Consider the following 115343-nt stretch of genomic DNA (forward strand, 5'->3'; position numbering starts at 1 on the left):
ATGGTGCATCCGGGAGGATTCGAACCTCCGACCGCTCGGTTCGTAGCCGAGTACTCTATCCAGCTGAGCTACGGATGCAATTTAATGGCGGTGAGGGAGGGATTCGAACCCTCGATGCAGCTTTTGACCGCATACTCCCTTAGCAGGGGAGCGCCTTCAGCCTCTCGGCCACCTCACCGTACTGACACATAATCGCTGAATTTCTTTTTCATTCAGCGCTCACCTGTCTGCGTGGCGCACATATTACTTTCCCGGTCTTATAAGTCAAACAATTTTTCCGATATCAGTTCCGTTTGAACACTTCACATCCAACAAGAACAGATTAACAACAAAAAGCATGTTTTATCGCCAATAAAACAACCAGTTATTCAGATTCACAAAAGCAAATACCAGGTAACCATTTATTGACGGAAATAAGGAAACACAGGGAGCATACGAAAAAACATTCGAACAACAACAGCGCCTCGTCAACACGAGACGCTATTCAAATCAGTAGGAGGTAGGCTGAGATTTCTCTGCCTGAATACGCTGGTAGATCTCTTCACGGTGTACAGACACTTCTTTCGGCGCATTAACACCGATACGAACCTGATTGCCCTTTACTCCTAGTACGGTAACCGTAACCTCATCGCCAATCATGAGGGTTTCGCCAACTCGACGAGTTAAAATAAGCATTCTTTGCTCCTTGAAAGATTATAAAGAGTCAGGTCTCTTCGTTCTCCCGTCATTATCCATCATGGTTGGGGAAGACGTAAACCTGGATGACGAAAATGTCTCATCATCGCACTCATTGTTTGTTACTAGTGTTCAGTTTAGTCGATATAAGACAGCTTGCGCTTTTTGTTATCACAACCAAAACTGGCCTCACTGGCCGTCTCTGGAGCCCCATAGACGACCTGTTTATCAGTCTTGTTTACGGCCATCCTTACCGCAAGCCAAAAACGCCAAAACCACTCAAAGTCATGGCGTTTTTGCCGGGATAACACGTATTTAGTATTTATAGCTTATCAACCACCCAGGCTTCAACGCTGGTCAACGCTGATGGCAACGCATCCACATCGCTACCACCTGCCTGGGCCATATCCGGACGACCACCGCCCTTACCGCCGACCTGATTTGCCACAAAGCCAACCAACTCACCCGCTTTGACACGGTCAGTCAATTCTTTGGTCACACCCGCAATCAGGCTGACTTTACCATCCGCGACTGTCGACAGCACGATCACCGCAGAACCCAGTTGATTCTTCAGATCATCTACCATAGTCCGTAGCAACTTAGGCTCAACGTTGTTCAATTGCGTGACAAGTAACTTCACACCGTTGATCTCTTTCGCCTTACTGGACAGTGAAGAACTCTCCTGAGCGGCCTGCTGTTCCTTCAACTGCTGCAACTCTTTTTCCAGCCCGCGGTTACGTTCCAGCAACGAACGCACTTTGTCAGCCAGATTGTTGCTATCCCCCTTCACCAACTGTGTGACTTCATGCAACACATCACTCTGCTCATGTAGGGCAACTATTGCATTTTCACCGGTAACGGCTTCAATGCGGCGGATACCTGCTGCGGTACCAGACTCAGATACAATCCGGAACAAACCGATATCACCAGTACGACGAGCGTGTGTACCGCCGCACAATTCAATGGAAAAATCCCCCATCGACAGCACGCGGACATGCTCATCATATTTCTCACCAAACAGCGCCATCGCGCCTTTCGCTCTGGCAGCATCCAACGCCATCACATCCGTATCAATCGACAGATTACGACGAATCTGGGTATTGACGATATATTCTACCAGACGAATTTGCTCAGGTTTCATCGCTTCTGGATGAGAGAAGTCAAAGCGCAGGTAGCTGTCATTGACCAACGAACCTTTCTGCGCGACATGCTCACCCAAGACCTGGCGCAACGCTGCATGCAGTAAGTGAGTCGCGGAATGGTTCAGACGAATGCGGTCACGACGAACCTGATCAACCACCGCATTCACCTTGTCATTGACCCGCAAAACACCCTGAGCCAACGAACCAATGTGACCGATTGCCTGACCGTATTTCTGTGCGTCGGCAACGGAGAAACGGGCAGCAGCGGATACCAACTCACCCTGATCACCCACCTGACCGCCAGACTCACCGTAGAATGGCGTTTCGCTCAGAATCACAACCGCATCGTCACCCGCCTGAATTTCCTGCACGGATTCACCCTGACGGTAGATAGCGACGACAGTCGATTGCTGCTCGGTACGTTCATAGCCACAAAATGCGGTAGACGCATCCACACGGATCAGGCTGTTATAGTCAGCACCAAAGCCGCTGGCATCACGCGCCCGTTGGCGTTGCGCCTCCATGGCACGTTCAAACCCAGCTTCGTCCACTTTCAGGTTACGTTCACGGCATACATCCGCCGTCAAATCAACCGGGAAACCGTAGGTGTCATAAAGACGGAACGCCGCTTCACCGCTCAGCGTATCGCCTTTAAGCTGCTTGATTTCTTCATCCAGCAGCAGCAGGCCACGTTCCAGTGTGCGGGCAAACTGTTCTTCTTCATTCTTCAGTGCTTGTTCAACCAGGCTTTGCTGACGTTTAAGCTCTTCACCTGCCGCCCCCATCACTTCAATCAGGGTACCGACCAGCTTGTAGAAGAATGTTTCTTTCGCTCCCAGCATATTCCCGTGGCGGATCGCACGGCGAATAATACGGCGCAGCACATAACCACGGTTTTCATTCGATGGCATGACACCATCGGCAATCAAAAATGCACAAGAACGGATATGGTCGGCAATAACGCGCAGCGATTTATTGTTCAGATCGTCGGTTCCCACCACACGGGCCGCCTCGGCGATCAACGTCTTGAACAAATCGATATCGTAGTTGGAGTTCACATGTTGCAGAACAGCGGAAATACGCTCCAGCCCCATGCCGGTATCTACCGATGGTTTCGGCAACGGCAACATCGTACCGTCAGCCTGTCGGTTGAACTGCATGAATACCAGGTTCCAGATTTCGATGTAACGATCGCCATCTTCTTCAGGACTTCCCGGCGGTCCCCCCCAGATGTGATCGCCATGATCGTAGAAAATTTCAGAGCATGGACCGCAAGGGCCGGTATCACCCATTTGCCAGAAGTTATCTGATGCGTACGGTGCGCCTTTATTATCACCGATACGGATAATACGCTCACGCGGTACACCTACCTCGTTGGCCCAAATGTCATAGGCTTCATCATCGGAGGCGTAAACCGTAACCCACAGTTTTTCCTTGGGTAAGCCAAACCACTGAGAACTGGTCAACAGCTCCCAGGCATAAGTAATGGCGTCGCGTTTGAAATAATCACCGAAGCTAAAGTTACCCAGCATTTCGAAGAACGTGTGATGACGCGCCGTATAGCCCACGTTCTCCAAATCGTTATGTTTACCACCAGCACGGACACAACGCTGAGACGTCGTGGCTCGCACATAGTTGCGTTTGTCCAACCCAAGGAAAACATCCTTGAACTGGTTCATCCCGGCATTGGTAAACAACAGTGTGGGATCATTGTTCGGCACCAGCGAACTGCTGGCGACAATCTGATGTCCTTTACTATGGAAAAAGTCGAGAAACGCTTGACGGATCTCAGCGGTGCTCTTGCTCATAATTGTCCTGAAATCAAGCTAAAAGAACAGTCGCGGGCAAGGTGGGTGCAACATACTGACGTGACCGAGCCAAACGCGAACAAAAAAGTGGGAATAAGATAAATTTTCTTAGGAGGGAAGTAAAATCCCGTATGCGTTCAATCGGAAAAATTCATATATATCGACTGAATTTCATCGTGGGAAAAACCGCGATACTGCAAATAGCGTTGAACTTTGGCTCGCTCTTGCCAGCTTGTTGGCAATGGTGAGCCAAATTTACGGTTCGCGACTGCTTGAGCTTGTAAATACCAGTCAATGTCGCAGGACTGCAGGGCTACACGCTGGACTGATTTGTCGATGCCCCGCTGACTGAGCTCGGCGCAAATACGCTGTGTACCGTATCCTTTACGGCTGCGGCTGCTGATATAACGCTCGGCATAACGCTCGTCATCCAGCCAGCCTTGCTGCCGACAGCTGATGACTGCCTGTTCGACATGGGTATCAAATTCAGAAAGTACAGCGCGGCGCTCCGTACTCTCACATTCAATATTTGATTGTAAATACGCCGCAATCTTGCGGCGTAATTCCATTTCACTGTGATCTCGCACAGCCAGCACATTCATTGCATAGCGGAGTACGTTAGGCATACCGATTACTCTGAGAACATGCTGTCTGCGTAACGACGGCCATTAAAAGTCGTCGTTCTGTTCGCCAGCAGCCTCTTCATTATACTCGGCACTTTCACTACTGCTGACGCCACCTGATACCGCTTCGTTACCTTTATGCAGCAACAATTCGCGCAGCTTCTTGTCGAGTTCAGCAGAGATGGCTGGATTTTCCTTCAGGAAATTACAGGCGTTGGCCTTACCCTGGCCAATTTTGTCACCATTGTAGCTGTACCAGGCACCGGCTTTTTCAATCAGCTTAAACTTCACGCCAAGATCAACCAGCTCACCGAAAGTATTAATCCCCTCGCCATACAGAATCTGGAATTCAGCTTGCTTGAATGGCGCTGCAACCTTGTTCTTCACAACTTTAACGCGGGTTTCACTCCCGACAACTTCTTCACCTTCTTTGATAGAGCCGATACGGCGAATATCCAGACGGACAGAAGCATAGAATTTCAGCGCGTTACCACCGGTCGTGGTTTCGGGGTTACCAAACATCACACCAATCTTCATACGGATCTGGTTGATGAAGATCAGCAGTGTATTGGATTGCTTAAGGTTACCGGCCAGCTTACGCATAGCCTGACTCATCATACGAGCCGCAAGCCCCATGTGGGAATCACCGATTTCCCCTTCAATTTCTGCTTTCGGCGTCAGCGCAGCAACGGAGTCGACGATAATGACATCAACGGCACCAGAACGTGCCAGCGCATCACAAATCTCCAGTGCCTGCTCGCCAGTATCCGGCTGGGAACACAGAAGATTATCGATGTCAACACCCAACTTTTTAGCGTAGATCGGATCCAGCGCGTGTTCGGCATCAATGAACGCACAGGTTTTACCTTCACGCTGTGCGGCAGCAATCACCTGCAGTGTCAGCGTCGTTTTACCTGAGGATTCCGGACCGTAAATCTCAACAATACGGCCCATTGGCAAACCACCAACACCCAGCGCGATATCAAGCGACAAGGAACCTGTGGAGATCGTTTCAACATCCATTGAGCGATCCTCGCCCAAACGCATGATAGAACCTTTACCGAATTGTTTTTCGATCTGCCCCAACGCTGCCGCCAGTGCCTTTTGTTTGTTCTCATCAATAGCCATTTTTACTCCTGTCGCGCAGCCTGCCGCTGCTTCTACGCTGTTGCTTATTCATGAATCGCCGAACCGATGGCTGCATTATACTGTATACTCATACAGCATCAAGCCTATTTTATAAAAATCTCTCCTGCAACGTTTGCAGAGCAAAAGCCACGGCCTGCAAGCGAACATCGTGACGATCACCGTCAAATTGCATCCGCTGGGTGATGATGTTGCCCGCTTTGTCACTAAAACCGAACCATACGGTCCCTACCGGTTTATCTGGCGTTCCACCATCGGGACCCGCAATACCGCTGATGGATACCGCAAAATCGGCTCCGGAACAGCTCTGCGCCCCACGGGCCATTTCCGTCACGACTTCATGACTTACTGCGCCATACTGTGTCAGCGTATTTTCCTCTACGCCGATGAGCGACTGCTTAGCCTGATTGCTGTAAGTCACAAAACCATAGTCAAACCATGCGGAACTACCAGCCACATCCGTGATCGCTTTCGCCAACCATCCACCGGTACAGGACTCAGCACAGGTTATCTTCGCCTGACGCGCTTTCAGCCACTCTCCAAGCTGCACGCTCAGTTGCAATACATCTTTTTCTGTCATCACGGTATCCCGTTTTATCCATCGCGGCCCAATAGTAAGGTGCCCCTTCTTTTTCAGGGTAGCATTTTTCCTTTGAAAACCTTTTTACATAACAGGAATGCGAAGCAGCGCGCAACATCATCTGGCAGGCTGTCGTAGTATTGTCATTGTCTCGGTATATGCTCTACATACAATAATAACGGCGATAGCGTTTATGACATGCATGCCCCGCCTCGGGGCTTTTTTATTGGTATAACAGGGCATCGCCGACGTACAGCCGAACATCGCACCGCAATATCTGCGCCGCATTGAATGTATAAGTACATTAATTAGCCACACAGTCTCTGACGCTAAAAATAATGCAGGCCTGTCAGCTGACAGGCCTGGTGGGAATGGCATCCCGGAAGGGATAAACACTCTTGCTACGCAATACCGTGAGCTACATGGTGGATTAACGCATCAAGCGAGCAGACTACGTATGCTATTACCGTTACCTTGCCAGTTGCAGGAACATCGCTTACCCCTGTTCATTTCTGATGGTCTTTATACCAGAAACAGAGCTTGCGACAGGGCGACAACGTGGCTGGCAATCCAATAATAGAAACCTTATTTATTCTTGTTTTTTCATCCCTGGCGGGTAGTTAGCGCGATACATTCACTCTCCCATTTTCACTTTCCCTTTTCGCACTTTTTTACATGCAGTGCGTATTAAAAAACTGACTTACTCTCTTACCTATTTTATTTATCGGAAGAAAAAACGCCAACATGACACCAACAAAAAAATATTTTTAATTCCCATCATGATTATTCCTTACTAAATCATATTATCTTAAAAGGACATCGGTAATGGATAAAAAAAAGCCCACCATAAAGGTGGGCAAAGCTATTGGGTTTTTCAACAGCAAGGATTTCGTAGTACTGGCACGACAGTTATCCATCCACTGTCTGTTTATGAATCTACCCCACTATCCTTAAAATAACCTTAGTTTTATCCTGAAATCATCAAGAATTAATAAAAAATAGAAAATACAACACACTTTTCCCGAAACAAAAAAAGCCCACCGCTAGGGTGGGCAAATGACACTATTCTCTGGCATGAAGCATCCTGAAGACACAGGTTGGCGGTTTTCCTCCGCCTGAAAGCTATCCTATGAGATTAAGATTAAGCCAACATTAGGAAAACAAAAAAACAGAATTTTTTAGATATTATTTTTCAGCTCCATTATTCCTCCTTCATCTCTCAACAATCAGGAGAATGTACACAATGAAAACCCTTCTTATTTTCAGAAAACCAATACCACAAGCGCACAACCCAAACCACTTAGGTAGTGAAAGGAAGAAAAAGAATGAATTCAGCCTACACACTCGCATGTCAGCGTATGGCGAGAACAAAAAGGAAAGCCCACCTGACGGTGGGCAAAGAGGCTATATTATTATGAGTAAAACCCTGGTGTTTTGGCGCTAAGAAAGTTCTTAACTGAAAACAACATTACACCGAGGAGATTAAATCAACCTTAACGATAAAAATAAAAGCTATTTTTTCTGTGACAATGGCAACATTTATTCCAGATAATTCCAGCTGCAGACAAACACGCCGAATACCTGAAGTATGATGGGAGTAAACATGAAAAATAAGAACACGCAGACAATAATACTTACCGTTATTATCAGAAAACAAAAAGCCCATCAGACGATGGGCTAAATAAGAATGAACATCGAAAATAAAACTCTTACTTTCTAACATGGCACAGCAGTCAATTAACACTAAGTAAAGTGTAACAGATACTGGCCATTTTGCCTAAAAATAGACCACTATTCTTCGTGTTTTGTGAGTACACGCATTTTCTGCGCTCACTGCAAAAGATCATGCCCTGCCCCCAGGCAACACAACTGTGTGACCGGTACCCAATCACGGCCATACTCCCTTGATAACCAATAGCCCCGCGATAACCGATGGTATCGGGACAGCCACATCGCAAAAGCGGGCTTTTATTTACCGGATTTGCAGGTTTACCCAGCCATCACGTACACTCGCCAAAAGAGATAATTGCACCGTATTCTACAGCCCGCGTTTGCCGCAATGTTCATGACTGTATCGACATAATAATCACGGGACATTGCCTGTTTTGGGCGGCATTGAAGGGAGAAGACACTATGCCATCAACATTCCCACGCAGACCCGGCATGATGGACAACCATGCCGATCAGCTCAGCAGCTCGCTGATTATTCGCCAATCGGCTGATGTGTTGTTTGATTTGTGGCGCAACCCCGAAACACTTCCGGTATTGATGAACCATGTCGCTCATATCGACATTATTAATCACACAGACTCACTGTGGCGCATGAAGGCCCCTTTCGGCCAGTACATCGAGTGGCGGGCACGTATTGAGGATGAACAACCCGGCCAGTTTATCTACTGGCGTTCACTCCCTGGCGCCAAAATCCCGAATGAAGGATGCCTGGTCTTTCGCCCTATACCAAACAGCGAGAATACTGAAGTCACACTCAGCATCCGGTTTGACCCACCAGGCGGCTTTTTGGGAAAGGCACTCAGTCAGGTGTTTCAGCTGTTACCGAAAGAGATGCTACACAAGACCTTACTGCGCTTTAAGCAGATGGCAGAGCACCCTGGCACCACGACCTCCTCGAACCAGAATGTATAAAAAAACGGGCGGCGAGGAATCCTCAGCCGCCCGTCGTCTTTTACACCCACAACATTATTTCTTATTGGGCATCATTCTCAGCAGTGTATTGTCACGCACCACATAGTGATGATACAGAGCAGCAACGGCATGCAGCCCTACCAGGAAATACCCCGCATTAGCAATCAATTCATGAATACTCAGCAGTGTGTGCTTGATATCGTCGTTCGGATCCGCTGCAAACGGCATCGCAATACCGAATACCGACCAGGCATCGCCGCGATAGTACATCCCCAGAACGCCTAATACCGGCAGCGCCAGAAACATCAGATACAAAAAGCCATGCACCGCATGGGAAGCAATCATCATCAGGCGATCAGGTTGCGGTGTGATAGGCGGTGTAGCATGACGTAAACGTTGCACTACCCGCAGGATCATCAACACCCAAACGGATACACCGCAACTATAATGGATAGTCGACATTAACGCCCGCGCACTGCTTCCACGCGGAGCAAAACCTCGTAGCTCCATCGCGGCATAGGTTGCCACCACCAACAGAAATGCCAGCCAGTGCAACAGAATCTGAGATGAATGATACTTAGTCTTCATGGAATTCCTTCTCTGTATTGAGCATACAATCAGTGTGTGAATATAGGACGCATACAGCCTAGCTTCACTCTATTAAGCCAACATTAGTTTTTCGCTCACAATAGCAAGATTTTTTGATAAACCCAAAAATCTTACGGGCAAAAAAAATCCCGCCTTGATGGAAGGCGGGAAAAAAACTACTACTCTCTGACAGGGATGAATAACACAACATCAACAAGGGTTGAGACAAACATTACCAGCTTCAGTGTATAGAACTGTCATCGGTCAGTAAGGTTGATTGGTAGGATGTAAGTCGAATTTGGCGGGATAGCATCATTTTACCGGGTATATCGGAGCAGGGCACAGAAGACGTATGAGATACATGAAAAACGGCTGACGCTTGCCAGCCGCATGCCTGACTACCTGCGACTTATTAACGCCGACTGTCTACCAACATTCTCACCGCCAGCCCCGCCAGTACCGTTCCCATCAGCCAGCGTTGCACTTGTTGCCACAACGGGCGCCCAGCCAGAAAAGCGGCGATATAGCCCGCGACCATGATAAGCGAAGCATTAACCGTCATGCTGATAAATATCTGGATGATACCAAGCGTTAACGACTGCCCCAGGACATTCCCCTGCTCCGGGCGGATAAACTGCGGCAGAAGGGAGAGATAAAGTACGGCGGCTTTAGGATTAAGCAGGTTGGTGACCAGCCCCATCACGAACAAGCGACGATTACTATCAAGTTTAAGTTGGCGTAACAGGAAAGGCGATGCGCTACCCCGTATAGCCAGCCAGGCCAGCCATAACAAATATAGCGCCCCGGCAATTCGCAACGCATCGTAAGCTAATGGCACCGCCATCACGATCACAGTAATACCGAGCGCTGCCGCGGTCATATAGAACAAAAAACCCAGTGCCACGCCAGATAACGACACCAGCCCTGCCCGACGCCCCTGACACACGGTGCGAGAAAGCAGGTAAATCATATTAGGCCCCGGCGTTAACACCAACCCTAACGCAATAGCAGCAAACGGTAACCATTGGGACACGCTCACCATTACTCACCTCAATCAATCACACAGAATGTCGGATAAAACGATGAGTTAAATCCCCTGTCTATTTGAACCCACGTCAGTGCAGACTAACGTCAACTACTCTCTGCCAGTAGACTGCCGCCACGATCACTCCTCCGGTGGATAACGGTAATCCCACCGGAAAAAGCCGTGATCCTGAAATGAACCTGACAGTAACGACTGCTTTCGTGTTTTGACATAATTGGGCGGCGGACAGGTGACATTGCACATCCAATATCCCGGAAACCACGTTTCCATACCAGGCAACAGCGCCATCGCCGTGTCGAACGGATTCAACTCCGGCAACGAGTAGTAAACAAACTCGCCAATCGAGTGTTCAATCCATTCTTCAGCACTCCCCATTTCCGATAACGGGTTAGGGTGCAACGGCGAGTGAGCCAAATCGACAAACTCTCTGACGTGATTCATCGACCAGCCACAAAACTCCAGCGCGCGAGGTCGCTCTGCCATTTCGTATAAGCGATCGACCGAGACTATCGGTAGCGGGTCTGGCTGCTCAGGAAAAAATTCATTGTGCTTTTGCAGGCATAACAATAGGTAGGACGCCACCAGCGCCCCCAGCTCATGGATAACCAGCGCCGGATGCTCACCCGCCCCGCCGCCAATAATCAAATTGTCGGGTGTACATGAAAAATCATCCTCACCCCAAGGCGAATCCGCCACCTCTTCCAGCGGATGGTAGATTGGCAGCCCGTTCAGGAAACCAACCAGTTCGTGTTTGATGGTATCGATGTAGCTCATGGTTACCGGCTTTTAAACAGTCATCAAGACAGATATCAGCGGGGCACGGCCCAGGTGATGCTCTTCGCAGAGTACACTGTGTTTATCGCCTTCTCCACACCAATCTTTACCTCCCAACAGGCAACCCACACCGACAACCCCACACAGAAACATCAGAATAAAAAATCAGAAAAAAGAAAAAATCAGGACGTAAACACATAGTGTTAGAGTAAAAATAAAAAATTTAATCCATTAAAATGATAGTTATCGATATTTACTATAAGTTTTCATTCCAATTACCACGCGCTAGCCTGCCTGTCATGGCTGTATTTTATTCACAACACAGGAAAAGACCCATGAAACAGAAAGTCGCATTGGTCACTGGCGCGGGCCAGGGAATCGGTCGGGCCATCGCTATCCGTCTGGCAAAAGATGGTTTTGCCGTAGCGGTCGTGGATTACAACGGCGATACCGCAGGCCAGGTAGCGCATGAAATCAAGCAGCACGGTGGCAACGCTATCGCACTCACCGCGGATGTCTCAGATCGTGACCAGGTATTTAATGTGGTTCGCACCGCACACAAACAATTGGGTGGTTTTCACGTTATCGTCAATAACGCCGGTATCGCTCCTACCACGCTGATTGAAGACATCACGCCGGAAATCGTTGATAAGGTTTACAACATCAATGTGAAAGGCGTTATCTGGGGAATACAGGCTGCGGTAGAAGCCTTCAAAGCCCAGGGACAGGGAGGCAAAATCATCAATGCCGCCTCTCAGGCAGGTCATGTCGGTAATCCAGAATTAGCGGTTTACAGTTCCAGTAAATTCGCCGTACGCGGCCTGACCCAGACCGCCGCCCGCGATTTAGCACCGCTCGGCATTACCGTTAACGCGTATTGCCCAGGTATCGTCAAAACGCCGATGTGGGCAGAGATTGACCGCCAAATTTCCGAGGCAGCAGGTAAGCCACTCGGTTACGGTACAGCTGAGTTCGCCAAACGCATCACGTTGGGTCGTTTGTCCGAACCGGAAGACGTGGCCGCCTGCGTCGCCTATCTCGCCGGCCCTGATTCTGACTATATGACAGGTCAGGCGCTGTTGATTGATGGTGGTATGGTCTTCAACTGATTGACTCAGCACCGCTACGCCTCGTCACATGGCGAGGCGTGTTCTTCTCATCACCGATATTCGCTATCCCACTGAGACAAGCCCCAAACACACAGAACACGCTTCTTACTATCTCCTGACGCTATCTGTATTCCTGCTCTTGTCTGTGGTCGCTTTCACTCTTTTCACAAATCCCTACTCAGGGCATACCTATTAATTCGATAGAAATAACTGCCATTATCCGCTTTGTCAAAAAGGGTAAAGTAGCCAGGTAGCCGCAGGTTATTGACATGCCCGGCAACAACGGCTGTTATTCATACCGTCGGCCATGAGTACAACCTCATTTCTGCCCCGTCATGACGACAGGTCAGAAACAGGGAAAACAGATAAGCCGCAATCACCAACAAGGCATCAGCCTTATCAGTGCCTCTGATGGAGAACTTTCTCTGCTAATAGCTTAAAGCAGTGCAATGGAATCACAGCAATAATCGAAATCTATTGTTGATAATAATCATACGGAAAATGAGGAAAGTTATGAGCAATCATACCGCCACACATCGTATTCCCGGCTGGAAAACACCACTGGCCATCATCTCTTCACTGTTGATAGCCTACCCGGCACTGTCAGCCACACTGACCCGTGATAACGGCGCGGCGGTGGGTGATAACCAAAACTCGCAGACTGCAGGTCCCAATGGCCCGGTTTTACTGCAGGATGTTCAGTTACTGCAGAAATTGCAACGCTTTGACCGTGAACGCATTCCCGAACGCGTCGTGCACGCCCGTGGTACCGGTGCACACGGCACATTTACCGCCACCGAAGACATTTCGGACCTGACTATCGCCGAGGTATTCAAAAAAGGCAGTCAAACACCGGCATTTGTACGCTTTTCAAGTGTCGTACACGGTAACCACTCCCCAGAGACCTTGCGAGATCCACGTGGTTTCGCTACCAAGTTCTATACCACACAAGGCAACTGGGATCTGGTCGGTAACAACTTCCCTACCTTCTTTATCCGCGATGCGATCAAATTCCCGGATATGGTACATGCGTTCAAACCCGATCCGCGTACCAACCAGGATAACGATGGGCGCCGGTTTGACTTCTTTTCTCACGTCCCGGAATCGATCCGCACGCTGACCCTGCTCTACTCCAACGAAGGCACACCGGCCAGTTACCGCAACATGGACGGCAACAGCGTTCATGCTTATAAGCTGGTCAACGCCAAAGGCGAAGTGCATTACGTCAAATTCCACTGGAAGACACTACAGGGCATCAAAAATCTCGACCCAAAACAGGTTGAGGAAGTTCAGGCTAAGGATTACAGCCACCTGACTAACGATCTGGTCGCCGCTATCAACCGTGGCGACTACCCGAAATGGGATCTTTACATTCAGGTGCTGACCCCAGGCGATCTGGCTAAATTTGATTTCGACCCGCTGGATGCCACCAAAATCTGGCCTGGCGTTCCCGAACGTAAAATTGGCCAAATGGTACTGAACAAAAACCCGGACAACTACTTCCAGGAAACCGAGCAGGTCGCCATGGCACCGTCGAATCTGGTTCCGGGTATCGAGCCATCTGAAGACCGTCTGTTACAAGGCCGGCTGTTCTCGTATGCCGACACACAGATATATCGACTGGGTGCGAATGGCCTGAGCCTGCCAATCAATGCCCCACTGAAAAAGGTCAACAACATCAATCAGGATGGCAGTTTGAATAGCGGCCACACGCAAGACAACGGGGTGAACTACCAACCAAGCCGGTTGTATCCACGTGAAGAGCTGGTTTCTGCTCGCTACAGCCAGACACCGCTGAGCGGCACTACCCAGCAGCGCAAAATCCAGAAAGAGCAGAACTTCAAACAGACTGGCGAGTTGTATCGCTCTTACAGTAAAAAAGATCAGGATGATCTGGTTCAAAGTCTGGGCTCTGCGCTGGCGATGGCGGATACCGACAGTAAAACCATCATGCTTTCCTACTTCTATAAAGCTGATGCCACCTACGGTACCCGTCTGACCAGTGTCGCCAAAGGCGATCTGAGCAAAGTACAGTCACTGGCCAGCAAACTGGCTGATTAACGGAATGCCGTCGCCCGGTTGCTCTACGGGCGACGGCAACGACCAGGGAATCGTCATCATGAAATCATTTCGCCTCTTTTTTTGCCTGCTGGCATTCATTCATGCCACCGCCCAGGCACAACCGCCCGTATCTATTACAGAGCCGTCGAATTCAGTCGCCACGACACCTGCTGTGCAGCCAACTGACGAAAGACAAGTACAGAACCAGCTTAATCAGTACCTGTGGGATGCAGCCCGTACGGGTAACGATGCCGTACTCAAGGAGTTCATCAGCGCGGGTTATAACCTCAACACCCGTGATGAAAAAGGCTATACGGCGATCATTCTGGCGGCTTACCACGGCCACTACGACACGGTTTCACTGTTGCTCAACCACGGTGCTGATCCTTGCTTGCAGGATAGTCGTGGCAATACCGCACTGATGGGAGCGGTGTTTAAAGGTGAACTGAAAATTGCCCACTTGTTGCTGAACGCAAAATGTAGCCCGGATACCCGTAATAACGCCGGACAGACTGCAGCGATGTATGCTTCGCTGTTTCAGCGCACAGAAATTCTTAAGGCATTACAGGAAAAAGGGGCGGATATGAATGCTACCGATGCACTGGGCAACAGTGTGCAGGCATTAAGCAGGGGTGAAGTGAAAGGGCAATAATCGACACATATCAACGAAAATGACACGCCCCGAACGAATATACTCCCTTCAGGCGGGGCGTGTGATATCAGACTGGGTTAGCATTATTCAGTCATCCCATTTGGGGCTCAGAAACGCGGCCAGAAATCCCGGTACAACGATAACGGCCAGTATCGCTAAATAGACAGTTACTTGTTCGAACATAACAACCTCCTACGTCAGCATGTAAAACGACCTCATGATTCCACTACAGATTCATTCAACTACCATTCAACTACCATTCGACGGCAAGTTTGCTCACTACACACTTATTCTATCGGCCGAACGTTAAGTAAACATTAACGTCTCTTTAATAGATAAGAAATCGGATCAGGACGAAAGCACTCAAACAAAACGGCCTCGCTCACTTTTTCCAGCCCCCGATTAAGCCACTAGCCGCCACAGGGTACAGAAAGCCGATCTAACACATTGTTTTTAATGCATTATCATCACCCATCGTTTGATTTATCACGTCCAGAATTATACGTGTGAATATATATTCTTGGTGTAATGAATGTTATTGATAATAATAAAAACCTATATTTATTGTCAGCAATACCGGCTGAAGAAAAAAAGTGTCATTTTTTCGGTGATGTGACTGACAATACTTTTCAAATAGTCAGCATTCATTCTTCATGTCATTAGTTCACAGCGCTGAGAGAAAAAATCAAACTCGATTAATGATGAATAACCGTTACACACTAACAATTCACATAGCGTTAATTCATAATTATCCGTCTTATTAAGCACAGTATCACATCGCTAAAAGACACCTTAAATATCCATATCCCGACGGTATGCCAGGAGAAGAAAGCGAGCCCACTGGCAGAACACTCAAAACCGCCACCTCTCACCAGAACCGGTAAATATCACGATTTAAAAAACATGACGCCGCTAACAGAATACAGTACTCATCTACCCCATACCGAAAAAATGACCTAAAACAATATTTGCGTGGGGTCACAGATTCCCCGCTGATGGCGATTTTATCCATAAGATCAGCGAATACGGCCTGACCCTCTTCCCACGGCAAAAACTACTGTTTTGTTATGAGTCGCCGGAAGAGGAAAAATAATCACGCCTGCCGTACCCCAAGACGGGGGCAATACTGAATACCGAATAACACCATTGTCCCTAAGAATGAAAAACCGATAGCCAATGATTACCAGAGAGGACACTTTTATGTGGAAACGCGTCATTTTAGCTTCAGCTGTGTGTGCGTCCCTGTCATCGGTCGCGCTGGCCGCACCATTAACGGTGGGGTTTTCTCAAGTCGGCTCGGAATCAGGCTGGCGCGCAGCTGAAACGACCGTAGCCAAAGAACAGGCCAAAGCGCGCGGTATTAACCTGAAAATTGCCGACGCCCAGCAAAAACAGGAAAACCAAATCAAAGCGGTGCGCTCTTTCATCGCACAAGGGGTGGACGCTATTTTCATCGCCCCCGTGGTAGCGACCGGCTGGGAGCCGGTATTGAAGGAAGCCAAAGAAGCCAAGATCCCAGTTATTCTGCTAGACCGCGGCATTGACGTCAAAGATGACTCACTGTATCTCACCACGGTACGCGCTGATAATATTAAGGAAGGGGCATTAATTGGCGAATGGCTGATTAAAACCGAAAACGGCAAGAATTGTAATGTCGTTCAGTTAGAAGGCACCGTCGGCGCAAGCGTTGCGATTGACCGTAAAAAAGGGTTTGAAGACGCTATCGCCAAAACACCGAGTATTAAAATTATCCGTTCCCAGTCCGGCGACTTTACCCGTAGCGGCGGCAAGCAGGTTATGGAGAGTTTTATCAAGTCAGAAAATAACGGCAAAAATATCTGTATGGTTTTCGCCCATAACGATGACATGGTGATCGGCGCGATTCAGGCTATTAAAGAAGCGGGGCTAAAACCGGGCAAAGATATTCTGACCGGGTCGATTGATGGTGTACCGGATATTTTCCGTGCCATGCTGGCAGGCGAGGCGAATGTTTCGGTTGAACTGACGCCAAATATGGCTGGTCCGGCGTTTGACGCACTGGAGAAATATAAAAAGGATGGCACGCTGCCCGCCAAACTGATTCTGACACCGTCCACCCTGTTTAAACCAGACAGCGCACAGGCCGAGCTCGATAAGAAAAAGAACATGGGATATTGATTGTTTATACCCTAAATAATTCGAGTTGCAGGACAACACGCTCGCGTGTTGAACAACGCCACGCGCTGGCCCTTTAGGGCAAGGCTCATTAGAGCCTTGTAACGCGGCAAGTGAGTGACAAATTCGTCGGGAACGAATTTGACCAGCCAACGGCTGGCCTCTGGTGAGAGACAGGATGTCTCTCATTTCATCCCGATGAGCTTACTCAGGTAAGTGATTCGGGTGAATGACAAATTGGCGAAGCCGATTTGAACGCTGCTAGCAGCGGCCCCGAAGGGGCGAGGCCCATGAAATGGGCCGAGTAACGCAGCCAACGCACCTGCAACTTGAAGTATGACGGGTATGTCGTCAGCCCACGTCCTGCCATGGCTAGCTACCACTACCATGGCAGGACATCACCTGTTTTGTAAGGAAGAATCGCATGAACGATTTCGACAACCAGGAAATCTTGCGTACGGAAGGGCTGAGCAAAATTTTTCCCGGGGTTAAAGCGCTGGATAAGGTCGATTTCAGCCTGAGGCGCGGGGAAATCATGGCGCTGCTGGGAGAAAATGGTGCAGGGAAATCCACGCTGATTAAAACACTCACTGGGGTGTATCAACGTGACGAGGGCGCTATTTATCTCGAAGGGCAGTCTATCTCGCCTAAAAATACGGCTCACGCCCAACAACTGGGCATCGGCACGGTGTACCAGGAAGTCAACCTGCTACCCAATTTATCGGTGGCGGATAACCTGTTTATCGGCCGCGAACCCAGACGCTTCGGATTATTACAACGCACCGAGATGGAAAAACGTGCAGCAGCGTTGATGTCCTCCTACGGTTTTGAGCTGGATGTGCGCGAACCACTGAACCGCTTTTCCGTCGCGATGCAGCAAATCGTTGCCATTTGTCGTGCCATCGACCTGTCTGCCAAGGTGTTAATCCTTGATGAGCCGACCGCCAGTCTTGATACTCAGGAAGTGGAAATGCTCTTTACCCTGATGCGCCAGCTGCGCGATCAGGGCGTCAGCCTTATCTTCGTGACCCACTTTCTCGACCAGGTTTATCAGGTGACCGATCGCATCACGGTTCTGCGCAACGGTGCTTTCGTCGGTACCTGTGAAACCGCCTCGCTGCCACAGATAGAACTGGTAAAAATGATGCTGGGCCGCGAGCTGGAGCAGAATGCGCTGCAACGTGCCGGACGTACGCTACTGAGCGACAAGCCGGTGGTGGAATTCAAAGGGTACGCGAAAAAAGGTGTGATTGAACCATTCGAACTGGCGGTTCGGCCCGGCGAAATCGTCGGTCTCGCCGGATTGTTAGGCTCCGGGCGGACAGAAACCGCCGAGGTGATTTTTGGTATCAAACCGGCCGATCGCGGCGAAGCGGTGATCAAAGGCAAATCCCAGACGCTACGCTCGCCACATCAGGCCTCCTGCCTTGGCATCGGCTTTTGCCCGGAAGATCGCAAAACCGACGGTATTATCTCTGCCGCCTCGGTACGGGAAAATATTATTCTGGCGTTGCAGGCCCAACGCGGCTGGCTGCGACCTATCCCCCGTAAAGAGCAGATGGCGATTGCCGAGCGATTCATCCGTCAGTTGGGTATCCGCACCCCCAGTACCGAGCAACCTATCGAATTGCTGTCCGGCGGGAATCAACAGAAAGTGCTGTTGTCTCGCTGGCTACTGACCAAACCACAATTCCTGATCCTGGATGAACCCACGCGCGGCATCGACGTCGGCGCCCACGCCGAGATCATCCGTTTGATCGAAAGCCTGTGCGCCAACGGGCTGGCGTTGCTGGTCATCTCGTCGGAACTGGAGGAACTGGTGGGATACGCCGACCGGGTGTTGATTATGCGTGACCGGCAGCAGGTGGCGGAAATCCCGCTCGACCAGCTATCCGTTTCCGCCATCATGAATGCCATCGCGGCATAAGGAGGGCATAGTGATGCCTCGATCACTGAGCAAACCGGGCTCCGATAAGCGCCCATTCCGTTGGCCGTCGCTGCGGTTTTCACAAGGCATGCCGCAGATAACCGCGCTGGTGCTGGTGTTGCTGGTAGACAGCCTGGTATCCAGCCACTTTTTCCAGATAGTGGTGCAGGATGGCCGCCTGTTCGGTAGTCCCATCGATATCCTTAACCGTGCCGCACCGGTGGCCTTACTGGCGATCGGGATGACGCTGGTGATTGCCACTGGCGGCATCGATCTGTCCGTCGGGGCCATTATGGCGATTGCCGGTGCCGTGGCCGCCTCGCTGACCGTGCAGGGCTACAGCCTGACGGTGGTACTGCTGGCCGCACTCGGTGTCGGCATGCTGGCGGGCCTGTGGAACGGTATTCTGGTTGCGATTCTGAAGATCCAGCCGTTTGTCGCTACCCTCATTCTCATGGTGGCCGGTCGCGGTATCGCGCAGCTGATTACCGCCGGGCAAATCGTCACCTTCAACTCGCCGCCGCTGGCCTGGCTCGGTAGTGGTGCGCTGTTCTACTTCCCAACGCCTATCATCATCGCGTTGGTCACCTTGATTCTGTTCTGGCTGCTGGTGCGGCGCACCGCATTGGGGTTATTTATTGAATCAGTGGGGATCAACATCCGGGCGGCGAAAAACGCCGGGGTCAGTACCCGCGCCATGGTGACCATGACATATATCCTGAGCGGGCTGTGTGCCGCCATCGCCGGGGTCATCGTCACCGCCGATATTCGGGGGGCGGATGCCAACAATGCCGGTTTGTGGCTGGAGATGGACGCCATTCTCGCCGTGGTGATCGGTGGCGGTTCGCTGATGGGTGGCCGCTTCAACATGGTACTTTCCGTGTTAGGTGCGCTGATTATTCAGGGCATGAACACCGGTATTCTGCTGTCCGGTTTTCCACCAGAGCTCAATCAGGTGGTGAAAGCCGTCGTGGTATTGTGCGTACTGATAGTCCAGTCGCCACGTTTTGTGACCTTGCTGAAAGGAGTTCGCCGCCATGATAAAGCGTAACTTGCCGCTGATGATCACCCTGGCGGTATTCGTGCTTGGATACCTGTACTGCCTGACGCAATTTCCAGGTTTTGCCTCCACGCGTGTCATCTGCAACATTCTTACCGATAACGCCTTTCTGGGTATTGTCGCCGTCGGCATGACTTTTGTGATTCTCTCCGGCGGTATCGACCTGTCCGTCGGATCGGTGATTGCATTTACCGGTGTGTTTCTCGCTAAAGCGATCGGCGTTTGGGGGCTGTCCCCCCTGGTGGCGTTCCCGCTGATTTTAGTGATGGGATGTGCCTTTGGCGCGTTTATGGGCTTGCTCATCGACGCACTAAAAATCCCGGCGTTTATCATCACGCTGGCGGGGATGTTCTTCCTGCGTGGTGCCAGTTATCTGGTGTCGAAAGAATCGCTGCCTATCAACCATCCTATCTATGAAACGCTCTCCAGCCTGGCGTGGACGATTCCCGGTGGCGGTCGGCTTAGCGCCATGGGACTACTGATGCTGATGGTGGTCGCTGTCGGCATCGTGCTGGCACGCTATACCCGTTTCGGTAATCAGGTCTATGCGATTGGTGGCAACAGTACCTCCGCTAACCTGATGGGTATTTCCACCCGCAGTACCACCCTTCGTATTTATATGTTGTCGACCGGGCTGGCAACCCTCGCCGGGATCGTATTTTCCATTTACACCTCAGCGGGTTATGCGCTGGCAGGGGTCGGCGTCGAGCTGGATGCTATCGCCTCGGTGGTGATCGGCGGTACGCTATTGAGCGGCGGTGTCGGTACTGTACTCGGTACCCTGTTCGGCGTGGCGATCCAAGGCTTGATCCAAACCTACATCAACTTTGACGGTACGCTAAGTTCCTGGTGGACCAAGATAGCCATCGGCATATTGCTGTTTGTGTTCATCGCCTTGCAACGCGGCCTGACCGCACTGTGGGAAAACCGGCAGAACGCCCCGGTTAAACGTGTTGCCCCACACGGATAACGACAGCCCAAAACGTAGGTGTGAGAGGTCTCTAACGTCTCACCCTACGTTTTTACTCGTCTGACACCCCCTCTCGCACCATTGAAACGAACGCGATGCATTGTCGTAAGCAAACTTGCCATCGGCCAGAATACGCCTATGTTTGAATACAGGGGCCGCGCATAGTTGTCATCGGGCAACGATCCGACATGCATACCCATAGCGCGTTTCCCCTTTGCCACCCTTCGCTTTCCTTTCTCCACACCACCAGGTTGTACGTTGTTCGCACATAACGAGATGAGGCTACCGTCAGCACGGCAGTTAGCCTGTGCAACGGTTTTTCCGGGTGGTGACACATTGATTGTTCGAGTTCGACATTGACACGTTCTATCTAGAGGAAATGCTATGACTCACACCAAAAGCCACACAGCAAGTACGCCTGAAGCAGAACAGTCGCCACATTACGAAAGCAGCGGGCACAGCCTGCTGACGCTGGATAACGCCGGGCCAATCCAAATGGGATTTTGGGTGCCTAACCGGGTATGGGCCACCGCCAAATTCCTGATGCCACTGCGCGAGCATATCGCCAACAAGAAGCAGACCAATACCCTGGCCCCCATGCAGCCGGTGCTCCAGAATTTTAAAAACTGGGTGACCAACAACAGTGTCTACCGCATGTGGCTCAATAGCATGATCGAACAATCCAACGCCTATGTGGCTTCGCTGCCTGAATCCACCCGCAAGGAGATCAGCGACGATGGCGACGCGACCTGGATAGACAGCTACGACAGCTTCTTTGAGATCCTCAACGAAATCATTACCACCTCGCCATCATTCAACACCACCGTACAAGTCGGGACACCGATGAATGCGTTTTTGGCAGTGGCGATGGGAACAGAAGCGGGCGTGGCACTGTTCCACGACGCGACGTTCAATCAGCAGTTCCGTCAGGTGCTGGATGCCTGGAACAGTTTCCTGAAAAGCAGCGCCTCACTCGATAAACTCGATATCGCACAACCGGAAAAACCCGGCTCCTGGATTTCCAAAGCTGCGTATCAGGCCGGTGTCTGGAACCAGATGCAGCACGACCCCAACCTGCAGGGTTACGGCTTCGCCAGTTGGAACGATTTCTTTATCCGTCAGTTCGTACCCGGCGCACGCCCCTTTAAAGGCGATCCGAACACCCAGATAGACATCGGCTGTGAAACCACACCGTGGCGTTATGCCAATCAGTTGCAATTGGAAAGCCGATTCTGGGTCAAAGACATCCCTTATTCGCTGCTTGATCTGTTCGGTGGTCAGCGGCAATGGGCCAAGCTGTTCGAGGGAGGACAACTCTATCAAGGGTTTCTTTCTGCGACGCACTATCATCGTTGGAACGCGCCGCTGGACGGTTTTCTGGTACGTTCCTGGGTTGAACCGGGGACTTACTTTGCTCAGCGACCCGGACAGGGCGAAAATCAGGGCACCTGGGAAGGCACCGAGTCACAACCCTACCTCGGCCATGTGGCCGCGCGCGCGGTGTTTATCTTCCGACACAAGACCTGTGGCTACGTGGCGCTCATCTGCATCGGCATGGTGGAAGTGTCCAGCTGCGTGATCGAACCCAGCACGTTTATCGTTGAAGAGAGTGCCGAACCGGTCAGTATCACCCGCGGTGTCGAAATCGGTCACTTCGAGTTCGGCGGTTCGACTCACATGATGATCTTCCAAAAAGATCGGGTCGCGTTGGAAGAATGGGCTATCGATGCCGTCAGTCACCGCAAAGATAAAAACCCGGTCCCGCTGGGCAGCGTGATCGCCACCGCGCTGCACAACAAAGGCTAATAAACACCCGCACCAGGCTCCGGCTACGGTCGGGGCCTGTTTCTCCGTTTAGGCCACCCCTCCTCCCGACCATGTCTTTTCTGTTAATCGACGGTTCTTTTTTCGTGATCTCTTTCAATCTTTATGCCGACTTGCCGAATTTTGTTATTCGCTTTGACACGCCATTGCCACAATAACCACAAGTCAACACAGGAAACACCGGGCCACCGCCATCAGAACAGGCGCGACATGAAAGAATGGAAGGGTTCTCTCAAGGATGAGATTTCCCCCAGACGCGACACAGGCAATCCGCCTCGCGTCTCATGCTGGGATAGTCGTCTTCGTGCATACCGAGCCGACCCCAGCCCGACCTGAATAAGACACCGAATTCGCATCCGTACTTTTAACCACAACATGGCTTTTTACCACAACCTGCCTGCTCACCCTGATGAAGACGGTAATCAACGTGGTTTAAACAGGTGACATAACTAGAGGATAAACCCTATGGAACACTCCGTGATCGAACCGACTGTACCGATGCCGATGCCTGCAATGTTTGACGCACCAAGCGGCATTTTCGACTCGCTTGACGACGCCGTTCAGGCCGCCGCGTATGCGCAACAACAGTTGAACAGCCTCGAGCTGCGCCAACAGGTGATTAAAGCCATTCGGGTCGCTGGCGAGCGTTATGCACAGGTACTGGCGGAAATGGCCGTGGCCGAAACCGGCATGGGCCGCGTGGTCGATAAGTACGTCAAAAACGTGTCACAGGCGCGCCATACACCAGGGATCGAATGCCTGTCGGCGGAAGTACTGACCGGCGATAATGGGCTGACGCTGATTGAAAATGCCCCCTGGGGTGTGGTTGCGTCGGTGACCCCCTCAACCAACCCGGCAGCGACCGTTATCAATAACGCTATCAGCATGATAGCCGCCGGTAACAGCGTGGTGTTTGCCCCTCATCCGTCAGCGAAAAACGTATCGCTGCGTACCATCAGCCTGCTCAATAAAGCCATCGTCGCCACCGGCGGCCCGGAGAACCTGTTGGTCAGCGTTTCCGACCCTAACATCGAAACCGCGCAGCGCCTGTTTCGCTACCCCGGTATCGGGCTGTTGGTGGTCACCGGCGGCGAAGCGGTGGTGGAAGCGGCGCGTAAACATACCGACAAACGGCTGATCGCCGCCGGAGCGGGTAACCCGCCAGTGGTGGTGGATGAAACGGCGGATATTCCGAAAGCAGCCCGCGCGATTGTGAAAGGTGCCTCATTCGACAACAACATTATCTGTGCCGATGAGAAGGTGCTGATCGTGGTGGACAGTGTGGCCGATGCCCTACTGGCAGAAATGCAACGCAATCATGCTGTGCTGCTCACGCCGGCACAAACCGAACAGCTGCTGCCAGCACTGCTGAGCGACATCGACGAGCAGGGTAAAGGTCGCGTCAACCGCGACTATGTCGGCCGTGATGCCACGAAACTGGCTGAAGCCATCGGGCTTGAGGTCAACGAATATACCCGCTTACTGCTGGCTGAAACCGACGCCAGTCACCCGTTTGCCGTCACCGAGCTGATGATGCCGGTACTGCCAGTCGTGCGGGTGAAAAACGTGGATGACGCTATTGCACTGGCACTCAAACTGGAAAATGGTTGCCGCCATACCGCCGCGATGCACTCTACCAATATCAGGAACTTAAATCGCATGGCTAACGCCATCAACACCAGTATTTTCGTCAAAAATGGCCCTTGTATTGCCGGGTTGGGGCTGGGTGGCGAAGGTTGGACATCGATGACCATTTCGACGCCGACCGGTGAAGGCGTCACCTCTGCTCGCACCTTTGTGCGCCTGCGACGTTGTGTGCTGGTGGATATGTTCCGTATTGCCTGACGATGGCGAATTACCCAAACAGGTTTGCCGCGCGGTTGCCGTTGGTTCATGACCAGCGGCAATCACTCCGCAACAGCCGCTTAAGGAGAGAAGCAGGGGTGGGGGATGAAGGAGTAAACCGTACCGCGATAGGAGAACCCTGAAATTAGGTCGTACCAGAGAGAAGGAAAAGTGTGCTTTAGCGCCTGTTCCTCCCCGGCTGAATACCGTATAACGGGGGAATACTTTGGTCTGTCTACACCTCATCCCTCGATATGGTGTGACCATCATGCTCTGGCAGACCCCGCCCGACATTGTCAAGGAGGTGAGCTGACGATGAAACACAATCCAGTTAACCTGCATCATCTGGATACAGAGCACCGGCTTCCAGCCACAACGCTGATGCAGCCGGATGACAGTGTGCACCAGCGCCAGACACAGGATGTTTACGCCCAATCCCGCACCATCACAGACTGGCAGCAGATTTACGATCAGGTATCACCGGGACATTTCAAAGGGGAATTACGCGAAATCCTGCTAGACGGCATCCAGATTTGCCACGAATACACCAATCTGGCACTGCGCCAGTCCTGCATGATATGGCCCGACGCCTTCTGGTTTGGTATTCCGGCCCGCCATGCCGGGACCGGCTTTATCGGCTCTCACCCCATCAGCGACAACGCCATCGCGGTCAGCCCAGGGGGGAAGGAGTTCGAACTGAATACGCCAGATGACTATGCCATCCTGGGTGTCGCTATCTCACGTGACGAACTGTTGCAGTACACTGATGCGCTGGAAGAGCCGGAACAACTGACGCGGTTGCTGGCACAAAGCACCACGTTGCTGGTAGAACCCCACAGGCGGGAAATCCTCTGGTCATTTGTGCGTGAAGCGCTGTGGTATGGCTGCAACGAACCACAACGTTTGCAACACAGCAACGCGGCCAAGGTACTGAAACACAACTTGCTGACCACCGTGATTTCATTTCTGGAAAGCGCACAGCCCGCCGATGTCAGCCCATCCCATACCAACAAACGCATCGGTTATCGCAGCCTGATTGGTCGCGCCAGAGAATATGTGCTCAGTCAGCAATCGGAACCGGTCACGGTACTTGACCTGTGTCGTCGCCTGCATGTCAGCCGCCGCACGCTGCAAAATGCCTTTTGTGATGTCATGGGATGCGGTCCCAACGCCTGGCTGAAGATGATCCGCCTCAACGCAGTACGCCGCGAGTTAGTCAGCCCCTACTCCCATCATCACACCGTACAGGATGCCGCCATGCAATGGGGCTTCTGGCACCTGAGCCAGTTTGCCAGTGATTACCAACGGCTGTTTAATGAAAAGCCATCGGTGACGCTCAAGGCTCGACTAGCAGGATAAAAAAGAGAAGCTGACGCGCAGAAGTGGTGAATATCAGGCTGAGTACACAGGGCCGATGTGCGTCGGCCCTTTATTTCACGTAATTAGTCTTTCCATTTTTCAATGATGACTTTCACCGTGCCCGAATTGTCAGAGCGTTGCCAGTCCTGAAGATACAAATCGAAGCCCCCGGTTTGAGGGAATGCGTGAATGATCACGGCGGCATGCATACCGTCATCATTCAAGCCGTAATAGCTGACAGCCATCGCCGAGTAAAAGGCAAATAACGAGGCCATAACCACTAAAATTTTGGTAATTTTTTCATGATTCAATATCCTTCTGAATAAAATTAAATAGCCGTCATATAATTATGAAAAATGCATTTCATTCAAGATAATAACCATGACAGTCATCTTTAAAAGATAATTAACAGCGTTTCTTTTTTCCGGCTACGCCGGTGTTTTTATCCCATGAAGGCAGTGTTTTTATCGCACACACGTTTCCACACGGTGATGATGTCTCATCATCTCTCCAACACGTCGGCCAACTGTGCCTTCCCGGCGAGTAATGGTGTCGTATATAGTCGATAAACCTGACAACCTGCTCGCCTGTCGTCAGTCGACCATGCGCCGACTGGCTTCTGGGAATAGCGGGACACAGTTCTGCTGGAATCACCAACGCGTTTTTACCGAAGTAATAAAATTCATCGGCGATTAAAACATACCTTCCTGATGTATCGATCTTTTTATCACCTTCATTGTGGTGAGGATTGGCTATCAATTCAAAATGTTCGTCATCGGTAGCCGTTGGTATCACCGGACAATAAATATTGTCTCCGCATCGTCCCTCTGCTGTTTCACCAGGGCGTTTGTTTAAAAAACGCGGGTCATAATAGTAATCACGAATAAGTATTTTTTCGCCAATCCGCATCAGATAAACCAGACGCTCTTCACCGACAGGCTCACCAGTCAAGGCAGCGGATGTAAACCCCGCAATCCACTGCCCCACCTGCTTACTCAACCGAAAGCGAGGCTTACAGGTTGATAGTGTTAACGTCTCACCAAACGGATTTGGCGCGAATCCAGTATCGTGGGTCATTTTATAGCTGAATAGCTGCATAAAACCTCCTATCGGATAAATGACAACGGCAACCACGTCTGGCGCGATAATAAAAACAACGACAAAAACACAGAACGTTATTCGTGATCAGTTATTCTGACGAAGACCAATCAGAGGATATGAATAAAAAGGTCAACTATTCGGACCGACCAACGAAGTCCGTTAGTCGTTTCTTCAACATCGGAAGTCAACACAAAAATAGAATATCCGGCTACTCATTAAACAGAAAGCAGAGCCTTGCCGGATTGAAATATTCCCGCCGCGTTTCACCCGGCAAGCCTGGATCACGCATTCAGCGCATCAAACGCGCGGCGGATATCGTCTTGTGGCAGACGAATACCGATAAACACCATGACACTCTCGCGTGGTTCATCGTCGTCCCATGGGCGATCCCAGTCGGCACTGTAGAGCCGTTGTACCCCCTGGAATAACAACCGACGATCATCACCCTCGATTGCCAGCACCCCTTTATAGCGCAACAGGTTATCAGCACAGTCTACCAACAGTTGCTCCATAACTGCCGATACCGCGGCCATGTCTACCGGCCTTGCCAGTTGCACCACCAGCGAGGTGATGGCGTTATCCTGTTCGATCAGCGGTCGAAAACGCGGTAAAGACACCTGTAGCCGATCGTCTAGCATAAAACCATCAACGCCGAAGATCTGGCGGTGGTCTATCTGACCATTCACCACCCGATACAGGCTGGCACGGGCGTTGATACGCGCCAGTCTCTCTTCCAGTGCCTGCGTCTCACCGGCCAGATCGGTTTTGGTCAGCAGAATACGGTCGGCATAACCGACCTGCGCCTGCGCCACGGTATGTCGGCTCAGTTGCTCATCGGCATGTACCGCATCGACCAGCGCAATCACGCCGTCGAGCAGGAAGCGCTGGCTCAGGCGCTCGTCAGAAAAAAAGGTTTGAATCACCGGCCCCGGATCGGCCATGCCGGTGCACTCGATCACCAGCCGGTCAAACGCCAGTTCGCCGCGGTCAATACCGTCCAGCAAGTCATGCAGCGCATCCGACAATTCATTGGCACTGCTACAGCAAATGCAACCGTTACTCAGTGTGGTGATACGGGTCGCACGATCGCCCAGTAACGAGTCATCAATCGCCACCGCGCCAAATTCATTTTCAATGACGGCAATTTTCTCGCCGTGATCGGCATACAGCAGATGCCGCAGTAACGTGGTTTTCCCCGCCCCCAGAAAACCGGTGAGGATCGTCGCGGGTAATACCTTGTCAGTTAATGCATCCGTCGGTAATACGTCTGCGGGTGATGCCTCTGCGGGTAATGAATGAGTCATACTCGAAAAAACTCCTTGCCGCGCTGACGACTCAACAGCACCGAAAACCCCCTTTACCACTACCGCCATAACGTGCCTGCTGGCGTTCGCGGAAAAACTCCTCGTAGCTCATCACGTCCTGGTCTGGGTGGTTGGTCTGCATGTGCTGCACGTAGTTATCATAATCCGGGATACCGACCAGCATTCTGGCGGCCTGACCCAGATATTTTCCTGCTTTCCCAAGGTTTCCGAACATATCGCCCTCTCTTGATATCAGCGCCGATGGCGCATGAGCCGACAGATATGAACGCCGACAGGCCCATACTGGCACCTGTCGGCGGTATCGTCCTCACCGTCGGTTAGTGATGGGAGGAGATCTTCACGCCGCCTTCTGGTACCGGCACATACGGGGTTTCACGGTCAGAGCGTTCTGACTGGTTACGTTCCCGCAAAGCTGTACGAATACCATAGAAGATTATGCTATACACCACCACCAGGAACAAAACGCTCAGCACCGCATTGGTGTAATTGTTCACCACGATGTGATGCATGTTGGCAATCTGCTGCGCACTCAACTCCGTGCCTTCAGCAATCCGCTGTTTGTAAACACGTGCCAGATACAGGAAACCTTCCATCTGCGGATTATTACTAAACAGCTTCAGCCCCAACGCCCAGGTGGTGCAGATAAGCAGCCAAATCGCTGGCAGCATCGTGACCCAAATATAACGGGTGCGTTTCATCTTGATCAGCACGACCGTACCCAGCACCAGCGCGACCGCAGCCAGCATCTGGTTGGAGATACCGAACAGTGGCCACAAGCTCTTGACGCCGCCGAGCGGATCCACCACGCCCTGATACAACAGGTAGCCCCACAAGCCAACGCAACCTGCAGTACCGACCATACCCGCAATCAACGAATCGGTTTTCTTCAGGAACGGGACGAAGTTACCCAGCAGGTCCTGCAGCATAAAGCGACCAGAACGCGTGCCCGCATCCAGCGCAGTCAGAATAAACAGCGCTTCAAACAGAATACCGAAGTGGTACCAGAAGCCCATGTTGGCGCTTGGGATAATCTGATGGAACACATGAGCAATACCTACCGCCAGCGTCGGTGCGCCACCTGCGCGGTTCAGTACCGACGGTTCGCCGATATCTTTCGCGGTTTGCAGGATCTGCTCCGGCGAAATCACAAAGCCCCAGGAACTGACCGTTGCCGCCGCCTGTGCGGTAACACCCTGCAACTGCGCCATGATCGCCGGTGCATTGGCACCGCCAAGCTCATGCAGGTTCGGCATGGTGACGCCCAGACCAACCGGCGGGGTGTTCATGGCGAAATACAAACCCGGTTCGATAATCGACGCCGCGACCAGTGCCATGATGGCGACAAACGATTCCATCAACATCGCACCGTAGCCGATAAAGCGGGCATCGGTTTCGTTCGCCAGCAGCTTCGGCGTGGTGCCGGAAGCAATCAGCGCATGGAAGCCGGATACCGCGCCACAGGCGATGGTAATAAACAGGAACGGGAACAACGCGCCTTTCCACACTGGGCCGGTACCGTCGATAAACTGCGTCATGGACGGCATTTTCAGCTCAGGGTTGATGATGACGATACCGATCGCCAGACCGACGATCACCCCGATTTTCAGGAACGTCGCCAGGTAGTCGCGCGGAGCCAGAATCAGCCACACCGGCAACAGCGCCGAGATGAACGCATAACCGATCAGCGCAAAGGTGATGGTGGTATCTTTGAACGTCAACGCCGGGCCCCAGTAAGGGTCATGAGCGATAACACCGCCAAACCAGATAGCCAGCAGCAACAGCACGATACCGATGACCGACACTTCCCCCACCCGACCGGGGCGCAAGAAGCGCATATAGATGCCCATGAACAGCGCGATCGGCACGGTAGAGCACACGGTGAATACGCCCCACGGGCTTTCCGCCAGTGCTTTCACCACGATCAACGCCAGTACCGCCAGGATGATGATCATAATCAGGAAGCAGCCGAACAGCGCGATAGTGCCGGGTACCGGCCCCATTTCCTCTTTGATCATTTCACCCAGCGACACCCCATTGCGGCGGGTCGACATGAACAGCACCATAAAGTCCTGTACTGCGCCCGCCAGCACAACACCGGCCAGCAGCCACAAGGTACCGGGCAGATAGCCCATCTGAGCGGCCAGTACCGGCCCTACCAGCGGGCCTGCACCGGCGATAGCGGCAAAATGGTGGCCGAACAGCACATTGCGGTTGGTCGGCACGTAATTCAGCCCGTCGTTGTTAACCACCGCGGGTGTCGCGCGGTTGGCGTCAAGCTGCATCACCTGGCGAGCGATGTACAAGCTGTAGTAACGGTAAGCGACCAGATAGACCGCCACCGACGCTACCACAATCCACATGGCGCTGACGTGCTCGCCGCGACGCAGTGCGACCACGCCAAGGCAGCATGCCCCGATGACCCCCAGTAACGCCCAGGGAAGATGCCTGAGAAGTTTATCTTTCATAGCGTTCACTCTTCTTATTTGTGTATACCCTCAATCATTCGAGTGGCAGGACAGCGGCAAGCGAGTGAACCCCGGTGAGCTTACCCAGCCGGATGAACGCGCACAGCCAACACACCTACAACGTGAAATATGACGGGTATAATTACTTATGATGTAGTCACGTATGGTTACTGTAGTCAGGCTATTCGTCAGGTGATAGTTGAATTTGGGTCAGCGGTCGGATAAGCGGATGACCGGTCGCATACCGGAATAAGCGGTGACAGATGTTTACTTAAATTGACGAAATGCGCCCTGCGGCCAACGTTGCAGCCGCAGTAATAATGCTGTTGCCGTGTCATGAACCACGCAAGAGACAGGGTGAAAGGAACAGGAAACACACCGCCCGCACGCATGCGGGTCGGCATTACCCCTTAAGGCCAAGCAGTTGCTTGAGGGTTTTCAGGTAGCGGCGGCTGACTGGCAACGCCTGCCCGCTTTTCAGCAGGATCTCTGCGTGCCCACTCTCTTCCAGCCGGATTTCGCGCAGATGCGCCATATTGACCAGATACTGACGATGACAACGCACCAACGGGGTACGGCTTTCCAGCGTTTTCAGGGTTAACTCGGTAAAGCACTCTTCCCCTTGCGGCCCGGTGACATACACACCGCTCTGGCGCGAACTGGCAAACTGCACGTCGTCACTTTTCATCAGGTAGATACGGCTGTGCCCGGTACAGGGAATGTAGTCCAGAATTGACTGATGGTCGGACAGTTTGTCGATATTCTGCGCCGGGCGCTCCCGGTGCAGATTGCGTAAGGTCTTCGCCAGCCGCTGCGGGTCTATCGGCTTGAGCAGGTAATCAAACGCCTGCTCTTCAAACGCTTTAATCGCATACTCATCGTAAGCGGTAATGAACACGATGTAGGGCATGTTATCCGGATCGATCATGCCGATCATTTCCAGCCCGCTAATGCGCGGCATCTGAATATCCAGAAACACCACATCGGGGCGTAAGCGGTGAATAGCGCTAATCGCCTCTACTGCGTTCGCACACTCACCGACCAGCTCAAGGCCGTCATCCTGTTCCAGCAAGCAGCGCAGGTTATCCCGCGCCAGCGGTTCATCATCAACAATCAGCACGCTTAGCATGACTGGCTTTCCTCACAGGGCAGCGTCAGATGGATATGGGTGTAACGGTCCGGCTCACATTCCACACTCAGGCCATAATCATTGCCGTAGCGACTGCGGATACGCTTATCCACCAGATTCATACCAAGCCCGGTGCAGTTCGTTCGTGGCTGGTACAAACCGGCATTATCCTCAATACTCAGCAACAGTCGCTCCCCCTGCCGACTGGCGCTGATGGTGACAATCCCGGTTCCCAGCAGATGCGCCGTACCGTGTTTAATCGCGTTTTCCACCAGCGGTTGCAACGAAAACGCAGGCAACCGCATCGACATCAACGCCGACGGCAGGTCAAAACGGATCTGCAAGCGCTCCTGAAAGCGCGCTTTTTCAATTTGCAGATAGGCATTCACATGCTCTATCTCGTCGGCCAGTGTAACAACTTCCTCTGAGCGTTTGAGATTTTTGCGAAAAAACGTCGACAGCGACTGCACCAGTTGGCCAGCCTGTTCACTATCACGGCGGATCACCGCCAGTAAGGTGTTGAGGGCGTTAAACAGAAAATGCGGATTAACCTGCGCATGCAGCAGTTTGATTTCCGATTGCGTCAGCAACTGCTTGCTGCGCTCATACTGTCCCGCCAGGATCTGGGCGGCCAGCAGGCTGGCGATCCCCTCGCCAAACGTGCGATTGATGGAACTGAACAGACGGTTTTTAGCTTCGTACAATTTGATGGTGCCGATCACCTGCTGATTTTCACCGCACAACGGGATCACCAGCGTCGACCCCAGCCGACAGGTAGATTGCAGCGAGCATTGGTACGGCGTCTCGTTACCGTCGGCGTAGACCACCTCGTTATGTTCGATAGCGCGCCGGGTATGACCTGAAGCGATAGGCGTCCCCGGCAGATGGTGGTCATCGCCGATGCCGATAAAAGCCAGCAGTTTCTCGCGATCGGTGATCGCCACCGCACCAATATCCATCTCCTGATAGATAACCTGCGCCACCCGCATACTGTTTTCTTCATTAAACCCCTGATGCAGGATACCTTCGGTGCAGGCGGCGATTTTTAACGCCCGGGCGGAAAACGCCGAGGTATATCGTTCAAACATGGCGCGCCGGTCCAGCAGGATACGCATAAACATCGCCGCGCCAATACTGTTGGTGACGATCATCGGTGCCGCAATGTCTTTCACCAGCTTCAGCGCATCATCAAACGGCCTGGCCAGCAACAAAATGATCGCCATTTGCAGCAGTTCCGCAATAAATGTCACCCCTGCCACGGTAAAAGGGTTAAACAACCGGTCAACCCGGCCGCGACGCATCAGTAACCGGTGCGCCATTCCCCCCAGAAGCCCCTCGACAATGGTCGAGACCATACAACTGAATGCCGTCATCCCCCCCAGCGAATAGCGGTGCAACCCGCCGGTCATCCCCACCAGAATGCCAACGCCGGGGCCGCCCAGCAGCCCGCCGAGCACCGCGCCAATCGCGCGCGTATTGGCAATCGAATCCTGCACATGTAGCCCGAAATAGGTGCCCATAATGCAGAACATGGAAAACATGGCGTAACACAGCAGCTTATGCGGTAAACGGACCGTTACCTGCATCAACGGGATGAACAGCGGCGTTTTACTGAGCAGATAGGCGATCACCAGATAGACGCACATCTGCTGGAGCAACAGTAAAACCAGTTTGAACTCATACATGATAAAAACTCAGACGGGCAAAAAAACCGGGAATCGGACGATCCCCCGAGGAGCATACCCTAACACAAACTCGCGGCGTTACCTTGACGCGTTTCACTGATTTGCATACTGGCGCAGTCGGTTGTCAGCGAATTGGCGAAATCTGAATTCGTCAAAGCACTATCCCCGCCATTTACTCCGTTAAGCGGCGGGGATTCACACTCGACTGCATCGGGAGAAGGATGGGAAGCTCGTCCTCAATCGACACGGGTATGACAACGCGACATTGACCGCCGATGAGTCCATCCCGTAGGCCAGAATAAATCCACCAAGCCAGTTCCCTCGTGGAGCGGCAAAAATGATATTCCCGAGATTGATATTATCCGCAAGCCATTTTTTGTGTGCATCAATATGCTGTTCAAGTTCGTCTTTCGGGCTTGAGTACCCAAGCGTAATGGCATATATACCCGTCATACTTCACGTTGCAGGTGCGTTGGCTTCGTTACTCGGCCATTTCATGGACCTCGCCCCTTCGGGGCCGCTGCTGCAGCGTTCAAATCGGCTTCGCCAATTTGTCACTCACCCCAGTCACTGACTTGAGTAAGCTCCAGGGGATTCACTAAATAGCTACGCCTAATACCGCTACATTTTTGCCAGACCATGCTTACCTCCGGGGAATGGGCTGACGGTTTCCATAAAATGGCGAACTTTTTCAACAGTTGCCACATTGAACTGCACTGATGATTGCGTGTTATTGTGTCGTGAAGTGTCTGCCATAGCCGTTCCACATGATTCACCCATGGCGAGTAAACCGGCTGATAAATGACCCTGAACTTCGGATTTTCCTTCAGCCAGCGACGAACGGTTACGGCGTGTACCTGGCATCCGGTTATTTCGTTGATTTTTATTGCCAGTAGTTCTGTACTCCAACGTGAACGTTGATAACCAAAATCGCCGGGAGAATGCTTTATCAGTTCACGTAACAAGTTACAGATATGCTCAAAGGGCCATCGGCGGGAACGCCCTGCGGGTAAGGATTTCAGTCCTGCGACACCCGACAACGTGAACCAGTTAATCCATCGGCCGACGGAAGAACGGGCACAGCAGAGCTGTTCTGGCAACGTCGCTGACGCGGCCACCCCGATGCAGCATCAGCATGGCGGTGAGCCGCCGGGCATAGTTTTTATCGTGCGTTTTATGGATTGCTTTCTGCATCAGGCGTCGTTCGTCACGGGGAATTGGTGCTATGATCGGCATCGCTCAGTCCGGTTGGTGATTTGTTTTGATTTGGCGATTGATCAGATCGCACAATCCGGGCTGAGTTCCCTCAAAGTGATCTACTATTCGGCGCAGCTATTTAGTCTTCTTCTTGAAGGTCTTAGCGAGGAAAAAGCATCACCGCTCCTCTGCATAATCAAAGTGTAAGACGGGACATTTACGCATCGGCTTTCTTCAGGATAAAGCCTTTCCGGAACAATCATCACCTCCCCAGGAGGCGGTTTAGGGCTGAAAAAAAGACCCCGAATGACAGCATCCGGGGTCTTGAAACGAGACGAGTATTCGCCGTTTATCCAGGCTTAACCGCGATGCTCTTCAATGTAACGAGCCAAATCAGCCGGGGTCTTCAGAACAGTGGCGACTTCGGTTGGCGGGATCATGCAGCCGTAAACGTCCTGCACTTCCAACACCAGATCGACGGCCAGAATCGAGTCGAGGATATCAGACTCAATCAGTTCATCATTAAACCCCACTTTGCGGGATAAGACCTTTTCAAACAGGGCGAGTATCTCTTGTTCCATCATCATTTCCTGGTGTAATCAATTAGTGCGGGCATGAGTATCCAGCAGTTTACGATCTATTTTGCCGTTAGGATTCAGCGGCAACGCATCTTTAATAATAATCTGAGAAGGCACCATATAGGGTGGAATCACCTTCGAAAGCGAGGTTTTGATCGCATCAGGCGCCAGTTTCGTGACGCAGAACGCGGCAATACGCAACACGCCGCCGCCTGACTTCATTAACGGCAGCACCACCGCTTCACTAATATCAGGCATCGCCAGCAGGCGATTTTCAATCTCGTTGATTTCGATACGGTAGCCGTTCAGCTTGATCTGGCTATCGTTACGGCCCTGGCAATACAGGACACCGTTTTCTTCATAGCCCAGATCGCCGGTGCGATAACCGCGGAACTGCTCGCTCTCCCGATGTAACAATTTCGCCGCGTTCTCCTGCGCTAACCCAAGGTAGCCGCGCATCACGTTCTTACCCCAGATAATCAGCTCACCTTCGGCGGTAATTTCCATGTGGGAGTCCGGCATCATCGCCCCAACCGGCAGGACATCGTTTTCACTGCACAGGATCTCATCGGTAATTTCGACAACCGTGGTAGCGATGGTCGCTTCGGTGGGGCCATAGGAGTTGAGAATTTTGGCATGCGGGAAACGACGGCGTAGCTGTTTTACCAGCGCCTTGTTTAACACTTCGCCGATAAAAACAAAAACGTTCAGACTCGGTAAATAGTCACTGTTGAACTGTGGGGAGAGCAAACGTTGATAGGCAAAAGACGGCGTGGAAACCCAAACAGACACCGCGTTGTTTTTCAGTCGATCGAGCCAGTTTTCCGCCGCGATATCCTCTTTCGCATTCAGGACGATGTGCCCGCCGGTCGCCAGGTTCGCCAGCAACGGGATCAACGAGAGATCAAAGCTGAATACCGCATGGTTCATCAATACCGGCACCTCAGGCAGGGAAAAGTCCTGACGCACCCATTTCATGAAGTGCCACAGGCTCTCACGCCCAATCTGCACACCTTTCGGTTTGCCGGTACTGCCTGACGTGAACATGATGTAGGCGAGGTCCGGCTCGGCCAGCACCTGCCCTTCCTCACCGGTGGCGATGAACTGCTTCGTGGCCACATCGTAGTAGTAAGGCGCTTTCGCCTGCTGGCAGATTTCCCGCAGTCGTTCCTGCGGGTAGATGCAATCCACCGGCACGTAGGGAATGTTATGCAACAGGCAGCTATAAATCGCCACGGCAAATTCTGCCTGTTGATGCCCGTATAACACGACCGGTGTACCAGCAGGCTGCTGGCAATCCTGATAACGCTGCTGCCAATCGCTAACGGCGACCGAGAGCTGTTGCCAGGTCATTGCCTCATCGCTACCGCTAATCGCCAACTGGTGTGGGTTCGCGGGCTTGAGTAGTACCGCATGCAAGAAATCTTGCAGTTCCTTAAGCTCGGAGTGATAGTTCATAGAGGTGACATTCCGCTAAAGATGTAAAGAGATACAGCGGCGCTTGCCAGCGTCAGAATTCGCCCCAGGAACGCAATGACTGGACGTTGTAACCAGTTGCTGAACGTTGGACTACGTTTGGCTGACCACTGCAACATATTGTGTGCAACAGAAATGGCGCCAAACAGCGCGCCGCTGATGATATAGTGTCGTTCAAGTCCGTTCCATGCCCCCATACAAAACAGGGTGCAAAAAATGCCAATGTTTTGTGCCAGCGTTTTATTCTGTCGGAAAAAATCGATCTTCATCAGATTCATATAAATCGGCATAAAAACCACATCCCTTAGCCATTCGGACAAGCTAATGTGGAAGCGACGCCAGAAATCTTGCGGATTTTTAGCCAGGATCGGCATATTGAAGTTCGCCGGGATGTTGAGGCCAAATAAGCGCCCTGCCCCAATAGCCATATTGCTGTAACCGGCAAAATCAAAGTAAAGGTACGCGCTGTAAGCCACCGACATCACAACGCCGACGCTCAAGGTAAACGGGCGATGACTCCACGACTGAATGACCAGGTTATCAATCAGCATAGCGAACAGGAATTTCTGGATAATACCGATGAAAATCTGCTCCATGGCAGGTAAAAACTGCTCGCGAGTGATAACGAAGGACGGCTTATTAATATCCGTCACCCAGGCGCGCCAGCGATACATAGGCCCGGCAGAAATAACCAGCGGCATAAAGAGATAGCCGAAATAATGCAGGAAATTCTGGCCGTCTTTTTGGGTGCGATACAGTAATACGTCAACGGCACGAAATGTCATAAACGACAAGCCGATCATCCCCCAGTGGTTGTTCAAGTGTAATTTCACCAAAAACAACGGCAGCAGCGTCAAGGTTACCGCCTGCCAGGTCTTTAACCAGCCTTTTTCTTTCAACGTGACAATAATATAAAAGCTCAGGAAAACTGCCACAGGGACAATATAATCACCCTGGAAAATATATCCCCAGCCTAACAACACCAGTGCAGAAATGGCGGATAAATAGGTCAGCCGGTAATGCCATAGCCGATTAATCAGCACAAACAACAGTGCTAATCCAAACAGGCAGAAAAAAAATGTTCCGGAGCTATACATCATTCATCCCTCAGAACTTTTGATATTCAAAATGCACTTGTAAACTCATGCTGTCATCAACAGAGGTCCACGCCACGATGGTCACCGCCAGCAAGAGATAAATAAAAAAAAGGCGAATCGCGTATTTCATCATTTAAAACTCTCAGCAATAAAACGGTCCATCACCACCCATGCCGGGTCTGTTGGATGCAGGCGGTCCCAGTTCCAGCCGTTCTGATAAGGCATGGCGTACATATCAAGATAAGGAACCTGATTCTCATCCAGCATCGACCTGATTTGTTTATCAATCGACTGGAATTTCTCGGAGTTTTTAATCGCCCACGGATTAATCGCATCCACAATCACTACCACCTGAACGTGGCGCTCTTTGAGCAGCTTGATTGTTGCCTGGAATGCCTCCATTTGTGCAGGAAATAGCGGCGCGTCGTCCCATACATCCTGTGTCGGATCGTCATCATAGACAGACTTATCCATCCAGAATGTCGCCGCACTTTGCTGACGAGATTTATTCAGTTCATGGGCGTTAGCCAATTCATTATCCCAGTTGGGAACAATTTCAGGCGAGGGCTTAACAGGCCACGGCTGTACCGGTTGAGGCTCAATCCCCAGTCTTGCCAGCCAGTCTTTTTTTATCATTTCGCAGAAAATCGCAAACTGATAGCTCACTTCCTGCCAGATAATTTGCGGATGCCAGCCATAAATACGCATCTGGGCGAAGGTTAAATGACTGACCTCGCCGATGTTGAGATTCTGTAAATAACTCACCAAAAAGCGGCGCGGTTCGGCATCTTCCATCAGGGGATTAAACACCGAGGGCGGGAAATTATCGGCAAAAACAGCCCCAGGGACACCATCACCGTAAAAACTATCGGGTGCCAGTTGCAACACCACCTTGCTGTTAGCATTCAGGTCGTTTTTAAAGCGTGATAGCAGTAAAAAATGTGCAATGTTATCGATATAAACATCACCATAGGCGACAACCGGCCGACGTAACTGATTATTAAAGTAATTATAGACAGCGTAATGTTCATCTTCAGATGTGGAAACTTCCGATGCGCCGATAAAGAAAATCGCATTCCCTTGTAATGCATGAGAAATAGTCGCCATTTTCTCCTTGAGTTCTTTGGGCGTACCGTCCAGGCTTTTAATCAATGGCTGGAAATTCAGCGGCGGATCAAAGCTCGTCACCAACGGGGGAACGCTAAGAACCAGAATGGCGAGCATCGCCATCAGGAGATGTAGGCAGATAGTATTTTTAAGTTTCTTCATAAAAGTAAAACTACATGACTTCAATTTGTTTGGAATTTGTTAATTTTTTATCTTCACACGACGTCGATTACTGTTTTTTTACGACACTATATACCAGGCTAATCTTCGATGATGAGTGTTGCTGTGTAACGGTATGTACAGTGTGTAGACGGTTGAGTGGGCAAGACTGATATCACACAGAAATGAACGCTAAAACGCGAAGGAAGAGGCACCATTATCATTCGCACTTGCACGACCTTCTTTTGATTCAGCACGGTAGTATCAGGGCCTGAAGGGCATTATTGAATAAACTGAGTCGTTGTCAAACCGTAGAAAAATATCATCTAACACAATGATAAAAAAGGAAATTAAAGAAAAACAAACGCGTCATACCCACCATATCAGAAAATAACGACCAAAACCTTATAATCTCGTCTCTCTCACTTTCGCGAAAAAACATCGACAATAGCATTAGGGAACTGATGCCACCGCACATTCATTGAGGTATCTGCCTCCTCACCACGCTGATGAATTCGCGCGCCTATGATAAATGCACACCTTCTCTGACAGAATTATCCTGCATCAACAACGCACGAAATCCAACCATGTCGACGCTAACACATATCCCTCCGCCTGGCCTGATGTAAAGACAGCAAGATCCGGGTCGCAGTGAAGCGCTGCACTCCCCATACTTCGCCTACACCTGCCACACACTATCAACGTGAACATGACATCAACGTGAACATGACACACCCGGAGGTTTTCACCATGCCTGACTTGTCTGACAAAATAGCCATTATCACCGGTGCCAGCTCTGGCATCGGGTATGCAACGGCCAAACGGTTTGCTCAGGAAGGCGCTCGCGTTATCGTGGGTGCCCGACGTCAGCAAGCGCTCAACACGCTGGTTGAGGAGATAACTCAGGCTGGCGGTCACGCGGTAGCCTTAGCCGGCGATGTCAAAAACGAGGCTTTTGCAAAATCGCTGGTTGAGCTGGCGATGGATTGCTATGGCGGGCTGGATATTGCCGTTAATAATGCCGGAACTACCGGAGAAACCGGTAGCATACTGGACATGAGTCTTGCCGAGTGGGAAGACACCTTGAACACGAATTTGACGAGCGCCTTTGTTGGCGCTAAACACCAAATTCCGGCCATGCTCCGCCGGGGTGGCGGTTCGGTCATTTTTACGTCAACCTTCGTGGGTTATACCCTCGGCTTGCCGGGTATGGCGGCTTATGCCGCGAGCAAGTCTGGGTTAATCGGCCTGACGCGGGTGCTTGCAGCAGAGTTTGGCGCTCAGGGGATTCGGGTAAACGCACTGCTACCGGGCGGGACGGACACACCGATGGGACAGGCCTTCACCCGTGACCCGGAGTCACTGGCGTTTGTTCAGGGACTTCATGCCCTAAAACGTCTGGCGCAGCCGGAAGAGATTGCCGCATCAGCCCTTTATCTTGCGTCTGATGCCGCCAGTTTCACCACCGGCATTGCACTTCTGGCAGATGGCGGCGCCTCCATCTGCCGCACCTGAATAACGACTACTAAGGGGATGGAAGATGACGATGCCAGACTACACACATTCAGACGCTGCACCTTCAGACTATGAACATTCAGATTATGCACGCATCGCCGATGCCATCACGTTCATCGCCAACAGTGTGAACAGCCAGCCCACACTCGATGAGATTGCCGCACACGTTCACCTGAGTCCTTTCCACTTTCAGCGGCTGTTTAGCCGCTGGGCTGGCGTTACACCGAAACGCTTCTTACAGGTGCTGACCCTCGAACGGGCCAAAGCGCTACTGCGCGAGTCAAGACCGCTGCTTGATGTGGCCGACGCCGTGGGGTTAAGCAGTAGCTCGCGGTTGTACGACCATTTCGTTCATCTCGAAGCGGTAACGCCGGGGGAATACAAACAACAAGGTGCGGGCCTTATCATCGAATACGCGGTTCACCCTACGCCGTTCGGTAACGCCTTTATTGCCGTGACACCCCGAGGCATTTGCAGCCTTTCCTTTCTGGACAACAACGATGCGGGAGAACCACTGGCAGCATTGCATCACACCTGGCCACATGCCGTGATGCATAACAATCCGCAACGGACACAAACGGTGATAGACACGCTGTTTGCCATGAAAACACCACCGGATCGCCCGATTTCATTGCATGTGACCGGCACCAACTTTCAGATTAGCGTCTGGAAAGCGCTGTTACAGATCCCCCCGGCCACTGTCGTGAGCTACTCTCAGGTGGCCGATGCCATCGGCCATCACAACGCGGCAAGAGCGGTGGGACTGGCGGTCGGCGCCAATCCGGTCGCCTTCCTGATACCCTGCCACCGTGTCATCCAACAAAGTGGAAAAATCGGCGGCTACCACTGGGGAGAAACCCGAAAACACGCGATACACGCCTGGGAATCCGCAAGGTATGAGTAACCAGCGGCGCTAATCGTACTGCCGTTGTCGGTCCCAGGCCAGCAAACGCCGAAGCCACCAGAAGAGCAGCGCCAGTATGGCTATGCCGCCAAGTACAGCAAACGCAGTGCGGTAGGAGTAGGCCGCGGCAATATTCCCTGCAAGCGCGGGGCTGAATGACGCCCCGATGCCTTGCAGTAACATGACAACGCTCAGCCCGGCATTGGTATGCCCGCTGCCTTCCAGCAACCTGACGATATAACCGGGGACCGCCACCCCCAGAAGCCCCGCCGCCACACCATCTAATACCTGAACCGGTATCATAAAAAATGGCCCGGCGGATACCGATGCCAGCACGGCACGCAGCGGCAACATGATTAACGCCAACGTAATCAGCGCCGCATAACCGTATTTACCCGCTTTGGCGGCGGCAAATAACGCCACCGGGATCATCACCAACTGAGAAATAATAACGGTCGCCGCCGCATATACGCCCGCACTCATTTCGCCATCAGGCATCGCGGCCACCCGCATGCTGAGCATCGGCAGCAAGGCGGCGTTGGCGAGGTGAAAGAGCATCAGTGTTGCCCCGGTCGTCACCACCGCCGGGTGCGTGATAATGACAGAAAGTCTGGGAGCCGGGGCAGCATCGTCAGCGCCGCTTAACCCACGGGCCACACGGTTATCGATATCACGATGTCGGATAGCCAAAACCGCCAGCGTGGCGCATATCGCCATACCGGTCATCAGGATAAAGACGACATCAGTTCCCCAGTAGATCACCAGCGCGCCCGCTAACATCGCTGCGCTCATGTTCCCGCCATGATTAAACGCCTCGTTCCTTCCCATCTGATGGTTAAAGCCGGACGGGCCCGTCAGCCCCAGCGTAATCCCGGTCAACAAGGGCGCAATAAAGGTTGCGGATACCCCAGTTATCACCTGAGAGAACCCCACAACATACCGATTCGGGAAAAACCAAAGCAACAAGGTTGCGGCAGTGATGAGCACACAGCAGACAACGAGCACCGCCCGTTTGTTGCGCGACGCATCTGCGGCCAGCCCGCAAGGCATAGTGGCAACCAGGCCCGCCAAACCACCGACGGTCATGATCCAGCCGATGTCATCGGCTTTCCAGTGATGCTCGGTGAGAAAAATCCCCAAAAAGGGACCGAGGCCATCTCTGACATCGGCCATGAAAAAATTCACTAAACACAGCGCCTGAAGTGATCGTAAAGGCATCGGAATCCTTTTTACGTTGCTAACCATCGTGGTCCAGCTTGCCTGAGACGGGCGGTATGTGCCATAGCCGAAAACGCCCCCCAACCTGTCAGTGGGGTAAGCCCCGCTGGATACTGAGAACAGACGTCACTCACCACCCTCGAAAAATGAAAGTAATCGGCTTTCAAGTCAGTTGTATGATACACGACGGTAACATTAGGAAGAGGCTGTGATATTGCTGGATGACGTGTTCGGTATAGTGATCTGCCTGCGCGTTTACTGCGTTTGTTTAAAAACGAATTTGTTGAGGTGGGAAAGAAAAAGGCTGATTAGTCATGACAAAGTGACTGGCCTTATCTGATCTCTTTGCCTTTGTTCAGTAAACGCTGATTTAGTACCGCACTGATTTGGGAGAAGGTAAGGCCACCAGCCCATACATTCTCTCTTGATGCCAGTGCTCCTGATAGATATCAAGACAAACATAGGAAGATAGGCCTTTTCAGGGAGCCAGATCATTACCTCGTACTTCCCCAGAGACGATGAAATACGTAGAAGTCTCCTAACCGATTCACAATATCTATCTGCTTCTATCTTTTAATGCGAATTTTTATTATTCTTATTCAGCTTTTTCGGCGCATGATTTCAGGTCATATAAGAAGAGAGGTCAGGATGTTGTTCAGTATTTTCAGGGGTATCGTGTTACTCGGTTTATCTGTCATTAGCGGTGCCTCCATCGCCGCACAAGTGACGATCAATGACACCGCCGGGCGCAACGTGACCGTTGAGGTGCCGGTTAAACGTGCCATTCTGGGTTTTTACTTTGAAGACTACATGGCGGTCGGCGGTGAGAAAGCCTTTGATCATGTCGTAGGCATCTCGCGCGAAGCCTGGCGTGGCAAGGTTCCGGCCAACTGGGAGATGTACGTGAAACATCGCCCTTCACTGGCAACACTGCCCGATATTGGCGAAGTTGACTTGCATAACGTGTCAATTGAGAAATTGATCAGCCTGAAACCCGATGTGGTGATCCTGGCGAGCTGGCAATATCAGGCGCTGAAAGCAGAAGTCACCACCCTTGAGCAACTGCATATCCCTGTCGTCGTGGTGGATTACAACGCTCAGACGGTCGCTCTGCATGTGAAATCAACGCAAATATTTGGTCAACTGACGGGAAAAACCGAACGTGCCAATGAGATAGCTCACTTTTATCAAAGCAGCATCGAAACGGTAGAAGCACGTATCGCGGCGGCCCATAAACCTAAACCCAAAGTGTATTTTGAATTCGGTAACCGTGGCCCGTCCGAATACTCCTTTACCTACGGTCAAAACATGTGGGGATCGATGCTGGATTTAGCCGGTGGCGATAATATTGCCGCCCCCTATGTGAAATTGTGGGGAATCATGAACCCAGAGCAAGTGCTGAGCAGCAAACCAGACGCCGTGTTCTTCTCCGGTCGTGAGGACAATAAAGTCGCCGATGCAATGCTCATGGGCGTGGGTGTGAATAAAGCGGATGCTGAAGCAAAATTGCGTGGGTTCACGCAGCGCGCTGGCTGGGCTGATTTCCCCGCGGTGAAAAACCAGCAGGTATTCGCGGTTTATCAGGGCGCGTCACGTACGCTGTCTGACTTTGCCATGGTGCAATTCATTGCCAAATCCCTCTACCCGGAGTTATTCAAAGATATCGATCCGGTCAAAAACTATCTCGACTATTACCGTAAATATCTGCCGGTGGTTCCGCAGGGTACCTTTGCCATTTCACTGGCAAAACCCTGAGCCACAAACCGTTCTGACTTAGCAGCACAAGAACGGTAAAAAGCCCCCTTATGCTGCAACCTGCTTGATTAAACAAGCATATTTAACATCCTGGCCTTAAGGCCGGGATGTTCTGTTATCGCGCCAGTGGCAGCATCATTCGAGATAATCCCCCCCTCCCGTTAAGCGGTTGATTAATAATAGAACAATGGCATCAACGTCAGTATTATTGGCTCGGATTCAGCGGCGATGAATGAGAGTCTCGATGAAACTTTCCGATTTAGGCGACAGAATTTGCATTATCGGCCCATCAAATAGCGGTAAATCTACTCTGGCGCATGCCATCGCGAAGAAACGTCATCTGGAGGTTATTCATCTGGACCGTTTTTTCCATATCCCCTATTCGAACTGGCAAGAACGTCCATTCAATGAATTTCTGCTATTGCACGATGCGGCAATCAATAAAGAAAAGTGGGTCATGGATGGAAATTATAAAAGATGCCTGCCGCAGCGTTTATCCCGTGCCACCGGGCTTATTTTGCTTGATGTATCCACACTGGCGAGTTTGTCTCGCTATGTGAATCGCACACTGTTTCAATACCAGCGTTATGGTGGTCTGGAGGGAGGAAAAGACAGACTGAACTGGAAAATGGTCCACCATATTACCGCTGTCACGCCAGGGAACAGGAAATACTATGCTGAGCTTTTTGAAACGCTAACACTCCCCAAGATAAAGCTCGCATCCATTAAGGAAATCAACAAACAGTTTGATGCGTGGGGCCTCACAAGATAGCATTCGGGGACAACCTGTCACGCAGTTCAAACGCGCAGTAAATATCAGGCAGGCGTTTTCAACGAGCGCGGTGCCCCCGATTTACGCCAGTGTTCAGTAATACGCGGCATGCTTTCTTCTATCCAATCGACCAGCACACGCACCTTTTCCGATGCTTCTTTTCCCAGCGGGGTCAGGCTGTATTCCACGTGCGGCGGCACCACATCGTAAGCCACCCGATGAATCAAACCGTCGCCTTCCAGACATTGTAAGGTCTGAGCCAGCATCCGTTCGCTGATACCATTAATCAGCCGACGTAATTCACTGAACCGCAGCGTTTTGGACTCCAGTACAATCAGAATCAGAATGCCCCAGCGGCTGGTGATATGTTGTAAAACCTCGCGCGACGGACAGGCCGCTACCAGTAAATCCCCACGCTGAAATCGTTCAACTTTTTGCATGCTTCACCTTTTATCGTTACTGCCCACACGCCGGTACAAGATAGCGGTAGAAATAAACACTCGCTTTCCGATGCCCCTTGCACTTTCACCCTATCAGGGATTAAAAACATCATCAGCATAAAATAATCTAATGGAATAATGAGAGGTAAATGAATGCCGCCATCATCACAAAGAAAATAAGGAAAAAAGAGGCAACGCGGCTACAGGGTGGATATTGACGTTATCTGGCAGATAATACAGGGATTACATAATATCGACATTAATTCAAGACATTCATTCCATCAAATAAAGCGAATTAAAGCACGCTATTCACGCAATCAATAAAGATAATAAATTCAACAAACTAGAAAAACACGCCACCAGAAGTGCCTGATATCAGGTAAAAGACTATCACTGCCAAAAATGAAAATGTTAGGCTGTCGATGCTTTTTGCACGCGAGTCTTTGGTGCAATAACACACTGAAAAAGCGACACACCGAAAAAGCCATTTCAAGCTGCTGTGAGACAAGCCTCCTGCCACTGGAGTATTTTTTCTCAGTCTGTATAAGGGTGTCCTCTACTTTTACTTTAGCTACTACGTTTATTTTGAAAAAACACTACGAGCACACAGCAAAAAGGAAATCTTTCCTCAATCCCTTATTTGATAAAGGAATGCTCGTATGCACAAAAACTCACTCGTCCGCGCCATAACGGTTGCGGGTTTGTTTTCTCCCGCCGTCACCTTTGCCGCTGGCACCTGGTCGGATGCAAGGAATGACGCTATGGGAGGAACGGGTGTCGCCTCATCCCACTACGGTTCTGCGGCATTGACCAACCCGGCACTGCTCACCAACGCACAGGCCAGCGACAATGTTAGCGTGATCCTCCCGTCCGTTGGCGTCTTCGTTTCCGATCCAGACAAAGTGGAAGACAAATTCGATCGTATCAAAAGCAGTTGGGACAGCGTCAAAAACACGCTGAACGCCAGCAGCGGTGTCACCAACCCGCTGTTGCGTCGACTGGCGTTACAACAGGGTATCTCCTCCTTTCAGTCGCTACGGGGTGAATTGGAAGGCATCAATGGCGATCGCGCTTACGGCGATGCCGCGGCAGCGGCCGTCATTGCGGTTCCCAATCAAACACTCCCCTTCGCTTTTGTTGTGAAAGGCTGGGGGGTTGCCAACGCCAAAGCGGTGGTGACCGACCGTGACCTGGCCTATCTGGATAGCGTGGCGGCCGGGAGAACCATTCCCAGTTCAGCCGACCTGAATAGCTTCACCTCCCGGGCCGAAGGCGCAGGCGCGCTGGTGACCGAGTACGGTGTCGCCATGGCGAAAGCATTCAGTATTGCCGGTCAGCCGGTCTCGGTCGGTATCACACCGAAACTGCAACGGATTGATACCTATAACTATATTGCATCAATCAATAACTACAGTACCTCCGATTTTCGCAATTCAGAATTCAGAAAATCCACGACCGGTGCGAACCTGGATTTGGGGGTAAGTACCAACCTGACGCCCAACTGGAGCGCCGGTCTGGTGGCACAAAACCTGATAGGACGCCGGATCGATACCAAAGAGGTGCAGGGCATTCAGCGCACTTTCAGCCTTCGCCCGCAGGTCACTGCCGGTACCGCCTGGAACAAAGACAAGCTGACGCTGGCGACCGATATCGACCTGACGCCCGCCAGTGGTTTTGATGCGGAGAAAAAGAACCAGTACGCCGGTGTGGGTGCGGAATATCGCGTGTTGTCCTGGGCGCAATTGCGTGTGGGTTATCGCGCCAATATGCGCGACAGTGACAAAGACCAGGTCACCGCCGGTGTTGGGCTATCTCCCTTCGGCGTCCACCTTGACCTGACCGGCATGGTCGGTACCGCCAGCCAACACACCTATGGCGCTGCCGCCAAACTGAGTTTTACCTTCTGAGCCTGTGGCCCGGTATCGTGACTGATGCCGGGCCATATTCAGATAACAGGCCATCTTACCCGCGTTATCCCCGCGTTATCGCCGCGATTTAGTGCGCGCCTCCCACTGCATCACCAGACTGATAGCCGCTGGTAACACCGTCAGCGTCAGCAATGTCGCGACGATCAGCCCGCCGATAATGGCGTAGGCCATCGGCCCCCAGAATACCTGTCTGGAGATAGGGATCATCCCCAAAATCGCCGCCATGGCAGTCAGCAGAATGGGACGCGATCGGTGGCGAGCCGCGTGAATAATTGCCTCGGAGGCCGACATACCGGCGGCGGTGTTGGTGTCCACCTCACTGATCAGGATCACCGCATTACGAATGATCATCCCTGCCAGGGCGATAACCCCGAGTAAAGCGACAAACCCCATCGGCGTACCGGTTGGCAGCATCGCCGCCACGATGCCAATCAGCCCGAACGGTGCCATCATCACCGCCAGCATCATGCGAGAGAAGCGTTGTAACTGCACCATCAGCAATATCAACATCACCAGCAGCGTGACCGGCAACACCCGGTATACCGAACTGTTCCCCTTGTTGGACTCCGCTACCGAGCCGCCTTCTTTAATACGGTAACCCGAGGGTAATGTCGCCTGATACGCCGCCACTTTCGGTGCCAACGTCGCTGACAATGCCTGAGCACGAACCCCAGGAGCCAGGTCGGTTTGTACCGTGATAAAAGGGATACGCTTGTGACGCCAGATAATCGGTTCGTCAATGCCATACCCGATGGAGGCTATCTGCCCCAGCGGAACCTGTTGCCCATTAGCCGCACGCAGTTGCAGACTGGCAACCGTATCCAGATCCTGGCGCTCCTCATCACGGGCACGCACCACCACACCCACCATGCGGTTACGATCGCGCACGCTGGTTACCGTGGTGCCGGAGAAAATGGTCGCCAACGCGCTGGCGACATCCTGCGAACTGATGCCCACCGCACGCGCTTCCGTCTGATTGAGGTCAATACGAATCGCACGCTCCGGTTCACCGGCGGTCAGGTTCACTTCCCGTGTACCGGGGGTGTTGCCAATCAGCGCGGCCAGGCCAGTCGCATACTCACGAACCTTGCTAATATCTGGCCCGCTCACCCGGTATTTGAGCGGCCAGCCAACGGGTGGCCCTAATTCCAGCGGCGATACGCGGGTCACCAAATGGCTGAAATCCTGTTGCAGGCGTTTCTCCAATCGGGCACGCAGCGCATCCCGCTCTTTTAACCCTTTCGCGACCACCACCAGTTGCGCGATATTTTCATTTTCTAACAGTACGTCCATGGGCAGATAAAAACGTACTGCACCGGAGCCGACATAGGTAGAGAAATGATCCAGATCCGGGTCGTCTTTCAGCGACTGTTCCAGCCGCTCCACCTCTCGTTCGGTCGCTTCCTGAGAGGCATTATTCGGCAACGTCAGGCTGACCAGCAGTTCTGGCCGGTCCGATGCCGGGAAAAACTCGCCTTCCAGCCGACCAGCAGCAACGATAGCCAGCGCCAGCAACACCACCGCCAGCATCAGTGTTCGGCCACGGTAGCGCAACGCGCTCGACAACAAGCGCTCGTAGAGACGCGACAGCCACCCGGCGTTATGTTGATGGGCTTTCACCGCCTTCGGCAGCAACCAGACGCCAATCAGCGGCGAGAACAGAATAGCCACCACCCAGGAGCTGATGAGCGAAATCATCACCACAATAAACAGCGAGTAGCAGTACTCACCGGCGCTGGATGCGGCAAACCCCACTGGAATGAAACCTGCGATCATCACCAGCGTACCGGTCAGCATCGGAAACGCGGTGGTGTCATAAGCACGGGTAGCGGCCTGTTCACGGGCATCGCCCTTCTCCAGACTCGATACCATCGCCTCCACCGTGATCATGGCGTCGTCCACCAGCAGCCCGAGCGCGATAATCAGCGCCCCCAGTGAAATGCGCTGCAGGCCAATACCTGCCACCTCCATACCGGTGAAGGTCATCGCCAGCACAATCGGTATCGACGCCGCCACCACCAGACCAGCACGGCTACCTAGCGAGACAAACGATACCGCCAGCACGATCACGACGGCCTCCAGCAGCACCCGGACAAAACCGTTGACCGACGACGCCACCACCGCAGATTGATCCGCCACGTTGGTGACCTCAATCCCATACGGTAGTGACGCGCTGATCGTCGCCATCTTGCTGCGCAGCGCGTTGCCGAAATCCAGCATATTGCCGGTCGATGCCATTGAAATCGCCAGTCCAATGGCCGGTTGTCCATTAACGCGGAACGCTGGTGCGGGCGGCTCAGCCGCCTGACGGTGAATCGTCGCGATGTCGGTCAGCGGAATGAAACGGTTCCCAATACGCAGCGTCACATCCCGCAGGCTTGCTTCGGACACAAATGCGCCGCTGACCCGAAGCGCCACCTTGTCACTATCGGTTCGAATGATGCCAGCCGGACTAACGGCATTCTGTGCCTGCAACGCTGCCGCCACCTGTTGCAGGGAAAGCCCCATCCCTGCCAGTTGTCTGGGCGAAAAGGCCACCACAATCTGCTCATCCTGCGCGCCCAATACCTCAATTTTGCCGATATCCGGTGTAGAGAGCAGCGCAGTACGAATGTCATCCACCTTATCGCGCAGCTCACGCGGCGAGAATCCCTCGGCGGTAAAGCCATAGATAGTGCCGAACGTGTCGTCAAACTCATCGTTAACCGCTGGCTCAGTCACCCCATCAGGCAGACCGGGGGCAACATCCTTCATCTTTTTGCGAACGGTATACCAGATGCTCTGCACTTTGGACGGTGGGGTATTGTCACGCAGGTTGACGAATATCACCGCCTCACCAGCGCGGCTGTAACTTTCAGTAAAATCAAGGTAAGGCGTTTCCTGCAGCTTCTTTTCCAGCACATCGGTCACAAAGCTGACGGTATCCTGCACGGTGGCTCCGGGCCAACTGGCAGAGACCACTGCGGTTTTGATGGTAAACGCCGGGTCTTCGTTACGCGGCAAGCGCTCATAGCTCATCACACCGGCAGCCACAACGACCAGCATCAGAAATGCCACCAGTTGCTGATGGGCCAGTGCCCAGGCAGAAAGGTTCCATTTTTGCTTGAATCCCGATGACATCATTGCGCCTCCGCCAGCGCGACCTTTTCACCCGCCCGCAGTTTACTCACGCCAGCGGTGACCACCTTGTCACCCGCCGACAAACCACCGGCAACAACCAACTGAGATTCGCTATACTGCCGCAGGGTGATCGGTTGTAACCGCAACACCTGCGTCTGTGGGTCAACCACAAACACCGCCGGATTATCTCCCTGACGGGTGAGCGCTGAGGCTGGCAACACGATAACGCGACTGCCGGGCAGCGTGATTTCACCCTCTACGGTGGCTCCCAGCACCATTTCTTTCGGTGGTTCGGTGAGTGAAACCCGCACCCGCCAGGTACGGGTTTCCGCGTCCGCCAACGGGCTGACGTCCCGCACACGCCCACGGACTTTGATAGCCGGATTGGATAACAAGGACACGGTCACCAGTGGGTCGGTCAGACCGCTGGTAATCAACCGTTCAGAGACATTGAAAACCGCATCGCGGCCAGTAAACGTCGCCAGTCGCACCACTTCCTGACCCGCAGTCACCACCTGACCGGGGTTAGCGCTAACCGAGGTGATCACACCGGCGACCGGCGCAGAGAGCCGGGTATACCCCAGGCGGTCCTGGGCACTTTTGACACTGGCTTGTGCGCTTTCACGCACCGATACCGCCGATGCCCAGTTCGACTGGGCCTCATCGAGTTGAGAGCGGGAAATAGCGCCATTCGGCGCCAGTTGTTTCATTCGGTTAAGATTTTGCTCCGCGAGTCGCTCCGATGCTATCGCTCGGGTCAAATCCGCCTTCGCGCTTTGTAGCTGGTTATCCGTGTCGCGGGGATCGAGCGTGGCTATCACATCGCCAGCCTTTACCTCTGACCCGACATCCACCATACGCGATACGATTCGACCATCCAGACGGAAACCCAGCGCAGTTTCTTCCGCCGGACGGATCTCGCCGGTCTGGGATAAGACATCACCGGTATCGGATGGCTCGACTGTCACGGTACGCACCGGGCGCAGCGGCGCAGACGCGGGCTTGCTACTGGTGTTATCGCAACCGGATAGCACACCGATAAGCAGTAATACCGCCCACACGCCACAGGCACGAGCAACAGCGCTGCGCCAGTGACAGCTCAAATGATGCAAAACGTAAAGCATGGATCCTGTCTGTGTCATGGTGATTTCCTGTTGACTGCTATCGATCATTACACCGCACACATTTCCAGATTGACTCCACGCTGTATCAAGAAATGGTCAAGAGTACTGAAAACAATTGTCATTACAATATGTTCCTCGTGTCATGCTACCGGCAAATCAAGGGTAAAACACATACCTCCTTGCGAATGGTTTTCCGCCGTCAGGCTGCCACCAAGCGCCTCACAAATCGCTTCGGCAATGGACAACCCCAGTCCGCTGCCGCCGGAATGGCGCGCCCGCGAAGTATCCGCCCGGGAAAAACGCTCAAAGATATGTGGCAAGAATGCGTCACTAACGCCAGGCCCGTAGTCGCGAAACTGAATTCGCCATCGGTCCTGCCGACGTACGATGTCAATCCGCTGCGTCTTACCTTCCACCGCATAGCGCAGGGCGTTATCTATCAGAATGGTAAAAACCTGCCCCAACCGGATCGGATCCGCCAGACAATACCCCTCCCCATCGGCATACAATGTCACTGTAAAACATGCCGCCTCCGCATTGGGTTTCAGCCAGGCGATACGGTCACGCAACAGCTCGACCAGGTTCAGCCGGGTTTTATCGATAACCAGTTGTCCGGCACTGGCCATCGAAAGTAAATGCAGATCCTCAATCAGCCGGTTAAGGTTAAGCATCTGGTTCATCACCATTTGTAACTGGTGGGTATCTGGCTGGAAAACACCATCCAGCATCCCTTGCAATCGCCCCATCGCCGCCGTCAGCGGCGATCGCAACTCATGTGCCATTGCTACATGCGAGGCATGCAATTCACGTTCATAGCGCTCAAGTTGTGCGGTCATGGCGTTAAAGTCACGGGTCAGCAAAGTCAGCTCAGCAGGCGCTCCCGGCACCATCCGGGCACGAGTGGAAAACTGTCCGCGCGCTACCGTACGCGCCGACATCGCCAACTGGCTGAACTGTACCGACAATGGTCGGGCGGCCCATAATCCCAGGACGACAATTAGCGGAATGGCGACCAGCACCAGCAGACTTAAAATCAGCCAGTCCACCGTCGCGATAGACGGATCAAAGACGTCCGGGCCGAACCAGGTACTGAGCAGTTCATAATAACGGGCGAGATCCAGCGTGGGATTCTCACGCAGCAGGATAAACTCGTGGCGTACCGCGTCTGGCATCTTGTGCATCACCCAGAGATTCCAGACAAAGAAACGCAGCCACATGCAGGTGGCGATCAGCACTACCGCACCAATCGCCAGTGAAAGAATCCGCAGGCAAAGCCAGCGCCACAACGATAGATGAGGTATATTATTCATGGCTGACGAAACCGGTAACCCACCGCACGAACCGTTAGCAGTACCCCGCTAATACCCACCGCTTCGAGTTTTTTGCGCAGATTATAAATGTGCGTATCCACCACCCGCTCCAGCGCGTCGCTATCGGGCAGACAGGCTTCCAGCAGTTCCTGACGGGAAAAGGCGCGAGTCTGCGCCCGCAATAGGGTCGTCAGCAGGCTAAACTCTGTCGGCGTCAGCTCCAGCGGCTGACTATGCCCTTGTGTGTCAGTCACTGCCGCCAGCATCGCATCCTGATCGACTAGCAGCATGCCAAAGCTCAACGTCCGGCCTGGCGTCATCACACCGCCAGTGCGTCGTAATACGGCATGTACCCGCGCCACTACCTCACCAGGGTGATAGGGTTTGGTAACGTAGTCATCGGCACCGTAGCGCAAGGCACCTATCTTGTCAGTGTCATCCCCCATCGCGGTAACCATGATAACCGGGATGTCACTTTTACGGCGTAAAGTCATCAACACTTCAGTCCCGTTCATGCCCGGCAGCATCACATCGAGCAGGATCAGATCAGGCTTTACTCGCAACGCCATTTCCAGTCCGCCAACGCCATCACTCGCCAGCAGTACCTGAAAATTATCACGTTTCAGGTACGCTTCCAGCACACCGGCAGCATCTGTGTCATCTTCAATTATCAGAATGCGTTTCAGACTCATCATGACTCTCTTTACAATTTTTTCATAATTTATCGGTAGGGCACTCGCTCTCGTGTGTATACTAAAGTGCTTCGTACAAGGAAGCACGAAAACGCCAGTATAAGGCAATACACTTTCCCCGTTTAAGGAGTTGAGATCGGATGATAGTGCGACATATCCCTTTTTACATCGCCACTCTTTTCTGTGCCGCTAATAACGTGAGTTGGGCAAATGATACCGCGCCCGGCCAGCAAGATGGTCTAACCATAGGTCTTGCCACCCACAATGGACCACGCTACAGCGGTTCGGACGAGCGTGTATGGAATCTACTACCAGTCATTGAAGCCCGCGAAGGTGCCTTCTTTTTTGATTCGGCCAAAGGTGCTGGCTATGATTTACAACTCGGCCAGTTCTATTTTGAGCATACATTGAACTATTCGCCTGGTCGTACCGACAAGAACTCATCATCTCGTCCTGGTTCCGACAAATTACGCGGTATGGGCAAAATTGATGGGGTGTTGAACACCGCCGTGGCGTTCGGTTGGCAATTTACCGACCAACTGTCTATAGAGGCAAAAGCGATTTTGCCGCTAACCGACAGTCAGGGTATACAATACCAGACCTCGCTGACAGGTATCTTGTTCCAGAATAACTCAGACACGCTCGGCGCACAGGGGATACTACTGTTCGGCGATGCTCGCTATAACAACCTGTTTTACGGTGTCAACCAGCAACAGAGCCAGAACTCGGGTTATCGCGCCTATCAGGCCCAAAGTGGTTTATATGGACAGTCTGTTTCATTGTTCTGGACACATCAGTTTGACCCGCATTGGGCCACTACGCTCAGTGGCAGCTATACCCGGCTAAACGATAAAGCCTCAGACAGCCCCATCGTGTTTCGCTCCAATCAGGGTGAAGGACTATTTGCCGTTACTTATACGTTCTAAACAGTACACTTAGAGATGGCTTAATCACCAAAAACTACGCCGGATACTACCCAATATCACCACAGGAAAGTCAGATTGATGTGCTTTTCGCTCTGTGAGGTATCCGGCGATAATATTGCAAAATAATCCCCTGATTTCTCCTATGAACCAAACGAAGCCCCTCTAATTTCATAGCTAATTCACGTTATACCTATCATACAGATGGGGAGCAAATACGATAAATATCAGGGTTGAGAAGGCAAGTCCTCCGACCTTCCCTCGCACTATTATCGTTATTGCTTCTATTAATGCATATAAAATAGTCGATCTTAGTTATTAAAAACAAAATACTAATGCTATATCATGAGGTAATGCTGTTTCCAACAGCGTTTACCAGTCAATATAATATCTTGCCATTCAACCGATAAGAGCAACCTTATTGCTGACATAACACCAAATTGGCAATTACCCACATGCAATCAGTACACTAATGCAGTACAACATCACGATACGTTTTACATTACAAGTTTTCATACAGGTACAGTGCGATGCCTTACTAAACTCAAATAATGGATTTCATCGTCCAACACACAAAGAACCATTCAGTTAGAAATTGAGTCTGTACTTTAATTGTCAGACCACTATCTCTGTATTGCACTATCTCAATGAGTATTATAATAATTTTCTTGTGGTCTTTCATTTTATAAAAAGCCATAACAAAAAATAGCCAAGAAAAATTAAACCTTAAGCAAAAATAAAAAATATAACAAACTAAACCGAACAGCAACAATTTAAGAAAAAGCATCATAGAAATTGAAAAAATAAAGCATTCTGAAATATAATAGCCATGCTGCTCCTGAAAACTATTCAGACAGCACTTGCTTTTGTGCCTTTTGACAATTTAATCAGGATTATCATGCCATGAAAAAAGTATTCATCACCGGGGCCACAGGTTTCCTTGGCGGTGCAATTATGGAAAAAGCGCTACAGGACAAGCACATTGAAAATATATTCATGCTGGTCAGGGCTGCTAACAAACAAGATGGACTTAAACGGATTCTAAACAACCTGAGAAAATTTGATATCCCAGAATTATCATTATCTCGTTTGACAGAAGACAATATTATCGTCGGTGATTTAGCCGAACCAGCGTCTTTTCTGCAGAATCCTGTGCTGGACAGTATCACCCACGTCATTAACAGTGCTGCGGTTGCTTCATTTGGCAATAACCCACTCATTTGGAAAGTTAATGTGGAAGGTACGCTGGAATTTGCAAAGCGTATGAGTCAGGTTGCTTCACTGCAAAAATTTATCCAGATCGGCACAGCGATGTCGTGCGTTCCGGAGCAGGATCAGGTGGTAGAAGAATCCAGTCAGTTGGATACGGAAAAATCGCACATCGTCGAATACACGCTGTCTAAAGCCACCATCGAAAACCTGATACGTGAGCATTGCCCAGGTATGCCGTTGCTGATTGTGCGCCCATCCATCATCGTCGGCCATTCACATTTGGGCTGTAAACCATCGAGCAGCATCTACTGGGTGTTTGAAATGGTGATAAAGCTCAATAAATTTATGTGTTCGCTTGATGACAAAATCGATGTCATTCCGGTGGATTTCTGCGCTGATGCGATTCTGATGTTGTTGCATTCAGAACAAGCGATTAATGACGTCTATCATATCTCTGCAGGTGAAGACTCCAGTGTCAGTTTCAACGAGATAGATGAGGCGATGGCGCAGGCAGCAGCACGTCCGCCGATGGGAGAAACCTACCGTCAGGTCACTTACCCTGACCTTATTAAACTACGTAGCAGCTTTAGCGAGCTGTATGGCCCCTGCAATGAACGTCTGATGCTGCGCGCTATGCGTCTTTACGGTTCATTCGCCCAGTTAAATGTGAAATTCAGCAACCGTAAACTGCTGCAACTGGGCATGAAAACTCCGCCGCGCTTTACCGAATATGTGGATAAATGTGTGGAAACCACTCGTCATTTCAGCATACCGGAACTAATGACGGTAGATTTTAAATAATCTAGTTTCTCTGTCCTGCTATCATGAATAATGATAGCAGGACAGATAATAACTGAGTTCATTATTGTTTTTCGTTATATCTTCCACCTATACCTTTCACTAACCAAAAAATCACCCCCATCAAAGAATTACCCCAGCCTCTCAAATAGAAAGCTGATGAAATATCAACAAAAATAAAGTAACTCCACAATATTCACCCCCTCCCCAAAAACCCATCAAAATAAAATAAAATAAAATAAAATAAACAAATAGAATCACTTTACTATTTTGATTATTTTTATTTCCATAAAAAGCAATAATACTCTGCAATATCAGAGCACTAATAGATACATTATTCCTTATGCTTGCTTTGTAAGCTTTCACTCAGCGTCAATAGACTGGCGAGACCCCGGACACACCAATTGTCGGCTCTTGATGTGATACATCTCCAGATTCGGGCGCAGGAAGAACGCCATTTCCCACGGGTTCTTATTGATGAACGCATGGCGCACTTCTTCAAACAACGGCGTTGTCGGGTCAATCAGATGTGCATCACCTTCAATCAGGGTGTAATTCCACTCGATTGAACGCTCAAAGGTATAGTGCGAACGCTCATCCATCGCGAAGAAACAATGTGGATTACGTTTCAGTAATTTGGATTTGAAGGTTTCCGGGAAGGTAATCAGGAAAATATCGTCCTCGACCGAGGAGAGGAACGCCAGCACCGTAGTATGCGGCTGCTCTTCAGCCATCGTCACCAATACGCCAACTTTATTGGTAAAGTCTTTGCGCTCGGTATCAGGCAGTGACGTCATCGCCGTCCAGGGCACCGGTCGTTCCGGGCGATTATCGGTTGGGAACACGTAACCCGGCTCACGAATATCCACGACCGGGGTGAACCCGTGCAACAACTGGCATTCACGCGGTGCCAGAATCACCCAATCTTCATCCACGCTGACCACACGGCCCTTGTACGACGCACGATAGACCGAAATATTGGCATCGAACTCATCAACACCGGTGCGATTATCAAGGTGTATCGTCGCCAGCGTCCCCACCGTCAGGTCATGCCCTTTTGGGAAGAACACCCTCAAGCTGTTATCCGCACGCGGATACACCCCACAGATATGAATTACTACATTTCCTTGTTGGTAACAGGCCAGCACCCCCAGCACCTGCTTACCCAGATACGTCGTCAGACTCATGTTGCAGCACCTTATTTTATTATTCTCGTTACGAAGACGTCAGGCTGTGTGTAAAGTCGCCGCGGCGTCGACTGGCTGGGCGTTATCGGTCCATCACGCCTGCCGTTTCCACCCTATGCGAGCGGAAGATTGACTGTCAAGGCGTTTACCGCCTTTACCATTTCATCGACCCATATGTGAATTTAACTCACACAACTGTGATTTTTTCGGCAGAGATACTCTCTTTTCACACAGGTATGCTCACTGCAAACACAGCAATCCCTACGCAGAGGTCATCGATGAGCGATATTCTGATCCTTATTCTCGCTCTGTTCGCGGGCAGTGTCAGCGGCATTGTCGGCACCGGCGGCTCCATCATTCTGCTGCCTGCGCTGGCGTGGGCGTTCAGCCCACAGGCAGCTGTGCCCATCATGGCGATCGCCGCCACCATGAGTAATATCTCCAAAGTTATCCTATGGCGTAAGGCCATCAATTTACGGGCGTTGGGTTATTACTGCCTGCCGGGCATTCCGGCATCGATCATCGGTGCCAGCCTGCTGTGGGTGATGCCGGTACGTTTGTCGAGCCTGTGTATCGGCCTGTTCTTCCTGTTGCTGATTCCACTACGCCACCTGGCCCACCGACGTGCTTTCATGCTCAATGATAATCAACTGGCGATGGCGGGCGGCGTAGTCGGCTTTCTCACCGGCGTCGTCTTTTCCACCGGTCCACTGACGATACCGCTGTTCGCCGGTTACGGCTTGCTAAAAGGCGCACTGCTGGCCACCGAGTCGGCGGCTTCGCTGGTCATCTATCTGACCAAAGCCTCCACCTTCGGGGTGATAGGTGCGCTACCGTGGTCGGTGCTATTGGCAGGTGTGCTGGTCGGGTTAACACAGGTCGCCGGGGTGTACATCGGCAAACGGTTCGTACTGCGCCTGTCAGACACCCTGTTTAACCGACTGGTGGATAGCATGATGCTGATAGCCGGTCTCTCACTGCTGTGGGAAACCGTACCTGCGCACTAACGTGGCGACGATAACGACAGAAAATAATCGAGGTATTCCCGATACTCGTTACCCAATGTCGGCAACGCCTGAAAATCGAAAAAGCGTACGTCCCGCGACTCGGTTTTATCCACCACAATATCGCCTTGCCAATCGCGGCACACATACAAGGCCGTCAGCACATAGATCTGATCCTGATTGGGCAAGGTGAAAAAGTGGTCGGGGCCAGAAAACATTTTCAGAAAATCGAACCTATTGAGTTGCAGCCCAGTCTCTTCACGCACTTCGCGAATCGCGGTCTCTTCCAGTGACTCCCCCAGTTCCAGTAACCCGCCGGGCAACCCCCATACCCCTTCCAGACGATGCTGCAACAACACCTGTCCACGCGTGTTTAGTAAAATCACGTTAGCGCCCGCCAGCAGTAGCGGACGATGCCCGATCAACTGACGCATTTCCTGCACATAATTCATGACATACCTCTATTCATAGCGAACCTCTATTCATGGCGTACCTCTGCTAACTCAGCCGCGTACGGATTCGGTCATGTACCCACGTTAACGCGGGTGCATGACAATAATGTGTGTGGTGACAGTCAAGGTGTGTGGTGTCAGTCAGACAGTCTCCGTGCTGGCAGCCTGTTCCAACAGCCACTGTTCGAAGCGGTGATGCAGCCGGGTTTTCGCCAGCCCTGCAGGCGTCAGTAAATAATAGGTACGCTCGGCGACACGCAGCGTCGGCAAGGGAGCCACCAACCTGCCCAGTGCCACATCACGCGCCAGTAACGGCAGCGGACCCGGTCCAACGCCTAACCCATCAATCAACGCCGCATACGTGACGTAGAAATGATCAAAACGCAGCCAGTTAAGCGTACCGGGGTCCACTAACCCACCCACATCGAACAGCTGTGACCAAAAGCCGGGGCGCGTTTCGGTATCTAACAGCGTATGGTTTACCACGTCACCGAGAGCAGAGAGCGGCTGATGCGACAGCAATGAAGGAGCGGCCAGCAAGGTATAATGCTCCTGCATAACTGGCAGCGCACTGAAACGATCGCTATTAAACACCCCAAGACGGATCACCAGATCAAAACCGCTGGTCATCGCCAGTTGCTGGGTCGTCGCTTTATGGGATTACACACCGTCAGACTGTATCACAGTCTGGAAAATACACCGTGACCGCCCGGTATAACACATGCCCGATTGGCATAAGGACTGACTGGCCTGTCATGTAGCAGACTTGTATGATGATCAGCCAAATAGATAACAAACCATAGCATTATCAGCAGTACCTTTCAGGGAATACTGCCTGGCGCGTTACCGCCAGCCTGCACGGCATCCAGCCTATTTATCGAGGACGTTATGACAATCAGGCGTTATCCACACCTTGCCCATTGGGGCGCGTTCACCGCTGTTGTTGAAGACGGCAAGCTTATCCGCTGCGAGCCGTTTGCAAATGACCCAGACCCGTCGCCCATGCTCGACTCCATCGTACCGCTAGTCTATTCCGACAAACGTATTCGCAAACCGGCGGTGCGCCGATCCTGGCTGGAAAAACGAGAGAACAGCGATCGTACGCTGCGTGGTAAAGAACCGTTCGTCGAAGTGGACTGGGACCTCGCGCTGGATCTGGTGGCGGAAGAAAACCGCCGGGTACGCGATCGTTACGGCGCTGACGGTCTGTTCGCCGGGTCATATGGCTGGTCGTCCGCCGGGCGCTTTCATCATGCCCGTTCTCAGGTACGACGTTTCTATTTCTCCGGCGGTGGCGCGGTAGACCAGACCGGCAACTACAGCTGGGGAGCGGCACAATTCTTCCTGCCGTATGTGATAGGCACCTTCCACCCGCTCACCGGCAAAGTGACCGAGTGGCGTAGCGTGGCAGATCACTGTGAACTGTTTATTGCTTTCGGCGGACTGGCGCTGAAAAACGCCCAGGTAGCCTCCGGTGGTGCCGGGCACCACACGCTGAAACCGGCGCTGGAAAAACTGGTGGCGCGCGGCATTCCGGTTATCAATATCAGCCCCATGCGCGATGACTGCCCGGCGTTCGTCAACGCGGAGTGGATCCCTATTCGTCCAAATACCGACGTAGCATTAATGCTGGCGCTGGGCTACGAGATACAGCGACGGGAAGCGCAAGACCGTGACTTTCTTGAGCGTCATTGCGTCGGTTACGCACAACTGCGTGACTACCTCAATGGCCACAGCGACGGTATAGCCAAAACACCGGCATGGGCCAGTGCCATCACCGGTATCCCGGCTGCACGTATCGAAAAACTGGCCCAACAGTTGATCGGTGTGCGTAGCTTTATCACCTGTTCTTACTCGGTACAACGTGCCCACCGTGGTGAACAGCCTTACTGGATGATGATCGCACTGTCTGCCATGCTCGGGCAGGTAGGGTTACCGGGCGGTGGTTTCTCGTTTGGTCACGGCTCGATGAACAGCGTCGGTAACGAGCGCATGACATCCCCCGCGCCCGCATCGCCCTCCGTCCCCAATCCCGGCCAGTCGATTCCGGTCGCACGTATCGCCGACATGTTGCTCAACCCCGGCAAACCCTATACGTTTTGCGGTGAGCAACGTACTTATCCCGATATCCATCTGATCCACTGGGCCGGTGGTAACCCATTCCACCATCACCAGCAGCTTAACCGGCTGGTTGAAGGCTGGCAGCGCCCGGATACGGTTATCGTGCAGGATATCGTCTGGACTGCCGCCGCGCAGATGGCCGACATTGTGCTGCCTGTCACCACTTCGCTGGAAAGAAACGACATAGGCGGCTCCTCACGGGATCGTTTCGTGTTCGCCATGCATCAGGCGATTGCGCCACAGCATCAGGCGCGCCATGACTACGACATTTTCAGCGAACTGGCCCAGCGTTTAGGTTATGGCGACGCGTTCACCCAAGGTGGCCGTACCGAGCGTCAATGGCTGGAAACGATGTACCTCAACTGCCGTGAGCGTCAGGGCAGCGCAGGCGAAAGCTGGCCTGACTTCGACGGTTTCTGGCAACAGGGCTACGTGGATATCCCGATGGACGAGCAACCGTTCGTGTTTTTCGAAGAATTCCGCCACGACCCGGTGCAACACCCGCTCAACACGCCCAGCGGCAAAATCGAGCTATTCAGCAGTACCATCGCCGATTACCGTTACCCGGATTTCGCCCCGCATCCGCAGTGGCAGCCGCCGGTAGAATGGCTCGGCGCAGACGTCACACAACGCTGGCCGTTGCACTTTATCTCTATCCAGCCAGCCGATCGGCTGCACAGCCAGCTAGGCAGCACGCCGCAGGTTAACGCGAACAAAACCGCCGGGCATGAAACCCTGTACATGCATCCGCAGGATGCGGCGGCTCGCGGCATTCGCCACGGCGAACGGGTGGAAGTACGCAACGAGCGTGGACGCATCTACGCCGGGGTGGACGTGACCGATGGCGTCACACCGGGTGTGGTGATCATGGCGACCGGTGCCTGGTTTGAGCCCGGTTTCGGTCAGGCGCAATGGCACGAGGTGGAACAGTCTGGCAATGCCAACGTGCTGACCCGTGATATGGGGTCATCACCACTCACACAAGGCCCTAACGCCATGAGTTGCCTGGTGGATGTGATCGCGCTTTGAGTAACATCCCTGTTCCAGCCATAAAAAAACGCCCCCGGTTATCGGGGGCGCGTCCTGTCCATCTACTCTATAAACACTGGCGATCAATGCTTGTCGTGCGCTTTTTCAGCACCGTGATGAGCATGATGATCATGGCGTGACAGCCAGTCCAGATACCCCATCACAAAAGCAGACAACACAAACGTCAGGTGGATAATCACATACCACATCAGCTTGTTGTCCGGCACGTTTTTGGCATCCATAAACACCCGCAGCAGGTGAATAGACGAAATCGCCACGATCGATGCCGCCACCTTGTTTTTCAGCGAACTGGCGTCCATCTTCCCCAGCCAGTTTAGTTTTTCCTTGTCCTCACCGATATCCAGTGCCGACACAAAGTTTTCATAACCAGAAAACATCACCATTACCAGCAATCCGCCCACCAGCGTCATGTCTACCAGCGATAGCAGCGTCAGGATCAAATCGGATTCTTCAATGGAAAAAATGTTCGGCAAAACAAGCCAAATCTCTTCAAAGAACTTGATGGCCAGCGCCAGTAATCCCAGCGACAACCCCAGATAAACCGGAGCCAGCAGCCACCGTGCAGCGTACATCGTATTTTCAAGAAAACGTTCCATAGCGCCTATCAGGTACAGGTTTGAGAGAGATGCATCATAGCGAAAAACCACGCCAGAGTGTTATTCAAATATTCACCGATATAGCATATTGATTTTTAATAAAATAAACCCATTTTCACCGAATTATACCGTCAATGAGCCGAGTAAAGCCCCCTCCATAATAGAATCGACAACTATGAACCCGATCACCTCCGTTTTCTCACTACGGCCCCCATACAACACCGAACTAATAGTACAAGCCGTGGCCGACTAAACATCGTGATGTATAAAGTAGACGTTATCTGCCGCACCACCTAATCTGTTTGTTTTCCCGTTCACATCAGAATAAGACCTATGCAGAAAATAACCCTTATCACTGGCGGCTCACGGGGTATCGGCCGGGCAACAGCGTTACATCTGGCACGACAAGGACACTGGATAGCCATCAGTTATCTGCATCAACAGCAACAAGCGCAAGGTGTGGTTGAAAACATTACCGCACTGGGTGGCAAGGCCATCGCACTTCAGGCGGATGTCACTGACGAACAGCAGATCGTATCGCTATTTACCAAGATTGATAACGAACTCGGGCCACTCTCAGGGCTGGTCAATAACGCGGGTATCCTGCGACCTCAGGCGCGGATCGAAGAGCTGGATGCAGCACGCCTCAACACGATGTTTGCAGCGAATATTACCGGTTGTTTTTTGTGTGCACGCGAAGCGGTTAAACGCATGTCTCATCGCCACGGTGGTCGGGGTGGTGCGATCGTTAACGTGTCATCCGCCGCTTCTCGTCTGGGGCCGCCGTATGAGTATGTAGACTATGCCGCGTCCAAAGGCGCTATCGACTCCATGACCAAAGGCCTGTCGCTGGAAGTCGCGGCAGAAGGCATTCGGGTCAACGCGGTACGTCCCGGATTTATTTATACCGACATCCACGCGGACGGCGGCGAACCGGGACGGGTTGATCGTATCCGCCAGGCGATTCCGATGCAGCGAGGCGGCCAGCCGGAAGAAGTGGCGAATGCGATTGCCTGGTTACTGTCGGATGAAGCCAGCTACGTCACCGGAAGTTTTATCGATCTGGCCGGTGGTAAATGAACAGGCCCATCAGGCAGGCCAACAAAACAAAAACGCTGCACAGTTGTGCAGCGTTCTGAAAGGTGAGAAATGATATATCTCCTGTCACTCTACCATGGTAAAGCATCCGTTCTCGGTTCCCTGGTGTCGGATGCATGACTGTTTGCGTCGGGGACGCCATCAACAATCAATTAGCATATTAGCTATACGCAATTCTTATATTTGGTTATCTGCATGGCACAGATTAATTAATTTATCTAAACGTTATAGCAATAAAAACATATAAGTCAACACATTAATAGACACTTTATGATCTTTAATGTCTATTTTTAATAGACGCATTACAACAACCACCAATCCATTGAATGCATCCACGCTTTTTTATGCGTTTTTTTCAGTCTGTACGCGGCGTGACAGGCCTGACTATCTGATATTTTTTACCCGACAGGGATAGGTGAAACTAACGCGTTATCGTAAGATGAACCCGTCAGAGAACTGGCCTGAGAAGGAATGACCATGAAAACAACGAATGCTCAGCGCAAAACTAATATCATTAAAAATATTGAATATCTGATGCGTACCCGAGGCGAAACAAAAGCCTCATTTTCTAATCGTACCGGGGTAACGCGCACCACCATCTACAAAATTCTTGAAGGTAGGGTCAACAAGGTCCAGCAGTCCACCATCAATCGCATTTCTGATTTCTTCGGCGTCTCCTGTGAAGAAATCGAAGATTACGATCTGGAAAAGGTGGAACAGTTGAACAAGACCGTTTCATTTGACGGTAACAAAAACCCGGCGGCGATTCCTGTCATCCCGCAGTCACAACTGCTATCGGTTCGGCAGAACAAGATTGGTCAGTTAGCGGTCCAGTATCCATTGACCTGGTTCTTCGGAGAAGAAGCCAACATGGTGGCAGTACAGGTGGAGTCGCCGATTGGCGATGCGTTCCACCCCGGCGCGTTGTTGCTCCTGCGCCGACCACCCGCGCTGATGCCAAATACGCCGATACTCTACCACGCTCCTGATGTGGGATTTTTCGTCGACATCCCCAGCCCGGCTGCTGTGGCAGACAAAAGACGCCCGGAGGACACCATCCTGCTGGGATATATCATAGAGGAAAGGATATAAATGGATGCAAACAAGAAATTCAAGCTGCTGGGGTTCAATCATAGCGGCGAGGTATCCGCCAATATCATGGTATTGTCAACCGGCAAGACGATCCATATGGATCTCAAGGAACTGGTCGACAGCGAAATTTCCGATGACCTGAGCAGACACGAACTCAATGCATTGTATAAAAAACTCTATGCCGGCAAAGACATTACTACCGCCTACGATCTCAGCGACAGAAATGAACGCTCCTGGTATGCCTATCTTCTGATCACGGTCATGTTGAGCGTTATCTACATTTTTTCCAATGTTGCCGGTTCCAAACCCATTTTTATTCCTTCTCTGAACATGGTGGTTCCAATCGCAATATTTATCTACCCGCTCACCTTCATACTGGTAGATATTCTTAATGAATTCTATGGGTTACGTCTCGCCCGGCGCACCATTTATGTCGCGTTTTTCTCCAATCTATTCTTCGTCATCAGCCTGTGGTGCACCAGCCTCATTCCCAGCTTACCCGAATGGGAATTTGGAAAAACGTACAATGGTATTACCGAAAGCATTATGGCCGTGTTGGTAGCCTCATCGCTGGCTTACCTGATTTCCGAAAACATCAATGCCTGGGTGCTGCACAAAATCAAGATAATGACCAAGTCGCGTTATCTGTTTATCCGCGTGATCACCAGTACCGTTACCGCTTCGGCCGTCGACAGTGTGATTTTCTGCACCATCGCGTTTTATAATGTGCTGAGTTTTGACGTGATCCGCACGATGATTCTGTCGCAATTTCTGGTTAAAGTGGTCTATGCGGTGTTGGGCGTCGGCCCGATTTACGGTACCCGCAGGCTGTTCAGAAAATACATTCATGCCGTACCAGCAAGGAACTGAGCGATATGCATATTACAGAAAACGATGGCATTACCCATTTGGGGGTGCGCTCCAGCTACCCGGACAAATACGACCCGACGCTGCTCGAAGCACTGCCGCGCGCCCGTGGCCGTGATCTGGTAGGCCTGAGCGGTGCATCCCTGCCGTTTGACGGCTACGATCTGTGGACGGCCTTTGAGCTGTCGTGGCTCAATCGCAAGGGAAAACCACTGGTGGGTATTGCTGAATTCATTATTCCGGCCAGTTCGGAAAACCTGATCGAATCCAAATCGTTCAAACTGTACCTCAACAGTTTTAACCAGACTCGTTTTCAGGATATCGGCGAAGTACACGCCACCCTGATCAAAGACCTGTCCGCTGCCGCCAATGGCGATGTTAAAGTCACACTGTACCCGGGGTTGACCGGTTATTCATCACAGATCGATACCCTGCCCGGCATCAACATCGACGAGCTGGATATTGAAGTGAACGATTACGGCTTTAATCCTGATTATTTACAGCACGCTGTACGTGACAACGCGCCGCACGTCACCGAAACCCTGTGCTCCAATCTGCTGAAATCTAACTGCCTGGTCACGTATCAGCCGGACTGGGGCAGCGTGGTCATCAAATACCAAGGCCGACAAATCGACCGGGAAGCGCTGCTGCGTTATCTGATTTCGTTCCGCCAGCACAATGAATTCCACGAACAGTGTGTCGAGCGCATTTTTAATGACCTAAAACGTTACTGCCAACCGGAAAAACTGACCGTGTTCGCCCGTTATACCCGTCGTGGCGGCCTGGACATCAACCCGTTCCGTAGCGACTTTGAAACCGAAGCCACTACCGGTCGTCTGGTTCGTCAGTAATACCGTGCGCCTCTCCACCTTCGGAGAGGCGCTGCCCGCTTTCTTCCCGTTGCGGTAAATACTGTTTCAGCCAGGCGATAAACGCTGAAATGCGCGCAGGTACATGCCGCCGCTGCTGATAAACCGCGTAGATATCCGCCTCTGGCATGATGTAATCCGGTAATAACGCCACCAGCCTCCCGTTACCAAGCCAGGAACGCACGTCCCACAACGAACGCAAAATAATGCCGTGTCCGTCCAGCGCGTAGCGCATGATCACCTCACCATCATTGGCAGAAAGATTGCCAAAAGCCCGATGGGTAAACTCGTGTCCATCACGATAAAAACGCCATAAGCCGTAATCGCTCTCATACTGACGCAACACCAGACAATTGTGCTCAGCAAGGTCTGCCACAGTTTTCGGTGTACCACAACGCGCCAGATACGCGGGTGAGGCACACAGTACCCGCGGATTTGCCATCAACCGATGTGCGACCAGTCGGGAGTCTGGCGGCGCACCGAAGCGAATATCAATGTCGACACCGGCATCCAGCATATTGAGCGGCTGGCTGGTGAGCTGCAACTGCACTTCCAGTTCCGGGTGCAGGCGGGCAAATTCGGAAATCAGCGGCGCGATGTGGCGTCGCCCAAAACCGAACGAGGCATTCACGGTCAATCGCCCACGCAGCGTAAGCTGATTACGACGTACCTGACTCTCCAGCTCCTCGATTTCATGCAGAATCGGCAACGCGCCTTCGGCGTATAGCTGGCCTTCCGGCGTCAAATCCAACCGGCGGGTGGTACGTCTGATCAATTGCACGCCCAGACGTTGCTCCAGTTGCGTCAGGCGTTTGCTGACAGCAGGCAGCGACAGCCCACTTTCACGCGCCACCGCCGTCAAACTACCGAGCGCGGCAATGCGGCTAAAGAACAACAAATCGTCGATTGAGCGCATTTATTCTTCTCTTTTATTCAACAATACCTTTACCAGAAGCGGAATTGTTTACAGCAGGAAGAGTAAATACACTTTCTGTTATCCGAGTGCAATCGTTCAAAAAAACATTCAGGAGTTGCCATGTCTCAACCGCATTACCGTATCGCCGTCATCCCCGGCGACGGCATCGGCAAGGAAGTGATGCCGGAAGGGGTACGCGTTCTTACCCGTACTGCTGAGCTGTTTGATATCCGGCTAGAGTGGGAATGGTTTGATTTTGCCAGCGCCGATTACTACCTCCAGCACGGCAAGATGCTGCCGGATAACTGGTTTACGCTGCTCAAAGGCTTCGATGCCATCTACTTTGGTGCGGTAGGCTGGCCGGACGTGGTGCCGGACCATGTATCGCTGTGGCAGTCGCTACTGTTATTCCGCCGTGAGTTCGATCAGTACGTCAACCTGCGTCCCTGCCGCCTGATGCCGGGGGTGAAAGCGCCGCTGGCCGGTCGCGAGCCTGGTGATATCGACTTTTATATCGTGCGTGAAAATACCGAAGGCGAGTATTCCAGCGTCGGCGGCACCATGTTCGCCGGAACCGAGCGCGAAGTGGTCATTCAGGAAACGGTGATGACCCGCGTTGGCGTTGACCGCATCCTCAAATTTGCCTATGACCTGGCGATGAAGCGCCCGAAAAAGCACCTGACCTCCGCCACCAAATCCAACGGTATCGCTATCACGATGCCGTACTGGGACAGCCGCGTCGCCGAAATGGGCACCCGCTATCCCGAGGTGAAAGTCGACAAATACCACATTGATATTCTCACCGCCAACTTCGTGCTACACCCGGACTGGTTTGACGTGGTGGTCGCCAGTAATCTGTTTGGCGACATTTTGTCCGACCTTGGCCCTGCCTGTACCGGTACCATCGGGATTGCGCCTTCGGCCAATATCAACCCGGAACGCACCTTCCCCAGCCTGTTTGAACCAGTACATGGCTCAGCGCCGGATATCGCCGGTAAAGGTATCGCCAACCCCATCGGCCAAATCTGGTGCGGGGCGATGATGCTGGAGCATCTGGGACATGACGACGCCGGGGCCGCGGTGCTCAGCGCCATTGAGCGTGTGCTGGAGCAAGGCCCGGGCAACGCACCGTTAACGAAAGACCTCGGCGGCAACGGCAATACCGCAGCACTGGGTGAGGCGATTGCGCGGGCAGTGCGCCGCTAACCGCATCAGCATGCAGTAACAACCCGCTCGAAAAACAAAAAGGCCGCTATCATAGCGGCCTTCAGACTATCACACGGTAAACTATCACAAGGTAAATAGAGCACGTTTTACATAGGTTGGCGTTACATCAGGCTGCTGATTTGTCTCGCTTGCGTTCAGCCACCAGTACGACCCCTTTTCGTGATTCATTCGGCGCAAGGCTCCAGATGTCGCTCTCTGGGATACTGTGTCCATCGTATCGGACACGTTCACCGTCATACGGCCAGAAAGCACGTCGTTCTGAGTCGAACACAAACACATCAATGCCGATCTCTTTACGTGCCATACGCGCCCACAGTGCCTTCCCGCCTGGAAATTGCAGGTTATCGCTTACCAGCACAATGCCGTCATTAATGAGTGCTTTATACATAGCACTGGCGACATTGGCATTTCGTTCGCGCTTGGTGACAATCACGCCTTCAACCTGTGCAGAATGCGCATTCATCGGCTGCAGATTCTCGTAATAACCAATGACAGCCAGAATGGTTTCGGTTTCGTCGTCGCTGTTACGGGATTTCAGGTCAATCTTTGCTACCACAACATGCCGTAAATCACCAGCAACGTCATCGGGTTCGCCATATATGGCAACGGCATGGTGTTGATCATTGTGAATATAAATATCCACAGCCCGACCGTTTACACTCGTTTCGCCAATTTTCCGGTATTCCCGCGCCATAGTGGCAGGGCTATATGACATAGGAAGAATCGCCATATCAAAACTCCCGCTATCGTTGAGAACTGGTGACATTGTAAGCATAGCCTGTTGTAGTTGTTGGGATTGATAATATCAAACATCATGCCTATCTATTAGCCATTTAAGCGAGAGTAGCAAAACGCAATAACCCAGAGCTTATACAGAAGATGAATATGTTCATACCCAACGAAAACAAGAAGGCCGCTATCATAGCGGCCTTCTTATTCGTATCTTGGTCTGCTTAGGCAATTAATGCATCGCACCCGGCGGGATGTCTTTGTAAGCATTGACATAAGCGATCAGCAGTCTTCTCAGAAATTTACGCACGTTCATCACCTTGGTTAACGACTTATTTGTGAACTTTCTGGTAAAAGATTGTACGTTTTGTTGAATTCAGCCGCAATACTTTTGTGATAGCTATCACAAAAAAATCAGACTCACGTTTTAGTTTCCCCACTTAACCCGGTCATGCCGCCTGCTCATTTCTTCTCTATAGCCGCGCTTTTTTGCAACCAAAAACACCTCACTATCCGGGTTTGGATTATTCTTTGATCTATAAAATTATTTCCCGGCTAAGACAAAAGCAGCCATACTAACGGGGCTGCGTAATTCAGCGCGGCACTGGCGCGCTTGCCCCGGCCTTTTACTGACGATGTAAACCTGCCCTATGGAAACCTGGAAACTCAACCTCTTCGCCGCCTGGCTGGGATGCTTTTTTACCGGCATGGCAATGAGCCAGATACTCCCGTTTCTGCCGCTCTATATCGAACACCTTGGGGTCACTGACCACACCGCCCTGAATTTGTGGTCAGGACTGGTGTTCAGTTCGGCATTTTTGGTTTCAGCCATTGTCGCACCGCTATGGGGCAGTCTGGCCGACCGCAAAGGTCGCAAGCTGATGCTGCTGCGTGCCGCGCTTGGTATGTCGCTGATCATGGGGCTACAAGGCATGGCGACCAACGTCTGGCAACTGTTTATGCTGCGCGCACTGATGGGGCTGACTTCCGGCTACATTCCTAACGCCATGGCGCTGATTGCCTCGCAAGTACCACGCAGCCGCAGCGGTTGGGCGCTCGGCACGCTGTCGACCGGGCAAGTCGCCGGGGTGTTGATTGGGCCACTGCTTGGCGGCTTTATGGCCGATACCATCGGTTTGCGTATGGTGTTTTTCATCACCTCCGCCATGCTGTTTATCTGTTTTCTGATTACGCTGTTCGCTATCCGCGAAAACGCGATTACCGTCAGTAAAAAAGCGCAGCTCAGCGGTCGGGCCGTATTCGCCTCGCTGCCTTACCCGCTACTGATTATCAGCCTGTGCGTCACCACCATGATGATTCAGATGGCGAACGGCTCCATCAGCCCTATTCTGACGCTGTTTATCCGCGACTTGTCGCCTGACATTGACAACATCGCCTTTATCAGCGGGATCATCGCCGCCGTACCGGGTGTGTCGGCGCTGCTGTCCGCCCCCCGCCTCGGCAAACTGGGGGATCGCATCGGTTCTCAGCGGGTGTTGATCGTCGCGTTATTCCTGTGCGCCCTGCTGTTTTTCCTGATGTCGGCGGTGCAAAGCTCTGTCCAGCTCGGGATTCTGCGTTTCGCGTTAGGGTTCGCCGATGGTGCGCTGATGCCCGCCGTGCAGGCGCTGCTGGTCAAATACAGTAGCCAGCAGGTCACCGGACGTATTTTCGGTTATAACCAGTCCTGTATGTATTTGGGCAACGTGGTCGGCCCGCTGCTGGGTTCCACGGTCTCCGCTACGTTGGGCTACCGTTGGGTTTTTCTGGTTACCGCACTGCTGGTGCTGATTAACGGCATCCAACTGATGGTGAGCTTCGCCCGCCTGCCAAAAAAAGTCTGACCTCGTCAGGGAAGCCGTGTCGTCGGCTTCCCCTCACCGTGGCTGGATCTTCGATTGTTCATCCTGCTTTCATGTTTTTGTCATCCTTGTCGCCAAAGATAGCGCCTGTGCAAACGTATGCACTCCTGACAAAAGGCGCTCACTATGTTTGGCAAAGATATGTTCGGCAAGAATATGTTTGGCAACACCACTCACTCACACAGTAAGACTTCCCTTTCCCGTCTGTTGCTCGCCGTGGGTCTGGCATGCAGCATGACATCGCAGGCCGCTGATCTGGTCATCGCCGGACGCGATGACGTTTACGGCAAAGCACTCGACAGTACGCTGGCCCGTTTCCAGCAACAGCACCCCGGCAAGCAGATCGAACTGCTGAAACTGCCCTACGCCAACCTGTATGAAAAACTGGTGATTTCCCTGCGGGAAAACGCCTCGTCCTACGACCTGATGCTGATGGACGACAGCTGGAGCCCGGAATTCGCCGGTAATGGCTGGCTACAACCACTGCCGGAAAGCCTGCAAAGCAGCGATTTTATTCCAGCGGTACTGAATGTCTCACGCGTGCCGGAAAACAGCGGCCCGGCGTACAGCCTGCCGGTGGTCGGTAACGTGGCAATGTTTGCTTATCGCCAGGACCTGTTCGATAAACACCAGCTCAAAGCACCTGCCAACTGGGATGCGGTATTAAGCGATGCCAAAACCCTGCAACAGCAGGAGCCGGGGGTTTCCGGCGTGGTGTTCCGTGGCATGAAGGGCAACCCGATTGTGTCCGGCTTTATGCCAATGCTGTGGGCCTACGGCGGCAACGTCATCACCAACGGCAAAGCCTCGCTGGATTCGCCGCAAGCACTTCAGGCGCTCAATACCCTCAAGGCGCTGAAAGCCTTCGCGCCGACCGGGGTTGAGGTGTACAACGCCGCCGATGTCCGTCAGGCGATGGAGCAAGGTAAAGCGGCGATGGCGATCGAAGTCTGGCCTGCCTGGGCGGCAACACTGGACGATGCTGACAAATCTAAGGTGGTCGGCAAAATGACGTTGCAACCGGCACCGGGGCAAAACGTCGGCCCATCACCGATGCTGGGTATCTGGCAGATGGCTATTGCCAAAAACAGCCAGCACAGCGAACTGGCGCAGCAATTCCTGAGCTACCTCACCAGCGCGGAAAACCAGAAAGCGCTGGCGCTGGAGCTGGGACTGCCGCCGACTCGCCGCAGCGTCTATCAGGATGCGCAAGTGGTGCAGAAATACCGCTGGTATCCGGCACAGCTGGCAGCACTGGAAGCGGGCAAGGCGCGTCCTCGTATCCGCAACTGGCAGGAAGTGGAAAGCATCCTCGGCGACTACCTGCAACTGGCACTGATGGATCAAATGCCAGCGAAGGTCGCGTTAGAACAGGCTAATCAAAAGATCGCACAGGTCCTGAAATAATACGTACTGAAGTAACACGAGCCTAAGTAACACGTACTGAAGTAACACGCATCAACATGACTGTTTTCGGGCGGGCCACGGTCCGCCCACGCAAGGACACCCCATGCATTTTGACTCCCGCTGGCAACGCTGGCTGCTGCTCCTGCCCGCCGCCACGCTACTGCTACTGCTGACGCTCTACCCCATCGGCCAGATGCTGCTTTACTCCTTCAGCAAGGTCGATTATGCCGCCGCCAGCCGCAGTTGGGTCGGGTTGGAGAACTACCGCCAGTTGTTCGACGACTGGTTCTTCACCACCAGCCTGAAAAACACCCTGCTGTTTTCAGTCGGCAGTTCGCTGTTACAAGTGCTGCTGGGACTGGTATTGGCGTTATTGCTGTACCGCCATTTTCCCGGTCGCCAGTGGGTGTTGAGCCTGCTGATTTACCCCATGATGATCTCCACGCTGGTGTGCTCAGCCATCTGGCGCGTGTGGTTTCATTACGATTTTGGTCTGCTGAATAATTGCCTGACCGCGTTGGGGCTGATGCCGCAACCGTGGCTATCCAGCCCGCATCTGGCGCTGTGGTCGCTGATGCTGGTGGATATCTGGCAGTGGACGCCGATGGCATGTCTTATCATTCTTGCCGGATTACAGGGCATCCCCAAAGACGTACTGGAAGCGGCGCAAAGCGACGGAGCCAATGGCTGGAAACGGCTGTGGTACGTCACGTTGCCACTTATCCGCCAGCCTCTGATGCTGGCGCTGCTACTGCGCTCCATCGACACCTTCAAGCTGTTCGACAAAGTGTACGCCCTGACCGGCGGTGGCCCCGGTTATGCCACCGAAACCCTGTCGCTGTACATCTATCAGCAAGGCTTCAAGTTTTTTAATCTGGGACTCGCCAGCGCCGGGGCAGTCATTATGCTGCTGTTCGCCGCAGCCATGAGCCTGGTCTACGCCTGGCAGCTACTGCGTGGAGGGAAAAGCGCATGAGACTCCCCTACTGGCTGACGGCACTACGTGCCCTGGCGCTGGCTATCGCGTTGCTGTTTTTCACCTTACCGATCCTGTGGATGGTGGCAGCGGCGTTTAAATCCACCGCAGAATTCTCCAGCCTTTCCAGCCCGTTCTGGCCGCAACAGTGGACGCTCACTCACCTCAAGAGCCTGCTGGATAATGGCGTTGGCGCACGGCTGTTTAATACCCTCTGGGTCGCGGCGGGTGCCACCGCGTTATCGCTGATAACCGGTTTTATGGCTGCCTATACGCTGGCACGCCACCGCTTCCCGGCACGACTGGATAGCCTGTTCCTGCTGTTGGTGCTGTTGATCAAGATGATGCCGCCGATGGTGGTGGCCATCCCGCTGTATTCGTTGCTCAAATCGCTGCACCTGCTCAACAGTCTGGCCGGGCTGATGCTGGCGTATCAGGTCTACACCCTGCCGTTTTGTATCTGGATGCTGCTCAGTTTTATCCGCGATGTGCCGCTGTCGCTGGAAGAAGCCGCCGCGATGGACGGTGCCGGGCTGTGGCGACGGTTGCGTTACATCGTGCTGCCGGTGTGTGCTCCCGGTCTGGTCGCCACGGCTATCTTCACCCTGATCATGGCCTGGAACGAATTTCTGTTTGCCCTGCTGTATCTGCAAACCCCACAGCAATTCACGCTGCCGCTGTTTATCGCCAACTTCATGACTGAAAACCAGATCTACTGGGGAGAACTGATGAGCATCGGGTTGCTGTCTTCGCTGCCGGTGTTGCTGGTGGCGGGCTTTGTTCAACGTTATTTGCTGCGCGGCTTTGCCGTCAGCCAGAAATAGGATTCGCGGATGAGTGAATTACGATTACATCAGGTCACCAAGCGCTACGGTCGCCAGACGGTGCTGCTCGGCATCGATTTGCATATCCGGCAGGGGGAATTGGTGGTGTTCGTCGGCCCATCCGGCTGCGGCAAATCAACCCTATTGCGGACCATCGCCGGGCTGGAAGAACAAGACAGCGGCCAGATTCTGCTGGGTGACGACGATATCTCGCGCCAGCCACCTGGCCTGCGGGAAATGGCGATGGTGTTTCAATCTTATGCGCTTTACCCGCACATGACCGTGGCGGAAAACATGGGCTTCGCGCTCAAGATGGCCGGTGAACGACGCCCTGTGATTGCCGAGAAAGTGGCACAGGTCGCAGAGATGCTACAACTCACACCGCTACTGGCGCGTAAACCCGGTGCGCTTTCCGGTGGACAACGTCAACGGGTGGCGATTGGTCGCGCCATCGTGCGTAAACCACGCCTGTTTTTGTTCGACGAACCGCTGTCTAATCTGGATGCCAAACTGCGCACCCATACCCGGGTGCAGTTAAAAGCCCTGCACCAACAGTTAGCCGCCACCATGATTTACGTCACCCACGACCAGGTTGAGGCGATGACGCTGGCCGATCGCATCGTGGTATTGCACGAAGGACGTATCGCGCAGATCGGCACACCGGAAGAGCTGTATCATCAGCCCGCCACGACCTTTGTCGCCGGGTTTATCGGCACGCCGGAAATGAACTTTTTTCAGCTGTCGTCCGGTCAAACATTATCGCCGTGGCTGCAACGACTGGCGCGCGACGAACGCGCGGTGACCCTCGGCGTTCGCCCGGACGCCTTTGAGATAACCAGCAGTATTCCAACCTTTCAGGTGGATCTGGTGGAAAACCTGGGGGCGCAATATCACCTGCACGGCCACATCATCCATGAACCTGGCATCAAGCTGGTGGTGGAAAGCCGTAGCGCAGCGCGTATCGGTCAGGAGCTGGCGTTGCAGGTGGTAGCGGAACGCTGCCACTGGTTTGATATCGATGGACAGCGTTTACCCTCACCCGCGCATACCGGGAAACAGGAGACTGTGCATGGAGCTTGATATTCTTGGCAGCGGTGAAGCCTACGACAGCCAACGGGTTAACGCCGCAATACGGGTCAGCGAAAACGGGTTTCAGTTGCTGGTGGATTGCGGTCCGACGGTTCCGCAGGCACTGTGGCAACGCCAGACCGCACCGGACGACCTCAACGCCATCTATATTACCCACGCCCATCCCGACCATGTCCTCGGTCTGACGACCTGGCTTAACTGGTGCGAATCTTGCGGGCGTACCGCACCACTCACGGTCATCGCTCCGCGTCAGCAACTCCCGCAATTACAGCGTCTGGCGGATTTCGCCTTTTGGCCCGCCGGTCGACCGCTGTTTACCCTTCACTGGCAGGATAGTGAAAGCCTGAGCGAACTGGGGCCATGGCAGTGCCAGACCGCACCGACCCGCCACTCGGTACCTAACCGGGCGTTGTATCTGAGCGCTAAGCAAGGGTCATTGTTCTACAGCGGTGACGGTCAGTTGACGCCCGCTGCGGCCACACTGCTGGCGCAGGCGGACCTGGCGCTGGTGGAGTGTTTTTCACCGCAGGCAACCGGCAACGCCTGGCACGGCAACTGGCCGCAGGTGCAGACGCTGGCGCGTAAACCGGGTGCGCAACTGGGGCTGTACCATGTGCAACAGGCGCAAAAAGCGGCACTGCAACAGGCTATCGCCGCCTCGCCCGCTATTTTTCTCCCCGAACAGGGCGATCTCGCGCGCTGTCATGACGGCCACTGGCACATCATCAGAGGGTCTGGGCATGAATAAGAAGCGCATCACCTCGATTGATGTTGCCCGTAGCGCGGGCGTTTCTCCTTCAGCGGTGTCGCGTACCTACTCCGCGCCGGGAAAAGTCAGCCAGGCAACCCGTTCACGGGTACTGGCCGCTGCCGATGAACTGGGCTATCGCCCCAACGCACTGGCTCGTGCGCTGGTCAATTCCGGGCGGCAAGGTTCCGGCATCGTGGCGGTGGTGATGGGGGAGTTCGATAACCCGTTCCAGCCCTGGTTGTTTAATCTGCTCACGCAGGCGCTGCAACAACATGGGCTGGTGCCGATGCTGGTCAGCGTTACCGAACACTGCGACATCCGCGCCCGACTGCAACAGGCGTTGTCGTGGCAGGTGGAAGCGGCGATTATTTCTGCCGGTAGCCTATCGCAAGAAACCACCGAACGTTGTCTGGAACTGTCACTGCCGATGGTGCTGATGGGACGTGAAGATAAGCGTGAAACCGTCACCGCCGTACTGTCTGATAACCGGCTGGCCGGTGAACTGGCGGCTGATCACCTGATGTCTCAGGGGCTGACCCGGCTGGCCTACATCGCCGGTCGTCATGATGGACAAGCCTCGCTGGAACGACTGGCGGGCTTTCGCCAGCGCCTGCTCAGCCGTGGCCTGCCTGAACCGATCGTCGCCGATAACCCGGATTATGCCTACCACAGTGGCTACCGCGCCATGTGCCAGTTACAGCAACAATACCCCTCGGTGGAAGGGGTATTCTGCGCCTGCGATGCGCTGGCTTTTGGCGCGCTGGACGCCCTGCGGCTCAACGGCGGCGCGAACTGTAAAGTGATCGGTTGCGACGACACCCCGCAGGCCGCCTGGGAAGGCTACCGGTTGACCACGGTGCGTCAGCCGGTTGAGTTGATGGTGGAGCACGTGATACGCCATCTGCAACAGGTGTTACGCGGTGAGGCACAACACGGTGACACCGTTCGTATTGCCCCCACCCTGGTCATGCGCTAAACCCGCTCGGGCGCTCATCGCGCCCGATAACGGATAAGCCGATACACAGCCGTTACCCACGTAGCGTCGGGTGATGGCGTTCCATGAAATCCAGCAAACGGCGCACCATCGGAATGCCTGCGCTGCGCTTGAGATAGCTGACAGCAAACGTACGGATGATCGGCGTAGCGACCGGGCGAATAGCGATATCGTACCCCTTCAGGCTCCCCGCCACTGAGGTGCACAGAAAGACTACGCCGCCGTGGTGCATCACCAGATCCATAATGATGTCGAGATTGCTGCACTCACGAAAGCAGGTCTCCTCCAGCCCGGCACGATTGAATGCCGCCGACACCGCCGCATGCTCGCCGGTACCTTTTTGCGGCACAATCGGCCGCTCCTGCGCCAGTTGCTCCAGCGTCAGGCTGTCTTGCCCTGCCAGCGGGTGATCGGCGGCCATCACCGCCACCAGATTGTCATCCAGAAAGATGGTGTGATTAAACAGCGGATCCTGTAAATAATCATCGAATGGCGTGGAGAGCGACACATGAATCTCGGCATTTCTGACCTTTTCCAGCAAGTCGCTGCTGACGCCATCAATAAACGATAACTCGATATTCGGGTGCTGCTTCTGAAATGACGTAAAGACATCGTAGTATTTCAGCCGGTTGAAGATAGGAATCACCCCGACCATCAGGGCACCATCCTGACTTTCTTCGTATGACTGCACAAATTGTTCTACGTCGTAATACTCGCGGATCAGTGGTTTGATTTTTTCATCAAACGCCTCGCCAAATGGCGTTAACGCAAACTGGCGGGTGGTGCGATTAATCAGTTTTCGTTCTAACTCCTGTTCCAGTCGGGATATTTCCTGAGAAAGAAAGGCCTGAGAGATATTGAGAGATTTGGCGGCACGGGTAAAACTCCCTTTGCGGACCAACTCATGGTAATAAAGTGCTCGCTTGATACTTATCATGATTATTTTTATTTATAACCTTATCGAATATTAATTATATGAATTTGTTAAAATACTAATGTGAGATTAAGCACAATTGTATTAATCATCACCATGTTAGCCTGCACCCTGACTGTACCTCATGCTCATCCGTCTGCTTGCATATTGATTCAAAAACAATGATCAGAAAATAATTTCTTAAGGAATAATTCATGCGTACCCCACCCCTCAAAATGATACTGTTATCTTCCATTATCATTACCGCAGCCGCTCAGGTTCCCCATACGATGGCAGCAGACAACACACATGAACTGACGCTGACCCCACGTCAGCCGTCGGTTAAACTGATTTCCGACGTGGTTTACGCACAGGTGCCGATGCGCGGCTATGCTAACGTCGCGTTGAAAATGGATATCCTCCAGCCGGAAGCCAGGTCACCGCAACCCGCCGTGCTGTTCATCACCGGCGGCGGCTTCATCAACGCCAATAAAGACAACTATATCCAGCAACGGCTGAAAATGGCGGAAGCGGGTTACGTGGTCGCCAGCATGGAGTACCGCGTGGCACCCACCGTACTGTTCCCCGCCCCGCTGGAGGACGTGAAATCCGCCATTCGCTATCTGCGCGCCAATGCAGGAAAATTCGGCATCGATACGAATCATGTGGCCGTGTTCGGTGCCTCAGCCGGTGGCTATCTGGCGGCATTCGCCGGTACCAGCAACGGCGACAAGCAATTTGACCGTGGGGAACACCTGGACCAAAGCAGCCAGGTACAAGCGGTTATCGACTTCTATGGCCTGTCGGACCTGACCCGCGTCGGTGAAGGCTTCCCGGATGCAGTGGTACAAAAACACGCCTCGCCGTCCTCGACCGAAGCTATCTGGGTCAACGGCACATCGGTGTTCAATGACGGTGGCCCGATTACCCGCTTCCCGGAAAGAACGGCCGCCGCCAACCCAATCAACTATATCAGCAAGAACACGCCGCCTTTTTTAATTATGCACGGTAGCGCCGATACGGTGGTTTCCCCCCACCAGACCGAAATTCTGCATAAGGCGCTGATAGCCCACGGCATCAACAGCACCTATTACGTGGTAAAAGGCGCAGAGCATGGCGGCATTTACTGGGTACAACCAGAAATCATGCAGAAAGTGATTCAGTTTCTGGACCGCCAGTTAAAACCATCATCGGCTGATAGCCACTAATTGGCTGAATTATTCTGCTAAAGCGCCTCGTCAGAGGCGTTTTTTATTTATGTGTCGACATAAGTATCGTACCGCGCGAGTGAATTATTGCGCCACATCATTTTCATTCATTTTGACAGGAAAGACATTTCCCGTAAAAATCAAAAAAGCCACGTTGATAACAAAAACAAGCAACAAAAATAACATTAACAATAAAGCTCATGACAATAATAACAGGAACCACGCCAGTTATCGTATTTTGCAATTATTTTTATCCGGATATACAAAAAATTAAATGTGAGGCGTGACACATATCCCACCGGGTGCACATGCTCCAATTATTTCCATCAAGATGTTTTATTTCCTGACACACATTTTATTCAAATACCGGCTTATTTCTAAAGCATGAGCATTGTTGTTATTCACTGCGTGTATTCGTACCCAGTGAAAAGAAAATAAAAAATGATTTATTGCAGCGCAGAGCGTAATGGCTGCAAACCGACATTTGCTTTCTGAAAGGTTATTTTATGGAAAATTATACCCGACGCCGTTTTATTGCCATTATGGGCAGCGCACTGGCCGTTTCCGGCAGCGGCCTGCCAGTGGCCGCACAGGAAACGGCATTACCGTCCTCTGGGGTGCGACCGGTAAAATACGGCATTTTGCACAACGAGCTGCGCTGTATCGGCTGCCAAGCCTGTATGACCGCCTGCCGTAAAACCAATCAGGTGCCGGAGGGCGTCACCCGGCTGAATATCATACAAACCGTCGATATCCCTGCCACCGATACCACTAAACCCATTAAACAGTTCTTCCGTCAGTCCTGCCAGCACTGCGATAACCCGCCTTGTGTGTCTGTCTGCCCGACCGGTGCCTCATTCAAAGACGCGTTGACCGGCATTGTCGATGTTAACGACAAACGCTGTGTCGGTTGTCGCTACTGCATCGCCGCCTGCCCATACCACGTACGTTTTATCAACCCGGTAACCAACACCGCCGATAAATGCAATTTCTGCCGGGAAACCAATCTGGCGGCAGGAAAGAAACCGGCCTGCGTCGAAATTTGCCCGACCAAAGCGCTGGTGTTTGGCGATCTCAACGATCCGGACAGCGATATTTCGAAAATGATCAAAAGCAACCCTATCTACCGCAGCAAAGTCTACCTGGGTACCGGCCCTAACCTTTACCGCATACCGGGTAAATACGGAGAAAGCGATCATGCATAACGCCTTTCACTTTCCTTCGCTGGTATGGGACTGGCCCATCGCCGTTTACCTGCTGCTGGTGGGGATCTCCTCGGGGATGATGGTGTTGACGTTACTGTTTCGCCGCTATCTGCCCGCAGAAAACCAACAGGCAAACCCATTGATAGCCGCTACAGCGATCATCGCGCCGTTGTCGGTCATCATCGGGCTGGTGATCCTGATTTTTCACCTCGCCCGCCCCATCACCTTCTGGTATTTGATGGTTTTCTATAATCCCCATTCCATCATGTCGCTGGGGGTGATGCTGTTTCAGGTGTACATGCTGGTGATGTTCCTGTGGATTGCCAGCCTGTATCAACAGCCGCTGTTGGCCTGGAGTGAACACCGGTTGCCGGGCGCGCTGCACACGGTGCTCAATCGGGTAATCGCCTGGGTCACTCGTTACCTGCGTCCGGTAGAAAACGTCTTGCTGGTGCTGGCATTGCTGCTCGGTTGCTATACCGGCTTTCTGCTTTCAGCATTAAAATCCTTTCCACTGCTGAACAACCCGGTACTGCCGGTGCTGTTTCTGGTCTCTGGCGTCACCTCCGGCGTCGCGGTACTGATGATGGTCGGTGCCTCGGCGAGTAGCCAGCAATACTGCCCGCACACCCTGCATCTGCTGCACAAACTGGAAAAGCCGATCGCACTGGTCGAACTGTTTCTGCTGTTCGCCTTTTTTACCGGCCTGATGTTGGGCGGTGGGCAGAAATCAGTCGCGGCACAGGTGGCGTTGAGCGGATTCTGGGGCGGGGTGTTCTGGATCGGTATTATCGGCATCGGCATGTTGGTGCCGCTGGTGGCAGGTAGCCTGACTGCCGTGCAACGCCGTATCGCATTTCTGCCACGCTTTACCGCCGGCCTGACGCTACTGGGCGTGTTCCTGCTGCGGTTATTCGTGCTGTACGCCGGTCAGATGACGGTAGCCTGACCATGACTGGCCCACGCGCACTCTTCTGGCTGGCCTCAGCGGCGTTCTTCATGCAATCGCTGGACACCACCATGCTGTACGTCGCCGTACCGGCGATAGCCCGTGCGCTGCACCAGCCCGTCTTGCGTATGGAGCCAATCGTCATGGCTTACGTCATCACCGTCGTGGCCTTTACCCCGATTAACAGTTGGCTGAGCCAGCATCTGGGAGAGCGGCGTACCTGTCTCGCCGCCCTGACCATCTTCACCGGCGGCGCACTACTGTGCTTTCATGCCGACTCCGCCTTTCAACTGGGTTTGGGACGATTTATTCAGGGAACCGGTGGCGCGTTACTGTTGCCGGTGATCCGCACACAAGTGCTGCGATACACCCCCGCCGATACCCGGTTGTCATTCCTGAATCGCATGACGCTGCTCGGCATGTTCGGCACCCTGACTGGCCCGCTGTTGGGTAGCCTGCTGACCGACGGGTTATCCTGGCGGGCTATTTTTATCGCGCCAGTCCCCCTGGCGCTGCTATGCCTGTGGCTGGCATGGCGCATCCTGCCGACGGATAGCGGCACCCGCGTCAGCGCCTGCCGGGTATCGATGCGTCACCTGCTGCCGCTGGTCGGCATTCTGCTGACGGTGACCCTGCTACTGGCCGCGGCACCGCGGCACCTGCTGTCGCTGCCAGTCATCGTGCTGTTGGGCCTGGCCTGTACGCTTTGCACGTTATTTTACCTGCGCAGTGACCTGCCGGGGCGCGAAGCCCTGCTGCCGGTGTCCCTGTTCAGCATCCGTTCTTTTTATGTCGGGGTATGGGGTGGCGTGCTTACCCGTTTACTGCTGGCCTCGCTGCCGGTGGTGATATCACTGGTGGTTCAGACCTCGCTCGGGCTGCCGCCCGCGACCGCTGGTCTCATCATGTTGCTGTTTTCCATCGGCGCGCTGCTGGCCAAGCTGCTGTTCGAACCGCTGATTCGCTGGCTGGGTTACCGCCATGTGCTGATGTACGGCACGCTGCTGGCCTCAGCACTGGTGCTGCTGCTCGGCCTCGCTATCCAGCACCGTTTATTGCCGGTGATCGGTGTCTGCGCTGTTGCTATCGGCCTGATGACCGCGTTATTGCACTCGGCGGAAAGCACGCTGGCCTGCTGCCACCTGTGCAGCGACACCTACAACAGCGGCAATAACATCATGATCCTCAGTCAGTTGATTGCCGTCATGCTCAGCATGGCGCTGACCTTCCCGGCGTTGCGGCTATTTTCCCAATGGGAACCGCTACTGAACATCAACCATTTCAGCCTGCTGTTGTTACTGCTCGGCACCGGATTACCGCTGAGTTGCCTGTTGTTTCGCCATCTCAGCCACGAAGAAGGGAAAACGCTGCTGGCCCCTTAGCCCGGCGCGGGTTCCCGTTTATTGATGATATTAACCATACAGAGTGAATGTTCGTTATGAAAAAAAGTTCCATCACATTATTGGGTTGCCTGTTGCTGGTAGCTGGCGTGGCCGTCGCTGAAGACCAATTTAAAGCCGGTACCTACTCAGCGACAGGACAAGGTATCGGTGGTGACGTCACCGTCACTCTGGATATCGATGCAAAAGGCGTCGTGCAAAAAGCCACTATCGATGCCCCGGACGAAACTCCGGAAGTCGGCGGTGAAGCGGCCAAAGAGCTGGCAAAAACCATGACCGAGAAAAAGACCATCAATGTCGACGGGGTTTCCGGCGCCACCATGACCAGCGGCGCGGTGCATGACGCCTCGCAGGCAGCTTACGCCAAAGCCAAGGCAAACTGAATACCGGGCGATGCGCCAGTCTTTGGCGCGTTATTCCACACGTAAAATAAAAGGAAAATAATATGGTTCAATACCGACAAAAACTCCTTGCGGCTTTGTGCCTCTCGGTGCTGGGAATCACCTCTGCTCAGGCATCAGGGCAACCCGAGCCAGCGGCAGAACCGGCGAAAAACGCTGAACCGGCCAAATCGGTCGACATCCCGAAAAGCGCGGATGTGGTGGTGATTGGTGCGGGTGCCGCCGGTACTGCCGCTACCATGGCGGCCGCCGAGAAAGGCGCTAGCGTCGTGTTGCTGGAAAAACAGCCCGCCGTCGGCGGCACCGGCAATTTCGCGGAAGGTATCTTCGCGGCCAACAGTTCGATGCAAAAACGCCAGGGTATCGTGGTCACGCCGGATATGGCCTTTAAGACCATCATGGAATACAGCCACTGGATGGCCAACCCGTATGTGGTGCGTACCTTCGTCAACCGCTCCGCCGACACCATCGAGTGGGTGAAATCCAAAGGCATCAAGTTTGAATACATCGGCCCCGGCGGGCCGGGCGGGATGCTGACCTGGCACGTTATCGATGGCCCTGGCCACGGCCGCTACCTGATCAAAACCTTCCATGAGCAGTTTAAAAACATGAAGGTCACCACACTGGTGAAAACCGCCGGTAAAGACCTGGTGATGAAGGACGGCAAAATTACCGGCGTGATCGCTGAAGGCAGCGACGGTAAACCGTTCCAGATCGACACCAAAGCGGTGATCGTCGCCACCGGTGGTTACGCCAACAACAAAGAGATGCTGCAAAAATACGTCGACATGCCCGACACCATCATGGTCGGCAACATCGGTAAAGACGGCGACGGCATCAAAATGGCGTGGAAGGCGGGTGCCAAAGAAGAAGGCATGGGCGTAGTGCAGTCTTACCGCCCCGGTCTGCCGGAGTATGCCCCTAACTCCCAGATGTTGGCCGCCGCTCGCCAGCCGTACCTGTGGGTAGACAAAACCGGACGCCGCTTCACCGATGAGTCCATCGTTATTATTTGGCCGCACGCCGGTAACGCGCTGGCGAAAGCAGGTGGCGTCATGTACTCCGTCTTCGACGAGGAAACCCGCAAGCACGTGGTCAACGACGGTATTGATGTGCCGATCGGCGAATGGGTTATCACCAATACCAAACTGGTGAAATTTGACGACGAGTTTGCCAAAGAACTCCAGAAAAACCGGGGTTTTGTCTTCAAAAGCAACAGTATCGACGACCTGGCCAAACAAATGGCCATCGACCCGGCCGTGCTGAAACGCACCATTGAAGACAACAACCGCTATGCCACCCAGAAACGCGACGACATCTTCAACAAGAGCATGGATTATCTGCGCCCGGTGAAAACCGGCCCGTTCTATGCCGTGAAGATGATGCCAGCGGCACTCGGTACACTCGGTGGTGTGAAAATTAACGAGAAAATGGAAGCGGTCAGCCCGAACGGCAGTGCGGTACCGGGCCTGTACGTGACCGGCAACGATGCCGCCGGTATGTACGGCGACACCTATGATTTGCTGTTGGGCGGCGGGACGTTCGGTTTTGCCCTCAATTCAGGTCGTATGGCGGGTGAAAACGCGCTGGAGTACATCCACTTCTCTGCGAAGTAATCATACAACGTCATGACAAGTGTCCCTCACTGCGTGGGGGGCACTCTGACGCAGCGAAACGTCAGATTCAGGCGCACCTCATCGGACATTCCCATCGGCAACGGCCCGCGTTTTAGCGGCAAAATGGCGTGGTAACACAATCGGGACGGGCCCCCCCATACCACCACATCACCGTGCATCAACGTCAGCCGCTGGCAAGGGTCGCTGCGTTTCATGCCACCGAACAAGAACACCGCGCTCAACCCTAACGACACGGACACAATCGGCTGGCGTAAGTCCAGCTCGTCTTTGTCCTGATGTAACGACAGTTTGGCACCAACGGCGTAGCGGTTAATCAGGCAGGCATCGGGCGAAAAGTCGTGATATCCCGCCTCGCGTGCCGCAGCCTGAGACAACTGCAAGAAACAAGCGGGCATAGCAGGCCAGTGCTGACCGCTGAGCGGGTCCTGCACGCTGTAGCGGTAACCCTGCTCGTCGCTCACCCAACCCAGTGGCCCGCAATTACTCATCGCCACCGACATGATATACCCACCCGGCGTCACCAGGTGCCGAAACGGCGCTCGTTGCGTCACTGTCTTAAGAGCAGCCAGCAACGTATCGGCCTGCAGCCAGGCAAAACCGCGCAACACCACCGCACCGGGTGCCAGCGTTTCATTCCGGCGCTCCGGCGGCTCATCGGCAAACAGTTCAAAATTCATGCGCAAACCTGTTCAAATAACCAGTATAATTGAGTATATCTCTCTTAGCGGAACATTGCCTGCTGAAATACATCGCCAACCATAAGGATGCCACCCGATGACGCCATCACCCCTCCCGTTCGACGAACCTCAGGCTCTTGCCCATTTGTCCGCCATTGATGTGCACTGGGCGCGCTTGATAGACGGCGTCGGTCATATCCGCTTTGAAAGCCGACCGGCAAGGGAACCTTACGAGGCGCTAATCCGGGCGGTCTCCAGCCAGCAACTCAGTAACCGTGCCGCCGCCGCGATCATCGGCAAGCTACAGCAACGTTTTGATGTGGGAGACGGCGGTTTTCCCTCCGCTGAACAACTGGTGGCATGCGAACCCGAGGTGTTACGCCAGTGCGGTTTTTCCGCCCGTAAAATCGACACGGTAAAAGGCATTGCGCAGGGCGTACTGAGCGGATTGGTACCCGCCAGAACGGCAGCCGAACATCTGGATGACGACACGCTGATCGAGCGCCTTTGCACTTTGAAAGGCATCGGCCGCTGGACAGTAGAAATGCTGTTGATCTCCACACTGGAGCGGATGGATATCATGCCGGTGGACGATCTCGGCATCAAACAGGGGTTTCGTTACCTGTATCGCCTGCCACAAGACCCCACGCGCAAAGCGATGCTGGAGATGAGCGAGCCTTGTCGCCCCTATCGCACACTGGCAGCCTGGTATCTGTGGCGTATTCCTCACATGCCGGATTACGCCGAATACCGGGCGTCACTGCGTCAATCGACCGACGAATGAAAACAAGCACGAGGCAGGAGTGTGAGGCAAGCCCTCACTCTCCTGCCTCGGGTGCTGACTGGCGTCCCTGTACCGCTGGGGTTAGCAGACGCTCACGCAGCAGGTCGTACAGCCAGTTGTAGGCCATGGTGTACGGCAGGAAAAACAGGAAGAAGCCGATCTCCACCATCAGTGCCTGCCACAACGTAATATTCAGCATCCAGGCAGCCAGCGGCAAACCAAACAGGATAAAACCACCTTCAAAGCCCAGCGCGTGCCCTGCGCGCACCCATACGCCACGCCTCACGCGGCTGACCGGCCACAGGCGATCAAACACGCTGTTGTACACCACGTTCCAGACCATTGCCACGCTGGATAGCATGATGGAGAGCACCCCGACCTGTAGGATGGAGCGCTCCAGTACCCATGCCCCTATCGGCGCGCAAATCAATAACGCCATCACTTCAAAACCCACGGCATGCACTATCCGTTCACGCCAGGATTTTGACGGATGATGTCCTGTTTGCTGAATATTCTGTTGCATAAATTCCCCCTACTGATCGCGCGGTGGCGCTGACGGATTGCTATTTTCATCGAAATAACCAATAGTGATAAATTAGAATCCATCTAAAAAATCGATAGAGGCAGCAATGCGTTATTCTCCTGAATCATTGCTGGCGTTCGTCGCTACCGTGAATACCGGTTCGTTTTCCGCCGCGGCACGCCACCTGCAAAAAAGCCAGTCCACCGTCAGTACGGCGGTGGCGAATCTGGAAGCCGACCTGGGATTGCAGCTGTTCGACAGACGTGGTCATCAGCCAGTGCTGACGGATGAAGGACGTAAGGTGCTCAGTCATGTGAAAGCGATTCTGGCCGCCAGCGAAGCGCTGGATGAACTGTCAATCCGGCTGGCAGATAAAGTCGAGCCACGGCTCACCTTCGTGTTATCGGACACCTGGCAGTGCCGTTACTATCACCCGATACTGCAACGCTTCGCCGTGCGGTTTCCCGACGTGGAATTCGAATGCCTGATTGCGGAAGACGAAGACGTGGTGGATCTGCTGCAATCTCAGCGCGCCCATGTTGGCGTGTTACAGGCGCAGGCACATTATCCTATCGACATTGCGGTATCCCGGTTGCAGGTGAAAACCGAAATGGCGGTGTATGTCGCCCGCACGCATCCGCTGGCGCAGCAGACCCAGGTAACGCAGGAACAACTCGCTACGGTGCGTCAGTTATGTTTGCATACATATAGCCAGCGAGAGCGCCCACAAACGGAAAGCGCCAGTTGGTCAACGCCGTCGTACCTGATGCTGTTGGAGATGGCGCAACAAGGATTTGGCTGGAGCACCCTGCCGCGCTGGCTGGTCAAGGAATACGCGCAGAATCAGTTGGTGGAACTATCGCTGCCAGGCTGGCCGCGGCAGATTGAAGTGGATATCGCCTGGTCCCGCCCCTCGCCCCCCGGTCCGGCGGGATTATGGCTCATCGATACCTTGCTCGAACAGCGCGAATAATAAAATCAAGGTACTGGCAAGGTGATGTGTACCCTTATTTATTCAATGGGTATTCATCACCCCGGCACATCGCACTTAATTAATTTAAATAAATGACTTAATATGACATCCGTAACGTCACGATTATCAATATCAACATTCTGTTTCTGTCTGCGATATATTTTCGACGAAAACATGACGAAGATAAAAATAATGTGACTTGTCAGCGTGGTACTCCCCGCCATAAAGCCATAGTATGTGAGGTGGTATCCCTCAATAGGCGCACAACTGGCGCAAGTTAAGGAATATCAACCACGTTTATTGCTTTTGTCGTCGTGCCAAAGACGACGGACACAACAATAAGACCGGCACAAAAGCCTTAGGCGGAAATAAGACCCGATAAATCACTCAATTATGCGGCTGCAAGTGAGAAGAAAATGTCGAATAAACCGTTTTATTACCAAGATCCGTTTCCATTAGCGAAAGATAAAACCGAATACCGTTTGATCAGCAGCGACTTTGTTTCCGTTAGCCAGTTTGAAGGCCAGGATATTCTTAAAGTTGACCCGCAGGGGCTGACCTTGCTGGCACAGCAGGCATTCCACGACGCCTCTTTCCTGCTGCGTCCTTCCCACCAGCAGCAGGTCGCCGATATTCTGCACGACCCGGAGGCCAGCGAAAACGACCGTTATGTCGCCTTGCAGTTCCTGCGTAACTCCGAAATCGCCGCCAAAGGCATCCTGCCGACCTGTCAGGATACCGGTACTGCTATTATCGTCGGCAAAAAAGGCCAGCGTGTGTGGACCAACGGCAACGACGCTGAAGCACTGTCGCGCGGGGTATACAACACCTTTATCGAAGACAACCTGCGCTACTCCCAGAATGCGGCGCTGGATATGTACAAAGAGGTCAACACCGGCACCAACCTGCCAGCACAGATAGACCTCTACAGCACGGAAGGTGATGAGTATAAATTCCTGTTCGTCACCAAAGGCGGCGGTTCCGCCAACAAAACCTATCTGTATCAGGAAACCAAAGCGCTGCTGGCACCGGGTAAACTGAAAAACTATCTGGTGGAAAAAATGCGTACGCTGGGTACCGCGGCTTGCCCGCCGTACCACATTGCCTTTGTCATCGGCGGCACCTCTGCGGAAACCAACCTGAAAACCGTGAAACTGGCCTCCACCCGCTACTACGATGAATTACCGACCGAGGGTAACGAACACGGTCAGGCGTTCCGCGATGTAGCACTGGAGCAGGAACTGCTGGAAGAAGCCCGTAATCTGGGGCTCGGTGCCCAGTTCGGCGGCAAATACTTCGCGCACGATGTGCGGGTGATCCGTCTGCCGCGTCACGGTGCATCCTGCCCGGTGGGGATGGGCGTGTCCTGCTCGGCGGACCGTAACATCAAAGCCAAAATCAACCGTCAGGGTATCTGGCTGGAACAGCTGGAAACCAACCCCGGTAAATACATTCCGGAACACCTGCGTCAGGCTGGCGAAGGTGAAGTGGTGCGTATCGATCTGAACCGCCCGATGGCAGATATCCTCAAAACGCTGTCGCAATACCCGGTTTCCACTCGCCTGTCGCTGAACGGCACCATCATCGTGGCGCGCGACATTGCGCACGCCAAGCTGAAGGAACTGCTGGACAACGGCGGTGAACTGCCGCAATACGTGAAAGATCACCCGATCTACTACGCAGGCCCGGCCAAGACGCCAGAAGGCTACGCGTCTGGTTCACTCGGCCCGACGACCGCTGGCCGTATGGACTCTTACGTTGATTTGCTGCAATCCCACGGCGGCAGCATGATCATGCTGGCCAAAGGCAACCGCAGCCAGCAGGTCACCGACGCGTGTCATAAACACGGTGGCTTCTATCTCGGCAGCATCGGTGGCCCGGCCGCGATTCTGGCGCAGAACAGCATCAAGAGTCTGGAGTGTGTGGAATACCCGGAACTGGGTATGGAAGCTATCTGGAAAATCGAAGTGGAAGACTTCCCGGCCTTCATTCTGGTGGATGACAAGGGCAACGACTTCTTCCAGGTGATCCAATCACAGAAATGCACCCGCTGCGGCTAAGGCAGCCGCTCATCAGATATTGAACACAGGGATGGCACACGCCATCCCTGCTTTTATCAGGCGGTTTCACCTGCCCCTTGCTGCATAGTGACAGCCTGTTCAATTTAATGCATTATAAATACAACTTATAGATATCAGGTAAAACAAGGCATAGAATGGCGTCAGAATGCGAATCAGCGAGGCCACTATGCACAAAGCACCACCTATTCACGAAGCACAACACTTGATGTGTTATAAACAGATGCCAATATGGAACAGCAGTACGCTGCCAGCAACGTTCCAGGAAAAACACAACACCAAAGAAGGCACCTGGGCAAAACTGGAAATACTGCAGGGCGAACTGACGTTCGAACTGTTGACGGAACAAGGAGAAGTCACAGAACGCTTGCAGTTTTCACCGCAGCAGCAACCGCCTTATATTGAACCACAACGCTGGCACCGCATTGCCGCGTTTTCCGACAACATGCAATGCCAGCTCAGTTTTTATTGCACGGCGGAAGATTACTACCACAAAAAATATGAGCTGACGCGCACCCACTCGGAAGTTGTCAACGCGATGCGTTATATCCAGCCAGGAAAAGCGCTGGACCTGGGCTGTGGCGGCGGACGTAACGCACTCTACCTGAACCTGAAACGCTTTGAGGTCACAGCCTGCGACAAGAACGCCATGAGCATTGATAAGCTCAACCAGATAATCGCGGATGAGTCACTCAGCGGGATCGACGCATTTGTCCACGACCTCAATCAGGCTGATATTCGTCATCAGTACGATTTCATCCTGTCGACGGTGGTATTCATGTTTCTGGACCGTTCCTGCGTCCCGGCGATTATCAGCGACATGCAGGAACACACGGTTGCCGGTGGCTATAACCTGATTGTCGCGGCCATGTCCACCGACGACTTCCCCTGCCCACTGCCGTTCTCGTTCACTTTCGGGCACAACGAATTGCACGACTATTATCGTGACTGGGAGAGAGTGAAATACAACGAGGATGTGGGGGAACTGCACAAAACCGACGCCGACGGCAACCGCATCAAGCTGCGCTTTGCCACGCTGCTAGCCCGCAAACCAGCCTGAACCCGGCATCTGAAAGATGCCTGCGCCTGAAAAAGGCTATGCCTGAAAAAACATCTACCTGAAAAAATACATACCTGAAAAACAGGGCCGGAAAACCGGCCCTGTTTTAAAGACGTGATAGTGTCTGGCAACAATCAGCTGGCTTTACGTTCCGCCGCCTGACGGTAAGCCACCAGATCTTCGATAGTCAGCACCGGCATATTGTGCTGTTTTGCGAAGGTGATCACTTCCGGCGCATGCGCCATGGAACCATCGTCATTGGTCAGTTCGCACAGCACGCCGAACGGTTTAAACCCAGCCAGACGCATTAAATCCACCGTGGCTTCAGTATGACCACCACGCGCCAGCACGCCGCCCGGCTGCGCACGCAGCGGAAACACATGGCCTGGGCGATTCAGATCGCTCGCACGGGCATCATCGGCAATCGCGGTACGAATGGTTGTCAGGCGATCGGCGGCAGAGACCCCGGTAGTGACGCCTTCAGCCGCTTCGATAGTCACGGTGAACGCGGTCTGATAATGGCTGGAATTGTTTTCCACCATCATCGGCAGTTCCAGCTTCTGACGGCGTTCTTCAGTAATACACAGGCATACGATACCGCTACCGTGACGAATGGTCAGCGCCATTTGCTCAACGGTCATGGTTTCGGCGGGGAAAATCATATCACCTTCATTTTCCCTGTCTTCATCATCCAACACCATGACGCCACGGCCTTGACGCAACGCATCCAGCGCACGTTCAACGCGTTCGACAGATGTACCGAATTCGGAAAGTAAAGTCTGATTCATGGTAAAAAAACCTCATTGTTAGTATGGATTACCAGAATCAGGGCGAACTTGAGGAGTCGTTTTTGCACTGAGCAAACAGACAAAAACGCAAAAAATAACGCGGGCAGGCGCTAGCCTGTCAGAAACCGTTACTCTCTCCCATCCGGACTATAACCGTCGGCCCCGGAATTACACCGGATCTGCTGACCTCAAACCATGCAGTTTGAGCGCTCGCGGGCTTCCAGTTGACCTTAAGGCCACACACTGGTTTACCGCCGGTGGGGAATTACACCCCGCCCTGAGAATAAGCAGGGTTACTATAGCGCTAACCGAAGGGAGGGGCAATCACTAACCCCGCTTATGGATCGCAAAATTTATCGAATGAAAATGACTTTTTGTTTATACCGTGCGGGTCAGGCATTACACTTGATGTATATCCACCCTTTCGTCAAACAGTTCAGGAAAGTGTCATGATTGACCCGAAGAAATTAGAGCAGATTGCCCGTCAGGTGCAGGAATCCATGCCAAAAGGCATCCGGGAATTTGGCGAAGACATGGAGAAGAAAACCCGTCAGATCTTACAATCGCAGTTAGGCAAACTGGATGTAGTCAGCCGTGAAGAATTCGACTTACAAACCCAGGTATTGCTGCGTACTCGCGAAAAACTGGCGCTGTTGGAACAGCGGATGAGCGAGCTGGAAACGAAAGTCGCAGGCCGCGAAACAACGGAACAACAACCGCCTGCCGACGCTCAGTAACGCGGCGGTCCGCACATGCCAGACGGGGCCTGCGCCCCTGTCTGGTTTTACTCGGTGACCTCGGTGACAATGTCAGCACGTCTTACCGGCAGCACCAGCCATAGCACCGTCAGCATCCCTAGCGCATACAGCGATTTCCAGCCGAGTGTCAGCAGCAACGCCACGCACAGTACGCTCCCGATGCTTGCCATCACACGGGAACGGCCTTGCAACAGCCGCCACCCCGCCAGCATACACAGCAGATAAATCAAAATAAAAATGCCGTTGGCGTAAACGATCAGCTCAGATAACGGCAGTTGCAGCCAGTAAATCAACAGGCAACAGAGCAGGCAGCAGGCCACCACCAGCGATAACGCGTTCACCGGTGCACGCGCTGTGGATAAGCGCGCCAGTCGGCTTCCTTCCGGGGCCTGCGACCACACCAGACGGGCAAAACCCTGGGTATAAATATTCACGCTGGCGAAACAGGCAAGATAGCCGACAATGCAAGCCAGCCACAACGCATGCTCGCCAAACAACCGCACCACTATGCCAGGCAGCGATGCGGTGGCAGCCTGATGGGGACCGTAAGCCCCGAAATGCAAAACGGCGACAGTACATCCCCAATAAACGGCTCCAGCCAGCAACATGCCTATCAGCAGCGCCCGCGGGAAATCACGCTCGGGTGATTTGAATTCCGTTGCCAGATGCGCAAAGGCTTCCAGCCCGACGAAACACCAGAACATCACCGCCAGCGCATCCAGCATCTGTGCGCCGTGAACCTGCGTAAGCGCAGGCCACGGAATCTGAGACGGCGCAATCTGCCCTTTCCACCAGATTGCCGCCACCAACAGCACCACCAGTAAAGCGATCAGCGTCTGGATGGTGGCGCTGGAACCGGCACTGCGTATCCCCAGTAGCCAAATCGCCGCCAGCGTCAGCAATTGCACCAGCAGTAACCCGTCGGCACTCAACCCAAAGGCCGCCTGCCAGAACCCGGCCGCAATCTGCATCGCTGCTGGCAACCCCACCGGGATCACTGACAGGAATAACCATCCGGTCACACGCGCCAGTCGCGGCCCAAACGCCAGCTTCACAAAATGCGCCGCCCCACCCGCATTCGGGAAGTGCCTTCCCAGCGAGGCAAAGGCTATCGCAATCGGAAATACCAGAGCAATCAGTAGCGGCCAGGCCCACAAGCTATCGCCTTGCGACTGCTCAGCCACCAGAGCAGGCACAGCAAACACGCCGGTTCCTAACAGCGAGGTCGATAACAACCCAATCCCCTGAACCAGTCCCAACTCCTGTTTTAACGTATTATTGCCGCTCACTGTCTGCACCTTATTGCCAACCGGTAGGCTCACCGGCCGACACTGCCATACGAAACGCGCTCGCTACAGAAACGACGCGATGGAGATAGCACGGAAAAACCGCGCGATGAACGTAATTACCCGATGAAAGTTATACCTGATGAAAGTCATACCCGATGGACGTAACACGCGATAAAAGCAAGAAGCCCCCGTAAACGGAGGCTTCTGATAAGCGCGGATATCACAACACACGGCCATTATTCACTCTGAGCACTGTTCGCTTTGAGCACATCACGGATACGGGCTTTATAGGCTTCCACTTTCTGCGGTGTCATCAGACGACGTTCGTCATCCAGCACCACGCCACCCACATCGTCAGCGATACGCTGAGCGGACTGCAGCATCAGCTTGAAGTTCTGACTGGCATCGCCATAAGACGGCACCATCATGAAAATCGATACGCCCGGCGTGGTAAATTCAGACATCGCGTCCACATTGAACGAACCGGGTTTGACCATGTTAGCCAGGCTGAATAACACCGGCCCACTGCCAGCCGGGTTGACATGACGATGGAAGATGTTCATTTCGCCAAACTGGAAACCTGCCTGCAACACGCTTTGCAACAGCACCTCACCTCCAATCACACCGCCCTGATGAGCCGCTACGTGCAAAACCAGCACCACTTCTTGTTGCGGCATCGGCTGTGAAGCCACCGGCGCTTCAGGCACCGGTTCAGCATGAGGGTGATGGTTCACGTCAGCTACCGGCTCTTCCGCTCTCTGCTCCGCAACGCGTTGCACCGGTTCTGTCGGCTGGGGTTGGGAGGCTGGCGGCTGATAGCGAGGCTGCGGTTCAGCATACGGGGCAGCAGGCTGATGCGACGACGCTGGCAGCTCCACTTCATCCAGCAGCGGATCGTAGACGGTCGGCTCCTGGCGGAAGGTCGTCTCAAAACGATCACCCGAAGCGTTGCCAGACGGCGTATTTTGCTGACGGCGAGAGGACGTTACCCGCACTTCACCCACCCCGTCGTCAAGCTCCTCCAACGGGGCATCATCACGCTTTGGCTTCAGGCGCTTTACCGGACGATCACGGAAAAGGGACGAGCGCTCCTTACGGCTTGTCCAAAGACCATGCAGTAACAGTGCTATAATTGCGATCGCGCCAACGACAATCAAGATCAGACGCAGGTCCTGCATCATTGCTATCCCAGTTATTCCAATACATTGCCACTACGGCAAATACACATACCTCTAACTGTATTTGCCTGTGTACTCAAGTGCAAGTCTGTACACTAGTTTATGATAATAAAGATCGACTGCGGGCATTTTTTTGCCGTTTTTTCAGGCAAATCGCAACTAGCCAGCCGAAATTCATCCCGATATGATGCCGTAACCTGCCTACCATAAGGTGAGAACCACCCCATGTCCTACACGCAACACCTTGATCCCAAACACAGCGGCCTGCATTATTTTCTGAAAGGCTGGCAACTGCTTTCTCTGCCCGGTATCCGTCGTTTTGTCATTCTTCCCATGCTGGTGAATATCCTGCTGATGGGTGGTGCTTTTTGGTGGCTGTTTCGCCAGCTTGGCACCTGGATCCCGCAGCTAATGACCCATGTGCCAGAGTGGCTACAGTGGCTCAGCTACCTGCTCTGGCCGCTGGTGACACTTTCCGTCTTGCTGGTTTTCAGCTATTTCTTTAGCACCCTGACCAACCTGATCGCCGCGCCGTTCAACGGCCTGCTGGCGGAGCAACTGGAAGCCCGGCTGACCGGCCAGCCGCTACCCTCCAGCGGAATGCTCGATATTGCCAAAGACGTGCCCCGCATCATGCGACGCGAACTGCAAAAACTGGCCTATTATTTACCCCGTCTGCTGGTGTTACTGCTGCTGTATTTCGTACCCGGCATCGGTCAGACCGTCGTTCCTGTGCTGTGGTTTTTGTTTGGTGCCTGGATGCTGGCAATCCAATATTGCGATTATCCGTTCGATAACCACAAAGTCGGTTTTGCCACCATGCGAAAGGCGTTGCGGCAAAACAAGCTGGCAAATCTGCAATTCGGCGCGCTGGTCAGCCTGTTTACGATGGTGCCAGTGCTAAACTTGTTGATCATGCCGGTTGCTGTCTGCGGCGCGACCGCCTTGTGGGTCGATCGTTACCGCCACCTGTCCAGCACATTGCCTCGGCACTGATACCGACACAGAGAGCCAGTGACGCTACCCTGTTCTATAACTGGATATTAATGAAAACATATTTCCTCAGAACATATCGATATAGCGATTCTTTACTTCACTGGCTTTCCCGAACGAGTATTCTCTCTGAGGTTCGCAAAAATTTCATACAGCTATTAAGGACGGGCTATGAGTAAGATCTACGAAGACAATTCTTTCACTATCGGCCATACGCCGCTGGTTCGTCTGAATCGCATTGGTAATGGGCGTATTCTGGCTAAGGTGGAGTCACGTAACCCGAGCTTCAGCGTCAAATGCCGTATCGGTGCCAACCTGATTTGGGATGCCGAAAAACGCGGCGTATTGAAGCCTGGCGTCGAACTCGTAGAGCCGACCAGCGGTAACACCGGTATCGCACTGGCGTATGTAGCGGCAGCGCGCGGCTACAAACTGACACTGACCATGCCGGAAACCATGAGTCTGGAGCGCCGTAAGCTGCTCAAAGCGCTGGGTGCCAATCTGGTGCTGACCGAAGGTGCCAAAGGCATGAAAGGCGCTATCGCCAAAGCCGAAGAGATTGTGGCCAGCGACCCGGAGCATTACCTGCTGCTGCAGCAGTTCAGCAACCCGGCCAATCCGGAAATTCATGAGAAAACCACTGGCCCGGAAATCTGGGAAGACACCGACGGCGAAGTCGACGTGTTCATTGCTGGTGTAGGTACAGGTGGTACGCTGACGGGCGTCAGCCGCTATATCAAGCAAACCAAAGGCAAAGCGATCATTTCGGTGGCCGTCGAACCGGCAGACTCCCCAGTTATCACCCAGGCGCTGGCCGGCGAAGAAATCAAACCCGGCCCGCACAAGATTCAGGGGATCGGTGCCGGTTTCATTCCTGCCAACCTGGACCTGAAACTGGTCGACCGCGTTGAACGCATTACCAACGAAGAGGCTATCACCACGGCCCGTCGTTTGATGGAAGAAGAAGGCATTCTGGCCGGGATTTCCTCCGGTGCGGCGGTGGCTGCGGCACTTAACCTGTTAAAAGAAGAAGAATTCGCCAACAAAACCATCGTGGTGATTCTGCCATCCTCCGGCGAGCGTTACCTCAGCACCGCGTTATTTGCCGATTTGTTCACCGAACAGGAATTGCAGCAGTAATTCCTGCACTCAAAAATGTGATTTAAAAGTTAAAAAAGCACCCTGCGGGGTGCTTTTTTGTGGCAGAGTTCAAACTTTCTGCTACTTGCAGATTGCTTTTCATCGTCAGGTTTAGTATTTAACCGGACAATTATTTTGATGCGTAAAATTAATATCTATCGACGCTCCACATACGGATATCACTCTTGTGACATGAAGCAGCAGGCCCGGATGTTTCATCAACTCAAGAACAAAGGAGCATTACCGATTTGAGCCAGGGGTAAGCGCATTCCGTTTCCCTTTACCGCATCCCGGCCTGCCTTGACCCATTCAGGGCAACCAAACAGGCTAAAGTTCAGTAGATACACTAAACTTTAGTTCCACAACATGAACCTAATCCAACAAGTTGGGGAAAACAGAATGTTCAAGCAAGAAGTAACGATTACCGCACCAAATGGCCTGCATACTCGCCCTGCCGCACAGTTCGTGAAAGAAGCTAAAGGCTTTACCTCCGAAATCAACGTTACCTCTAACGGTAAAAGCGCCAGCGCGAAAAGCCTGTTCAAATTGCAGACTCTGGGTCTGACTCAGGGTACTGTCGTCACGATTTCAGCTGAAGGCGAAGACGAACAGCAAGCCGTTGAACATCTGGTTAAACTGATGGCTGAGCTTGAGTAAACGGCCCGCTCTCTTTAGTGAACATCAGGATCAAGTAAGGTAGGGTTATGATTTCAGGCATATTAGTATCACCGGGTATCGCTTTTGGTAAGGCGCTGCTACTGAAAGATGATGAGATTGTCATCAACCGGAAAAAAATCTCCGCAGACCAGGTCGAGCAGGAAATCGAACTCTTCCTGACTGGTCGCGCCAAAGCGTCACAGCAGTTGGAGGCTATTAAGCAAAAAGCCGCCGAGACGCTGGGGCCAGAGAAAGAAGCCATCTTCGAAGGGCATATCATGCTGTTGGAAGATGAAGAGTTCGAGCAGGAAATCGTTTCCCTGATTAAAGACGAGCATGCGTCTGCGGACGCGGCGGCGTTTTCCGTCATCGAAACCCAGGCGAAAGCGCTGGAAGAACTCGATGACGAATACCTGAAAGAGCGCGCGGCAGACATGCGCGATATCGGCAAGCGCCTGCTGAAAAACATCCTGGGCATGCATATCGTTGATCTGGGCGACATTCAGGACGAGGTTATTCTGATCGCCAAAGATCTGACCCCGTCTGAAACCGCACAGTTGAACCTGAACAAAGTGCTGGGTTTCATTACCGATATCGGCGGCCGTACTTCCCACACCTCGATCATGGCGCGCTCACTGGAGCTGCCTGCCATCGTTGGGACGACCGACGCTACCCAAAAAATCAAGAATGGCGATTTCGTTATTCTCGATGGGGTAAACAACAAGATTTACCTGAATCCTGATCAGGCCACGATTGAGCAGCTTAAAGCCGTTCAGGAGCAGTACAACACCGAGAAATACGAGCTCGCTAAACTCAAAGATCTGCCGGCTATCACGCTGGACGGTCATGAAGTTGAAGTGTGCGCGAACATCGGTACAGTACGCGACATCGCCGGTGCTGAACGTAACGGTGCCGAAGGCGTGGGCCTGTATCGCACCGAGTTCCTGTTTATGGACCGCGATGCCCTGCCGACCGAAGAAGAGCAGTTCCAGGCGTACAAAGCCGTCGCGGAAGCGATGGGCGCTCAGGCGGTTATCGTGCGTACCATGGATATCGGTGGTGACAAAGACCTGCCGTACATGGACCTGCCGAAAGAAGAGAACCCATTCCTCGGCTGGCGTGCGATTCGTATCTGTCTCGATCGCAAAGAAATCCTGCATTCGCAGTTGCGCGCCATTCTGCGTGCCTCCGCGTTTGGTAAATTGCGCATCATGTTCCCGATGATCATTTCGGTAGAAGAAGTGCGTACCCTGAAAGCCGAACTGGAGATGCTCAAAGCTCAGTTGCGTGCTGAAAACAAAGTATTTGATGAAACCATCGAAGTCGGTGTGATGGTGGAAACCCCGGCCGCGGCGGCCATCGCCCATCACCTGGCGAAGGAAGTTGACTTCTTTAGTATTGGGACAAATGACTTAACCCAGTATACTCTGGCGGTAGATCGTGGGAACGAGCTGATTTCTCATCTCTATAACCCGATGTCTCCGGCCGTGTTGACCCTGATTAAGCAGGTAATCGACGCTTCCCATGCCGAAGGCAAGTGGACTGGCATGTGCGGTGAACTAGCAGGTGACGAACGTGCTACACTACTGCTGCTGGGAATGGGTCTGGATGAGTTCAGCATGAGTGCCATCTCGATTCCTCGCATCAAGAAAATTATTCGCAATGCCAACTACGAAGATGCGAAAGCGCTGGCGGAGCAGGCATTAGCCCAGCCGACAGCAGAAGAGTTAAGCAGTCTGGTAAGCCGGTTCATTAAAGAAAAGACGCTTTGCTGATACCGCTGTGCTGACCCAATATTAATGCTTAGGAGAAAATCATGGGTTTGTTCGATAAACTGAAATCTCTGGTTTCTGATGATAAGAAAGAAACCGGCAGCATCGAAATCATTGCCCCGTTATCCGGTGAAATCGTCAATATCGAAGACGTGCCTGATGTTGTCTTCGCTGAGAAGATCGTCGGCGATGGTATCGCTATCAAACCTAGCGGTAACAAGATGGTTGCGCCGGTCGATGGCACCATCGGTAAAATCTTCGAAACCAACCATGCTTTTTCTATTGAATCAGACACAGGTATCGAACTGTTCGTTCACTTCGGTATTGATACCGTTGAACTGAAAGGCGAAGGCTTTAAACGCATCGCCGAAGAAGGACAGCGTGTCAAGAAAGGTGACGTCGTGATCGAGTTTGATCTGCCGTTGCTGGAAGAGAAAGCCAAGTCCACTCTGACACCAGTTGTTATCTCTAACATGGATGAGATTAAAGAACTGACTAAGCTGAGCGGCACCGTGGTTGTGGGGGAAACCCCGGTTATTCGTATCAAGAAATAACCGCACATCCTCATGAAAAACGGCACCTTCGGGTGCCGTTTTGCTTTATCACTCAATCGTTTCTCTCGCCAGCGAGCTTATGCACCACACAGCGCTTACTGCCAACGTGGAATGCAAATATGGATCTGTAATCCTCCCTGCTGACGATTCTCCGCCTCAATCCGGCCGCCGTGCGCCACCACCGCCTTGCGGGCTATCGCCAGCCCCAGCCCATACCCTTTGCCCGACTGCGGCGAATCGATACGCATAAACGGGTCGAAAATGCTGGAGAGCTTGCTCGCATCCACGCCCGGGCCGCTATCAGCCACACCGATACACCACTCTTTCTCGTCGCGAGACAAGGTCACCAGCACCTGCTGACCACGTGACGAGAAACGCAAGGCATTACGGATGATGTTATCCAATGCATGCCGCATCAATTCCGCCGAGCCCTTAACGGTATAATCGTCGTATTCGCCGGGGCTTAACGCAATATCGACCCCGGGCACCTGCGCTTCATAGCGGGCATCGTTGACCACCGCGCTCACTAATCCGAGCAGGTCAAAATACTCGTCACTATTAACGGCATGGCTATTAGCCATATGATTCTCAGCACGGGAGAGCGTCAACACCTCGCCTATCATCTTATCCATGCGCTCGGCTTCACGCTCCATACGCTGTAACGCGTTTTCCACGTTGTCGGGGTTCTGGCGCGCCAGCCCTATCGCCAGTTGTAACCGGGCCAATGGCGATCGCAACTCATGGGAAACGTCATGCAGCAGTTGCTCGCGCGCACTCACCAGTATCGACAAACGGCTGACCATCGCGTCAAAGTCACGAGCCACATCGCCAATCTCATCATGGCGGCGCCGCATCGACGGATAAAGCCGTACCGACAGGTCACCCTGCGCCACCTGCTCGAAGCTCGCCCGCAACCGTCCAAGCGGACGCGCCAGATTCCATGCCAGCATCGCGCTAAACAGCAACCCACCCAGTGCCCCAATCCAGATCATCGGCAGCGGCAAATGCAGGAAAAACGGCAGCGACGCCGGGGGTTCCTTCGGCATCACATCATGCCGCCAGCGCGCGATATCAAAACTTACCCGGTAACGCTGCCCGTCAGGGCCTTCCACAGCCTGCTGCAACGCCTGATCCGCTCGGTCTGAGAAGCGTCCTGGCTCTGGCGGAGGCCCAAATCCCCCTCTACCGGGGTGCGGTGGCTCATCCGGCATTCCCGTGCCCGGCAAGGGTTCGAGATTGCCCGTGTCGTTATCACCGACCACCGACACATTGATATAAACACGCTCGTTCTTCGGCCAGTCGGCCAGCGTTTTCCCCAGTTCAGCCATTCCCCCCTGACGCAACGCCTGTACCGCCAGTGCCATTTGAAACGACGCGGTATATTTGACCTGACGCATTTCCGGTGGCTCGGGGCGCTCGCCGTAAAACGAGAACCCCACCCACAGTAGCTGTGAAATGACGAAGAACGTCAGCCACAGTCCCAGCAGGATCTTCCAGAACAGCCTTCCATGCATCATTAACGGATCCGATAGCCAACGCTGCGCACGGTCTCGATGGTCAGGTTACACTCATCCAGCGCGGCCAGTTTCTGACGAATATTACTGATGTGGACATCCACACTGCGGTCATAAGCCTCACGGCGACGCCCCAGACATTTCTCCGACAGTTCATCTTTGGTCACGACCCGGCTCGACGAACGCATCAGCAGTTCCAGCAGGTTGAATTCCGACGCGGTGAGATCAAACATCTTGCCACGCCACTCGCTGCTGCGCGTAGACGGGCACACCACCAGGTCGCCATAGCTCACTGTCCCGGCGTCTTCGCTTTTTTCCGACTTATCTTCATAACGGCGTAACACCGCGCGCAAACGCGCCACCAGTTCCCGCGGATAACAGGGTTTCGGCACATAGTCATCCGCCCCCATTTCCAGCCCAATGACGCGATCGATATTGTCGCCTTTGGCCGTCAGCATAATGATGGGAATCGCGTGATTCCGACGTACTTGCCGCAGCACGTCAATCCCGCTCATGTCAGGCAACATGATGTCCAAAATCATCGCGGTATACTGACTGGACATGGCGCCGTCTATCCCTTCCTTGCCGGTCATGACCTGTGAAGTACTAAACCCCTCCGCCGTGAGGTATTCACACAACATGTTCCCCAGTTCAGCGTCATCGTCTACCAGTAAAATTTTCATACGTTCTTCCCATGCATTGTTACCGCCCTTATTGTCAGGGCTGGTCGCAATCTGCGCAGCAGTATTTACGGAATCCTTACCTTTTACTGTTCAAAACATAACGTCTGTAGATCGGAATAATGGGTGTGGTACACCGTATCTTCATCAGCAAGGTGGAAGGTGTGCCAGTCACCACGCGTTACACTAAAACGCAAGCGCGTAGACCGGCAGTGCGGCTCTGGCGGATATCCTCAGCCAAATACACCGGTAGACAGATAGCGATCGCCGCGATCGCACACCACGGTCACCACCAGACTGCCAGGATGTTCGGCGGCGATACGCAGCGCTCCAGCTACCGCCCCGCCGGAGCTGACGCCGCAGAAAATGCCTTCCAGCCGCGCCAGTTGCTGCATGGTGCTTTCCGCTTCCTGCTGCGATATATCCATAATTCGGTCAACCAGCTGTGGCTGAAAGATGCCCGGCATGTAGTCCGGCGACCAGCGGCGGATCCCCGGAATCTGGCTACCGTCTTGTGGTTGCAGGCCGACAGTGCACACCGTATCACTCTGGCTTTTCAGGTAACGGCTCACGCCAGTGATGGTACCGGTGGTCCCCATGCAGGACACAAAGTGGGTAAGTCGCCCTTCGGTTTGCCGCCAGATTTCCGGGCCGGTGGTGGTGAAATGCGCCAGCGGATTATCCGGATTGTTGAACTGATCGAGCAGCACGCCCTCGCCAGCCTGCGCCATTTGCCGGGCCAGATCGCGCGCGCCCTCCATCCCCTGCTCACGGCTGACCAGCAGTAGCTCCGCGCCGTAGGCGCGCATCGCATCCTGACGTTCCCGACTCATGTTTTCCGGCATCAGTAATCGCAGTCGGTAACCTTTCATCGCCGCCACCATCGCCAACGCAATGCCGGTATTCCCGCTGGTCGCCTCAATCAACGTGTCTCCAGGGGCTATCTCGCCGCGGCGTTCCGCCTGCTGAATCATCGACAACGCCGCCCTGTCTTTTACCGACCCAGCCGGGTTATTGCCCTCCAGCTTCAACCAGATTTCGCTGCCGGTATGCGCCGCCAGACGTTGTAATTTGATCAACGGCGTATTGCCGACGCAGTGTTCAAGCGTACTCACTTTCTCTCTCCGCACGACGTCAGGCGTCGCCAAAAAAACAGGCACCGCGATGCAGTGCCTGTTTGTCACTCGTAGCAAAACCGGATTCTGTTATAGCGATAGCAAACGATCAAGAGAAGGCGCGAAGAAGTAGCTACCGCTGACTGCACGGGTAAAACGCAGCATCTCGTCACGTTTGCCGTCACGGTCGCCGAACATACTCAACAATTGCTGTTCAATATTGTGAAGACGGGCGCAGTACGCCGCGAAATACAAGCCGTGCTTACCGCTGGCGGTACCATAAGGCAGGCTCTGGCGCAGAATTTTCAGCCCTTTGCCATCCTCTTTCAGATCGACACGGCTCAGGTGTGAGGTTATTGGCCGCGCGTCGGACGACAGTTCTTCATTGTCTTGCTTCGTGCGACCGATCATCTGTTCCTGCTGTTCGACGCTCATGCGGTTCAACTGGCGCAGATTATGCTCCCAGCGCTGAACAAACACATAGCTGCCACCCTCACCTGCCTGACCATCCGGTACGATGGCCACATCGCGACGCGTATCGCCTTGCGGGTTCTCGGTACCATCAACAAAACCGCTCAGATCGCGGTCTTCCACCCAACGAAAACCGTGGGTTTCTTCTTCGATGTTGATGGTATTGCCAAACGCAGCCAGCACCGCCTGCGCCAGTGAAAAATTGACGTCATGACGTAGCGACTGGATGTGAATCAGCATATCGCGCTGGGTCGCAGGAGCCAGCCCGTTACCCAACGGCGTGAAGGGTTTTAGCTCCTGCGCGCTGTTATCGCAGTCCAGCTCACGCCAGACATCGTAGCCAAATGCGATCACCGCGCCGAGCCCCGCGTCAGGGAAGCGCTGCTGTAACTCACTCAGCGCCTGACAAAACTTCTTGCAACCCTGGCGGATGGCATCAAATTCGCCCTGTACCATAGCCTCCATGAAGATGGCAAAACGGCGATGCTCCAGCAAAATACCGCTTTGAATTTGTGTCATCTGTTGCTTCCTCACTCGGTGCAGTTTCTTTTACGCTGACAAAACTATGCCGGACGGCTATCTCAATACTGCGTCAAAAAAATACGGGGCGCGACCTGCACGCCCCAATCGGATTCACATCATATCAAACGATGTTGACGATAACAGGATAACCTTACCAATAAAGGTAGAAATCGCAGGTGACTGTTTTTGCAAGGATGATCATCACAGACTACCGATTACTCCGCGTAAACGGGTTTCGGTGCCGGGGCAGCCACCTTGATGACCCAATACACGACACTGGCTGCCAGTAACGAGTTCAGGGCCGGAACACCCCATTCGGTGAACAGTCCAATGGCGCTCCCTGCCAGACTGGCGATCATCGCCGACCAGCCGATAGGTGGCGTACTGGCGGCATCTGGCAACTCACCGCGTTGGCGGCTTTCGTCCAGCACGCTCCGGCTGGTACGCAAAATATAGTAATCCACCAGCATGACGCCAATTACCGGTGGGAAGAACACCCCCAACAAGGTCAGGAAATCCACAAACCGGTCCAGAATACCGATCACCGACAGGAAAGTGCCGATGAAACCTATCAGTAACGTGATGGATTTATAGCTCAGCTTTCTGCCAGTGATGCCCTCAACCGCATTCGCAATCCCCAGCGATGAGGAATACAAATTGATGTCGTTGATACGCAACGTGGAGAAAATGACGGTAATCAACCCGATACCGCCCGCCGTTTGCGACATGATAGTCACGATGTCGGCGGTATTCAGCGCACGGGCAATCAGTATTGCCAGCCCGTTAACGACAAATTCGCCGATAATAATAGACAGCATGGTAATCCAGAAAACATGCCACCCACGACGGGAGTAACGGGTCATGTCGGGGGTAATCAGGCTCGCTACGATGCAACCGCCGACCACCATGGTCGCCCCGGCACTCACGGATATGGCCTCACCAGACACGCCCTTTTGCAGCAGTTCGGTAATGTTGTGGCCGGTGAGCGTCATAAACGAAATATAACCGACGACCATGATAAACAGCGGCACCGCAATTCTGGCGGTATACCGCAGCGCGCTAAAACCAAACGTGACTAACAACGTCAACGCACAACCAGAAAGTGCGGCCGACCAGCCGAACCCCAGTCGGTCGCCCAATGCAAAATTGAGTGATTTGGCAAACACGGCGTTTTGCACACCGAACCAACCCAACAGGCTGACAGCGATAATAGCGCCGATAAATACCGCACCGATGCGACCAAACCCACACCAGCGCGCCAGCAAACTCCCGGACAACCCTTCCTTCATGCCCGCGTAACCTAACCCCAGCGTTACAACGCCAAATATCGCACTGCCGATGGCAATAGCCAGAAACGCATCGCCGAGTGTCATCGAATGCCCCAGCACCGCACCCAACATAAACTGATCCAGTGCGGTCAGCATCCCTATATGCACCAACGCCACATTGAAAAACGGCAGTCGAACAGACATGGGAACCCGGCTTACCGGGTAGTCATCAATATTTTCCATTGCCGCTATCCCTGCTAGATAAATAGGATCCCTTTCGTCAACAATGAGTGAGGTATAAAACTCTCCAGGCCCTGTTGATAGCAAAACTCTTCAAACTGATTGAACGAATGCACACCCGCTTTTTGATACATACTTTGTATTCTGTTCTCGATAGTTCTCTTGGACAGGTTGAACTGTTTCGCAATTTCTTTGCTGGAAAAACGCCGCAAGACCAGGAAAAGCGTATCCAGTTCAGCACGGGTAAAAAGATCGGTGGTTATTTCGGTTTTCAGTACGGTTGGCTTGCGCCGATCGATATGAATCAGAGGTGATAATGTGGTCATCGGCCGGGCATTCCATAAAATGCCCACACACTCTTTGGCTGGATTAAAGAGCGGAATTTTTTCACTAATGAATGGTGACAGCTCCGCCTTGCCAAACCAATAGTGTGTTTCTATAACGGTAACCCGTTCAGCCCGATTCTCCGTTCGACGGTCGTGTTCAATAAAATCATCCGACAGTTCAGCCCAGGCTATCGGAAACTCGTCGTCGGATTTTCCCTCAATATCAAAATTCACCGGCGTATTCGTGTAACTGTACGCCGACGTATTCATATACACATGGCGAGAAGCCAGATCCTTGATTCCCCACGGTTCGCTCAGACTATCCAGTAAGGGAATAAACGAGCGAAGATAATCCGGTGATTCATTTATCATAAAAAATATCTCGCACACCAATATACTCACCAAAAAATAATAAACAAATGCAATTAGTTTTATATGTAATTCTTTGATTGAAGAAATTGAATGAAAATTTCAATAAAACCCATGCAAAACCACAAATTATTATCATCCTAATTAATCACCTCCATCACATAATACAAAAGCTTATAAGATATTTTTTAATTCAAGAGTATTTTTTACCTATACAAATATGTAATAGTAATCGCCCGTCACAAAAAATAGCAATCAGTCATAGCTAGCGAGGATAGATATAAATGCGCTCAAGGAGAACAGACTGGCATTCAGCTGATATTATTGCAGCTTTAAGAAAGAAGGGGACGTCTCTCTCTGCGGTATCCCGACAGGCAGGGTTAAGCTCTACAACGTTGGCAAACACCTTATACCGTCCCTGGCCGAAAGGGGAACTGTTGATAGCCAGGGCATTAGGGGTTGGCCCGGAAGAGATCTGGCCAAGTCGCTATTATGACCCGCAAACCGATACGTTAATTGATCGTCAAAAGCTGATGCGTAACAAATCCAGCCGGCACATTGCAGGTTAATACGTTATTGTCGCGAAACACAGAGCACGCTTATTTTCAAAACGTTCAATAATAACACTGCTCAGCATTGGCATGACGTAAAAACCTAACCCGAAGAGGTTCCCCGGGTCAGGCATTCAAATAATGCAGATAATGTATTCCCCTGTGCCAGATAGACACATCAGGGACGGTGTTATACGTGCAGGGTGGTACCTGAAATCGCGGACGCCACGGTGTCGGCTTGCGACACGACCAGACCCAAACGCTGGATGATGTCCTGTCGCAACAGATATTTCCTGATTTTCCCTGACGCGGTGCGGGGCAGATGGTCAATCACCACCAGATGCTCGGGGTATTTATACTTGGCGACACGCTTGCGGCCGAAAAAAGCGATCACCTCTTCCAGTATCAGCGTATGGTAGGGTTCCTTCAGTACGACGTAAGCGCAGGTACGTTCGCCCAGGCGCTCATCCGGCATGGCAACAACACCCGCATCACGCACCCGTGGGTGTTGCAAGAGAATTTCCTCCACCTCCCGACTGCTGATGTTTTCACCGCCACGGACAATAATGTCCTTCTTCCGACCGGTGATCTTGATATAGCCCGCCTCATCCATACGGCACAAATCACCACTGTAATACCAGCCTTCGTCGTCCAGCGCTCTCGCCGTCAGTTCAGGTTCGTCCAGATAGCCCATAAACACCTGGGGGCCACGGGAAGCCTCCTCCCCTTCATCACCGCAAGGTACTGTCTGCCGATGCTTATCAACCACCCGAATTTCAACACCAGCGACAGCCGTGCCATCGGTATTAACCACGCGGGACAGCGGATCATCCAGCTTAACCACAGCGTGGGGCGAGCTTTCCGTCGCACCATACACACTCAGCAGCTTGATGCCAGCTTGCAGACAGTCGCGGGTGATTTTTTTCGGGATCGTGGTGCCGCCGCACAGGAAAAAGCGCAGTGACGACAGATCGTAAGGGTGCTGCTGTACGGTACACAGCAAGTCATAGACGAACGGCGTCGCCCCCAGTACGCAGGTACAGCGCTCCCGTTCCAGTAAGGTGAGGCAGTGTGTCGGATTGAAGATATCCAGCAGCACACTGTGGCCCCCAATCAAGAATGGCAGGGTGACGCCGTGCAGAAACCCCGTCGCGTGCGCCAGCGGTGCTGGCATCAGGATGGTGTCCAGCCAGTTCAGATTAAGAGTGGCAGCGTAAGCTCGCTCACTGGCGAGAATATTGTTGTGGGTCAGCATTACTCCCTTGGGTACGCCTTCCGTGCCGGAGGTGAACAACACCGCAGCCAGTTCGTCACCGTTGACGCTGACCGGTTGCGCCAGCGGTAGGTAGTCCTGCAACAGTTGGCTAAGCGCTGGCGTCGAGGTCGCGGGTGCCAGTTTATCCACCGCTACCAGATGCTCTAAATACGGCAGTTGCTCGCGCAATGGCGTAATCAGTTCCAGCGGGCTGCTGTTTTTGAACCAGGTCGGCACAAACAACATGCGCGCCTGACTCTTGTTAAGAGTCCAGATCAACTCCGTCTCACGGTAGGCAGGCAGCAGCGGAACCGATACCGCGCCGACTTTCAGGCAGGCCAGATAGATTAACGTGAACTCGCTCCAGCCGGGAAGCTGGAACGCCACCCGGTCGCCGGGCATAATACCGCAAGCCAGCAAATACGCGGCCAGGCTCGCGGCAGCGCGGTCCAGTTCGGCGTAGGTATAGGTCGCACCTTGATTGTCGATAACGGCAATTTTGTCAGGTGCCGCCTTTACCGACTGGTGCCAGTAATCGCCAAGCGACGCGTCCCCCCAGTACCCCAGCCGCCGATAGCGCTCGCGGCGTTCGGCGTTAAATTTTATTGTGACCGTCATGATGTTATCTCTGTTTTATACACGGCCGCGCTATCGTGAAAGGCTTGCACGGTATCGAGCCATTCCATCATCCATCACCGACACGACGACCTCTCGTTGCAGGTGAGCACAGACCAGACAGAACGACTGGCTGGCCCCACTGCTGACGTGAACGTCTCAGCCAAAACGGAACTCGATACCGAACGTGCCCTGGGGATACTCCCATTTTTCCAGAATCGTATCGCCGCACAGTACCCGACAGGTGCCACACTCCAGGCAGCCAGCGTAATCAAAGTGGATATTGCCTTCGCCGTCCTGCTTATAAAGCCCCGCCGGGCAGGCTTTCACCAATTTGTTGAACTGCTCTTGCGCCGGTTTATCCATCAGCACGATATGCGGATTGCCTTCATCAACATGGAATTTGTTGATGCCCAGTTTGACGTCAACATTGACACTATTTTCGTTGCTCATAGCGCGGTCGCTCCCTTGATGCCATCTTTCAATAGATTCATCAGTCCCACCTGTTTGGCACGACCCAGGATTTTTGAGCGCATGGATTTGCTGGGGCCACCATCAATAATGAACATGTCGCTCATGATGTCGGCTATCATGCGCGGGTACTGGGTGAACATACGCGGGTTTTCCATCAGTGCTGGCAGCTTGCGGTAGCGGTGCATGTCTTGTAGCACGAAGCTCTGCTCCAGAGTCTTGCGGTATCCGGCCAGCCCATCGGCGGAAAAGTCCTGCCTGTTTTTCGCGTCAATGGCGGTCAATGCCGCTGCCTCTGCTGATGCGATGGCCAGGTCCATTCCCCGCACGGTATACCCCAGATTGAGGCACAGCCCCGCGGCGTCACCCACGATCATCACACCATCGCCCGCCAGTTGCGGCACCATATCCAGCCCCCCTTCCGGTACCACATGCGCGGAATACTCCCGCAGAGTGCCCCCTTGAATCAGCGGTCGGATAGCCGGGTGCTGCTTAAAATCTTCCAGCATCTGCGGCACGCTCTTGGTGGCGTGATCGATATCGCCCAAGCCACAGACCAGCCCCAATGAAATCGTATCCCGGTTGGTGTAAAGGAAGCCGCCACCCATCAGGCCGTTTGATGGCGATCCGGCAAACAGCCAGGCCGCGCCTTCGCCCGCGACGAGAGTAAAGCGGTCTTCAATCACAGAGGACGGCAGTGCAATCAGCTCTTTAACACCGACCGCATAATGGTGCGGTGATGACGGCTGTACCATGCCGATAGAACGCCCCAGCAGCGAATTGACACCTTCGGCCAGAATCACGATGTTGGCTTCCAGTACGTCGTCACCCGCCTGTACGCCGACTACCCGGTTGCCCTCGCGGACCAGAGAATCGACCCGCACGCCGGGAATAAACTGTGCGCCCGCTGCTTCCGCTTTTTCCATCAGCCACGGGTCAAACAAATTGCGCAATACGGTGTAGGAAGCCTTCGATGCGATATCTGGCTGTTCGCTGTGGTAATCCATCGTGATCGCGCTTTCTTCAGTGAGAAAGGAGATTTTTTCCCGGGTCACCTTGCGTTCGACAGGCGCCTCCTGCGCAAAGCCCGGCATAATCTTCTCCAGACTGTGCGCATAAAGACGCCCACCGGTCATGTTTTTGCTGCCCGCCGAGTTGCCACGCTCAATCACCAACACGTCCAACCCGGCTTTCGCCATCACATACCCGGCCACACAACCGGCGACACCCGCACCGACCACGATGGCATCAAATTTTTCTTCCGACATAGCGTCGTCTCCTTATCCCGCCACCAGCAGGGCGGCGGGGCCAGTGTCGTTAACGGGTCAACTGCTCGATCAGGGCGGGTACGACTTTGTAGATGTCCCCAACCAGACCGTAATCGGCGTATTTGAAGACGGGCGCGTTTTTGTCTTTGTTGATGGCGATGATGGTTTTCGCACTGTTGCCACCCACCATATGCTGAATCTGACCGGAGATACCCAGCATCAGATAAAGATCGGATTTCAGCAGCACACCAGAAACGCCGATGTAGCGTTCACGCTCCATCCAGTGCTCCCCTTCAGCGATAGGACGGGAACAACCGACTTCTGCGCCGATAGCCGTCGCAAGACCTTGCACCATACGCAGGTCATCCTGAGACGCCAGACCACGACCAACACCGATGACGCGTTTGGCTTTGCTCAAATCAACGCTACTCACGGATTTCGCACGACGCTCCTTGCACAGAATTTCCTGGCGCGGGGCAACATAGCTGGCCTGATAGACCGGGCAGTCGTGTGCCGGATTGGCAACAGCAGGCTCTAGCGCGCCGGGTGCCAGCGTGACAATGGCGATCGCGGTGTTGATCTTCTCGCGGCCAAAGGCCAGACCACCGTACATGCGGTGTTCAGCAAATACGCCGTCATCGCTTATGCTCAGGGTGGTGACGTCGTTGACCACGGCGGCATTGAGCAGAATGCTAAGGCGTGCAGCCAGCGCTTTGCCGCGTTTGGTGGAGGACAACAGGATAAGCGACGCGGTACGGGCATCGTCTGCCGGTTTTTCTACGACGGAAGCCAGCGTTTCGGCATAGTTTTCAATACGCTGATTTTGCGCATTCACGCCCAGAACATAGACGGCGTCCGCCCCCAGGGGTTTGACTGCCGATACTACGTCGTCATGCTGGACCAGCACATCAACGCGCTCCCCCCACTGACGGGCACCGGCCAGTAAATCGGCATAACGTTCGGTGTTGTCGCTGAACACCCATACATTGGCTACTTTACTCATGGTGATTGTTCTCCATTCCGGGTTAGTTCAGCACTTTCTTCAGATGTTCAGCCAGTTCAGCCACGGCTTCCGGCGAATCGCTTTCAATGATGATATGTTTGCGCTCAGCCTGGGGCGGTACATGGATAGCAGCCAGTTCAGTAAAGGGGGACCCGGGCGTCCACTCGATATCACCAGCTTTCCATTGCGTAACCGGTTTTTTCCCGGCACCGAGAATGGCTTTCATGGAAGGAATGCGGGGGACGTTGATATCAGACGCCACGCACAGCACCGCTGGCAGCGTCAATTCCAGCACCTCAACGTCCTCTTCCAGCGTGCGCTCAACGATGACGCGGTTACCTTCAAGCTGGATGTTGCTGACCGCGTTGACGGTCGGTACCTGTAGCAGTTCCCCGGCCAGCAGCCCCACCTGCTGGGCGTACAGATCGCCGGAACCTTCACCGAACAGCATCAAATCGAAGCCGATTTTGCCCGCTGCAGCGGCAATCGCCTGTGCGGTGTCCTTCGGCTGTGCGTTTTCCAGCCGTTCATCCTGCACCAGACAGAGTTCATGCGGGCCACGCGACAGCACGTCCTTGCGGACTTTGGAGTTTTCGAGATAGTGGCCCCCCACACAGAGTGCCGTTACCTGACCGTCATCCCCAACCAGTTGGGCCGCCGCTTCAATAGCGTTGAGGTCAAACTGGCTAATCTTGGCATCAGCGTGGTCGAAATTGAGCGTCCGCTCTGCGGTAACCACAATGTCTTGCTCTTCGGGTACCAGCTTGAAGCAGGTTATAATTTTCATGGTATCTCCTATCGGCAATCACAACGATTTGAGTGGGCAACATATTAAGTGGGCAACATAGGCGTCCTTACCTGAATGGTGATCCCCCAACAGGTCCATAAAACAATTCAGACGGATGCCGCTCGCTGGCAATAAATAATGTGGAGAGATGGGTTGTTGACTCATGTTTTTCTCCGGTTAAACAGGCATGGTTAAACATTAATAGCGCGATATCCCCCATCACCGAATGAGAAATACCGTGGCGTAAATAAAAATCGGTTCTCTCAAGGTGAGATAAAACTCATACCTCAGTTCATTCGTGTTAAACAACGCAACGCGTTGGTTCTGCAAAGAAAAAGCCTCTGGATAGAACAACTAATAAAGCGAAACTGAAGCATGAAGAATATATGCAGATATACTGATACCGACGCACGGTAAATACGACATGATAATATGTTTTAGTTACCAACTATCTTGCAAAAAAAAGTGTTAACTTGCTCAATGTGTTAATTAATTGTTTTATATCCACAGCCATTTCATCAGCCATAAATAAAAAATATGACTTATACACGGCGTTAACACACCAGGCAAAACCATCAATTCATGTGTGACCGCCATCATAGTTATGATCTTTTTTTCTGATTTTTTGATGTTGATTTACATGAAAAATAAAATATGACTCGAATTGTGAATCTCGTGTATCAATCTTGTAGATTATTCTTCCATTTTCTCTCACATGCTGACCGTATAATCAGGAGTAGCTTACTCCTCACCGTGCTATTTATCCTGTTGGCAAGCCAACGCACGATCTTGCATGACATACCAACAATCTTGTTTTTGCCTGCATATTTCGTGTTATATACTGTCTTCGGTTACTCTATTTCGCCATCCAATAATTGGCTTACGCCTTACGGTTAACTGTGGAGGTCGTTATGTATCAATGCTGGTTTGATAATAAAACGGATGCTGTTTTTGAAAATGGATTGACACCCAAACTCTCCCGCTATGTTATTAGCGACGATCCCAACTGGGAATCCGGCCACCATGTACACGAGACCGAAACGGAACTTATCTATGTCAAGAAAGGCGTAGTTAATCTTACCATTGACTCATCCAGTTATACCGCACGGACGGGTGATATCATTGCGATAGAGCGCGGTAGCCTGCATACGGTGGCGTCTGACACCTCATCACCCGCCACCACCTACACGTGTGCCGTTTATGGCTTTAAAATCAATGGACTGGAAGAAGGCCGCATTATGCAACCCCATTCATGCCCTGTCATTTCCACGGTTAAAAATAAAGAGGTGATCCGCAGCATTTTTCAGGAACTCAGTGTACTGCTACCACAGAAAAAAACGAATTCACTGCCCCTGGTGTACGATGCATTCAGCTATGCGTTAACTGTGATTTATTATGAAAACTTCAAGAATGCTTATCGAAATGATCGGGGGTATATAAGAAAGGATGTGCTTATCAAAGATATCCTGGTTTATTTAAACAATAACTATCGAGAAAAAATCACGTTAGAAAATCTGGCAAAAAAATTCCGGGCCAGTGTCAGTTACATCTGTCACGAATTTACCAAAGAATACCATATTTCACCGATTAACTATGTTATCAAGCGCCGTATCACAGACGCAAAATTTTCACTGACCAACACCGATCTCTGCCTGAACGAAATATCGTTCAGGGTGGGGTACGATAATGTTGATCATTTTACAAAATTGTTTATTCGTCACGTTGGCTGTTCACCGTCTGAATATCGAAAACAGTTCAAAAACGACCTCGATAGCCTGGAATATGTCACCCAGCTCGATGACCATTCAGAAATGCTGACGTAAAT

At 52.8% G+C, this 115343-nt stretch carries 102 protein-coding genes, 2 tRNA genes, 1 pseudogene and 1 riboswitch; of the genes and pseudogenes, 51 read left to right on the forward strand and 54 right to left on the reverse strand.

The window, feature by feature from the left end:
• Window position 1 precedes the first annotated feature (1 nt).
• The 7 genes from FAZ14_RS07890 to pncC form a co-directional block, all read right to left on the reverse strand.
• Window positions 2-78 (reverse strand) — tRNA-Arg (locus FAZ14_RS07890).
• 7 nt (window positions 79-85) lie between these two features.
• Window positions 86-178, reverse strand: a tRNA-Ser gene (locus FAZ14_RS07895).
• 311 nt (window positions 179-489) lie between these two features.
• Window positions 490-675 (reverse strand): carbon storage regulator CsrA, encoded by a 186-nt coding sequence (gene csrA / locus FAZ14_RS07900; protein ID WP_005972168.1) that lies wholly within the window; start codon window positions 673-675, stop codon window positions 490-492.
• Between the two features lie 322 nt (window positions 676-997).
• Entirely contained in the window at window positions 998-3625 is a 2628-nt protein-coding gene (gene alaS / locus FAZ14_RS07905) for an alanine--tRNA ligase (protein ID WP_016942195.1), read from the reverse strand.
• Window positions 3626-3762: 137 nt separating this feature from the next.
• On the reverse strand, window positions 3763-4251 hold the full coding sequence (recX, locus tag FAZ14_RS07910) for a recombination regulator RecX (RefSeq protein ID WP_016942196.1): 489 nt from the start codon (window positions 4249-4251) through the stop codon (window positions 3763-3765).
• A gap of 42 nt (window positions 4252-4293) precedes the next feature.
• The gene (gene recA / locus FAZ14_RS07915) at window positions 4294-5376 is read right to left on the reverse strand and encodes a recombinase RecA (protein WP_016942197.1); all 1083 of its coding nucleotides are present in this window, start codon (window positions 5374-5376) and stop codon (window positions 4294-4296) included.
• A 109-nt stretch (window positions 5377-5485) separates the two neighbouring features.
• Window positions 5486-5974: a nicotinamide-nucleotide amidase gene (gene pncC / locus FAZ14_RS07920; protein ID WP_016942198.1), complete on the reverse strand. Its 489-nt coding sequence runs from the start codon at window positions 5972-5974 to the stop codon at window positions 5486-5488.
• 1243 nt (window positions 5975-7217) lie between these two features.
• Here pncC and FAZ14_RS07925 point away from each other — a divergent pair.
• A complete protein-coding gene (locus FAZ14_RS07925; RefSeq protein ID WP_016942200.1) occupies window positions 7218-7418 on the forward strand; it encodes a hypothetical protein in 201 nt (66 codons plus the stop codon).
• A gap of 24 nt (window positions 7419-7442) precedes the next feature.
• Here FAZ14_RS07925 and FAZ14_RS07930 read toward each other — a convergent pair whose 3' ends face one another.
• Window positions 7443-7697 carry a hypothetical protein gene (locus FAZ14_RS07930; RefSeq protein WP_152446749.1) on the reverse strand — a complete coding sequence of 85 codons (255 nt, stop codon included), beginning with the start codon at window positions 7695-7697 and terminating at the stop codon, window positions 7443-7445.
• Between the two features lie 410 nt (window positions 7698-8107).
• On the opposite strand from FAZ14_RS07930, the gene FAZ14_RS07935 reads away from it, so the two are divergent.
• On the forward strand, window positions 8108-8617 hold the full coding sequence (locus FAZ14_RS07935; RefSeq protein WP_016942201.1) for an SRPBCC family protein: 510 nt from the start codon (window positions 8108-8110) through the stop codon (window positions 8615-8617).
• A gap of 54 nt (window positions 8618-8671) precedes the next feature.
• On the opposite strand, the gene cybB is transcribed toward FAZ14_RS07935, so the two are convergent.
• From cybB to FAZ14_RS07950, 3 genes are all read right to left on the reverse strand, one after another.
• Complete coding sequence (gene cybB / locus FAZ14_RS07940; protein ID WP_016942202.1) at window positions 8672-9205, reverse strand: cytochrome b561; 534 nt, start codon at window positions 9203-9205, stop codon at window positions 8672-8674.
• A 412-nt stretch (window positions 9206-9617) separates the two neighbouring features.
• On the reverse strand, window positions 9618-10247 hold the full coding sequence (locus FAZ14_RS07945; RefSeq protein ID WP_016942203.1) for a LysE family translocator: 630 nt from the start codon (window positions 10245-10247) through the stop codon (window positions 9618-9620).
• 123 nt (window positions 10248-10370) lie between these two features.
• Window positions 10371-11024 carry a hypothetical protein gene (locus FAZ14_RS07950; protein WP_016942204.1) on the reverse strand — a complete coding sequence of 218 codons (654 nt, stop codon included), beginning with the start codon at window positions 11022-11024 and terminating at the stop codon, window positions 10371-10373.
• Window positions 11025-11359: 335 nt separating this feature from the next.
• On the opposite strand from FAZ14_RS07950, the gene FAZ14_RS07955 reads away from it, so the two are divergent.
• From FAZ14_RS07955 to FAZ14_RS07965, 3 genes are all read left to right on the forward strand, one after another.
• Window positions 11360-12133, forward strand: coding sequence for a (S)-acetoin forming diacetyl reductase (locus FAZ14_RS07955; protein WP_016942205.1), 774 nt, complete (start codon window positions 11360-11362; stop codon window positions 12131-12133).
• Between the two features lie 513 nt (window positions 12134-12646).
• Window positions 12647-14194, forward strand: coding sequence for a catalase KatB (katB, locus tag FAZ14_RS07960; RefSeq protein ID WP_050544604.1), 1548 nt, complete (start codon window positions 12647-12649; stop codon window positions 14192-14194).
• Between the two features lie 58 nt (window positions 14195-14252).
• Window positions 14253-14846, forward strand: coding sequence for an ankyrin repeat domain-containing protein (locus tag FAZ14_RS07965; RefSeq protein WP_016942207.1), 594 nt, complete (start codon window positions 14253-14255; stop codon window positions 14844-14846).
• Window positions 14847-14933: 87 nt separating this feature from the next.
• On the opposite strand, the gene mgtS is transcribed toward FAZ14_RS07965, so the two are convergent.
• On the reverse strand, window positions 14934-15029 hold the full coding sequence (gene mgtS, locus FAZ14_RS07970) for a protein MgtS (RefSeq protein ID WP_012885835.1): 96 nt from the start codon (window positions 15027-15029) through the stop codon (window positions 14934-14936).
• Window positions 15030-16046: 1017 nt separating this feature from the next.
• On the opposite strand from mgtS, the gene ytfQ reads away from it, so the two are divergent.
• The 7 genes from ytfQ (at window position 16047) to eutR (ending at window position 25985) form a co-directional block, all read left to right on the forward strand.
• A complete protein-coding gene (ytfQ, locus tag FAZ14_RS07975; protein ID WP_016942208.1) occupies window positions 16047-17003 on the forward strand; it encodes a galactofuranose ABC transporter, galactofuranose-binding protein YtfQ in 957 nt (318 codons plus the stop codon).
• Window positions 17004-17424: 421 nt separating this feature from the next.
• Window positions 17425-18927, forward strand: coding sequence for a galactofuranose ABC transporter, ATP-binding protein YtfR (gene ytfR / locus FAZ14_RS07980; protein ID WP_016942209.1), 1503 nt, complete (start codon window positions 17425-17427; stop codon window positions 18925-18927).
• A gap of 13 nt (window positions 18928-18940) precedes the next feature.
• Window positions 18941-19978: a galactofuranose ABC transporter, ATP-binding protein YtfT gene (ytfT, locus tag FAZ14_RS07985; protein ID WP_029456429.1), complete on the forward strand. Its 1038-nt coding sequence runs from the start codon at window positions 18941-18943 to the stop codon at window positions 19976-19978.
• Window positions 19965-20957 carry a galactofuranose ABC transporter, permease protein YjfF gene (yjfF, locus tag FAZ14_RS07990; protein WP_016942211.1) on the forward strand — a complete coding sequence of 331 codons (993 nt, stop codon included), beginning with the start codon at window positions 19965-19967 and terminating at the stop codon, window positions 20955-20957. The genes ytfT and yjfF overlap by 14 nt, the downstream gene beginning before the upstream one ends.
• 384 nt (window positions 20958-21341) lie before the next feature.
• A complete protein-coding gene (locus tag FAZ14_RS07995) occupies window positions 21342-22763 on the forward strand; it encodes a phosphatidylserine decarboxylase family protein (RefSeq protein WP_038925549.1) in 1422 nt (473 codons plus the stop codon).
• Between the two features lie 516 nt (window positions 22764-23279).
• Complete coding sequence (locus FAZ14_RS08000; RefSeq protein WP_050544605.1) at window positions 23280-24626, forward strand: aldehyde dehydrogenase family protein; 1347 nt, start codon at window positions 23280-23282, stop codon at window positions 24624-24626.
• A gap of 315 nt (window positions 24627-24941) precedes the next feature.
• Window positions 24942-25985 (forward strand): HTH-type transcriptional regulator EutR, encoded by a 1044-nt coding sequence (eutR, locus tag FAZ14_RS08005; RefSeq protein ID WP_029456430.1) that lies wholly within the window; start codon window positions 24942-24944, stop codon window positions 25983-25985.
• 83 nt (window positions 25986-26068) lie between these two features.
• On the opposite strand, the gene FAZ14_RS08010 is transcribed toward eutR, so the two are convergent.
• The 12 genes and pseudogenes from FAZ14_RS08010 to FAZ14_RS08065 all read right to left on the reverse strand — a co-directional run bounded on the left by FAZ14_RS08010 (window position 26069) and on the right by FAZ14_RS08065 (window position 39307).
• Complete coding sequence (locus FAZ14_RS08010) at window positions 26069-26296, reverse strand: hypothetical protein (protein WP_016942215.1); 228 nt, start codon at window positions 26294-26296, stop codon at window positions 26069-26071.
• Window positions 26297-26390: 94 nt separating this feature from the next.
• Window positions 26391-27083 carry an Nmad2 family putative nucleotide modification protein gene (locus tag FAZ14_RS08015; RefSeq protein ID WP_016942216.1) on the reverse strand — a complete coding sequence of 231 codons (693 nt, stop codon included), beginning with the start codon at window positions 27081-27083 and terminating at the stop codon, window positions 26391-26393.
• 284 nt (window positions 27084-27367) lie between these two features.
• Window positions 27368-28390, reverse strand: coding sequence for a GTPase (gene yjiA / locus FAZ14_RS08020; protein WP_153508328.1), 1023 nt, complete (start codon window positions 28388-28390; stop codon window positions 27368-27370).
• Between the two features lie 31 nt (window positions 28391-28421).
• Window positions 28422-28625, reverse strand: a complete 204-nt coding sequence (locus FAZ14_RS08025; RefSeq protein WP_012768713.1) for a YbdD/YjiX family protein — start codon at window positions 28623-28625, stop codon at window positions 28422-28424.
• Between the two features lie 103 nt (window positions 28626-28728).
• Window positions 28729-30876, reverse strand: coding sequence for a carbon starvation CstA family protein (locus FAZ14_RS08030; protein WP_038925551.1), 2148 nt, complete (start codon window positions 30874-30876; stop codon window positions 28729-28731).
• A gap of 403 nt (window positions 30877-31279) precedes the next feature.
• Window positions 31280-32005 carry a two-component system response regulator BtsR gene (gene btsR / locus FAZ14_RS08035; RefSeq protein ID WP_153508329.1) on the reverse strand — a complete coding sequence of 242 codons (726 nt, stop codon included), beginning with the start codon at window positions 32003-32005 and terminating at the stop codon, window positions 31280-31282.
• Window positions 31999-33690, reverse strand: coding sequence for a sensor histidine kinase (locus tag FAZ14_RS08040; RefSeq protein ID WP_012885847.1), 1692 nt, complete (start codon window positions 33688-33690; stop codon window positions 31999-32001). The genes btsR and FAZ14_RS08040 overlap by 7 nt, the downstream gene beginning before the upstream one ends.
• Before the next feature lie 621 nt (window positions 33691-34311).
• Window positions 34312-34926 (reverse strand): annotated as a pseudogene (locus FAZ14_RS08045) (helix-turn-helix domain-containing protein).
• A gap of 320 nt (window positions 34927-35246) precedes the next feature.
• The gene (locus FAZ14_RS08050) at window positions 35247-35468 is read right to left on the reverse strand and encodes an acyl carrier protein (protein WP_012885859.1); all 222 of its coding nucleotides are present in this window, start codon (window positions 35466-35468) and stop codon (window positions 35247-35249) included.
• 18 nt (window positions 35469-35486) lie between these two features.
• Window positions 35487-36923 (reverse strand): AMP-binding protein, encoded by a 1437-nt coding sequence (locus FAZ14_RS08055; RefSeq protein WP_016942222.1) that lies wholly within the window; start codon window positions 36921-36923, stop codon window positions 35487-35489.
• Complete coding sequence (locus FAZ14_RS08060; protein WP_016942223.1) at window positions 36920-38038, reverse strand: membrane-bound O-acyltransferase family protein; 1119 nt, start codon at window positions 38036-38038, stop codon at window positions 36920-36922. The genes FAZ14_RS08055 and FAZ14_RS08060 overlap by 4 nt, the downstream gene beginning before the upstream one ends.
• 129 nt (window positions 38039-38167) lie before the next feature.
• Window positions 38168-39307 carry a D-alanyl-lipoteichoic acid biosynthesis protein DltD gene (locus tag FAZ14_RS08065; protein ID WP_016942224.1) on the reverse strand — a complete coding sequence of 380 codons (1140 nt, stop codon included), beginning with the start codon at window positions 39305-39307 and terminating at the stop codon, window positions 38168-38170.
• A 747-nt stretch (window positions 39308-40054) separates the two neighbouring features.
• On the opposite strand from FAZ14_RS08065, the gene FAZ14_RS08070 reads away from it, so the two are divergent.
• Together FAZ14_RS08070 and FAZ14_RS08075 are read left to right on the forward strand one after the other, a co-directional pair.
• Complete coding sequence (locus FAZ14_RS08070; RefSeq protein ID WP_016942225.1) at window positions 40055-40819, forward strand: SDR family oxidoreductase; 765 nt, start codon at window positions 40055-40057, stop codon at window positions 40817-40819.
• A 31-nt stretch (window positions 40820-40850) separates the two neighbouring features.
• Window positions 40851-41723 (forward strand): bifunctional transcriptional activator/DNA repair enzyme AdaA, encoded by an 873-nt coding sequence (locus FAZ14_RS08075; protein ID WP_153508330.1) that lies wholly within the window; start codon window positions 40851-40853, stop codon window positions 41721-41723.
• 9 nt (window positions 41724-41732) lie between these two features.
• Here the strand turns inward: FAZ14_RS08075 and FAZ14_RS08080 are convergent, their stop codons facing one another.
• Window positions 41733-42941 carry an MFS transporter gene (locus FAZ14_RS08080; RefSeq protein WP_038925555.1) on the reverse strand — a complete coding sequence of 403 codons (1209 nt, stop codon included), beginning with the start codon at window positions 42939-42941 and terminating at the stop codon, window positions 41733-41735.
• A gap of 648 nt (window positions 42942-43589) precedes the next feature.
• Between FAZ14_RS08080 and FAZ14_RS08085 the strand changes: the two genes are divergently transcribed.
• Together FAZ14_RS08085 and FAZ14_RS08090 are read left to right on the forward strand one after the other, a co-directional pair.
• Window positions 43590-44696, forward strand: coding sequence for an ABC transporter substrate-binding protein (locus FAZ14_RS08085; RefSeq protein ID WP_016942228.1), 1107 nt, complete (start codon window positions 43590-43592; stop codon window positions 44694-44696).
• 244 nt (window positions 44697-44940) lie between these two features.
• Window positions 44941-45468, forward strand: a complete 528-nt coding sequence (locus FAZ14_RS08090) for a P-loop NTPase family protein (protein WP_153508331.1) — start codon at window positions 44941-44943, stop codon at window positions 45466-45468.
• A 44-nt stretch (window positions 45469-45512) separates the two neighbouring features.
• On the opposite strand, the gene FAZ14_RS08095 is transcribed toward FAZ14_RS08090, so the two are convergent.
• Entirely contained in the window at window positions 45513-45908 is a 396-nt protein-coding gene (locus tag FAZ14_RS08095; RefSeq protein WP_016942229.1) for a winged helix-turn-helix transcriptional regulator, read from the reverse strand.
• A 659-nt stretch (window positions 45909-46567) separates the two neighbouring features.
• On the opposite strand from FAZ14_RS08095, the gene FAZ14_RS08100 reads away from it, so the two are divergent.
• A complete protein-coding gene (locus FAZ14_RS08100; protein ID WP_153508332.1) occupies window positions 46568-47815 on the forward strand; it encodes a conjugal transfer protein TraF in 1248 nt (415 codons plus the stop codon).
• Between the two features lie 75 nt (window positions 47816-47890).
• Here the strand turns inward: FAZ14_RS08100 and FAZ14_RS08105 are convergent, their stop codons facing one another.
• The 4 genes from FAZ14_RS08105 to FAZ14_RS08120 form a co-directional block, all read right to left on the reverse strand.
• Window positions 47891-50959: an efflux RND transporter permease subunit gene (locus FAZ14_RS08105; protein ID WP_153508333.1), complete on the reverse strand. Its 3069-nt coding sequence runs from the start codon at window positions 50957-50959 to the stop codon at window positions 47891-47893.
• Window positions 50956-52098, reverse strand: coding sequence for an efflux RND transporter periplasmic adaptor subunit (locus FAZ14_RS08110; RefSeq protein WP_153508334.1), 1143 nt, complete (start codon window positions 52096-52098; stop codon window positions 50956-50958). The genes FAZ14_RS08105 and FAZ14_RS08110 overlap by 4 nt, the downstream gene beginning before the upstream one ends.
• Window positions 52099-52220: 122 nt before the next feature.
• Window positions 52221-53390, reverse strand: a complete 1170-nt coding sequence (locus FAZ14_RS08115; RefSeq protein ID WP_038925560.1) for a sensor histidine kinase — start codon at window positions 53388-53390, stop codon at window positions 52221-52223.
• A complete protein-coding gene (locus tag FAZ14_RS08120; protein ID WP_153508335.1) occupies window positions 53387-54082 on the reverse strand; it encodes a response regulator in 696 nt (231 codons plus the stop codon). The genes FAZ14_RS08115 and FAZ14_RS08120 overlap by 4 nt, the downstream gene beginning before the upstream one ends.
• Window positions 54083-54222: 140 nt before the next feature.
• Here FAZ14_RS08120 and FAZ14_RS08125 point away from each other — a divergent pair, with 140 nt between their 5' ends.
• Together FAZ14_RS08125 and FAZ14_RS08130 are read left to right on the forward strand one after the other, a co-directional pair.
• Window positions 54223-55008, forward strand: coding sequence for a MipA/OmpV family protein (locus FAZ14_RS08125; RefSeq protein WP_016942235.1), 786 nt, complete (start codon window positions 54223-54225; stop codon window positions 55006-55008).
• A 900-nt stretch (window positions 55009-55908) separates the two neighbouring features.
• A complete protein-coding gene (locus FAZ14_RS08130; protein ID WP_016942237.1) occupies window positions 55909-57018 on the forward strand; it encodes an SDR family oxidoreductase in 1110 nt (369 codons plus the stop codon).
• Between the two features lie 359 nt (window positions 57019-57377).
• Here FAZ14_RS08130 and FAZ14_RS08135 read toward each other — a convergent pair whose 3' ends face one another.
• Complete coding sequence (locus tag FAZ14_RS08135) at window positions 57378-58202, reverse strand: hypothetical protein (RefSeq protein WP_153508336.1); 825 nt, start codon at window positions 58200-58202, stop codon at window positions 57378-57380.
• A gap of 278 nt (window positions 58203-58480) precedes the next feature.
• Here FAZ14_RS08135 and FAZ14_RS08140 point away from each other — a divergent pair, with 278 nt between their 5' ends.
• Window positions 58481-59209, forward strand: coding sequence for a sulfite exporter TauE/SafE family protein (locus tag FAZ14_RS08140; RefSeq protein WP_153508337.1), 729 nt, complete (start codon window positions 58481-58483; stop codon window positions 59207-59209).
• Here FAZ14_RS08140 and FAZ14_RS08145 read toward each other — a convergent pair.
• Window positions 59206-59658 (reverse strand): NUDIX domain-containing protein, encoded by a 453-nt coding sequence (locus tag FAZ14_RS08145; protein ID WP_016942239.1) that lies wholly within the window; start codon window positions 59656-59658, stop codon window positions 59206-59208. The genes FAZ14_RS08140 and FAZ14_RS08145 overlap by 4 nt on opposite strands.
• 141 nt (window positions 59659-59799) lie before the next feature.
• Window positions 59800-60288, reverse strand: coding sequence for a LysR substrate-binding domain-containing protein (locus FAZ14_RS08150; RefSeq protein WP_235914501.1), 489 nt, complete (start codon window positions 60286-60288; stop codon window positions 59800-59802).
• Window positions 60289-60546: 258 nt separating this feature from the next.
• Here FAZ14_RS08150 and FAZ14_RS08155 point away from each other — a divergent pair, with 258 nt between their 5' ends.
• Window positions 60547-62808: a molybdopterin-dependent oxidoreductase gene (locus FAZ14_RS08155; protein ID WP_153508338.1), complete on the forward strand. Its 2262-nt coding sequence runs from the start codon at window positions 60547-60549 to the stop codon at window positions 62806-62808.
• A gap of 83 nt (window positions 62809-62891) precedes the next feature.
• Here FAZ14_RS08155 and FAZ14_RS08160 read toward each other — a convergent pair whose 3' ends face one another.
• Window positions 62892-63425 carry a TIGR00645 family protein gene (locus FAZ14_RS08160; RefSeq protein ID WP_016942244.1) on the reverse strand — a complete coding sequence of 178 codons (534 nt, stop codon included), beginning with the start codon at window positions 63423-63425 and terminating at the stop codon, window positions 62892-62894.
• Window positions 63426-63758: 333 nt separating this feature from the next.
• Between FAZ14_RS08160 and FAZ14_RS08165 the strand changes: the two genes are divergently transcribed.
• The 4 genes from FAZ14_RS08165 (at window position 63759) to queF (ending at window position 67333) form a co-directional block, all read left to right on the forward strand.
• Window positions 63759-64505: an SDR family oxidoreductase gene (locus FAZ14_RS08165; RefSeq protein WP_153508339.1), complete on the forward strand. Its 747-nt coding sequence runs from the start codon at window positions 63759-63761 to the stop codon at window positions 64503-64505.
• A gap of 495 nt (window positions 64506-65000) precedes the next feature.
• Window positions 65001-65615: a helix-turn-helix domain-containing protein gene (locus FAZ14_RS08170; protein WP_038925563.1), complete on the forward strand. Its 615-nt coding sequence runs from the start codon at window positions 65001-65003 to the stop codon at window positions 65613-65615.
• Window positions 65616-66485 (forward strand): queuosine precursor transporter, encoded by an 870-nt coding sequence (locus FAZ14_RS08175; protein ID WP_153508340.1) that lies wholly within the window; start codon window positions 65616-65618, stop codon window positions 66483-66485. It begins immediately after the preceding gene.
• A 5-nt stretch (window positions 66486-66490) separates the two neighbouring features.
• Window positions 66491-67333: an NADPH-dependent 7-cyano-7-deazaguanine reductase QueF gene (gene queF / locus FAZ14_RS08180; RefSeq protein ID WP_016942248.1), complete on the forward strand. Its 843-nt coding sequence runs from the start codon at window positions 66491-66493 to the stop codon at window positions 67331-67333.
• Here queF and FAZ14_RS08185 read toward each other — a convergent pair.
• Entirely contained in the window at window positions 67308-68267 is a 960-nt protein-coding gene (locus FAZ14_RS08185) for a LysR family transcriptional regulator (protein WP_016942249.1), read from the reverse strand. The two genes, queF and FAZ14_RS08185, sit on opposite strands and share 26 nt — an antisense overlap.
• A 120-nt stretch (window positions 68268-68387) precedes the next feature.
• On the opposite strand from FAZ14_RS08185, the gene FAZ14_RS08190 reads away from it, so the two are divergent.
• Window positions 68388-69473, forward strand: a complete 1086-nt coding sequence (locus FAZ14_RS08190) for a tartrate dehydrogenase (protein WP_016942250.1) — start codon at window positions 68388-68390, stop codon at window positions 69471-69473.
• A 127-nt stretch (window positions 69474-69600) separates the two neighbouring features.
• Here the strand turns inward: FAZ14_RS08190 and FAZ14_RS08195 are convergent, their stop codons facing one another.
• Together FAZ14_RS08195 and azuC are read right to left on the reverse strand one after the other, a co-directional pair.
• A complete protein-coding gene (locus FAZ14_RS08195; protein WP_012883582.1) occupies window positions 69601-70224 on the reverse strand; it encodes a hypothetical protein in 624 nt (207 codons plus the stop codon).
• Between the two features lie 231 nt (window positions 70225-70455).
• On the reverse strand, window positions 70456-70539 hold the full coding sequence (gene azuC, locus FAZ14_RS20460; protein ID WP_146214194.1) for a stress response protein AzuC: 84 nt from the start codon (window positions 70537-70539) through the stop codon (window positions 70456-70458).
• 334 nt (window positions 70540-70873) lie between these two features.
• On the opposite strand from azuC, the gene FAZ14_RS08205 reads away from it, so the two are divergent.
• From FAZ14_RS08205 to FAZ14_RS08235, 7 genes are all read left to right on the forward strand, one after another.
• Window positions 70874-72067, forward strand: a complete 1194-nt coding sequence (locus FAZ14_RS08205; RefSeq protein WP_038925565.1) for a multidrug efflux MFS transporter — start codon at window positions 70874-70876, stop codon at window positions 72065-72067.
• A 144-nt stretch (window positions 72068-72211) separates the two neighbouring features.
• Complete coding sequence (locus FAZ14_RS08210) at window positions 72212-73492, forward strand: ABC transporter substrate-binding protein (RefSeq protein WP_080646372.1); 1281 nt, start codon at window positions 72212-72214, stop codon at window positions 73490-73492.
• A 103-nt stretch (window positions 73493-73595) separates the two neighbouring features.
• Window positions 73596-74468, forward strand: a complete 873-nt coding sequence (locus FAZ14_RS08215; protein WP_016942253.1) for a carbohydrate ABC transporter permease — start codon at window positions 73596-73598, stop codon at window positions 74466-74468.
• The gene (locus tag FAZ14_RS08220; protein WP_019844413.1) at window positions 74465-75292 is read left to right on the forward strand and encodes a carbohydrate ABC transporter permease; all 828 of its coding nucleotides are present in this window, start codon (window positions 74465-74467) and stop codon (window positions 75290-75292) included. Before FAZ14_RS08215 ends, FAZ14_RS08220 begins: the two co-directional genes overlap by 4 nt.
• Window positions 75293-75301: 9 nt before the next feature.
• Complete coding sequence (locus tag FAZ14_RS08225; RefSeq protein WP_038925567.1) at window positions 75302-76372, forward strand: ABC transporter ATP-binding protein; 1071 nt, start codon at window positions 75302-75304, stop codon at window positions 76370-76372.
• Window positions 76362-77129 carry an MBL fold metallo-hydrolase gene (locus tag FAZ14_RS08230; protein ID WP_153508341.1) on the forward strand — a complete coding sequence of 256 codons (768 nt, stop codon included), beginning with the start codon at window positions 76362-76364 and terminating at the stop codon, window positions 77127-77129. The genes FAZ14_RS08225 and FAZ14_RS08230 overlap by 11 nt, the downstream gene beginning before the upstream one ends.
• Window positions 77122-78108 carry a LacI family DNA-binding transcriptional regulator gene (locus tag FAZ14_RS08235; RefSeq protein ID WP_153508342.1) on the forward strand — a complete coding sequence of 329 codons (987 nt, stop codon included), beginning with the start codon at window positions 77122-77124 and terminating at the stop codon, window positions 78106-78108. Before FAZ14_RS08230 ends, FAZ14_RS08235 begins: the two co-directional genes overlap by 8 nt.
• Window positions 78109-78160: 52 nt before the next feature.
• Here the strand turns inward: FAZ14_RS08235 and FAZ14_RS08240 are convergent, their stop codons facing one another.
• Entirely contained in the window at window positions 78161-79063 is a 903-nt protein-coding gene (locus tag FAZ14_RS08240; RefSeq protein ID WP_016942258.1) for a LysR family transcriptional regulator, read from the reverse strand.
• 191 nt (window positions 79064-79254) lie between these two features.
• Between FAZ14_RS08240 and FAZ14_RS08245 the strand changes: the two genes are divergently transcribed.
• The 6 genes from FAZ14_RS08245 (at window position 79255) to FAZ14_RS08270 (ending at window position 85818) form a co-directional block, all read left to right on the forward strand.
• Complete coding sequence (locus tag FAZ14_RS08245) at window positions 79255-80247, forward strand: alpha/beta hydrolase fold domain-containing protein (RefSeq protein WP_016942259.1); 993 nt, start codon at window positions 79255-79257, stop codon at window positions 80245-80247.
• A 506-nt stretch (window positions 80248-80753) separates the two neighbouring features.
• Window positions 80754-81452, forward strand: coding sequence for a 4Fe-4S dicluster domain-containing protein (locus tag FAZ14_RS08250; RefSeq protein WP_016942261.1), 699 nt, complete (start codon window positions 80754-80756; stop codon window positions 81450-81452).
• Window positions 81445-82401, forward strand: coding sequence for a cytochrome c nitrite reductase subunit NrfD (gene nrfD / locus FAZ14_RS08255; RefSeq protein ID WP_153508343.1), 957 nt, complete (start codon window positions 81445-81447; stop codon window positions 82399-82401). The genes FAZ14_RS08250 and nrfD overlap by 8 nt, the downstream gene beginning before the upstream one ends.
• A gap of 2 nt (window positions 82402-82403) precedes the next feature.
• Window positions 82404-83783: an MFS transporter gene (locus tag FAZ14_RS08260; protein WP_016942263.1), complete on the forward strand. Its 1380-nt coding sequence runs from the start codon at window positions 82404-82406 to the stop codon at window positions 83781-83783.
• A gap of 56 nt (window positions 83784-83839) precedes the next feature.
• The gene (locus FAZ14_RS08265) at window positions 83840-84184 is read left to right on the forward strand and encodes an FMN-binding protein (protein ID WP_016942264.1); all 345 of its coding nucleotides are present in this window, start codon (window positions 83840-83842) and stop codon (window positions 84182-84184) included.
• Window positions 84185-84246: 62 nt separating this feature from the next.
• Window positions 84247-85818 (forward strand): FAD-dependent oxidoreductase, encoded by a 1572-nt coding sequence (locus tag FAZ14_RS08270; RefSeq protein ID WP_016942265.1) that lies wholly within the window; start codon window positions 84247-84249, stop codon window positions 85816-85818.
• 26 nt (window positions 85819-85844) lie between these two features.
• Here FAZ14_RS08270 and alkB read toward each other — a convergent pair whose 3' ends face one another.
• Window positions 85845-86516 carry a DNA oxidative demethylase AlkB gene (alkB, locus tag FAZ14_RS08275; RefSeq protein WP_038925572.1) on the reverse strand — a complete coding sequence of 224 codons (672 nt, stop codon included), beginning with the start codon at window positions 86514-86516 and terminating at the stop codon, window positions 85845-85847.
• Window positions 86517-86613: 97 nt separating this feature from the next.
• On the opposite strand from alkB, the gene FAZ14_RS08280 reads away from it, so the two are divergent.
• The gene (locus FAZ14_RS08280; protein WP_016942267.1) at window positions 86614-87300 is read left to right on the forward strand and encodes a DNA-3-methyladenine glycosylase family protein; all 687 of its coding nucleotides are present in this window, start codon (window positions 86614-86616) and stop codon (window positions 87298-87300) included.
• Between the two features lie 34 nt (window positions 87301-87334).
• Here FAZ14_RS08280 and FAZ14_RS08285 read toward each other — a convergent pair whose 3' ends face one another.
• A complete protein-coding gene (locus FAZ14_RS08285; protein ID WP_153508344.1) occupies window positions 87335-87823 on the reverse strand; it encodes a multidrug/biocide efflux PACE transporter in 489 nt (162 codons plus the stop codon).
• Window positions 87824-87929: 106 nt separating this feature from the next.
• Between FAZ14_RS08285 and FAZ14_RS08290 the strand changes: the two genes are divergently transcribed.
• The 3 genes from FAZ14_RS08290 (at window position 87930) to tehB (ending at window position 91934) form a co-directional block, all read left to right on the forward strand.
• Window positions 87930-88796 carry a LysR family transcriptional regulator gene (locus tag FAZ14_RS08290; protein ID WP_153508345.1) on the forward strand — a complete coding sequence of 289 codons (867 nt, stop codon included), beginning with the start codon at window positions 87930-87932 and terminating at the stop codon, window positions 88794-88796.
• Window positions 88797-89212: 416 nt separating this feature from the next.
• On the forward strand, window positions 89213-90856 hold the full coding sequence (gene fumA / locus FAZ14_RS08295) for a class I fumarate hydratase FumA (protein WP_038925575.1): 1644 nt from the start codon (window positions 89213-89215) through the stop codon (window positions 90854-90856).
• 187 nt (window positions 90857-91043) lie between these two features.
• Window positions 91044-91934, forward strand: coding sequence for an SAM-dependent methyltransferase TehB (gene tehB, locus FAZ14_RS08300; RefSeq protein ID WP_050567053.1), 891 nt, complete (start codon window positions 91044-91046; stop codon window positions 91932-91934).
• A 134-nt stretch (window positions 91935-92068) separates the two neighbouring features.
• Here the strand turns inward: tehB and ribB are convergent, their stop codons facing one another.
• Window positions 92069-92722, reverse strand: a complete 654-nt coding sequence (ribB, locus tag FAZ14_RS08305; protein ID WP_016942272.1) for a 3,4-dihydroxy-2-butanone-4-phosphate synthase — start codon at window positions 92720-92722, stop codon at window positions 92069-92071.
• Between the two features lie 126 nt (window positions 92723-92848).
• A riboswitch (FMN riboswitch) is annotated at window positions 92849-93011 on the reverse strand.
• A 160-nt stretch (window positions 93012-93171) separates the two neighbouring features.
• On the opposite strand from ribB, the gene ubiK reads away from it, so the two are divergent.
• Window positions 93172-93459, forward strand: coding sequence for a ubiquinone biosynthesis accessory factor UbiK (ubiK, locus tag FAZ14_RS08310; RefSeq protein WP_038925576.1), 288 nt, complete (start codon window positions 93172-93174; stop codon window positions 93457-93459).
• Window positions 93460-93506: 47 nt separating this feature from the next.
• On the opposite strand, the gene yjeH is transcribed toward ubiK, so the two are convergent.
• Complete coding sequence (gene yjeH / locus FAZ14_RS08315; protein WP_020477048.1) at window positions 93507-94769, reverse strand: L-methionine/branched-chain amino acid transporter; 1263 nt, start codon at window positions 94767-94769, stop codon at window positions 93507-93509.
• A 236-nt stretch (window positions 94770-95005) separates the two neighbouring features.
• Window positions 95006-95950 carry a cell division protein ZipA gene (gene zipA, locus FAZ14_RS08320; protein ID WP_153508346.1) on the reverse strand — a complete coding sequence of 315 codons (945 nt, stop codon included), beginning with the start codon at window positions 95948-95950 and terminating at the stop codon, window positions 95006-95008.
• Between the two features lie 222 nt (window positions 95951-96172).
• Between zipA and cysZ the strand changes: the two genes are divergently transcribed.
• The 5 genes from cysZ (at window position 96173) to crr (ending at window position 101063) form a co-directional block, all read left to right on the forward strand.
• On the forward strand, window positions 96173-96943 hold the full coding sequence (gene cysZ, locus FAZ14_RS08325) for a sulfate transporter CysZ (protein ID WP_038913247.1): 771 nt from the start codon (window positions 96173-96175) through the stop codon (window positions 96941-96943).
• A gap of 168 nt (window positions 96944-97111) precedes the next feature.
• Complete coding sequence (gene cysK, locus FAZ14_RS08330) at window positions 97112-98080, forward strand: cysteine synthase A (RefSeq protein ID WP_016942277.1); 969 nt, start codon at window positions 97112-97114, stop codon at window positions 98078-98080.
• Between the two features lie 399 nt (window positions 98081-98479).
• Entirely contained in the window at window positions 98480-98737 is a 258-nt protein-coding gene (gene ptsH, locus FAZ14_RS08335; RefSeq protein WP_012883549.1) for a phosphocarrier protein Hpr, read from the forward strand.
• A gap of 47 nt (window positions 98738-98784) precedes the next feature.
• A complete protein-coding gene (ptsI, locus tag FAZ14_RS08340) occupies window positions 98785-100512 on the forward strand; it encodes a phosphoenolpyruvate-protein phosphotransferase PtsI (RefSeq protein ID WP_016942278.1) in 1728 nt (575 codons plus the stop codon).
• Window positions 100513-100553: 41 nt separating this feature from the next.
• Complete coding sequence (gene crr, locus FAZ14_RS08345; RefSeq protein WP_012883547.1) at window positions 100554-101063, forward strand: PTS glucose transporter subunit IIA; 510 nt, start codon at window positions 100554-100556, stop codon at window positions 101061-101063.
• Window positions 101064-101158: 95 nt separating this feature from the next.
• Here the strand turns inward: crr and FAZ14_RS08350 are convergent, their stop codons facing one another.
• From FAZ14_RS08350 to FAZ14_RS08375, 6 genes are all read right to left on the reverse strand, one after another.
• Window positions 101159-102577, reverse strand: a complete 1419-nt coding sequence (locus FAZ14_RS08350; RefSeq protein ID WP_029456439.1) for an ATP-binding protein — start codon at window positions 102575-102577, stop codon at window positions 101159-101161.
• Window positions 102578-102579: 2 nt separating this feature from the next.
• The gene (locus FAZ14_RS08355) at window positions 102580-103260 is read right to left on the reverse strand and encodes a response regulator transcription factor (protein ID WP_016942280.1); all 681 of its coding nucleotides are present in this window, start codon (window positions 103258-103260) and stop codon (window positions 102580-102582) included.
• Between the two features lie 230 nt (window positions 103261-103490).
• Window positions 103491-104372: a cysteine synthase CysM gene (cysM, locus tag FAZ14_RS08360; protein ID WP_038925580.1), complete on the reverse strand. Its 882-nt coding sequence runs from the start codon at window positions 104370-104372 to the stop codon at window positions 103491-103493.
• Between the two features lie 90 nt (window positions 104373-104462).
• Entirely contained in the window at window positions 104463-105362 is a 900-nt protein-coding gene (locus tag FAZ14_RS08365; RefSeq protein WP_016942282.1) for a Dyp-type peroxidase, read from the reverse strand.
• A 218-nt stretch (window positions 105363-105580) separates the two neighbouring features.
• Window positions 105581-106876, reverse strand: coding sequence for a cytosine permease (locus tag FAZ14_RS08370; RefSeq protein ID WP_038925581.1), 1296 nt, complete (start codon window positions 106874-106876; stop codon window positions 105581-105583).
• Between the two features lie 14 nt (window positions 106877-106890).
• The gene (locus FAZ14_RS08375; RefSeq protein ID WP_016942284.1) at window positions 106891-107571 is read right to left on the reverse strand and encodes a helix-turn-helix transcriptional regulator; all 681 of its coding nucleotides are present in this window, start codon (window positions 107569-107571) and stop codon (window positions 106891-106893) included.
• A gap of 281 nt (window positions 107572-107852) precedes the next feature.
• Between FAZ14_RS08375 and FAZ14_RS08380 the strand changes: the two genes are divergently transcribed.
• Window positions 107853-108137: a helix-turn-helix domain-containing protein gene (locus tag FAZ14_RS08380; protein ID WP_071602832.1), complete on the forward strand. Its 285-nt coding sequence runs from the start codon at window positions 107853-107855 to the stop codon at window positions 108135-108137.
• Between the two features lie 172 nt (window positions 108138-108309).
• Here the strand turns inward: FAZ14_RS08380 and fadK are convergent, their stop codons facing one another.
• From fadK to FAZ14_RS08405, 5 genes are all read right to left on the reverse strand, one after another.
• Complete coding sequence (fadK, locus tag FAZ14_RS08385) at window positions 108310-109992, reverse strand: medium-chain fatty-acid--CoA ligase (RefSeq protein ID WP_016942286.1); 1683 nt, start codon at window positions 109990-109992, stop codon at window positions 108310-108312.
• A 156-nt stretch (window positions 109993-110148) separates the two neighbouring features.
• On the reverse strand, window positions 110149-110442 hold the full coding sequence (locus FAZ14_RS08390) for a ferredoxin family protein (RefSeq protein WP_038903435.1): 294 nt from the start codon (window positions 110440-110442) through the stop codon (window positions 110149-110151).
• On the reverse strand, window positions 110439-111728 hold the full coding sequence (locus FAZ14_RS08395; protein ID WP_038925582.1) for an FAD-dependent oxidoreductase: 1290 nt from the start codon (window positions 111726-111728) through the stop codon (window positions 110439-110441). The genes FAZ14_RS08390 and FAZ14_RS08395 overlap by 4 nt, the downstream gene beginning before the upstream one ends.
• 49 nt (window positions 111729-111777) lie before the next feature.
• Window positions 111778-112731, reverse strand: a complete 954-nt coding sequence (locus tag FAZ14_RS08400; RefSeq protein ID WP_038925583.1) for an electron transfer flavoprotein subunit alpha — start codon at window positions 112729-112731, stop codon at window positions 111778-111780.
• Between the two features lie 22 nt (window positions 112732-112753).
• Complete coding sequence (locus FAZ14_RS08405) at window positions 112754-113518, reverse strand: electron transfer flavoprotein (protein ID WP_016942290.1); 765 nt, start codon at window positions 113516-113518, stop codon at window positions 112754-112756.
• 911 nt (window positions 113519-114429) lie between these two features.
• Here FAZ14_RS08405 and FAZ14_RS08410 point away from each other — a divergent pair.
• Window positions 114430-115341, forward strand: coding sequence for an AraC family transcriptional regulator (locus FAZ14_RS08410; protein ID WP_016942291.1), 912 nt, complete (start codon window positions 114430-114432; stop codon window positions 115339-115341).
• Window positions 115342-115343 lie beyond the last annotated feature (2 nt).

Source organism: Dickeya oryzae (assembly GCF_009372235.1).
GTDB lineage: Bacteria > Pseudomonadota > Gammaproteobacteria > Enterobacterales > Enterobacteriaceae > Dickeya > Dickeya oryzae.

Excerpts from the sequence above, each read along its gene's own strand:
- csrA (WP_005972168.1), bottom strand. The coding sequence starts at position 675 with ATGCTTATTTTAACTCGTCGAGTTGGCGAAACCCTCATGATTGGCGAT.
- alaS (WP_016942195.1), bottom strand. The coding sequence starts at position 3,625 with ATGAGCAAGAGCACCGCTGAGATCCGTCAAGCGTTTCTCGACTTTTTC.
- recX (WP_016942196.1), bottom strand. The coding sequence starts at position 4,251 with ATGCCTAACGTACTCCGCTATGCAATGAATGTGCTGGCTGTGCGAGAT.
- recA (WP_016942197.1), bottom strand. The coding sequence starts at position 5,376 with ATGGCTATTGATGAGAACAAACAAAAGGCACTGGCGGCAGCGTTGGGG.
- pncC (WP_016942198.1), bottom strand. The coding sequence starts at position 5,974 with ATGACAGAAAAAGATGTATTGCAACTGAGCGTGCAGCTTGGAGAGTGG.
- FAZ14_RS07925 (WP_016942200.1), top strand. The coding sequence starts at position 7,218 with ATGAAAACCCTTCTTATTTTCAGAAAACCAATACCACAAGCGCACAAC.
- FAZ14_RS07930 (WP_152446749.1), bottom strand. The coding sequence starts at position 7,697 with ATGTTAGAAAGTAAGAGTTTTATTTTCGATGTTCATTCTTATTTAGCC.
- FAZ14_RS07935 (WP_016942201.1), top strand. The coding sequence starts at position 8,108 with ATGCCATCAACATTCCCACGCAGACCCGGCATGATGGACAACCATGCC.
- cybB (WP_016942202.1), bottom strand. The coding sequence starts at position 9,205 with ATGAAGACTAAGTATCATTCATCTCAGATTCTGTTGCACTGGCTGGCA.
- FAZ14_RS07945 (WP_016942203.1), bottom strand. The coding sequence starts at position 10,247 with ATGGTGAGCGTGTCCCAATGGTTACCGTTTGCTGCTATTGCGTTAGGG.
- FAZ14_RS07950 (WP_016942204.1), bottom strand. The coding sequence starts at position 11,024 with ATGAGCTACATCGATACCATCAAACACGAACTGGTTGGTTTCCTGAAC.
- FAZ14_RS07955 (WP_016942205.1), top strand. The coding sequence starts at position 11,360 with ATGAAACAGAAAGTCGCATTGGTCACTGGCGCGGGCCAGGGAATCGGT.
- katB (WP_050544604.1), top strand. The coding sequence starts at position 12,647 with ATGAGCAATCATACCGCCACACATCGTATTCCCGGCTGGAAAACACCA.
- FAZ14_RS07965 (WP_016942207.1), top strand. The coding sequence starts at position 14,253 with ATGAAATCATTTCGCCTCTTTTTTTGCCTGCTGGCATTCATTCATGCC.
- mgtS (WP_012885835.1), bottom strand. The coding sequence starts at position 15,029 with ATGTTCGAACAAGTAACTGTCTATTTAGCGATACTGGCCGTTATCGTT.
- ytfQ (WP_016942208.1), top strand. The coding sequence starts at position 16,047 with ATGTGGAAACGCGTCATTTTAGCTTCAGCTGTGTGTGCGTCCCTGTCA.
- ytfR (WP_016942209.1), top strand. The coding sequence starts at position 17,425 with ATGAACGATTTCGACAACCAGGAAATCTTGCGTACGGAAGGGCTGAGC.
- ytfT (WP_029456429.1), top strand. The coding sequence starts at position 18,941 with ATGCCTCGATCACTGAGCAAACCGGGCTCCGATAAGCGCCCATTCCGT.
- yjfF (WP_016942211.1), top strand. The coding sequence starts at position 19,965 with ATGATAAAGCGTAACTTGCCGCTGATGATCACCCTGGCGGTATTCGTG.
- FAZ14_RS07995 (WP_038925549.1), top strand. The coding sequence starts at position 21,342 with ATGACTCACACCAAAAGCCACACAGCAAGTACGCCTGAAGCAGAACAG.
- FAZ14_RS08000 (WP_050544605.1), top strand. The coding sequence starts at position 23,280 with ATGCCGATGCCTGCAATGTTTGACGCACCAAGCGGCATTTTCGACTCG.
- eutR (WP_029456430.1), top strand. The coding sequence starts at position 24,942 with ATGAAACACAATCCAGTTAACCTGCATCATCTGGATACAGAGCACCGG.
- FAZ14_RS08015 (WP_016942216.1), bottom strand. The coding sequence starts at position 27,083 with ATGCAGCTATTCAGCTATAAAATGACCCACGATACTGGATTCGCGCCA.
- yjiA (WP_153508328.1), bottom strand. The coding sequence starts at position 28,390 with ATGACTCATTCATTACCCGCAGAGGCATCACCCGCAGACGTATTACCG.
- FAZ14_RS08025 (WP_012768713.1), bottom strand. The coding sequence starts at position 28,625 with ATGTTCGGAAACCTTGGGAAAGCAGGAAAATATCTGGGTCAGGCCGCC.
- FAZ14_RS08030 (WP_038925551.1), bottom strand. The coding sequence starts at position 30,876 with ATGAAAGATAAACTTCTCAGGCATCTTCCCTGGGCGTTACTGGGGGTC.
- btsR (WP_153508329.1), bottom strand. The coding sequence starts at position 32,005 with ATGCTAAGCGTGCTGATTGTTGATGATGAACCGCTGGCGCGGGATAAC.
- FAZ14_RS08040 (WP_012885847.1), bottom strand. The coding sequence starts at position 33,690 with ATGTATGAGTTCAAACTGGTTTTACTGTTGCTCCAGCAGATGTGCGTC.
- FAZ14_RS08050 (WP_012885859.1), bottom strand. The coding sequence starts at position 35,468 with ATGGAACAAGAGATACTCGCCCTGTTTGAAAAGGTCTTATCCCGCAAA.
- FAZ14_RS08055 (WP_016942222.1), bottom strand. The coding sequence starts at position 36,923 with ATGAACTATCACTCCGAGCTTAAGGAACTGCAAGATTTCTTGCATGCG.
- FAZ14_RS08060 (WP_016942223.1), bottom strand. The coding sequence starts at position 38,038 with ATGTATAGCTCCGGAACATTTTTTTTCTGCCTGTTTGGATTAGCACTG.
- FAZ14_RS08065 (WP_016942224.1), bottom strand. The coding sequence starts at position 39,307 with ATGAAGAAACTTAAAAATACTATCTGCCTACATCTCCTGATGGCGATG.
- FAZ14_RS08070 (WP_016942225.1), top strand. The coding sequence starts at position 40,055 with ATGCCTGACTTGTCTGACAAAATAGCCATTATCACCGGTGCCAGCTCT.
- FAZ14_RS08075 (WP_153508330.1), top strand. The coding sequence starts at position 40,851 with ATGCCAGACTACACACATTCAGACGCTGCACCTTCAGACTATGAACAT.
- FAZ14_RS08080 (WP_038925555.1), bottom strand. The coding sequence starts at position 42,941 with ATGCCTTTACGATCACTTCAGGCGCTGTGTTTAGTGAATTTTTTCATG.
- FAZ14_RS08085 (WP_016942228.1), top strand. The coding sequence starts at position 43,590 with ATGTTGTTCAGTATTTTCAGGGGTATCGTGTTACTCGGTTTATCTGTC.
- FAZ14_RS08090 (WP_153508331.1), top strand. The coding sequence starts at position 44,941 with ATGAAACTTTCCGATTTAGGCGACAGAATTTGCATTATCGGCCCATCA.
- FAZ14_RS08095 (WP_016942229.1), bottom strand. The coding sequence starts at position 45,908 with ATGCAAAAAGTTGAACGATTTCAGCGTGGGGATTTACTGGTAGCGGCC.
- FAZ14_RS08100 (WP_153508332.1), top strand. The coding sequence starts at position 46,568 with ATGCACAAAAACTCACTCGTCCGCGCCATAACGGTTGCGGGTTTGTTT.
- FAZ14_RS08105 (WP_153508333.1), bottom strand. The coding sequence starts at position 50,959 with ATGATGTCATCGGGATTCAAGCAAAAATGGAACCTTTCTGCCTGGGCA.
- FAZ14_RS08110 (WP_153508334.1), bottom strand. The coding sequence starts at position 52,098 with ATGACACAGACAGGATCCATGCTTTACGTTTTGCATCATTTGAGCTGT.
- FAZ14_RS08115 (WP_038925560.1), bottom strand. The coding sequence starts at position 53,390 with ATGAATAATATACCTCATCTATCGTTGTGGCGCTGGCTTTGCCTGCGG.
- FAZ14_RS08120 (WP_153508335.1), bottom strand. The coding sequence starts at position 54,082 with ATGAGTCTGAAACGCATTCTGATAATTGAAGATGACACAGATGCTGCC.
- FAZ14_RS08125 (WP_016942235.1), top strand. The coding sequence starts at position 54,223 with ATGATAGTGCGACATATCCCTTTTTACATCGCCACTCTTTTCTGTGCC.
- FAZ14_RS08130 (WP_016942237.1), top strand. The coding sequence starts at position 55,909 with ATGAAAAAAGTATTCATCACCGGGGCCACAGGTTTCCTTGGCGGTGCA.
- FAZ14_RS08135 (WP_153508336.1), bottom strand. The coding sequence starts at position 58,202 with ATGAGTCTGACGACGTATCTGGGTAAGCAGGTGCTGGGGGTGCTGGCC.
- FAZ14_RS08140 (WP_153508337.1), top strand. The coding sequence starts at position 58,481 with ATGAGCGATATTCTGATCCTTATTCTCGCTCTGTTCGCGGGCAGTGTC.
- FAZ14_RS08145 (WP_016942239.1), bottom strand. The coding sequence starts at position 59,658 with ATGAATTATGTGCAGGAAATGCGTCAGTTGATCGGGCATCGTCCGCTA.
- FAZ14_RS08150 (WP_235914501.1), bottom strand. The coding sequence starts at position 60,288 with ATGACCAGCGGTTTTGATCTGGTGATCCGTCTTGGGGTGTTTAATAGC.
- FAZ14_RS08155 (WP_153508338.1), top strand. The coding sequence starts at position 60,547 with ATGACAATCAGGCGTTATCCACACCTTGCCCATTGGGGCGCGTTCACC.
- FAZ14_RS08160 (WP_016942244.1), bottom strand. The coding sequence starts at position 63,425 with ATGGAACGTTTTCTTGAAAATACGATGTACGCTGCACGGTGGCTGCTG.
- FAZ14_RS08165 (WP_153508339.1), top strand. The coding sequence starts at position 63,759 with ATGCAGAAAATAACCCTTATCACTGGCGGCTCACGGGGTATCGGCCGG.
- FAZ14_RS08170 (WP_038925563.1), top strand. The coding sequence starts at position 65,001 with ATGAAAACAACGAATGCTCAGCGCAAAACTAATATCATTAAAAATATT.
- FAZ14_RS08175 (WP_153508340.1), top strand. The coding sequence starts at position 65,616 with ATGGATGCAAACAAGAAATTCAAGCTGCTGGGGTTCAATCATAGCGGC.
- queF (WP_016942248.1), top strand. The coding sequence starts at position 66,491 with ATGCATATTACAGAAAACGATGGCATTACCCATTTGGGGGTGCGCTCC.
- FAZ14_RS08185 (WP_016942249.1), bottom strand. The coding sequence starts at position 68,267 with ATGCGCTCAATCGACGATTTGTTGTTCTTTAGCCGCATTGCCGCGCTC.
- FAZ14_RS08190 (WP_016942250.1), top strand. The coding sequence starts at position 68,388 with ATGTCTCAACCGCATTACCGTATCGCCGTCATCCCCGGCGACGGCATC.
- FAZ14_RS08195 (WP_012883582.1), bottom strand. The coding sequence starts at position 70,224 with ATGGCGATTCTTCCTATGTCATATAGCCCTGCCACTATGGCGCGGGAA.
- azuC (WP_146214194.1), bottom strand. The coding sequence starts at position 70,539 with ATGAACGTGCGTAAATTTCTGAGAAGACTGCTGATCGCTTATGTCAAT.
- FAZ14_RS08205 (WP_038925565.1), top strand. The coding sequence starts at position 70,874 with ATGGAAACCTGGAAACTCAACCTCTTCGCCGCCTGGCTGGGATGCTTT.
- FAZ14_RS08210 (WP_080646372.1), top strand. The coding sequence starts at position 72,212 with ATGTTTGGCAAAGATATGTTCGGCAAGAATATGTTTGGCAACACCACT.
- FAZ14_RS08215 (WP_016942253.1), top strand. The coding sequence starts at position 73,596 with ATGCATTTTGACTCCCGCTGGCAACGCTGGCTGCTGCTCCTGCCCGCC.
- FAZ14_RS08220 (WP_019844413.1), top strand. The coding sequence starts at position 74,465 with ATGAGACTCCCCTACTGGCTGACGGCACTACGTGCCCTGGCGCTGGCT.
- FAZ14_RS08225 (WP_038925567.1), top strand. The coding sequence starts at position 75,302 with ATGAGTGAATTACGATTACATCAGGTCACCAAGCGCTACGGTCGCCAG.
- FAZ14_RS08230 (WP_153508341.1), top strand. The coding sequence starts at position 76,362 with ATGGAGCTTGATATTCTTGGCAGCGGTGAAGCCTACGACAGCCAACGG.
- FAZ14_RS08235 (WP_153508342.1), top strand. The coding sequence starts at position 77,122 with ATGAATAAGAAGCGCATCACCTCGATTGATGTTGCCCGTAGCGCGGGC.
- FAZ14_RS08240 (WP_016942258.1), bottom strand. The coding sequence starts at position 79,063 with ATGATAAGTATCAAGCGAGCACTTTATTACCATGAGTTGGTCCGCAAA.
- FAZ14_RS08245 (WP_016942259.1), top strand. The coding sequence starts at position 79,255 with ATGCGTACCCCACCCCTCAAAATGATACTGTTATCTTCCATTATCATT.
- FAZ14_RS08250 (WP_016942261.1), top strand. The coding sequence starts at position 80,754 with ATGGAAAATTATACCCGACGCCGTTTTATTGCCATTATGGGCAGCGCA.
- nrfD (WP_153508343.1), top strand. The coding sequence starts at position 81,445 with ATGCATAACGCCTTTCACTTTCCTTCGCTGGTATGGGACTGGCCCATC.
- FAZ14_RS08260 (WP_016942263.1), top strand. The coding sequence starts at position 82,404 with ATGACTGGCCCACGCGCACTCTTCTGGCTGGCCTCAGCGGCGTTCTTC.
- FAZ14_RS08265 (WP_016942264.1), top strand. The coding sequence starts at position 83,840 with ATGAAAAAAAGTTCCATCACATTATTGGGTTGCCTGTTGCTGGTAGCT.
- FAZ14_RS08270 (WP_016942265.1), top strand. The coding sequence starts at position 84,247 with ATGGTTCAATACCGACAAAAACTCCTTGCGGCTTTGTGCCTCTCGGTG.
- alkB (WP_038925572.1), bottom strand. The coding sequence starts at position 86,516 with ATGAATTTTGAACTGTTTGCCGATGAGCCGCCGGAGCGCCGGAATGAA.
- FAZ14_RS08280 (WP_016942267.1), top strand. The coding sequence starts at position 86,614 with ATGACGCCATCACCCCTCCCGTTCGACGAACCTCAGGCTCTTGCCCAT.
- FAZ14_RS08285 (WP_153508344.1), bottom strand. The coding sequence starts at position 87,823 with ATGCAACAGAATATTCAGCAAACAGGACATCATCCGTCAAAATCCTGG.
- FAZ14_RS08290 (WP_153508345.1), top strand. The coding sequence starts at position 87,930 with ATGCGTTATTCTCCTGAATCATTGCTGGCGTTCGTCGCTACCGTGAAT.
- fumA (WP_038925575.1), top strand. The coding sequence starts at position 89,213 with ATGTCGAATAAACCGTTTTATTACCAAGATCCGTTTCCATTAGCGAAA.
- tehB (WP_050567053.1), top strand. The coding sequence starts at position 91,044 with ATGCACAAAGCACCACCTATTCACGAAGCACAACACTTGATGTGTTAT.
- ribB (WP_016942272.1), bottom strand. The coding sequence starts at position 92,722 with ATGAATCAGACTTTACTTTCCGAATTCGGTACATCTGTCGAACGCGTT.
- ubiK (WP_038925576.1), top strand. The coding sequence starts at position 93,172 with ATGATTGACCCGAAGAAATTAGAGCAGATTGCCCGTCAGGTGCAGGAA.
- zipA (WP_153508346.1), bottom strand. The coding sequence starts at position 95,950 with ATGATGCAGGACCTGCGTCTGATCTTGATTGTCGTTGGCGCGATCGCA.
- cysZ (WP_038913247.1), top strand. The coding sequence starts at position 96,173 with ATGTCCTACACGCAACACCTTGATCCCAAACACAGCGGCCTGCATTAT.
- cysK (WP_016942277.1), top strand. The coding sequence starts at position 97,112 with ATGAGTAAGATCTACGAAGACAATTCTTTCACTATCGGCCATACGCCG.
- ptsH (WP_012883549.1), top strand. The coding sequence starts at position 98,480 with ATGTTCAAGCAAGAAGTAACGATTACCGCACCAAATGGCCTGCATACT.
- ptsI (WP_016942278.1), top strand. The coding sequence starts at position 98,785 with ATGATTTCAGGCATATTAGTATCACCGGGTATCGCTTTTGGTAAGGCG.
- crr (WP_012883547.1), top strand. The coding sequence starts at position 100,554 with ATGGGTTTGTTCGATAAACTGAAATCTCTGGTTTCTGATGATAAGAAA.
- FAZ14_RS08350 (WP_029456439.1), bottom strand. The coding sequence starts at position 102,577 with ATGCATGGAAGGCTGTTCTGGAAGATCCTGCTGGGACTGTGGCTGACG.
- FAZ14_RS08355 (WP_016942280.1), bottom strand. The coding sequence starts at position 103,260 with ATGAAAATTTTACTGGTAGACGATGACGCTGAACTGGGGAACATGTTG.
- FAZ14_RS08365 (WP_016942282.1), bottom strand. The coding sequence starts at position 105,362 with ATGACACAAATTCAAAGCGGTATTTTGCTGGAGCATCGCCGTTTTGCC.
- FAZ14_RS08370 (WP_038925581.1), bottom strand. The coding sequence starts at position 106,876 with ATGGAAAATATTGATGACTACCCGGTAAGCCGGGTTCCCATGTCTGTT.
- FAZ14_RS08375 (WP_016942284.1), bottom strand. The coding sequence starts at position 107,571 with ATGATAAATGAATCACCGGATTATCTTCGCTCGTTTATTCCCTTACTG.
- FAZ14_RS08380 (WP_071602832.1), top strand. The coding sequence starts at position 107,853 with ATGCGCTCAAGGAGAACAGACTGGCATTCAGCTGATATTATTGCAGCT.
- fadK (WP_016942286.1), bottom strand. The coding sequence starts at position 109,992 with ATGACGGTCACAATAAAATTTAACGCCGAACGCCGCGAGCGCTATCGG.
- FAZ14_RS08390 (WP_038903435.1), bottom strand. The coding sequence starts at position 110,442 with ATGAGCAACGAAAATAGTGTCAATGTTGACGTCAAACTGGGCATCAAC.
- FAZ14_RS08395 (WP_038925582.1), bottom strand. The coding sequence starts at position 111,728 with ATGTCGGAAGAAAAATTTGATGCCATCGTGGTCGGTGCGGGTGTCGCC.
- FAZ14_RS08400 (WP_038925583.1), bottom strand. The coding sequence starts at position 112,731 with ATGAGTAAAGTAGCCAATGTATGGGTGTTCAGCGACAACACCGAACGT.
- FAZ14_RS08405 (WP_016942290.1), bottom strand. The coding sequence starts at position 113,518 with ATGAAAATTATAACCTGCTTCAAGCTGGTACCCGAAGAGCAAGACATT.
- FAZ14_RS08410 (WP_016942291.1), top strand. The coding sequence starts at position 114,430 with ATGTATCAATGCTGGTTTGATAATAAAACGGATGCTGTTTTTGAAAAT.